Source organism: Arthrobacter sp. B6, from assembly GCF_001663775.1.
In the GTDB taxonomy this organism is placed as follows: Bacteria; Actinomycetota; Actinomycetes; order Actinomycetales; family Micrococcaceae; genus Arthrobacter.
This window is the reverse complement of the sequence record NZ_KV467168.1, coordinates 2,601,140-2,713,420: the sequence shown is the minus strand read 5'-3', so window position 1 is coordinate 2,713,420 and position 112,281 is coordinate 2,601,140. Positions and strand designations below refer to the sequence as shown.

Sequence of the window (112,281 nt, the reverse complement as noted above, 5' to 3'; positions counted from 1 at the left end):
CAACCACCAACCCCGGGAAAACGGGATAAAACGGCTGCACAAAATTTGAAACCAGCTGTAAAAACCAAACCACACCACAGGGGCGGCACGATCTGGCCAAAACAACCAATCAATAAAACAATTGGTATCAACAAACTTGGCACACTATTGAGTTCTCAAACAACAGACACACCCGGCACCACCACAACCAAACAACAGCCATGGATCGCTCCGGAGCAACTTTTCAAACTTACCCGGTTTCCCGGCCCGATGCAAATCCGTATTTCAGGATTTTCATCGGCAGGAAACGCGTCCCCACCATATTGAGGCGCTCTAATGAGCTACCAGAATTTGGTCTTGATTTAGGGGTTTGGCCGCCCGTGGTAACCAGCTCTTCGCTGTCTCCCTCGCGGCGACTTAGAAAACAATACACCCACTCGATCCCCACCGCAAATCTTCCCTTTCGGGGGTCCAAAACCCCGCCGTTCCGCGCCAGGACGGCGCATCCAGGCACCCGGCCGGCCCTCCGCCGTCGTACTTCTCTTCTGTGTGCTGCAACACAGCCCAACAGGAGGAAGCACAGAGACCGAGCTGGACAGCGCTTTAACGCAAAAGGGCCGGCAACCAAACGGTTGCCGGCCCTTCTCAAGCAGCTGGAATCAGCGGTACTGGATTACCAGGACGACTTGGTGATGCCCGGGAGCTCACCGCGGTGTGCCATGTCGCGGAAGCGAACACGGGAGATACCGAACTTCTGGAAGGTACCGCGGGGGCGGCCGTCGATGATGTCGCGGTTACGCAGACGGATCGGGGAGGCGTTGCGGGGCAGCTTCTGCAGGCCGAGGCGTGCAGCTTCGCGTGCTTCGTCGGTTGCGTTTTCGTCAACCAGGGTCTTCTTCAGCTCGAGGCGCTTTGCAGCGTAACGCTCAACGATGACCTTGCGCTGCTCGTTGCGAGCAATCTTGGACTTCTTAGCCATGGTTTAGCGCTCCTCTCGGAATTCGACGTGCTGGCGGATCTTGGGGTCGTACTTCTTCAGAACCATGCGGTCCGGGTCGTTACGACGGTTCTTGCGGGTTACGTAGGTGTAACCCGTGCCCGCGGTCGACTTGAGTTTGATGATCGGACGTACGTCCTTGTCCTTAGCCATTAGAGCTTCACTCCCCGAGCAAGGATGGCGGCGACGACTACGTCGATGCCGCGTACGTCGATGGTCTTGATGCCACGTGCAGAAACCTGCAGCGTGACGTTACGGCGCAGGGACGGAACCCAGTAGCGCTTCTTCTGGATGTTCGGATCGAACCGACGCTTGTTGCGGCGGTGCGAGTGCGAAATGCTGTGCCCAAAGCCCGGCTCGGCCCCGGTCACTTGGCAGTGTGCTGCCATGACTTCTCCTCAAAGAATTGAATGTAATGATCCGCATATCTGCTGCAGGACCATGCGTCTAAATGCGACCCAAAGTGATCAGGGTGAACGGTTAGTCACGCAACTTGAGCCCCTAACTACCGGCTACCCTGGAGAAAATTACCGGGCCACCGGAGCAATTGCGCACGCTCCGCGCACTTAGCGCCTACCAAGTCTACGAGTTCGCGCAATTAAAGACCAATCCGGCCCATGGTGGTGTATAGGGGGCTCGGGGCACACAATCACGGATTCCGCGGTTGGAGGCGGGTGAGCTCTGCGTATTTTGGTGCCAGGCCATCCCCTGAGGACTTCCCCGTAACGCGGCGGACCACCCACGGACCGGCGAATTCCTTGACCCAGCGGGCGTTGGCCCGGAGGGCATCCACCCGGCCAAGCTCGGGTACGGGCGTCATGGGAGGGACCTCGATCGAGTGGTCGTGTTCGAGCACATCCAGGACACGCTTGGCCATGTTCGCGTGCCCGGCGGCCGACATGTGCATCCGGTCCTGGGCCCACATGCCCCAGTCGTAGTACTCATTGAAACGCCAGTAATCCACCAGCAGCGCCCCGTGGTCCCCCGCGATTCCGCGGACCAGCTCGTTGTAGATGGCGGTGCGTCCCCGCATGGTGCTGAAGACTTTGGATCCGCGGGCGTCGAACCCGGTGAACATGACCACCGTGGCTCCGGTGGCACTCAGTTTGCGGATCCCGTCGTCGTACCCGGCCAGCAGATCGTCAATGTCCATCCGGGGACGGAGAATGTCATTGGCTCCGGCATAGATGGTCACCAGGGTGGGTTTGAGTTCGACGGCGGCGTCCACCTGTTCGGCCATGATCTGGCGGAGCTTCCTGCCGCGGATGGCAAGGTTGGCGTAGCCGAAGCCCGGGTTCGCTGCGCTGAGCTGCTCCGCGACCCGGTCCGCCCATCCGCGGACGCCGTTTGGTCGGGTGGCGTCCTCGTCCCCTACGCCTTCCGTGAAGGAGTCACCAAGAGCTACGTACCGGGCCGAAAAATCCATAGCGCCAGTGTGTCATCTGTTGCTGGGAGCAACCAAGCGGGTGGTGACTGGGGCCTCGGCATGGGTGCGGCCAGGCCTCACGATTCCCACCAGCTTCAGCACCGCCCAGCCAAGGAGCATGACCACCAACGCATTCCGCGCGGTCAGGAGCGCTGCGACGCCAGGATTCAGGCCGATGAGCAGTTGCATGTACAGCAACGGATACACGAGCGTGGTGAGGATAGCGACCACCACAAGCGTCGCGGCCGGCACAGCCCACCTCCAACCGTTCACAGCTACGCCAACGCTAACGACCGCAACCAGCCAGATCATGAACTGCGGGGAACCGACCTTGTTGAAGACGATCATTGCTGAGACGAGAGCCAGCGCACCCACCAGGAGGAGGTCGAGCCTTTCAGTCTTCCGCCTTGTCGCGGCCAGGATCAGGAGGGATATGAGCACCACGGTGACAGCAAGAAGCGGGTTCATGAGGGCACCCACCGGGTCCGCCAGGCCACCGCGGATTTCCATGGTGGTGATGGCGAAGTTTGGATGAATATGGGTACCCATGTCGAGGACGGCCTGCCACAGGCCGGGTGTAGTGAGGGGGGCTTCCAGTTGCATCCCGCGCTCACCTTGTGCCTGAATGAAGCCCAGCAGGTTACGGGCACCTCCTCCGGCCAGCACACCGCACACCATAAAAGCTGACACCGCCATTCCGGCCACGAGCACCCTGAGCCAGGCCCTGCTGGACATCAGCAACGCCAGCACCACTGCGGCGGGCCATACTTTTATCCAGGTCGCCACAGACAATACAGCGGAGGCGATGGCCGGGTGACTGGCAGCAAGGACCAAGCCCACTACCACGATGGGCCCTGAAAGTCCGTCCACCCGGGAGAAGCTGAGCGGTCCCAGGATGGCGGTCAGCAGCAGCCAAAGATACGCAGCCTGCCAGCCGAATCGAACCGCGGGGTGAGTGAGCAGTGCAAGCACCGCTCCGAGGTTAAGGACAGTGCACAGGAGGAACCAGCCGAGCATGTACTGCGCAGGACCAAAAAGAGCCGCGGCAAGCATGGGGAACATCGCCGCGATCGGATAGACCCAGGGAACATCCACCCCCTGCCATGTGCCTTCGTTCAGTCCCAGAAATGCCCAGTCACGGTACAGGCTGACGTCACCGTACGTGTTACCTGCGGCAATGCGCGGGGTGAGCAACAGCAGGAACAGAATATGCACTGCGGCAAATACTGCCAGGACGCTGCCTTTCTTAGACAGTATGGCGGTCAAACCGGGCCGGTGTGCATGCATGAAAGAGCTCTCTGTTCAGGGGTGATAAATCGTAGGATGTGAAACGGGGCTCTCAGGATTCGCGGAGGATCCAGTGGTCGCCATCAAGGCGGGCCACAATTTTCTCGCCGATCCTCGCCAGGTCCTCCACGTCCTGCTCCGTGAGCGCATCCAGGAACTTCGCGCGGACGGCCTCCACATGCCCAGGAGCGAGTGCCACCAAGGTGGCCATGCCGGCGTCGCCCAGATGCGCAGTGGTGACGCGCGCGTCCCCCGGGTGTGGCCGCCGCTCCAGCCAACCGCGTTTCTCCAGTTTGGTGACGACGTGGGATAGCCGCGACAGCGAGGAACTGGTGCGGGCGGCGAGTTCGCTCATGGGGAGGAAACGTCCCTCGGCCTCGGAAAGCATGGCCATGACGTTGTAGTCGAACAGCGACACTTTGCCTGCGGTGTGCAGCTGGTTGTCCAGCGCGGCAGGAAGCATGGTGTTGATGCTCAGCAGGGCCAGCCAGGCACGTCGTTCATCGGCGTTGAGCCAGCGCGGTTCGGTCATACTGCCATTCTAGAAGGAGAGCGCGGTTGAGAGTTCAAGTGACGCACCACGGCCGGGGGCACGTCCCGGTAGGCTGACTTTATGTTTGTTGTGTCGTTGACTTACAAGGTGCCCGAGGACATCGTGGACTTCCACCGCCCTGCGCACATGGCCTGGGTCAAGGAAGCGTTCGACGGCGGCCTGTTCCTTGCGTCCGGACGGATGGTTCCGGCGGTGGGCGGCGTGCTGCTGTCCGGCGCCGACCGCGCCACCCTTGAGGCTGCATTGGCCCGGGACCCGTTCTTCAGCAACGGCGTGGCCGAGTTCGAAATCATTGAATTCAAGGTCACAAGCGTGGCAGAAGGATTCGAAAACCTCCTGGACACCTAGGGATTCCTGGCGTCCGCGCGATTTGCTTCGGCCAGTCTTTTCAGGCCGCCTTTCCGCGGTACCTTGACGGGCTCGGGCCAGCGCGGACTGAGGGCATCCCCCAGCGTGACGCCCCTGATCTTGCGGCCGAACAGCGGCAACAGCCAGTCATTTACCCAGCGCCGCTGCCGCCTCTCCCATTCGCGCAGACTGAGCCTGGCGGGCGGATCCCATTCCTTGGGCTTGATCTTGTGTGGAATCCCCAGCTGCTCCAGGACCTGTCCGGCCAAGTATTTATGGCCAGCTTTGGACATGTGCAGCCGGTCCGAATCCCACATGCGCCGGTCGTGGAAAGCGTCCAGGCACCAGTAGTCCACCAGGACGGCGCCGTACTGTTCAGCAATCTTCCGCACACGCTGGTTGTAGGCGGTGTTCCGCTTCTTCAGCGGTTCCAAGAGGGCCGACACCTTGACATCGAAGCCCGTGAAAAGCACCACGGTGGCACCCGTACCGGCCAGACTGGCAACCACGGTCTCGTAGTCGTCCATCAGCGCGGCCATGTCCGTGCCCAGGTCAAGAATGTCATTCCCGCCGGCGTAGAGCGTAACGAGCGTGGGCCGCATCCGCAGGGCTGGCTCCAGCTGCTCAGCAATGACGTGCCGGAGCCTCTTGCTTCGGATAGCAAGGTTGGCATACCTCCAGCCCGGCTCAGTTTTGGCCAGCCTCTCCGCTACCCGGTCAGCCCAGCCCCGGACACCGTTGGGCAGTCGTTCGTCCCGGTCCCCCACCCCTTCGGTAAATGAGTCCCCCAAGGCAACAAACACACGCCGCCCACTAGAAGGAAGCAAGGAATCAGCGCACACCCCGCCACCCTAGCCACCTGAAGCAAAGACGAGGTGAACAGCGAGCAACAGGAACTGCGAGAGCGTCCGCGAAAAACCCACAGAAAGTGCGAGAGCGTTAGGTTGGGTGGCTGAGGCCCTAGCCCTCCGCTTTTCCCTGGCGCCAGTACCCCATGAACGCAACCTGCTTCCGGTCGATCCCCACGTCGCGCACCAGGTACCGGCGCATGTCCTTGATAACAGCGGCCTCCCCGGCGATCCACGCGTAGAAGGGCATGGCACCGGCCGGCATGCCCGGGTTCTTGGTTGCCTCGATTTCGCCTGTCTCCATCCGCGCGGGAGTCTCCCAGAGGATGTCCACGTCCACGTTGACGTCTTCGGGCTCCGGGCCCGCGCCGCCGTCGGACTCCTTGATGCCCACCCAGCCGGGAACTGGTACCGCCGTGCGCACTGCCTGCTGCAGCAGTTCGCCATGCGGGCGGGACCGTCCAATGGCCGCGCCGCGGGCAAGCCAGGTAATTGCGATATCGGCGTCCGTTTTAATGTTCAGGAAGTCGCCTGCCTGCGGCACTTCCAGGAAGGCGTGGCCGCTCATGTATGACGGCAATGTCTCGAGGATGGCGGAGATGGCGGGGACAGCTGTTTCGTCGCCGGCGAGCAGGACGCGCTGGGCCATCCCCGGCCGCCATTCGATGCCGGAGTACGTCTCGGCAGTGACGCAGTGCGCGGCCCGGTTGTTGGGGCCGATGATGGTGATCGCATCCCCCGGCTTCGCGTTGAGTGCCCAGTTCGCGGCGGGACCGCCGTTTCCGTCGGCGTCGAAATGCATCACGAAGTCCACGTCGATCTCGGGGTAGACCGAATCCAGCCGTGACTTCCGGACGGTGTAGGTGCGCATGGAGCCGCGCACGGCGGGGTCCATGGCCAGCCATTCCCGGTACCAGCCCGACTGCGCCATCTCGAAGACGGGAAGCGGCAGCGGCGTCCCGTCAGACGCCAGGGACGGGATCATCAGCTTGATCCGCAGGTCAAGGGTGTCCCCGTGCACGCCGAAGTCACGCAGCGAGTACCCACCAAAGGTAATGCGACGGAAGTTGGGGCTCAGCTCCTGCACGGAGGAAACGGTGACCTCAAAAGCCAGGGTCATGGGCTCGGTGGCGGCGATGTCGCGGGTTTTCATGAAACGAGCTCCAGTTCGGTGGTTGTGTGGTGGCGGCCGATCGGGATGATCAGTGGCGTGCCCGAGACCGGGTCAGGAATCACACGGGACTCAAGGCCGAAAACGCTGCGGACCAGCTTTTCGGTGACAACGGTGGCGGGATCGCCCAGGGCCACCACCTCGCCGCCTTTCATGGCGATGACATGGTCGGCGTAGCGGGCGGCCAGGTTGAGGTCGTGCAGGACGATGGCCACGGTGGTTCCGCGCTTCCGGTTCAGGTCCGTGACCAGGTCCAGGACTTCCACCTGGTGCGCCAGGTCCAGGTAGGTGGTGGGTTCGTCCAGCAGCAGCACGTCGGTCTCCTGGGCCAGCGCCATGGCGATCCAAACGCGTTGGCGCTGCCCGCCGGACAGTTCGTCGACGTTCCGCCGCGCGAGTTCCAGCGTTTCTGTCGCTTCCAGCGCGCGCTGCACCGCGGCGTCGTCCTCCGCCGACCACGACCGGAAGAAGCCCTGGTGCGGATAGCGCCCCCGGCCCACGAGGTCGCGGACGGCGATGCCGTCCGGCGCGGTGGGATGCTGTGGGAGAAGTCCCAGGGTACGGGCAAGTTCACGGGCCGGGCGGGCGTGGATGTCCTTCCCGTCCAGCGTCACCGCACCGGCCGCCGGTTTCAGGAGGCGGGACAGGCCACGCAGGAGCGTGGACTTGCCGCAGGCGTTGGCGCCCACGATCATGGTCACCTTTCCCTCCGGAATTTCTGCCGTGAGGCCGTCCACCACACAGCGCTGGTCGTATTTCAGCGTGAGGTCCTGGGCGCTAAGAACGGCCATGTCAGGCATCCTTTCGGTTGGCCGTGACCAGGAGCCACAGCAGGAACGGGGCACCGAGCGCGCCGGTGATCACGCCGACGGGCAGCACGGTGCCGTCCAGCAGCAAGGGGGCAAGGTTGGCGGCGAAGTAGTCGGCTGCGAGGACGATCAGCGCACCCACCAGGGCCGACGCCGGGAGGCTGGCTTTCCGGGTGAAGCGCCGGGCGATGGGACCGGCCAGGAAGGCGACGAACGAGACCGGGCCGGCTGCCGCCGTCGCCACCGCAGCGAGTCCGACGGCGGTGATCACCACCGCGAGCCGGGTGAGGCCGACGCGGATGCCCAGCCCGGCCGCGGCGTCGTCGCCGAGTTCGAGGATGCGGAGCGGTCCGGCGAGGGCGATGACGGCGGGGACCAGGATGAGGAGCGAGAGGGCCAGCATGCCGGCGCGGTCCCAGTTGGCGGAATTGAGGGACCCGTTGAGCCACACAAGCGCGTCCGCTGCGGTGCGGATGTCTGCGCGGGTCATCAGGAAGTTGACCACCGCATGCAGGGCGGCCGCGATGCCGACTCCGGCAAGGATCAGCCGGCTGCCGGCCGCATTGCCCCGGCCGCCGCCCGAGCCCAGTGATGGTCCGCGGGAGATGGCGTAGATAAGGGCTGCGATGCCGAGCGCGCCGCCGAGTGCCGCCGCGGACACGGCAGGACCGGTGGCGCCGAAGACCACGATGGCGGTGACGGCAGCCGCACTGGCGCCGTAGCTGATGCCGATCACGTCGGGGCTGGCCAGCGGGTTCCGGAGCATGGTCTGGAACAGCCCGCCGGACAGGCCGAAGGCGGCGCCGATCATGGTGCCGATGACTGCCCGGGGCAGCTTGTTCTCCATCACGATGAAACTGGCGCCCGGAATCCGTTCACCGCCGGTGAGGTGGGCGATCAGAATCTTGAAAAAGTCCGGGATGGTCACGGTGTAGCTGCCCAGCAGGACGCTCGCTGCGAAGAGGATGACGACGCCGAGGGCCAGCACGGCGGTCCGGTTCAGGAGGGTCCGGCGCGGCAGGGATGCGCGAACGTACAGATAAGGCCCTGTTTTTGCGGTTTTGAGGGCCTTATCTGTACGTTCGCGCACAGTTTGAGTGCTTACGGTCTTGAGGCTCACAGTCCGACCCCCTTGCCGCGGCGGATCAGCCAGACAAAGACGGGCGCGCCCACCAGCGCCGACATGATGCCGGCCGGAACCTCGCCCGGCAGCAGCACCACGCGGCCGATGACGTCCGCGCCGAGCAGCAGCGCCGGGGCAAGAACCAGGGAGAAGGGCAGGATCCAGCGGTAGTCGGGGCCGGTGAGTGACCTGACGGCGTGGGGGATGACCAGGCCAATAAAGGCGATAGGCCCGGCCAGCGCGGTCGCGGAGCCGCACAGCAGCACGATGCCCAGAGCCGTGGTGCCCCGGACCAGTCCTACGCGCTGGCCCAGGCCGCGGGCGATGTCATCCCCCAAAGCGAGGCTGTTGAGGATGCGGCCGGTGGAAAGGACAATCAGTGCCCCGGCGGCCAGGAACGGCAAACCCGGAAGCACCACGGCCCAGTCGCGGCCTGCGATCCCGCCCACCTGCCAAAAACGGAAGCGATCGAAGGTGTCCTGGCTGGAGACGAGAATAACGCTCATCAGCGAATAAAGCCCTGCGTTAAGCGCGGCCCCGGCGAGGGCAAGCTTGACCGGCGTCGCACCGTCCCTGCCCATGGACGCGATGAGGTAAACCACGACGGCGGCTGCTGCGGCGCCGATGAAGGCGAACCAGATGTAGCCGTTGAGGGAAGTGACGCCAAAAAGGTAGATACCGGTGACCACAGCCAGCGCGGCGCCGGCGTTGACGCCCATGATGCCCGGGTCTGCCAGCGGGTTGCGGGCGACGCCCTGCATGGCAGCGCCGGCAAGGCCCAGTGCGCCACCGGCAAGTATCCCGAGGACGGTGCGTGGGATGCGGGCGTGGACCACGGCGTGGTCGCCGTTGGCGGGGTCGAACTGCGTGAGGGCCTGCCACACCGTGGCCAGGGAAAGCCCCCGGGCACCGATGGCCAATGAAGCTGCCGCCAGCAAAGCAAGTACGACGACGGCGGCCAGCAGCCAGGCAGCCTGCCCGGCCCTGGCCTTCCCGCCGGCGCTAGCCCATCGACCGGCGCGAACGTACAGTTGAGGCCCTCCTGGCGACCGACCAGGGGCCCCAAGTGTACGTTCGCGCGCTCCGGCGGGTGCCGCCGTCGTACTTTCCGTCATGGGACTGTGCTTACTTCACTGCGTCCGCTGCGGTGGCCAGCTGCGGAAGGAACGTGTCCAGCGACCACGGCAGGCTCAGCGGGGAGGACGCCGAGATGGACAGCGTCAGGGTGTTGTCCGAATCGGCAACGAGGGCGCCCTTCTGGATGGCCGGGATCTGGCCGAGCAGCGGGTCCGCCTTGATGGAATCGGTGGTGGCCGCGTCCGGAACCCAGGTGACGAAGATGTCGGATTCAAGTTCGTTGGCCTTTTCAGCCGACCACGGGATGAAGAACTCCTTGGAGCCCTTGGAGTTGTCCTCCACAACGGAAGCGAGCTTCATGCCGATTTCGCTCAGGAAGCGGGGACGGTTGTCGTTGGCGGTGTAGACGTTGACGCCGTCAGCCGATGCGGGCTCCAGGTTGCCGTAGATGAAGCTCTTGCCTTCAATCTGCGGGTACTTGGAGACCTTTTCCTTGATGGTGGCCTCGGTGTCAGCGATGAGCTTGGTGGCCTCAGCTTCCTTGCCCAGTGCCTTGCCAATGATGGAGGTGGAATCCTGCCACGACGTTCCGTAGGCAATCTCAGGGTGGGCCACCACAGGGGCGATCTCGTTCAGCTTCTTGTAGTCCTCTTCAGTCAGGCCCGAATAGGCGGCCAGGATGACATCCGGGGTGAGCTTGGCGATCTCGGTGAAGTTGACGCCGTCGGCCTCGGAAAACTGGACCGGAGCCTTGTCAGAACCGAAGCCCGCGCCAAGTTCCTCCAGGGCTGCATCCTTCCAGGGCGTGGAGCCCTGGTCGTTGCCGCCCCATTCGTTCTTGGGGACGCCTACCGGGACCACTCCGAGGGCAATGGCAACGTCGTCGTTGACCCAGGAGACGGTGACCACGCGCTTCGGCTGTTCCTTGATGGTGGTTTCACCAAATACGTGCTTGATGGTGACCGGGAACTGCGAGCTGCTGGAGCTGGAGGTGCTGGCGTCCGACGTGGAGGACGCCGGTCCGGTGGCGCAGGCGGAGAGGGTGAGCGCCGCTGCGGCCAGGACGGCCGTTGCCTTGCCGGCTGATTTGAACAGCGTGCGGCGGGTGGCACTCGGGCCGGAAAAGAGGGGGGAAGTCACGGAACTCCTTAGGTGATTGATGCAAACCTAAGTAAGGCTAGCCTACCCTCCATCCGATTACGCAAGGTTTGCGTAACTTAATTGGCCTACGTGACGAAGCGCACAGTCCAGGCCTGGCTCGTGGACACGGCACTTCGCATTTGGCAGTTGTCCTTTGGGTGGCCAGGCGCGCAGGACAGTCCGGACGGGACGGCAACACGGTGGGCATACTGATCTGTTCCGACTTCCTGTGTTGCGGCAACGTCCTTAAGGAACCGCCCGCCAATGAGATCAACCCGGACCCGGCCGCCGTGGCGATCCGCCAGATCGAAGGCCTGCGGGCCCGGACTGCCCAGTTCCTGGGCCGGGTCCAGGCCGGCTGACCGACTGAACGTGCCGTGGGCAACTGTCAGCGGTATGACATACTCAGGAGCAGCGCCTTGAGGGCCTGACCCTCAGGTCCAGCGAGCCACGCCTTGGCGGCTTCGTCGGAGGCGAAGGGCTGCTCGATGAATTCGACGTCGGCGACCAACACGCGATCACCGACACGGATGATCCCGTCGAGGGACATTTCTCCCCCGGAAAGTGGGACCCCCGCCGTGAGATGCATGCGGTACTTCGCGATGTCGTTCACATTGTCCACGTAGAACGAATAGTGGGCCGTGGGAGCAGGCTGCCCCTGCAGTCCCGGAACAGGCAGGGATTCGAAGACGGTCCTGGTCACGGGGCTGGTCACTCCATCGGCAATCTGTCCGGTATAGACAGTGGCCTGCTTGGCGCCGCCTGCGTCGTACACCGTAGCCGTGCCCACGAACGGCGAGCCCGCCGCCTTGAACAGCTCCACCCGCCAGTCTGCCGGATGCTTAAAGGAGATTCCGTCCGGGAAGGTGTACGTCACGAGGGCCGCCGGAGCGGGGGCGGTCGACGTCGGCTCCCCGCCTGCCGTGGTCGGGCTCCCGGCGCCGGCGGGGGCGGGGTTGGCGCTCGCGGACGCCGGAGTCGATGTCCCGGAAGTCGGGGCACCGGCGCCGTCGGATGAGGCATTTGCCATGCATCCGGTCAAAGCGAGGCTGGCGGCGGCCGTGAGGGCCGCGAAGGTGCGTGCGCGGTTTACTGGGCGCATTTGTAGTGCCTTTCAGGAGAAGGCCGTCAAACTCATCAGGCGTCAGACGTGGGACCCAGCGTTCCGCGGCTACCCATTGGGGAGGATGAAGGCGAGTATGTGATGTGCACCAGAATGGCACCGGCGAAACACCGCTACTAGGGCTTCAGCAATATATCCATCGATTTGTTATAAAAACAATCCACGGGTCACAGCTACCGCAAGACGATGTCCACGGGGTTGGCCTCGGACCGCCATGCGCCTTCCGAACCGGGCCTGGGACTGATAACCGGGGTGGTCAGGACTCCCGAGCGGTTGGTGCGCTTGTCCCGCAGGATCTCCGTGACGGAGCCCAGGTGCCTGGACAGGTCGATCACGTTCTCCGGCGCGGCCAGCAGCAGCTGGAACCCGAACTCGTGCAGCGCCTTGATGCCCGCACCGGCAAACTCCTCGGACGCCAGCACAAACGCCTCGTCCATCATTACCGTGCCGTAAGTGGTGAAACCCTGCTCCGCGATGCCCAGCTGGTAGCTCAATGCCGCGGCCATGATGAACGCCGTGAAGCGTTGCCGCTCGCCGCCGGACATGGAGCCGGTGTCGGCGTGCATGTAAACGTCGGTCCGCTTGCCGCGCTTTTGGCCTGAAGCCGGGCCGGGCACTTCGCGGTGCTCTTTGCACTGGATGAACAGGTGGCCGCGGACGTCCAGCACCTCAGCACGCCAGCGCCGGTCCTCGGGAGTCTGCGAACCCAGCCGCTTCACCAGCGTTTCCAAGGTCTTGTACCGCGCGGTGAGTTCGGCGTCGTCGGCCGCGGAACTTTCCGCCCCTGTTCCCGGGCGGGCCGGGCGCGTGTGCCGGGCTTTCAGGGCGTTCTGGATGGCGTCCTTGAACTGCTTCGCACTGGCAGGCAGGGTCTGCTTGATGTCCAGCTCCAGGAAGCTGCCTTCATGGAAGTTGACCTGGGACAGGATGCCGTTGAGCGGCAGGATGCGGCTCGTGATGGACCGTCGTTCCTCGTCCAGCAGGTGCAGCAGCGTGCTGAAGGACTCGTGCGTGCGCTGGTTGAAGAACTGCCGGAACTCGGTCTCCTGCGCGGGAAGGCCGTCGCTGACGATGGCGTGGTAGCGGGATTCGAACTCCCCCGCCGCGCCGATGGACGTGCCGTGGTCTGCGGAGATTGCAGCTCCCCACTCACGGACAAAGCCCTCGAAGATCCGCGTCAGCCGCTCGGACGTTGCCTGGCCACGGGTCTCGGCGGCGTGCAGCTCCCCCAGCAGCGCCGTCCGGACGCGGTTGGCGAGGTTGTCCAGTTCATGCATCTCGCTGACGTCGCCGAAGTCAGTGAAGTACGGTTCCAGCGCCGTGACGGTGGCGTCCGACGGCGGCGCCTGCTCCAGGCGGGCACGCGCGGCTTCCAGCAGCGAATCGGCGGCGCTCAGCTGCCGGTCGAGTGCCTTGTATTCGCTCTGCAGAACAGCTGCTGCTTCGGTGCTGGCCTGGTGTTTCTGCCGCGCCGTCTCGATGTTGGCGCGCAGCGGTTCCAGGTCGGCCTGCGCGGCGAGGGCGTCCTTGAGTCGCTGTTCAATCCTGGCAAGGTCTTCCGCGGCGACGGCAGCCGATACCTGCTCCCAGGGGCGGTGGTCCTCCGCGATCAGCCTCAGGGCGTCGAGCTGGCGGCTCATGCCCTGGTGCGATTCTTCGCGGCTCTGTGCCAGCTGGGCAGCCTTGGCCAGCTCCTGCTGCAGGTCCTCCACCTGGGCGGCCACGAGCTCAAGCTTGGCGGCGTTGTCGAACCCGAGCACGTAGTCCTGGCGGCCGGTGAAACGGTCGTCCTTTTCCACTGTGTGCCGGTTACGCTTGACGACGCCGCCCAGGCTCAGGCCCTTGTCCAGGACGGCCAGTTCGTCCGGGTCCTCGACGCACGGATAGGCGAAATCGAGGGCGATCCGCTCCCGCAGCCATTCCCCCGCCTCCGCGACGGCGCCGCTGGCGAGGATGTCCAGCTTGGTGAGCAGGTCGCCGTCGCGCATGTCCTCCACAGCCAGCACGCCGCCGGCGAGCGGCTTGGACACGTCCACGGCGCGCAACGCACCGCGGACCTTGTTGTCGTTCAGGTAGCGGGTCACCGCTGCGAAATGTTCTCCCGGTACCAGCAGCGTGGTGGCCAGGTTCCGCAGCGCACGCTCCGCGGCAGGCCGCCACTGCTCCTGCCCGTCGGCAAGGTCGATCAGTTCGCCGCCGAACGGCATCCGGTCCTCCGGGACACCGGTGGCCGCGGCAATCGCCGCACGGTTTTCAATGCTCGACGGCGGCAGCAGGGACTTGCGTGTCCTCAGCGACACCAGCTCCTGCTGGGCGGCCGCCAGCTCGCGCTTTTTGGTTGCGTGGCCGTCGAAGGCCTCGAAGCGGAGTTCCTGCAGCGCCTGGGAGTCATCCCTGAGCTCGGCCGACCGGGCTGCCGCCTGCTCGTGGGCCTGTTCCCAGCCCTCGGCGGTCCACTCAAGCTGCAGGCCGGCGTCGGTCAGCGCCTTGCGCGCAGCTTCCTCCACCTGCTCCCGGAGCCTCAGCCCAACCCGGGCGTTCTCCAGCGACTGCTCGATCGCGGAGATCGCGTTGCCGCCCTGGTTGTTGTAGTCGGCCTCCAGCCCACGCAGTTCCTTGGCCAGGCCGTCCCGGACCGAGCGCTCGGCACCCAGTTCCTTGGCTTTCGCCTGCGCCAGGTCCTTAAACCGGGCCAGGGTTTTCTGGTGCACCGTGACCGAGAGCAGCTGCCTGTAGGCTTCGAACTCCTCACCCGACAGCTCACGGAGCCGGTTGGCGTCCAGCAGCGACTGTGCGTATTCCTTGTTCAATCCGGGCACGGGCGCCAGCTGGTCCCGCTGCTGCCGCACGTCCTCCAGCCGCTGCCGGATGGACATGAGGTTGCTGAATTCCTCCACCACGTCATCGGCCGCGGCGAGGGTGGCCGGAGCGTCCAGGACCTGGTCGCGGAAGAAGGTATTAACGCTTCCGCCCAGGCCCTTGCCCGCCTGGATAACACGCAGCAGCGGCAGGGCCTGGTCCGAACTGATGCCCAGCAGCCGGCGGAACCGCTCCGCGAAGGCCTTGTGGACATCGTAGATCTGGGCGTCCGGGAAGATGGTCTCCAGCGCGGCCTTGGTGAAGCGTTTCTCCGCGATGTCCTCGATGGCCGGCAGGTCCAGCGGCTTGCTGTCGATCAGGTAGAAACGCCCGACGCTGGACTCCGTACCGTTCTTGGGCAGGTCGAACAGGGCGGACACAGTGACGCGGGTGCCCGCGGCGTTATCAAACGTCAGGGCGACGGCGGACCAGGTGGCACCAGGCCGCTGGAATGCACTTGCGGAGCCTTCGCCCACCGCCTTGTCGCCCACCTTGCCGCGCATATACGTGAACGTGGTCCTCTTGTCCTCAACGGCACCGCCGGAACGCTGGGCCGCGGCCTCATTGGAGCGCGGCCGGGCATCAAACACGCGCAGCATGGCGTCAAACAGCGTGGATTTGCCCACCCCGGAGTTGCCCGTCAGCAGTGTTCCGTTGCGGTCCACATGCATCGTGTGCGCCCCATGGAACGTGCCCCAGTTGACTACCTGCACCAGGGCAAGGCGCATCTGGCCGGGGTTCGTGAGCTCGCCCATCGGCAGCATGCTTGCGATGCTCACTTGTCGTTCCCTTTCGTGTCGGTGGCTGGGTACGACGACGGTGCTGCCGCCCCCGCCCCTTCGCCGGACGGCTCTGCTGCAGGCAGCAGGCCGTCCGGCTCCGACAGGCCCGATGCCACTCCCTGGGCGGCAGCACCGTCGTCGTTGGGTACGTCACCTCCGGCGTCGGCGTCGTCGTCCTCGGCACCCGGGTCGCCGTCCAGCTCCAGAAGGGGTTCCGTGCCTGTGGGGTCTGCTGTTGCTGCTACCAGCGCTTCGATTTGGGCCGGGATGTCGCCGATGTTTTCGAAGGGGAGGGCCAGGGGCAGTGCGTTGGAGATCGTGTAGACATCGTCGAGGCCGGTGGTGAGGAGCAGTTGGCGGGCCAGGAGCTTCGTGATGGCGCGGGTGACCACGTCCGAGTCCCTCAGCGCGTCCTGCTGTCCGGCGGGCTGGTAATGGGCCACAAGGTCCGCGATTTCCTCGCGGGTGATGGTGGGATCCGTCTGGGCTGTGACGTGGCGGTCAAGCAGGAGTCGCAGGCGGAGCAGCACGATGGTTTCGACCCGGCTCAGGGCACGTTGCTGGCGCAGGATGCTCGAGCGTGTGCTTCCGCCGATTGCCTCCGGGTCCACCGGGCGCAGGACGGCGATCTTGCGTTCGTGGTCCAGCTGCAGCACAAGGAAGAGTTCGGAGAGGCGGCTGCGCAGGATGAGTTGGTTGTCCAGCAGCGTGGTCCACAGCTTTTCGTCCCGGCCGCCGTCGACATAAGGGCCCTTGAGCAGCTTCACCAGGGCCTGGCGCACTTTCATGGGGAGCACACCGGTGTCGCCGGGGAACAGCGCCGCACCGTCCACGAATGTGTCCCGGGGTGTGACGGTGAAGGGCCGTTCTGCGTGCGGCCGCGCCTCGGCAAGGGCGGCTTCCTCCGTAGCGGAAGGTGCCGCCGTCGTGGTTTCATCAGTCATCGTCAATCCTTCTTGAGGGTGACCACCGGCAGGTATGCCTTGCGGGTGGTGCCGTCTATCTGGTGGAAGTCGAGGCCATCCCAGGTATCGCGGTCGAAGCCCGCGCCCTCCTGGAGGGCATGCGAAAGCAGGGCCCGGATGGAGTTGATGTGCTGCTCCTCCGGCGGCAGCTGGGCCCAGGCCTCGGACAGCGTGGCAGCGCCGGCGACGGCCGCTTTGATGGCCCCGGGCCGGGCCTTGCCTGTCCTCGGCGAGCGCACGCGGTCGGAGTCGCTGAAGGCGATGGGGTCCGCCAGCTTGGGCGGAACGGCGAACTCGTCCGGATCGTACAGCTTGACCATGGCCAGCGATTCGAAGCCGGCGTTAAACAGCACGGGGCCGGGCAGCAGGCCAGGGCGTTCCCTCTCGTACGGCAGGGACCGGATGGCCTGTTCGGCCTCGCGAAGCACCTTCCGGAGCCGGACGGACTGGCGGAAGTCGTCGCTCTGGACGTACGTGTTCAGGCTTTCGCTGAGCTTGCCGTATATCCGCTGGATCTGGCTGTGTTGGTGGCGGAGCTCGGCCACCAGGTTCTTCAGGGTCTCGCGGTCCTCGGGCGAGAGGTCGTCGGCGAACTGCCTGCTGAGGACCTCACCGATCGCCGAACGGAACCGCAGCTGCTGCTGCGGGTCCTCAAGGAACGCGGTAAAGGAGCGGAATGTCCTTCCCTCGGGACTCTGCCGGAGCCGCTTGTCTGCCTCGAGCACCTGCGCCATGGTGGCGCCCTTGCTGAGCGACTCCTCAATGATCTGGTTGCGCAGCCCGCCCACCAGTTCCTCGATCCGGTCGCGCATCTTCTTGTAGTCCGCGGGCAGGCTCGCGGCGAGGTCCAGGATGTTGCCGGCGGCCTCCACGGCTTCGTCGTCGTCCAGCAGGCCGTCGAAATCGCCGGAGCTGATGTCCTGGATCAACTGCTGCCTCTCCTCGATCTCTTCCTCAAGGGATTCCAGCCGGGCGCTCTGGTCCGGGTTGGTCTCGTTGGCCAGTTTCTCCACGTCACCCAGGAGCGTGCCCAGCCGGGAACCGTTCAGCGTGGACCGCTCGCTGGACAGGCTGTCAAGGAATGCGAGCACACGGGCGGCGGGCTCGGTGACCTCGTAGACGATCTGCCCCGACTGGTTTCGGCGGGTCAGGAAGTGCTTGCGTGTCCATTCGTCCGCGTACTTTTTCCCCGAAGGCGTCCCGTTGGCCCCGCCCAGGCCCGGTTCCTGGCGCCGGAGCTGCTCAAGGAAGGAGTCGACGTCGGCATGGAACTCTTCGAGCTGAACCTGCGGACGGGTGCGGGTAAAGGACGCCTGCAGCACGGCGATCACCCAGGGGGCGGAGCGCGTGAGCGCCCAGGCGGGTCCCTGGGTGAGGAGTTCCAGGTCCCTGAGCCGGGCGCTGATTGCGTCAGCGGATGACCGGGCAGAGCGGGGCACGCACTCTCTCTTTCAGCTGTTGGGGTGGGTGGGCAGCGGGCTGGAACGAAAACTGCCAACTACAAGGTTAACGCAGAGCCTTCCCTCCCCCGACGGGGAGGGTTCCGCGACCACTCCGTGACCTACGTGCCGGTAGCATTGCGATCCCATATCAACCGGCTGTTCAGGCGGGGCAGGTCTGGTTGGAGACGCCGGGCAGCCCCTACGCTCGTGCTACTGATCCAACCGAGGCAATGGCGCAGCAGGGGGAAGAATGCAGTTCGACTTAAGTGCAGTGGAGACGGCCACCATGGTGTTCATCGGAACGCTGGTGTTTGCCCTGGTCCTGGCGGCCTTCGTCCTGACGGCAGGATTCCTGGCCCTGATCCTGGTGGGAGTAGGCAAGCTCGGCTGGTTCCTCGCCTCCAGCACGTTGCTGGCCGTGGTCCACGGATTGAACAATGGCTGGGACAGGCTGGTGCATCATGCCTCCACGGTGGAGATTCCCGGCGATTTCCAGGGTCAGCCCACCCCTAGCACCGGTAGCTACCCGCGGGTAATATTGAGGGACAGCTAAAGGGTTCTCCAACCCGGCGGATCCATGGCTGGAACCGGCCATCCCGGGCAGAGGAGATACCCCATGAGCTCCGCCACCGACAGTCCCGCCGCCAGCGCACCTGCCGCAGACGCCCCGGAGGCAGATGTCCCCGTCGCCACGAGCAGTATCGGATCCGGCGCAACCGCGGCGGATGCCCGGGCCATAACCGAGGCTGCCCGGCAGACTGAATGGGAACGGCCCAGCTTCGCCAAGGGACTCTACCTGGGCAACTTCGACCTCAGCCTCGTCCACCCCTGGCCCACAGCCAAGGAGGACGACGTCGAGCGCGGCGAAGCGTTCATGGCACGGATCGAGGCATATGCCCGCACGATGTCCGGCCGCGTGATCGAGCGGGACGACAAGATCCCGGACGAATACCTCAGAACGCTGGCGGACCTCGGCGCCTTTGGCATGAAGATCCCGCAGGAATACGGCGGCTTGGGCCTCTCCCTGGTGTACTACGGCCGGGCCCTTGCCTTGCTGGGCAGCGTGCACCCGAGCCTTGGGGCCCTGCTGTCCGCCCACCAGTCCATCGGCGTACCCGAACCCGTGAAGGTCTTCGGAACTCCGGAGCAGAAGCGGGAATACCTGCCCCGCTGCGCGTCCGGCGCCATTACCGCCTTCCTGCTGACAGAACCGGACGTGGGCAGCGATCCTGCCCGGATGGGCAGCACGGCAATCCCCACGGACGACGGCGAGGCCTACCTCCTGGACGGCGTGAAACTCTGGACCACCAACGGTGTGATCGCCGAGCTTGTGGTGGTGATGGCCCTGGTGCCGGCCCACACCGACTCTGACGGCACGAAGCACAAGGGCGGCATCAGTGCCTTTGTGGTGGAAATGGACTCTCCCGGCATTACCGTGGAGAACCGCAACAGCTTTATGGGGCTGCGCGGCATCGAAAACGGGGTAACCCGGTTCCATCAGGTGCGGGTTCCCGCGGCGAACAGGCTGGGGCGTGAAGGCCAGGGACTGAAAATCGCGTTGACCACGCTCAACACGGGCCGCCTCTCCATTCCTGCACTGTGCGTCGCCTCGGGCCGCTGGAGCCTGAAAATCGCCCGCGAATGGTCCAACGCCCGCACCCAGTGGGGCCAACCGGTAGGCAAACACGAGGCGGTGGGCAAGAAAATCGCGTTCATCGCTGCGTCCGCCTTCGCCCTTGACGCCGTCTTCGAGCTGTCCGCGGAGCTCGCCGACGCCGGGCAGAAGGACGTCAGGATCGAAGCCGCCCTGGCCAAGCTGTGGTCCACGGAGATCAGCTGCCGCATCGCCGATGAACTCGTCCAGATCCGCGGCGGCCGGGGCTTCGAGACGGCGGAGTCCCTGGAAGCGCGGGGTGAACGCGCGGTGCCGGCCGAGCAGCAGCTGAGGGACCTCCGGATCAACCGGATCTTTGAGGGCTCGTCCGAGATCATGAAACTGCTCATCGCCCGCGAAGCGGTGGACGCCCACCTGGCCGCCGCCGGGGACCTCGCATCGGTGGACGCAAGCCTTCAGGACAAGGCTAAGGCCGCCATCGGGGCATCCGGCTTCTACGCCAGGTGGCTGCCCAAACTGGTGGCCGGGGCGGGAATGGACCCCCGCTCCTACAGCGAATTCGGGCGGCTGGCCAAGCAGTTGCGCTTTGTGGAGCGCTCCTCGCGCAAGCTGGCGCGGCAGACGTTCTATGGCATGGGACGCTGGCAGGCCAGGCTCGAGCACAAGCAGGCGTTCCTGGGCCGGGTGGTGGATATCGGCGCTGAGCTGTTTGCCATGGCCGCATGCTGCTCACGGGCGGAGATGATTCTCCACACCGCACCGGAACGGGCAGCCAGCGCCTACGAACTGGCAGAGGCGTACTGCGAACAGGCCCGGGTCCGGGTTGACGAGTATTTCGATCAGCTCTGGCGCAACACGGACGACGGCGACCACCACCTCTCGCGCAAGGTCCTGGCCGGGGATTACACCTGGCTTGAGGCCGGCGTCCTGGACCAGTCGGAAGGTACCGGGCCGTGGATCGCGGACGCCGCTCCGAAGGCTTCAACAAAGGAAAACCTGCACCGTCGGTACCGGTAGAAAATAGTAAGCATCCTTGTTATCTGCCCTGACCAGTGGTTGAGTTGTGCCATGAGCAGCTCAATTGGACCAGAGGACAACCTTCCGCGGCGGACCCAGGGTGAAAATCCACGGAGCGAAAGCGCCCGCGATGAAACCTTCGCCGGAGGGCAGCCCACGCAGGCCTATGAACAGACGCCGGCTGCCTACGGCGAGCCCGGGTACGTGGCCGAACCAGGCGCCACCGACAGCACAGCGGCCTACCCAAGCGTGACTGACCCGAATGTCACCGACAGGCAGACCGCGGTGGCCCGGGAAAAGGAGCAGTTCGGCGGCATCAAGGTGGGCTCCGCATTCTTCGGCTGGCTGACGGCCACAGGCATGGCGGTCCTGCTCACCGCCTTCGTTGCCGCGGCCGGAACCGCCGTGGGCCTGGCCAACAACGCCGATGTCAACGATGCCGTCAACCAGGTGGCCACGAACGGCACCGTCGGGCTGGTGGGCATCATCGTCCTGCTGGTGATCCTGTTCGTCTCCTACTATTCCGGCGGCTACGTGGCAGGGCGGATGGCACGCTTCAACGGTGCCAAGCAGGGGTTCATGGTCTGGATCTGGGCGCTCATTGCGGCGGTGGTCATCGCCATCCTGGGACTCGTCGCAGGCCAGCAGTTCAACGTCCTTGCCAACCTGAACAGCTTCCCGCGCATCCCCGTCAATGAAGGCGAACTGACCATCACCAGCATCATTGCCGCCGTGGTGGTGGCTTTGATCGCGCTGATAGGAGCCGTGCTGGGAGGTCTGGCGGGCATGCGTTTCCACCGCAAGGTGGACAAGGCCGGCTTCACTCCGGACGAAACCTACAGCGAGGGCTAGGCGAGGAGGACGGCGTCCACGTAGTACCAGCGGCGGTTCTGGCGCACGAAACGGCTGGTTTCGTGGTGGACTCCCCGTGCGTCGTCGTGCCGGAAATGGGCTTTGAACTCCACGGTCCCCTCTGTGTCCAGTGGCCCGCCGCGGCTGGTGGACAGGATATCCAGGCGCCGCCATTCCATGGCCGGGTCCAGTTCCAGCTCGGGCGGCGCAGTGTCCGGATGCCACGTGCGCAGAAGGTAGCCGGCGTCGAGCAGGACAAACGCGCTGTACCGCGACCTCATCAACTGCTCGGCGGTGGCTGCGTCCGCCTGCCCGCTGTGGAAGCGCCCGCAGCACTCGGCATACATCTCACCGGACAGGCAGAAACAGCTGCGCGCGGTGGCTGGATTTTCGGGCATGATGCTCCTGTCAGGATGGTCCCGAAAGCCAGCCGACAAGGCCTTCGAGTCTCTTTGACGACTATAGGCGGGTGTGGCGTTGTCATATCGGGTAACAGGTTCGAAACAACCCTGGGCGCACCCCTCCCGGCGGCGGCGGGGCCAAAAAATAGTCCGTAAGGTAGTGGAGGGGCTGTTGCCCGTGGTGATGGGTGCCGGCACGGACTCCGCTGCTGGCAGATTGGAGGGGTGACGTGGGAGATTCAACAACCATCGCACTTAACCTGACGTTTTTTGGCACGCTCGGCCTCGCGGTCCTGATGTTTTTTGGCCTGTTCCTTCTGGTTGTTGCCACCCTTGTCCTGGCCGGCGTCGGGCGGCTCGTTGCCCTCACCGTGATGGCCCTCTTCGGCAAGCTTCCCCGGAATGAAACCCTGCCACTCGTCCGTTTGACCGGACCAGCGGGGCCCGCCTCCTCGGCCGGGGGGCCCGCCGTGGCAGAGCACGACGACGGCGCTGCCGCAGCCTCGCCCGCAAAGCCGGGGCGTGCCGGAGTGCTTCGCGCCAAAACCGCGGCCCTGCGGACGAAGACCGGCGCTGCCCTGTCGGCCACACTCACCCACAGCGGTACCGGTGCCAACACCGTTACCGCGCCGCGCGACTGGCGCAGGGTCCTGCGCAACGGCCGTGCCGCCCTGCAGCCGTCCGAACTGAAGCCGCGCTTCCGGCACGCCGTCGAGCACCATCCCCTGCTGACCGCGGCACGCCGAGAACCGCAGGTGCTGGCAGAGGGCTGGGCCGCCGCCGTCGCGGAAGCCGACGCGCGGGCGCTCGCGCGGGCTCGGGCCGCCGCGCCCGAGATCAGGATCTCTGTCCGGGACCTGCCTGATCCCGAAGTGCCGGCAGAGAAGGTGGTGGCCGTTGCCCCGCTGGTGGAATCGGCGCTGCACCAGGACCACCCGGTACACGACGTACCGCGGTCCTTCAAAAAACCTTCAGCTCCCGCGCCGCTGTCCCCGCTGGACACCGGTTCCCTGGTGTCACTTTCCGGCCACGCCAGGGTCCTCAAGGGGAAGTTGCCCGCCGACCGTCCATAGGCTGGGAACGCCCGCCGGGGCCACCAGAGCGGAGGCATCAGTATCATCCAGGCCGCCCCGACGCCGGCATCACCGCGGTGGACACAGCCGACGTTTACTCCCAGGGCGAGTCCGAAAAGGTTGTGGGCCGGGCGCTCCGCCGCCGCCGCGACGACGTCTTTGTCCCGTCCCTGGAGTACGCCGAGCTCCGCCGCCGCTGAGCGCGGAGGCTGCCGTACCGCCGTCGTACTTTTGGAAAGCCCTTTCCGCGAGCCCGCATCTCCGCTAGCGTGAGAACCATGGAATTCAGATACCTCGGAAACAGCGGCTTCAAAGTCTCAGAAATCACGTTCGGCAACTGGCTGACTCACGGCTCACAGGTGGAGAACGACGTCGCCACCCAGTGCGTCCGGGCGGCCCTCGACGCGGGCATCAGCACGTTCGACACGGCGGACGTCTACGCCAACACTGCCGCGGAGACCGTACTCGGTGCCGCGCTGAAGGGCGAGCGCCGCGAGTCCCTGGAGATATTCACCAAGGTCTACGGCCCCACCGGCCCCAAGGGCAAGAACGATCTTGGCCTGTCCCGCAAGCACATCATGGACTCGATCAACGGTTCGCTACGCAGGCTGCAGACCGACTACGTGGACCTCTACCAGGCCCACCGGTACGACTTCGAAACGCCGCTGGAAGAAACCATGCAGGCATTCGCGGATATTGTGCGGCAGGGCAAAGCGCTGTACATCGGGGTCAGCGAATGGACCGCGGAGCAGCTCCGCGAAGGCCATGCACTGTCCAAGGAGCTGGGCTTCCAGCTGATCTCGAACCAACCGCAGTACTCCATGCTCTGGCGGGTCATCGAGGCAGAGGTGGTGCCGGCCTCGGAGGAACTCGGCGTGTCCCAGATCGTCTGGTCCCCCATGGCGCAAGGTGTGCTGAGCGGAAAGTACCTGCCCGGCCAGCCTGCCCCCGAAGGCAGCCGTGCGACGGATGACAAGGGCGGCGCCAAGATGATCCAGCGCTGGATGCGCGACGACGTCCTGGCCGGCGTCCAGGACCTCAAGCCGATCGCCGCGGAAGCCGGCCTCACCATGCCGCAGCTCGCGGTGGCATGGGTCCTGCAGAACCCGAACGTTGCCTCGGCCATCGTGGGCGCGTCACGCCCGGAGCAGATCGCGGACAGCGTCGCGGCCGCGGGTGTAACGCTTGAGCCGCAGGTCCTGAAGAAGATTGACGATGCGATCGGCTCCCTGGCCGAACGCGACCCGGCGCAGACCAAGTCGCCCGCTGCGCGCGAAGCCTAGGAGCGGGCACCACTTTGGAGTTTTTGTCCAGATACGGAGACTTTCGGGGCTTTTATCTGCCCGTATCTGGACAAAAACCCGAGGGCTGACGGCCGCATCTGCCATCGCAGGCCTCAGCCGTTGACGGCGACGGGCACCCCGGCGTAAACCTGTGGGAAGGGACCTTCAGCCTCATCGAGCAGAATCGCACGGCCATGAAGCAGATCTACAGGCAACGCCAGTCAGCACGCCCCGCGCCGCATGCCGGCGAACCAACGTCGGGGCCGTTAACCCCGGAGGAGCTCCAGCTGGCTGCCCGGAACCACTCCATGCCACTGGAGGCGCTGCGCCGTGACATCACACCACCCGGGCTCCACTATGTCCTCACGCACTTCGACATCCCGGACATCGACGCCGCGTCCTGGCACCTGCAGGTTAAGGGCGCCGTGGAGCGGTCACTGGAGCTGAGCCTCGCCGCGCTCAAGAAGGACCCGGCCATCAGCATCCCCGTCACGCTCGAATGCGCGGGCAATGGCCGGTCCCTGCTCAAACCGCGCCCATTGAGCCAGCCATGGATCCTGGAAGCGGTGGGGACGGCGGAATGGACCGGGGTGCCGTTGGCCTACCTGCTCGCGAAGGCCGGCGTGCTGCCCGACGCCGTGGAAGTGGTCTTCACCGGCGCCGATGACGGAATCCAGGGCGGCGTCCGGCAGCGCTACGCACGGAGCCTGCCGATCCGCGAGGCGATGCGTCCCGACGTCGTGCTTGCCTACCGGATGAACGGCAGCGAGCTGCCCCCGCAGCACGGCTACCCCCTCCGCCTGGTAGTGCCGGGCTGGTACGGCATGACGAGCGTCAAATGGCTCGAGTCCATTGACGTGGTGACGGTCCCCTTCACGGGTTACCAGCAGCAGCCGGCGTACCGGTACCAGGACAGCGCGGACGACGCCGGCACACCGGTTTCGCGGATCAGGATCCGTTCACTGATGGTTCCGCCAGGCATCCCCGACTTCTTCACCCGTAACAGGGTGCTCCCGCGCGGGCCGGTGATGCTCACCGGCAGGGCCTGGTCCGGCCATGGTGCCGTGACGCGCGTTGAGGTGGGGATCGACGGCAAGTGGGCAACCGCCCAGCTGGAAAAGCCGGCCGGGCCCTTCGCATGGTGCAAGTGGACGCTGCCGTGGGTGGCTGATCCCGGCGAGCACGAGCTGGCCTGCCGCGCCACGGACGCCACCGGCGCCACCCAGCCCCTGGGGCAGAACTGGAACTACCAGGGGATGGGCAACAACTTGGTGCAGCGGGTGCGCGTGACCGTCGACTAGGCGCCTCCAGAACCGATGCCTCACGGCCAGGGCCCGCCGGCAGTCCACCATGGCAGGCTCCGGCACATGTCCGGGAAGATCCGCACGAAGCTCAAGCCGTATACTCGGTGCCAGCCATGACCATCCTTCCGTCCTCCCCCGCCAGCGTCCGCATTGATGCGTGGCTGTGGGCCATCCGCGCCTACAAGACACGTTCCGCGGCCACTGCCGCCTGCCGCGCCGGCCACGTGCGGCTGAACGGCAGTCCCGCCAAAGCCTCTGCCACCCTGGTCACGGGTGACACGGTCACAGTGCGCATGTCCGGCTACGAGCGGATTCTTGAGGTCCGGCGCCTGATCGCCAAGCGCGTCGGAGCCGAGCCTGCCTCCCACTGCTTTACCGATCACACACCGCCGCGTCCCATCGCCCCCGCATTGGGCCTCCCGCAGCGGGACCGCGGTGCTGGGCGTCCCACCAAGAAGGACCGCCGCGAGATGGAACGGCTCCGGGGCCCCGCGACCTAGGCCTTGCGCCGCCGACGCGCCCGCAGGCGTTGCGGCAACAGCGCCTAGCTCCTGGCCCTGGCGTGCACCAGGTTGGCGAACGGCAGCCGCGCAAACTCCGCGACAAAGTCCGCGTGGAGCCGGGCCTCAGTCCGGTTCACTTCTTCTGCCGGGACCTCTTTCCAGGCGATAACCAGCGAGTCGGAACCCGCGAGCTGCCACACCAGCCTGCCGTCCCAGTGACCCGGGGGCTTCCCCTTGCCGAAGTCCAGGAACTCCTGGATCTGGCGGCGAAGCCCTCGGTTGCCTTTGCTCCCTGCGCCCGCCCTGCCGAGATAGAGGACGTCTGCTCCCTCGACCCATTCGGCAGCCACTGCCGCTTCCGGCAATGAGGGGTCCTTCTTTTTGAAGATGCCGGCGGTGCTCCGTTTAAGGAAACGCGGTTCGAAGCCGTCCGGTTCCAGCACGGCGAAGACCCCTGTGCCCTGCGGGATCCGCATGACCTCAAGACTTCCGACAGCCCTGAATCCTGCGAAACCCTCGGCCTTAAGGGATGCCCTGCTGACCATGGTGGAGGCTCCTTGGTTGGTTGAGGTCCTCGGTGTGGAACCGCGTTACCATTCTTCCCCAACGGGGCAACATCCATTGAACTCAAGGGAATGGAATAATTGCCGCCCGCGCAGCCCCACGTCCAAAAGCGTAGAGTGGCCTAAGACGCCTGATTCTGGACGCCGTGCTGCCGAGGGAGAAATCGTGACGATTGACTGGGACGAAAAAAAGGCCCTGCTACAGGAACCGAACATCGCGGCGGTCACGCAGCTTTGTGACGAACTGATGGAAAAGAAGCCAGGGTCCGTCGTCCCGTACATCGATCCCATCCACGACGAAGACGAATGCCGCATCGTCAGCCTCCAGGTCAGCCCCGGCAAAGGCACGGAATCGGGGTTCGTTTCCCACTACAACGACGACGAAGCTGCCCGCCGCGCCACCCAGATCTATGAACTCGCGGAACTTGATCCCCGCTACGTGATGCCGTGGAACGCCTACCCGTGGGTGCGCGACCCCGCTCTGCCCACCGCGCTCAACGTCCAGGAAAAGACCGACGGCTTACGGCCCTTCCGCCAGTTCCTGAAGATCAACTCCCGCGTTTCCGCCATCATTGCCCACGGCACCGACGCGTCCACCTTCCTCACCCTCTTCGAGAAGACCTACCATTCCTCCTTGAAAAACAGTGGCATCAAGATCTACAAGGCCAGCGCGCTCGGCGGGCGGGCCTTTGCTGTTTCTGAAGCCAAGCAGGAAGAGCTGCTCCAGAAGAGCGTTGAGGTCTACAAAGACGCCATGCAGCGAGCAGGAATCCAGCACCTCTAGCCAGCCGCGAAATGACCGTTCGCCGCGGTTGACCGCCCGGGGACTGCGGCTCAGTGCCATCCCGGGAACTGCGGCTCAGTGCCATCCCGGGAACGCACGACGGCGGGACTCCCCCTCTTCGGCGGCTCACCGCGGTGTAGGTTGGGCCCATGGACGTGCGCGACTGGCTGCTTGACTCCGATCCCTCCATCCGCTGGCAGGTCCTGCGCGACCTCGCTGATACATCGGCCCCGGAAATTGCCGCCGAACGGGACAAGGTCGCCACCACCGGCTGGGGCGCCCGGCTCCTCGCACTGCAAGGCAGCGACGGACAATGGGACGGCGGCACGTACTGGCCCGCGCATGACGACGACCCGGACGGCCAGCCCTGGACCGCCACCACCTACAGTCTCCTGCTCCTGCGGGAGTTCGGCCTCAACCCGGCCAGCCGGGAAGCCCGGAAGGCGCTCACCCCGGTCCGGGACAACAGCCGCTGGGAGGAAGGCGACCAGCCATACTTCGACGGTGAAGTGGAGCCCTGCATCAACGGCATGGCAGTGGCAATCGGCGCGTACTTCGGCGAGCCCGTGGACAAGGTGGTGGATCGGCTGATCCGCGATCAGCTGACCGATGGCGGCTGGAACTGCGAGGCCGAGAGAGGTTCAACCCGCTCGTCCTTCCACACCACCATCTGCGTACTCGAGGGACTTCTTGAGCACGAACGTTCCACCGGCGGGACGCCCCAATCGCGGGAGGCGCGGCAGCGCGGCGAGGAATACCTCCTGGAACGCAGGCTGCTCAGGCGAAAAAGCACGGGTGAGCTGATCAGCGGACAGTGGCTGCAGTTCTCCTACCCCACCCGCTGGTTCTACGACGTGCTCCGGGGGCTGGACTATTTCCGCGCAGCCGGCGGCGCTCCTGAAGGACGCCTGGAAGAGGCCGTGGACGTGGTCCGGTCGAAGCAGCAGCCAGACGGCCGCTGGCTGCTGGAGAACACCCACCCCGGCAAGGTCCACTTCAAGCTTGAGGACGGCGACGGACAACCCAGCCGCTGGAACACCCTCCGCGCCCTGCGGATCCTCAGGTGGTACGGGGGCTCGTGACGGTACCAGCCTGCCCGGTCACGGTCAGCCTTCCAGCAGCCTCCTCCGGTGCCTCAGCTCCTTAACCCACGCTTTGGTGACCATGTCCGGAAACGGTGAGCCGCCGCCGTCGTTCCTTCCGGAACCAACCAGCCCGGCGAAGGCGGTGCCAGCCTCCAGGTCGGCGATCAGCGGACCGGACGCCTTCAGGGCAAGCTCCACCACCTGGACCGCCGTGCGGTCCGGAAGTCCCAGGTTCGTGGCCCAGCCCAGAAAGTGCCGCCGAGAAACTCCGCTTCGCTTGCCCGCCAACGTCAGCGCGAGGGTTTTATCCCCGTAGACGACGGTGGAGGGGATGTCATAGACGGGGGCGATGGTCCATTCCCCATGCGGCTGCTGGACCATCGAGACATTTTTCGCGTGCAGGTCGCCGTTGCCGCTCAGCCACGCAAACGCCCCCTGGATTGCCAGGTTCCTGAGGGCGGGGAGGGGTGCCGAGCAGTACTCCGCCAGCGCATGGCACACCTGGCCGTATCCCACGTTGTACTTGTCCGCCGGGTAGAGCTTCAGCACCTGCGCGCCGTCCTCCACAGCCAGGCGCCGCACCTCGTCCCGACCGCCGCCCGGAATGGGCACCCGGTCAAAGCGCTCCACCAGCAGGCCTGGCCTGCCCGCGACGTCCTGGATGAGCTGGACCCGGCTCAGCGGGATCCGCAGTTTGGCAGCGTACCGGAACATCACCAGCTCGTTCTCCACCACATGGGGAAATTCCGGGGCATTGAGTTTGAGGATGAACCGCCTCCCGGCCCTGGCAACCGGCAGCGAGATCATGCCCGCGGACAGTTTGTCCTGCACACCGGCCAGTGCCACGGGGTCGATCAGGTCCGGATCGCCCAGGAGCTGGTCGAAGTCCACGGGCAGCTTCGGGTCCAGCTGGACCGCGTGCTCGTCCGGGTCCAGCGGTTCGCCGTGCCCCACGATCTGCACGTCGCCCACCGGGTTACCGCCAGCCGCGATAAGCAGGGACAGGTCGTCGTCGGCACTGGTCTTTATGGACCGCCGCAGCGCGTTGAGCCGGCGGCCTTCCGGCAGGAGCCCGGTGAAATAGGGCGGCGCCGCCCCCGCGGCCGAGATGACAGGTTCACTGGTGAGCGGCAGGGAACTGGCGACGGCGGGTCCCCCTGACGAGAGGTAGGCCGGCAGGTAGCTGAACCGGGTGCCGCCGTCGTGCCGTTCAATCCGCGCGGCCAGCACGCCGGCCTTGTAGACGTCGGCGATGCGGTGTTTCATGGCGTGGGTTCTTGAGGGCTTGCGGGGCCGGTGAGCGCACGGGCAGCCGGGCTGGTTCTGGTGGCCACGCGGAGTTCCAGCCCCAACGTGTCCAGCAGGGCGGTCAGCGAATCCAGCTGCACACTCGGCTTGCCTTGCTCCACGAAGCGGACAAATCGTTCTGAGACCCCGGCCATGACTGCTAGATCGTGCTGGGTGAGCCCCAGTCCTGTGCGGCGTGAGCGCACTTCTGTGGCCAAGAGATCAGCGATGGGTTCGCTCATGGTCCTCCGATAGGTACGATCGTGCCGCTTTGTCCTTCACTGGGGAGTCTACGCCGAGATTGCGTCAGCGGGAATGGACAGACCGGTACGAACGTACCGGCTTGGAAGGGCGCTTTTGCGGAAGCGTATTTGCTTGGCCGGCAGCCCAGGGGAGACCGCGGGGCGATTCCAGGAATGGGCCTAAATTCGGCGAATGTGACGTATTTAACATAGGTTTGGTCGAACAAGTTGTTGCTCACATCTATGGGGGACTCGGACAGCAGAACTGCCACGAGGGGCGCCGGGCAAGAATCAAGCCCAACCAGGAAGTCTTGAATCCATGCAAGCAATACCCATGACCGTTGCCGATGAGGTCAGCTGGCTGGCCACCATTGAAGAAACAACGGACGCCGTGTTCCGCCCCGTGGCTGAGGTTTTTTCGACCATTGTCTTTTTCCCGATCACCATTGGCGAAGTCAGCTTTCCGGCCGTGGTGGCCTGGCTGATCGCCGCCGGCATCATCATCAGCATCTACCTCGGCCTAGTCCAGTTCCGCGGCCTGAAGGTCTCCTACGAAGTGGTCCGCGGGCGCTATTCCGCCAAACATGATCCGGGAGAGGTGCCCCACTTCCAGGCGCTGACATCTGCACTCTCCGGCACAGTCGGCCTCGGAAATATCGCCGGCGTGGGTGCGGCCATGGCGCTCGGCGGCCCCGGCGCGACGTTCTGGATGATCCTGGCTGGCCTGCTGGGCATGGCTACAAAGTTCGCGGAGTGCACCCTGGGCGTCAAGTACCGCGAAGTGCACGAAGACGGCACCGTCACGGGCGGGCCGTTCAAGTACCTCCCCATCGCTTTCCAGAAGTTAGGCACCGTCCCGGGGAAGATCCTCACCGGAATTTTCGCGGTCTCTATCCTGATCTTCGGCATCGCCGGCGGAAACATGTTCCAGGCCAACCAGACGTTCGCCCAGATGCGGAACGTCACCGGCGGCGATGAAGGACTCCTCGGGAGCGCCGGGGCAGCGCTGATCTTTGGAGTCATCCTCGCGGCGCTGGTGGCTGCCGTGATCCTGGGCGGCATGAAGTCCATCGGAGCCACCACCAGCAAGCTGGTCCCTGCCATGGCGTTCGTCTACGTGACGGCCTGCCTTTTTGTCATTATCGTCAATTTCAACCAGGTTCCGGCCGCGTTCGGGGCCATCATCACCGGCGCCTTTAACCCCTCCGGCATGGCGGGCGGCCTGGTGGGCGTCATGATCGTCGGCTTCCAGCGCGCGGCATTCTCCAACGAAGCCGGCCTGGGATCAGCGGCGATCGCCCACTCCACCGTCAAGACGCGCCGTCCCGTGAGCGAAGGCTTCGTTGCAATGTTCGAGCCGCTGGTGGACACCGTCATCATTTGCACCATGACAGCCCTCGCGATCGTCATTGCGGGTGCGCCGAGCCTCCAGGCAGGCATCGACCAGGTTCAGGCCGGGGACGGCGCCCCTGACGGCGTCATCCTCACCTCAGATGCGTTCGCCACGGTCCTCCCCTGGTTCCCGCTGGTCCTCGCCTTCGCAGTGGCACTGTTCGCCTTCTCCACGCTCATCACCTGGTCCTACTACGGCCTGAAAGCCTGGGAATACCTCTTCGGGCGCAGCAAGGCCTCAGAAGTCACCTACAAGTGCGTGTTCCTGTTCTTCACCGTCGTGGGCACGGTACTGACCTTCACCCAGGTGCTGAATTTTGCGGATGCCGCGCTGTTCGTCTGCGCCTTCGTCAACCTGCTCGGCGTTTACCTGCTGCTGCCCGTCATCAAGCGCGAGATGACGGCCTACCTCGCTGAACGCAAGAGCGGCAAACTTCTGGAACTCGGAATCGAGGCCGACGAGGTCCGCACACCCGGCCGGTGAGGCTGGAATGATCCGAAGAAACCGCTCCCGCCCCGCCGGGTAGGCCAAGGAGGCTGGCGCCCGCTGTGGGTGCCAGCCTCCTCGCACCCGCAGACATTGACACAGCCTGTGACCCGTGCCATATTTTAATCCATGAACCTGTCAGACAGCCGGACAGCAGGACAGCCTGCGGAGTCCGCAGCGGACCTTGGGGCCCAGGGCCAGAGCACTGCCCAACGCCCGGCCCAGCCGCTCGCCCGGCTCAGCGCTGCCGAAGCGGTGTTCAACGCCATCCGCGGCGACATCGAGTCCGGACAGGTCCCCGTCGGCGGAAAACTCAGTTCCGAGGCCGCCCTCTCGCAGCACTATGGCGTGAGCCGCTCGGTTATCCGCGAAGCCCTCCGCTCCTGCACCGCCCTGGGCCTGACCGTCACCAAGACCGGCAGGGGTACGTTCGTCGTGTCCAATACGGTCGCCGGTGACCTGACACTGGGACAGTACTCCGCCCGGGACCTCACGGAGGCCCGCCCCCACATCGAGGTTCCCGCAGCAGGGCTGGCCGCCCAGCGCCGGACCGGCGAGGAACTGGAGACCCTGCGGCAGATCGTCGAGGCGATGGTCACCGAAACGGATCCCGAATCCTGGGTTGCCCTGGACTCCAGCTTCCACGCCGCCATCGCCCGCGCCAGCGGCAACAAGGTGTTCGCCAGCGTCGTCGGGGATATCCGGAGTGCGCTGGCCTTCCAGTCGGAGACACTGAACATGGTGGCCGACCGCCAGAACGCGTCGGACATCGAGCACCAGCAGATCCTTGCCGCCATCGAGGCCGGCTCCGCCGACGCCGCGAGCGAAGCCATGGCCGCACACCTGCGCGCCGTCGGGGTTGCCCTCGACTCCATCCTCAACAAGTAACCGCCACCCCTAGGACTCCATGCCAGCCCCTGCCATGCCCGCCGCCCGGACCGCCGCCCCCGGCGTCCCCGCAACTGAATCAGCGATGCTCCCGCAGCACGCACCCCTGGTGGTCGCCACGCGCGGCGGCCTGGTCGAAAGCATCCACTACGGCTCGGCCATCGCCACGGCGCCTGACGGCTCAACCCTGGCAACGGCCGGGGATCCCCTGGCTCCGTTCTACCCGCGCTCCTCCCTCAAGCCGCTGCAGGCGGTGGCCATGGTCCGCGCCGGCCTGAACCTCCCCGCTGACCTGCTGGCCCTGGCCGCAGCAAGCCACTCCGGCGGAGCCAAGCACCGCGGCGGCACCCAGCGCATCCTCGCCATGCACGGCCTCACCACCGGCGACCTGGAGAACAGTACCGACCTGCCCCACGGCACAAATGAGCGCGAGGACTGGCTGCGCTCCGGTTTCCACGCCACGCAACTGACGCAGAACTGTTCCGGGAAGCACGCCGCCATGGCTGCCACCTGCGTCATCAACGGATGGCCGGTTAAGGGCTACCTGAACCCGTCCCACCCGCTGCAGCAGCACGTTACCGCCACCCTCACCGAGCTGACGGAGGAGGAACCCTTCGCCCGCAGCGCGGATGGTTGCGGAACACCGCTCTTCGCCCTCACCCTCCGCGGCATGGCCCGCGCCTTCGGCCGAATCGCCGCTGCCGCAGGAAACGCCGCCGGAAGCACCTCCGACGACGCCGGTTCCGCACCGGCAGCAGCGGAAGCCGCCGTCGGGCTGGCCATGCGCCAGCACCCGGACATGGTGGCCGGCGAAGGCCGGGACGTCACCGACCTGATGCGGCTGCTTCCCGGTTCAGTGGCGAAAGACGGTTTTGAGGGTGTGCAGCTCGTGGGGCTGCCGGATGGCCGGGCAGTTGCCGTCAAGATTTCCGACGGCGGCGACCGTGCCCGGATGCCAGCGACTGTCCGCCTCCTCGGATCCCTCGGGGTCGACATCGCCCCGCTGGCGGACATTGGCACTGCCCCCGTGCTGGGCGGCGGCCACACAGTTGGCCTGCTGCAGCCCACAGACTTCCTGTCCACGCCCGTCGACGAAGCCCGGTGATCCCGGAAGCACCCGTCATCTTCCACAGCCTCCACAAGAGGGCCTCCCACCTCGAGTCAGCCTGCCGCACCCTGAACGCACGCTGCCTCCAACGCATCACCGCCAACACCCAACTCCAGGAACTCCCCGCCCCCAACGCCTCGCCAACCTCAGCAAGTAGGCTCTGGCCCCTCCCACCAATGGACCCCTAAGGACACCCCCATGACAAATGCCCAACCGGACACTGCCCAAAAGCAGGTCATCACGGACCACACTGTTCCGCCCCAGGCTCACGCCTCTGAGTCGGCCTTGCACGCGGAGGACAAGGGTTACCACAAGAACCTCAAACCGCGGCAGATCCAGATGATCGCGATCGGCGGCGCGATCGGCACCGGCCTGTTCCTGGGCGCGGGCGGCCGGCTCAACGCCGCGGGCCCGTCGCTGGTGATCGCCTACGCCGTCTGCGGCTTCTTCGCGTTCCTCATCCTCCGCGCACTGGGCGAGTTGGTGCTGCACCGCCCGTCCTCGGGTTCCTTCGTGTCCTACGCCCGTGAATTCTTCGGGGAGAAGGCCGCGTTCGTCTCGGGCTGGTTCTACTGGATCAACTGGGCCACCACCACCATCGTGGACATCACCGCAGCCGCCCTCTACATGAACTTCTTCGGCAACTACATCCCCTGGATGGCGGCCGTCCCGCAGTGGGCCTGGGCACTGATCGCCCTCGTTGTGGTCCTGGCCCTGAACCTGGTCTCTGTGAAGGTCTTCGGCGAGATGGAGTTCTGGTTCGCCTTGATCAAGGTCGCCGCGCTGGTCATCTTCCTCGTCGTGGGCACCTACTTCGTCATCTTCGGCACCCCGGTGGACGGCCAGCAGGTGGGCCTGAGCCTGCTCTCGGACAACGGCGGCATCTTCCCCAACGGCCTGCTGCCCATGATCATCCTGATGCAGGGCGTGCTGTTCGCCTACGCCTCCATCGAACTGGTCGGCACCGCCGCCGGCGAGACCGAGAACCCGGAAAAGATCATGCCCAAGGCCATCAACTCAGTGGTCTTCCGCATCGCCGTGTTCTACGTCGGCTCCGTCATCCTCCTGGCCCTGCTGCTGCCGTACACCTCCTACGAAAAGGGTGTCAGCCCGTTCGTGACGTTCTTTGGCTCCATCGGCATCCAGGGTGTGGACGTCATCATGAACCTTGTCGTCCTCACCGCCGCCCTGTCCTCCCTCAACGCCGGCCTGTACTCCACCGGGCGGATCCTGCGCTCCATGTCAGTGAACGGCTCCGCCCCGAAGTTCGCCGGCCGGATGAACAAAGCCGGCGTCCCCTACGGCGGGATCGCCATCACCGCCGGCGTGTCCCTCCTCGGCGTCCCGCTGAACTACCTCGTCCCGGCCCAGGCCTTCGAGATTGTGCTGAACGTCGCCTCCGTAGGCATCATCATGACCTGGGCCACCATCGTCCTGTGCCAGCTCCAGCTCAAACGCTGGGCCGACAAGGGCTGGCTCAAACGCCCCTCCTTCCGGATGTTCGGCGCCCCCTACACCGGCTACCTCTCACTGCTCTTCCTCGTCGGCGTCCTGGTCATGGTGTTCATCGAATCCCCCCTCACCATGCTGGTCACTGCCATCGCCTCCGCCCTCATGGTGGCCGGCTGGTACGCCTGCCGCACCCGCATCCGCGAAATCGCCGAAACCCGCGAAGGCTTCACCGGCACAGCCCCCGTCATCGCAAACCCGCCTGCGGAATCCTTCAAAAGGTAACGCGCCGCCGGCCAGCCGGCAGTGACGCCCGACGGCGGCACCTTAGGTTCCGTAGACACGGAACGTAGGGTGCCGCCGTCGTTACCGCCCGGGATCCCACTTGACGCCTGAGGCGGGCAGGTCTGGTTTACTGCCTGTCAGAGGCTCCCTCAGCGGAAGCGGAAAAGCGTATCCATGAGCGCGCGGGCTGCCCCGCCGACGAAGTCCGCCCCGCGCCCATCAAGGTTTGAAATCGCCACAGCAGACCTCTGCTTCGGCCGCCATCCTGTAACGCAACGCTCCCGCAACCCCCGGGCGGGAGGTGATCGCTTATGCTCAGCAGAGCGCTTCACACGCGGCTCTGTAAAAGTTCAACGAGCAGTTCAACGACGAACCACCCGGGAGACATGGCATGACCAACTGGCGGATCAGGGATTTCCACTCAGCGGACCTGGACGGGATCCTGCACCTCTGGGAATCCCTCAAAGCCACCAACGTGGAACCCGTCTATGCCCTCTCCGAGGTGCTGGCGTCCTGCGAAAAGGACCACGCGGTGGTGGCTGTCCAGGGCGACATGGTGGTGGGCGCGGCTGTGGGACGCGCCGCCCACGACCAGGGCTGGATCGTGTTCCTGGCCACCCTTCCGGAGTACCGCGGCCGCGGTATCGGCACGTCGCTGCTCGCCGCCGTCGAAAACCGGATGGCCCCGCACGGCCTCAACAAGCTCTCGGCCCTGATGCCGGAGTCTGAAACGCGGGTGGAGGCGTTCCTCAGCCGCGGTTTCGCACTCAAGAAGAACCTGCGCTACTTTGAGCGGACCATCCCCGTGCAGCGTCAGGAACTCGGCGCACTGGGCCAGCTGGGCGGCCGGATCCTGGCCCGGGACCTGTGGGAAAACGTCGCCGGCATGCGCAGGGAAAAGGAACTTCTTGAGCGGCGCCTGGTCCTGCCCCTGGCGGAGGCCGACCTCGCCGATGAATACGGTGTGGTGCCGCCGCGCGCCGTGGTGCTGTTTGGTCCTCCCGGCACCGGCAAGACCACGTTCGCGAAGGCCATCGCGTCCCGGCTGGAGTGGCCGTTCGTGGAGGTTTTCCCGTCGCGGCTGGCGTCTGATCCCAAGGGACTCGCCGGCGCGCTGCGCGAAACCTTCCTGGAGATCGCTGAGCTCGAGCACTGTGTGGTGTTCATCGACGAAGTGGAAGAGATCGCCTCCCAGCGCTCCGGCGAGCCGCCGTCGCCGCTGCAGGGCGTCACCAACGAGCTGCTGAAAATCATCCCGGCGTTCCGCGAACAGCCCGGCCGCCTGCTGGTCTGCGCCACGAACTTCATCAAGTCCCTGGACAGCGCCTTCCTGAGGCATGGCCGCTTCGACTACGTTATCCCCATCGGGCTCCCGGACCGCCAGGCCCGCGAAGCCATGTGGCAGCGCTTCATCCCGGCCACCGTGGTGGACGACGTCGATGTGGAACTCCTCGTGGAGCGTACCGAGGGTTTCTCCCCGGCGGACATCGAGTACGCCGCCCGCAGCGCCTCCCAGCGTGCGCTCGAAAAGGCAGTGTACGACGACGGCGGCGCGGCCTCCGGAGGCAGCGTTTCGGTCCGCGAAGCCGTCCGGAAGGGGCCGTCCACGCAGGACTACCTGGACGCCATCGGGGAAACCAGGACCACCGTCAGCGCGGAGGTCCACCAGGACTTCTTGGAGGACATCGACGCCCTGGGCCGGGTCTAAGCCCCCGCCAGGACGGACTCGCCGGAAAGCTGCGTACTCGCCGAAGAGTTGCCTGCGAACCGGTAGCGTTCCGGCGACTTCGCACTTCAGCGGCACGGGCGGCTCCAGCATGGTGGAGCCGGAACCGCGCCGCAGGTAATCTTTGACCCATGTCCTCGAACCCCCTCCGGCACGCCCTCTCCCGCATGGGCGGCCGGGATCCCCATGAAAATCATCGTTCGGCCACGCCGCTGGAACTCTTCTTCGACCTGACGTTTGTCATTGCCTTCGGCGTGGCGGGCAGCCAGTTCGCGCACGCGATCGCTGAAGCCCACTTCGGCGCGGGCCTGCTGGGATTCTCCTTCGCAATGTTCGCCGTGATCTGGGCGTGGATCAACTTCACATGGTTCGCAAGCGCCTACGACACCGACGACTGGGTGTTCCGCGTGGTCACCATGGTCCAGCTTCTTGGGGTGCTGATCCTGGCCATGGGAATTGAGCCAATGTTCCACTCGCTCGTGGAGGGCGAGCATGTGGACAACGCCGTGATGGTAGGCGGCTACGTGATCATGCGCCTGGCCCTGGTCTTCCAGTGGCTACGCGCGGCACAGCAGGATCCCGCACGCCGGCAGACCTGCCAGCGCTACGCCGCGTACCTTGGCGTGGTCCAGCTCGGCTGGATCGCGGTGCTCGTCATTCAGGCGGACATCCCCACCACGTTCCTCGTGGCTGCACCGCTGTTCATCTTGGAAATGGCCGCCCCCTATGCCGCGGAGCGCGGCATGCGGACCCCGTGGCACGCGCACCACATTGCCGAGCGCTACGGGCTTCTAGCCATCATTGCCCTTGGCGAATGCCTGATCGGAGCGATCGAAACCCTCCGCGCCATTGTGGCCAACCACGGCTGGAGCGTTGATGCGGCGCTGGTGGGATTCGGCGGAACGGCCCTCGCATTCGGCATGTGGTGGATCTACTTCATCGTGCCCGCAGGCCCGGCCCTGCACCACCAGCGGCACCGCTCATTCTTCTTCGGCTACGGCCACATGCCGATGTTCGCCGCAATCGCCGCAACTGGCGCCGGACTGCACGTGGTGGCCTACTATATCGACCATGAGGCCCACATCAGTGCCGCCGTGGCCGTGGCCAGCATCGCGGTACCCGTGGCGCTGTTCAAGCTCTCCCTGACCTGGCTCTTCAGCGTCATGATCTGCGTGGACCGCACCGTCCTTGCCGTCGCGGCCGGCGTCGTGGTCGCCATGGCGGGCAGCGTGGGACTTGCCGCCGCCGGTGTCTCGGTGCCCGCCTGCCTGCTGGTGATTGTGCTGACCCTGGGCGTGTCGATTGTCATTGACGAGAAGCGCGGCACCGAAAGAATGAACGCAGCGCTGGAGAAAATGAAAGCCGGAGCCTAGGAGGCCCCGTCCCTGCTGTCCGCCGCTTCAGCGGTTTCGACAGCCTCGACCACCGGTGCAGGCTCGGCCGCAGGGGCGTCGTCGTACGTCAGGTGCTCGTAGTCCGTTTCATCTTCGTCGTCCAGCCTTTCGTCCAGTTCCTCGAGCAGCCAGGGGTTTACCCGAGCCAGGATCTTGCGTACTTCCTCCACCTCGACGGCGGCATAAAGTACCGGACGGGCATCCCGGTATTTTGTGACCGGCGGCTTATCCGGCCACTTCTCGGCGAGTGCCCTCACCCGCTCGGGCAGTGAGTTGTGGGCGTTATCCGCGATCTTGACCAGCGCCGCGTCGTGGTCCTCGGCGATTTCCCGGATTCCGGCCGCATAGTCGTCAGGATTCTCATGGAGCCTGTTGGTGACCCGCTCAATGATTCCCACGGCCCGCTCGGAGACGCCCATGTCCAACAGTGCCTGCCGGGTGATGGGAGTGTCCTCGGCAATGTCGTGCAGGTACCCGGCGATCCGGATGTCGTCGTCGAAATCTGCCAGGGCATCCCCCACCGCGATGACGTGGTCACGGTACGGCCGCTTGAGCTTGTCTTTCTGGCGGTTGTGGGCCACCTCAGCCAGGACCTTGGCGGTCTCGACAGTGAACCTGGGCGCGGGGCTGTGCTCTGGAGAGTGCTGGTCTGACATGGCTCCAGCCTACGCGCAGGGCCACAAGTGTACGTTCGCGCCGGGACCGCCCCCGGCACGAACACATCCGGCAGGCGACCCGCGGAAGCTCACCTCACGGCAGGCCGCCAGCCAGTCCTTGGCCGGGCCAGACCCAGGTTTTCCGCGGAAGACGGTCCGGCCGGAACGAAACGAGTGCCTGCTCCAGCGTTCCAGCCGGCAGCCCCAGGGATCTCAGCAGGTGGTCCCGCACGTCGCCAACCGGGACCCCTGCACGGGCAAGGGCGCCCAAGGTGACGGCTCCGTCGCGCTTGGCCAGCCGTGCGCCGTCGGAATTTACAACCAGCGGAACATGGGCATATTCCGGAGTCGGTATATTCAGGAGCAACGCGAGATATGCCTGCCGGGGGGTGGATGCCAGCAGGTCGTCCCCGCGGACCACCTGGTCGATGCCCTGCGCGGCGTCGTCCACCACCACAGCCAGGTTGTACGCGGTCACTCCGTCGTTGCGGCGCAGCACAAAGTCATCCACCACGCCTGTGAATGCGCCGTGGAGAACGTCGTTCACGGTGTACTCCGCGACCGCTGACCGAAGTCGGATGGCTGCTGGCCGCATAGACCGCTTGAGCTCCCGCTCGGCGGAATCGAGGTTCCGGCAGGTCCCCGGATAGGCCCCCTGCGGCGCGTGCGGGGCCGACGGCGCCTCCTGGATCTCCCGGCGCGTGCAGAAGCACTCATAGGTCAGGCCCGCAGCCGTCAGCCGGCTGATCGCTTTGGCGTAAACGCCACCCCGGTCCGTCTGGCGTACGACGGCACCGTCCCAGGTGATGCCGATCGCAGCAAGATCGCGGAGTTGCTCTGCCTCCGCCCCGGCGCGTGCACGGTCCAGATCCTCGACGCGCAACAGGAATTCCCGTCCGCTGGACCGGGCAAACAGCCAGGCGAGCATGGCAGTGCGGAGGTTTCCCACATGGAGTTCACCGGAGGGGCTGGGGGCAAAGCGGCCGGCTGGGGTCATGGATCCACCCTAGTCCGGGCAACACAAGAGCCCCTCAGCTACCGACGACCTCGCAAGATCCGGCGTCGGGAGCTCAGGGGCTCTTGCCGTGTTTGCTTCAATGACCATGGTGTGAACAAGTGTCAATCAGCGGCAGCCTCCTTGCGGGAGGCGGTGTCCAGTTGCCGGGTGGTGTTCCGGGAGCCTGTAGCCTGCGGGAGTCGGCGGTAGCCTCTGCCCTTGTTGCCACAATTTGACCAGAACCCATACAGTTGGCACAACCGGCACGCGGTTGGCCGGTCAGTCTGACTAATAGATGACGCGCAGCCCGACAGGAACTGATCAGATTGCAGAAATTGGACGCCACCGACAAGCGCATCCTCAATGCCCTGGACGAGGACCCCCGGGTCCCCATCATGGTGCTGGCCCAGCGGCTGGGCCTGGCGCGCGGAACAGTACAGTCGCGCCTGGAGCGAATGTCGGCGTCGGGTGCCCTCCGCCCGAACAGCAGCCGGGTGCTCCCCTCGGCCTTGGGCCGTGGCGTGGCGGCAGCGGTCAGCGCGGAACTGGACCAGAGCCATCTCGACGAAGCCATCGCGGCCCTCCGTGAAATCCCGGAGGTCCTGGAGTGCCACGCACCTGCCGGCGACACCGACCTGCTGATCCGCGTGGTGGCCACCAGCCCGGACGATCTTTACCGGGTCTCGGAGGAAATCCGGCTGTGCCCCGGAATTGTGCGCACGTCCACCAGCATGTTCCTGCGCGAGGTGATTCCGTACCGGACCACCGGCTTGTTGCGCGGCTGAGTCCGTCCGGTCGGCCTGGGAGGGGAGCTCTCCCCATCGCCCTGCCAGGCCCGTGGCCGCTAGGCTGGCACGGGAATCCATTCAGGGGGAAACATGGCGGGGAACTTTTACGGCGGCGACGTGGCCCAGTTACGGCAGCTCGCCAAGGACCTGGCAGGTGGCGCCAACAGACTAAGCCTGCTCGGCCAGCAGCTCAGCAGTGCCATCAGCGCCGGCGCCTGGAAAGGACACGACGGCGAGCGCTTCCGCAGCGACTGGACCTCGTCGCACGTGAAATTGCTGAAGTCCGCTACGGCCGGCCTGGAGTCGGCGTCAAAAACGCTGCTGGCGAACGCCGACGAGCAGGAGAAAGCCAGCAACAGCGGCGGGACTGGTCCAGGCGGCAGCGGTTCCGGCAACGGTTCAGGGGGCAACGGTTCCGGGGACGGCGCCGCCCAGGAGCTGACGGACCGGCTGAACGGCATGACCGCCGAAGAACGCCAGGACTACCTCGGCAGCGACGAATTCAAGCAGTGGGCCCTTGAAAATCCCGAGGCCGCCAAGTCAGCCATGGACGCAGCGGCCGACTCAGGGCTAATTGACAAGAACTCCGAGGAGTACGCGGACTTCCTCAGTTCGTATTGGAACCAGCAGGCCATGCTGGAGATGGGCATTGACCCGGCCAGTTGGGACACGTCCAAGGGCACCGAACATAACTGGGAGACCATCAAGAAGGTCTACGATTTCTACGGCCAGGCCTACCTCGCCAACCCGGACCTGCAGTGGGCCGGAATGGCCAACATGATCGGCCCATCCTTTGCCGGCGGCTTCAAGGACATGGACATGCTGCGCGAACTTGCGCAACAAATCGCCGACAATCCAGCCTCGGACGTCCCGCTCCCCATCCTCGGCCAGATCGAACAGCTCGCCGGGATGACCGACGAGGAGATCCGCTACTACGAAACCAGCATGCTGGACATGAACAAGGAGATCTTCCTTGACCAGGCGCGCCAGCACGAGGCTTATGTGAACGGCGGAATAGACGAGATCAACCGGCTGCGGGATTCCGGCGCCATTGATTCCAACACTGCCGAGGCCTGGGCGGACATCGATTCCGGAGACCCCGACCGGATCCAGGAGGGAAACACCACCCTGCTCTATCGCGAGCAGAACGAGATCATTGCGGACGACTACGACAACATGCGGGACCACCCCGGCGGTGAAGCCGTCACCTACATGGTGACACTGGCCGGCGAGCCCTCCATTCCTGGTGCGAAGAGCTACGCTGAGGTCTTCCCTTACACGTTCAGCGTGGAGAGCCCGGGGCCGGAAAACGTGCCTTTCACCAACTGGGACAACCCCTCCCAGTTCCGCACCGACTTCACCACTGGCTTTCCCGACGGAAACATCTCGAATGCGGACCAGCGGTGGGAACTCATCCGGCAGGACACCCTCCCGGCCTACCAGGACCTCCTGGCCACTGATCCGGCACGCGCCGCGCAGATCATCGCCTCGGACTTCAACGACCGCGTGGACCAGCACAGGCCCACGAACAACATCCCCGGCATCATGGACCGGTTCGTGGATGGCTTCGGCGCGGAGGTCCACCAGTGACGAACCCCCGGCACAGCGCACCTTCGCGCCTGGGGCGGCAGGCCGCCGTCGTACTCCTTGCGCTGACTTCAAGCCTCGCCCTGGCCGGTTGCCAGGCCGGTGGCACCACCATCGAACCCATTTCCCAAGGGAGCACTGTGAACACGACCGACTTTTCCACCCTTGACGCCGCCGGAGTGGCTGCGATCCGTGAATCCAAGGCCGCACGGCTGGACATGAGCTCGGGCCGGCTGGAAAAGGCTGCCGTAAGGGTCACCGAAGACAGCTACGGGCCGGAGATCAACACCCGGGACTCGGGAAAGATCAAGCTCACCATCGTTGCCCCAACCGGCGAGATCAGTGCGGAAACTGACCGTATCCGCTTCAACACCACCCAGAAGCGGGAGGACTTCAGCGAAGTCACCTACTTCCTCACCGCCGACTCGCCGGACGAGTATTTTGACCTCATCCGGGACGGTGTGGAGCGGTACGGGATCGACGCCGACTCCGCAGAACGCTGGATCGCCGGTGCCGTGCGGGACCCGGGGCGAAAGAGCGATTTCTCCATCACCTCCGGCACGTCCACGGGACTGGAAGTGAACTACGATCTCAGGTACGACGGCGGCAAGGAGACCCAGGTAATCATCGTGCACGTCAGCCCGGCAGCCTAGGCAGGTTCCCTGGGCAGGAAGAATGGGCAGCAGACCCGCAGGTACTAGACAGGCGGGCCGGCGTTGGACTTCAGGTTCTTCATCACCAGTGTGGACGTCAGCCGCTCAACACCCGGCAGCGAAGTGAGCTCAGCGTCGTAAAACCGCTGGTACGCCGGCAGGTCTTCGGCGATGACTTTCAGCAGGTAGTCCGGTGAACCGAAGAGCCGCTGCGCCTCCACAATGTTGGGGTTGTCCGCGACCCGGTTCTCGAAGATCTCCATGGTGGGCCGGTCCACCTGCCGCAGCGTCACGAACACAATCGCTTCGAACCCCAGCCCCACGGCGGCCGGATCAATGTCCGCTTTGTACCCGCGGATGACGCCCGAGGACTCCAAATCGCGCAGCCTCCGGTGGCAGGGGGCGACGGTCAGGCCCACCTTGGCGGCGAGCGCCGTGGCAGTCATCCTGCCGTCCTCTTTGAGGTGGCGCAAGATATTTCTGTCAATATGGTCAATCACGCAATAATCTTACCGAAGCAACGGGCTCCCGCGAGAAAAAGGGGAGCACTTATGGCATCAAAGTTCATAGGGTTTGTCCTGTAGCCATCTGACAGGAGTAACCCGTGAACGCCCAGCTGTTTCTCGCCTTTATTGTGGTGGCTGCCGCCCTGGCCTGCACCCCTGGCGTGGACTGGGCGTACTCCATAACCGCGGGCCTGCGGCAGCGCAGCTTTGTACCCGCAGTGGCCGGCCTCTGCGGCGGATATGTCCTGCACACCATCCTCATGGCGGCCGGCCTGGCGGCCCTGCTGACCGGGATGCCAGGCGTGCTGGGTTGGATCACGGTAGCCGGCGCCGGCTACCTCCTCTGGCTCGGCGCCAGCACCCTCCGATCCTGGCGCGGAGCCTCCTTCAGTGCGGCAGACGCCGTCGGAAGCCCCGCCGCCAACCAGCTCCGGACATTCCTCCAGGGCATGGGCACCAGCGGCATCAACCCCAAGGGCCTGCTGTTCTACGTGGCCCTGGTGCCGCAATTCGTCAGCCCCGAAGCGTCGCTGCCCGTGCCGGTGCAGTCGGGGCTGCTGGGCCTGACGTTTGTGCTCCTCGCGGGCGTCGTCTACACCTGTGTGGCGCTCCTGGCCAGGAAAATCCTGCAGTCCCGCCCGGGCGCAGCACGGAGGGTGACGCTCGCCAGCGGCCTGATCATGGTTGGCTTGGGCGTGGTGCTCCTGTCCGAGCAACTGGTCCCGCTGTTCTTCTCCTGACGCACGGCTGGGCTGTACGGGCCAGGGCACCCTCGCCCGGATGCCGCGACAGCTATGGGCGCCGCTCCATGAACCACTCAGTGAACTCGGAAGCCCGCCCGCCTGGAGCCAACCGGATAACCCACAGGTTGTCATAGCTGGGACGGTCGCCCAGATAGTGCGTGTAGCCCTGCACAAAGGCCAAGTCTCCATCGGTTCCCAGCAAGGACCACTCAAACGTCCATTCGTCCGGCTCATCACGGGCCGCCAGCCAGCGGTCAACGATCTGGTCGCGCCCGGTCCACGGGTCCCTGTCGTGCGGACGGGTGGCGTAGACGGCATCCTCGGTGAACAGGGCACGGATGTCGTCTGGCTCGTTGGTGGTCCACGCGCTGATGTACTTTTCCATCCAGGACCGGACTGCGTCGCTCATTTCTCCGTTGTACTCCTGAGCGGATCACCCCACAAGGGCGCATGTCGCTGGCCGCTGCAGGCCTGCCTCAGTCGCCGTCGAGCTTCTCCCACTCCTGTTCCCAGAGCCGGCGCTCCTCCACGTCCTTGCGGATGACTTCGAAAGTTTCAAGCTCGGCCGGCCTGCCGCGCAGCCAGTCCCGCGGGTTGAGCGATTTCCGGCCGTTGTCCAGCAGCAGGAGCGCACGGTCGGTCAGCGCGTCGTTGCGCAGCATCAGGTCGGTCTTGCGGCGGCGAAGGACCTCTTTGAGGGTCTCCTGGGCACCGTTGCGCGCGCCCAGCCGCCGGAGCGAGCGGGCACGGAGCAGCAGCAGGGCGGCAGAGAGGTCGTCCGAGTTGAGCAGTCCTTCCGTCCAAATGACCACCTGCTTGTCCCGGCCCAAAGCGAACGCCGCGGAACACCGCGCCAGGGCTGACGGCAACGACGGCGGCAGCTGGGCAGCGGTTTGCAGCGCGGCTTCCAGCTGGCCCGTCTCCCGCAGGCAGTGCGAGAGTGCCAGGAACACCGCCTCCTCGCTGAACAGCACGGGGACTTCCAGGCGCTCGGCGACTTCGACCCGGGTGACCACCCGCGCGAGGTAGACGGAGGCATACTGGTTCGCGTCGTCGTCGTTCCGGATGGACAGCCCCCGCTGCAGGAGCTCGGCGGCGCGCAGGTACCCGCCGTGCTTGTAGGCCAGCAGCCCGGCCACGATGTAGCAGAGCCCTGCCCAGCCCGGATTGGCACGGGCCAGCGCGATGAGCCGCTCCGGTTCCCTGGCACCGAAGATGGCTTCGTGGACGGCCTTGACCGTTCTTCCCGGCAACATTTTGAGCCGGGGAACGTTGCCGTCAACGGAAATCAGCGCCGAGCCGCGGCCGCCGAGGACGCCGTGGAGAATCCCGCCCACACCGTCGGCAAGATCCCGGACCGGGGTCCGGAACAGGGCCGGACCGAACGGGGTGAGGTCCCGGGTGTCCCGGTAGATCGGTGTTGCAGCATCCCCCACGGTCATCTCTCCATGCTAGCCGGGCAGTGCTGCGCTCCGGGAAACCAGGACGCAGCCGCACGCACTCAGGAGGTTGCCGCCGAGACCCAGAGCCCGATCACCCACGTGCTGGCGGCCAGGCAGGCGAGCCCGAACTCCACCAGCACGCCCAGTCCGGTGGCCTTCAGCGCCGCCCAACTGGTGGCCGTTGCCGTACGGAAGTTCCGTGTACGCAGGAGTTCGCTGAGCAGCAGCCCAGCCGCGAAGCCCACAAACAGGCCCACCACGGGAATGATGAACATGCCCGCCACGCCCGCCACGAGTCCTATGACGACACTCCTGCTCGGTATGCGGTGTTCCCTGAGTTTCCGCCCGGTCAGCACGGCGCTCGCAGCCATTCCGGCCAGCACAAACACCATGCCCACGGCGAAAACCACCCACCCCGCGGTTCCGGCCCCGCCCCAGATGGCCCAGGCCAGCAGGCTGAGGCCAATCAGGGTGCTGCCGGGGAGGATGGGGATGATTGTGCCGGCCACACCCACCAGGATCGCCAGGCCACAAAGGATGGTCACCACGGTTTCGGAGTTCATGACCCCCAGTTTAGGGCGGCTGCACTGCGAGGCCGGACCGGCAGCTGAACGCCCGACGGCGGTACCTCCCGGGCATGGGAGGCACCGCCGTTTCAAATCATGGGCCTGTAGCTGGCCCGGCGGGTTACTCCGCTTCCACGGCGGCCGCGACGGCGGCCGTCACCGCGGGTGCCACGCGCGGGTCCAGCGGGCTGGGCACGATGTAGTCCGCGGACAGGTCCGCTTCCGCCAGTTCCGCGATGGCGCGGGCAGCCGCGATCTTCATGGCGGGCGTGATCCGGCGGGCGCCGGCGTCGAGTGCACCGCGGAAGATCCCCGGGAACGCAAGCACGTTGTTGATCTGGTTGGGGAAGTCGCTGCGTCCGGTGGCCACCACCGCGGCGTACTTGGCGGCAACCTCGGGCAGGACTTCGGGGTCGGGGTTGGAGAGTGCGAACACAATCGAGTTGGTGTTCATCAGCTTCAGGTGCTCTTCGTCCAGCTTCGAGGAGGAGACACCAACGAACACGTCGGCGTTGAGCAGCGCGTCCCCCGGGCCGCCGTTGACGGCCCGCGGGTTGCTGCGCTGGGCCATCTGCGCCTTTTTGCTTGCCGGATCTGCGGCGATGTCGGCGCGGTCCCGGTTGATGACGCCCTTGGAGTCGAGCAGGACTACGTCCTGGATGCCGGCGGTGAGGAAGATTTCAGCCACGGCGATGCCGGCGGCTCCCGCACCGGAGACGACGACGCGGAGGCTCTCCAGTTCGCGGCCGGTCACCTTGGCGGCATTGGTCAGTGCGGCGAGGGCCACCACGGCGGTGCCGTGCTGGTCATCGTGCATCACCGGGCAGTCCAGCGCTTCGATGAGCTTTTCCTCAAGCTCGAAGCACCGGGGGGCGGAGATGTCCTCGAGGTTGACGGCGCCGAAGCTTGGCCGCAGCCGGACCAGCGTCTCCACAATCTCGTCAACGTCCGTGGTGTTCAGGACCAGCGGAATGGAGTCCAGGTCGCCGAAGGTCTTGAACAGAGCAGACTTGCCCTCCATAACCGGCAGGGAAGCGCTGGCACCGATGTTGCCAAGGCCCAGCACCGCTGTTCCGTCGCTGACCACGACCACCAGGCGCTGCGCCCAGGTCAGGGACTTGGCAAGTTCAGGAGTGTTGTGGATGGCGCGGCTTACCTCAGCCACGCCCGGCGTGTAGGCGATGGAAAGATCGCGCTTGTTGGACAGGGGGACGGTGCTGGTGATCGAGAGCTTGCCGCCCTGGTGGGCATTGAAGATCTCCGCTTCGGTCAGGGCCGTTGCTGCGGAATTGTCGGTGGGTGCGATTGCGTCAATGGACACGTCTTTGTCTCCTGGGGCTAGCCGTGGGCGCACGGCGCGGAAGGGCTCAAGCACATGGAGGCTCAAGATGGTTCATCCGGTGCTTCGCGGGCCCAAGGGTGGCGGGCCCGGGTGAAGCGCATGCGGGTGCGGGTTGCCAGTCACTCCGGTTCTGCAATGGTAGTCAGGCGCGCTGGGTAGAAATGGCCGCCACGCTCCGCTTCCGCAGTGAAAAAAGGATTTTTCATCACATTTTGTGATCCGCATCACGCCAATAAGGCTGATTTAAGAGGTCATTGGTCTAGACCGGTTACGCGGATTTGTGCACTGAATACCGGCTCGAAGCGGCTGGAACCAGCAATGAGCAGGCCTTTTTGAGGTCTTCCTCGGCTTCGAAGAGGGACAGCCGCCGGTTCCGGACGGACTGGACCAGACCAGTGACAGTCAGCAGCAGGACCCGGGCTGTGGAGTCGTCGCTGGCTGCGGCCACAGCGTCCTGGCTCAGGACGTCGATCTCCCGCAGCAGCACCGTAGTGTCCCGCTCCTTGAGGTATACGCCGCGGGTGAGGCACTGTTCCACCGCGGGCTGCATCACGCGCATGTGAAAGATCTCCATCACAACGCCCGACAACCCGCGGCCGCGGAAGCGGGACGAAGCGTCGCGGGCCCCCGCGTGCAGTTCGTCCAGCTGGTGGCGGTACAGGGCCAGCATCAGGTGGGTGGGGGACGGAAAATACCGGTACAGCGTGCCCAGCGGCACATCTGCTCTTGCGGCGACCTCGGACAGTTCCACCGAGTCCAGCCCCTTGCGGGCGAACCCGCTGGCAGCTTCCAGTATGCGGATATAGCGCAGTTTCTGTCGCGGGGCGGAGGGCCTTGCGGCCATGGGCGGATGGTCTGAAATGGTCTCGGGCATCAGGATTCCGGGGTTGTTTTCCTATAGTGCAGCAGTACGGCGTCCCCATCCCGTGCCGCCTGCAGTCCGCTTCAACTATACGGCACGCTCTCGTGGCGTTCTTAGTCAACTCCCTTGATTTTGACGACGAAGACGGCGCCGAGGAGGCCTATCACGGCGGCGGCGATGAATAGCGTGAGGTACCCCCCGAAGTACGTCACGGCGAGGAAGGCGAGGGCAGGTGCGAACACCTGCGGAAGGGAGTTCGCCACATTGATGATGCCCATGTCCTTGCCCCTGTCTGCGGCCACGGGTAGGACCTGGGTCAGCAGCGCGAAGTCGACGGCAAGGTACGCGCCGAACCCCACACCCAGGATGCCGGCTCCAACGAGTGCCCCGCCCCAGACCGGAAAGAAGGCCATGGTCAGTCCGGCCGCGGCAATGATGCCGGAGGACCCGATCACAAACGGCTTCCGCCGCCCCAGCCGGTCGCTCCACGGGCCCGCCACCACTGCAGTGATCATCACCATCACCGCATAAATGCCGGTCAGGGTCAGGACCCCCAGGGCCGGGTCCTCATGCCTGATGACATCCCGGAGGAAAAAGAGCAGGTACACAATGGTCATCTGGTTGCATACGTTGACCAGGAAGCGGGTGAGCCAGGCCCAGGCGAAGTCCGGGTAGCGGGCAGGGCTGATCCAGAAGCTCCGGACAAACTCACCCAGCCGGAACGGTACCCGCTCCGATTTTGGCAACTGCGGATCATTCCGGTGGAACAGGTACGGCAGGATGGACACGATGAGCGCGCCGGCGCACAGGGCGTACCCCACCATGTAGTTGCCGCTGACGACGGCGCCAAACACCGCGCCGATCAGGATTCCCACCGTTTGGCCCATGGCAGCCAGGCCGCCCACACCGCCGCGCTGCAGCACCGGAACACGGTCCGGGACAGCAGCCGTGATGGCCGCGTAGGCAGCGTTGGCTCCGAGCTGCACCAGGCACCAGAAGAGCACCATCAGCGCTACCGTCGTTGCACCGGACAGTGCCAGGAGTGCGGCCGTTGCCAGGATTGCACCGGCCAACACCCAGGGTGAGCGGCGGCCGAAGCGCGACGTGGTGCGGTCAGAGAGCGCACCAAACAAAGGATTGGCCACCAGGGACACGGCGGCGCCACAGCCTGTCACGAGGGAGAGGATCGCTTCCTTGTTTTCCTCGTCAATGCCGATGGCCTGCTGGCCAATGAAGACGTTGATGGGACCAAAGAAGGCGGCATTGATGCCGACGTTGACCAGGACCAGACCGGTGACCCAGCGGGCTGTGACTTTCCGCGTCGGCTCAGCGAGTGCCGGCGTCGGGCCGTCCGCTGCAGCGCCGGGATCCGGCGGTGCGGGCGTGTTGGACAGGCTCATGGCTGGTTCCCCCTGGAACGGTTGGCGATTCTGAAAATCAGACTATCGTGGGCTCCATCGCCCCGCTTGTCATACGGCAAAAAGCCGCCTTGTCCAGCCGAAACTTCCAGGAGAACGCATGACAGCCACCGAAGGAAACGAGTCCGGTGCAGCCATCAACACGGCCGATCTGTACGACGAGCGCGGGGAGGAACTCGCCTCAGTGTCACTTCAGTTCCTGTCCCTGGGCGGCCGTTCGCACTTCAGCGGACAGGTGCGGACCGTCCGCTGCTTCCAGGACAACGCCCTCGTGAAGTCCACCCTGGCCACCCCCGGCCGCGGCGCCGTGCTGGTAGTGGACGGCGGCGGCTCCCTGGCCACCGCACTGATGGGGGACATGATCGCCGAAAGCGCCGTGGCGAACGGCTGGGCCGGCGTCGTGATCAACGGCGCCATCCGCGACCGCGAGGCAATCCGGGGGCTGGACCTGGGTGTCAAGGCGCTCGGCAGTAACCCGCGCAAGAGTGCAAAAGCCGGTGCAGGCGAGGTTGACGTGGACGTGGTGATCGACGGTGTGACCATCCGGTCGGGAGTCATGATCTGGTGTGATCCAGACGGCATCCTCGTGGAGCGCTGACCCGCCCACGCTGAGGGTTGGGACCGACGGGCCCTGGCTGAACGCCGGGAGTGTTCAAAAAAATGTTGCCCGGGGGAATGAATCGGGACCTAACATAGTTACCGAAAGCAACTATCAAGCTTGATCCCGTTTCTTCCCTGGAGCAGTCATGTCCAAAACCTCCGCTGTGCGCGCCGCCGGCGAAACCCTGACGCAGCGTCAGATCGTCACCGTGATGGTGGGACTCATGCTGGGCATGTTCCTGGCGTCCCTGGACCAGACCATCGTGTCCACCTCGATTTACACCATCGCCAACGACCTGGGCGGGCTGTCCCTGCAGGCCTGGGCCACCACCGCCTACCTGATCACCTCCACCGTCAGTACCCCGCTGTACGGCAAGCTGAGCGACATCTTCGGCCGCCGCCCGCTGTACCTGATCGCCATCGTGATCTTCCTGGCCGGCTCGCTGTACGCCGGCTCCGTCCATTCCATGACGGAACTGGCGCTGGCACGCGGTGTCCAGGGCCTGGGCGCCGGCGGTCTGCTGGCGCTCGCACTGACCATCATCGGCGACATCGTCTCCCTGAAGGACCGGGCGAAATACCAGGGCTACTTCATGTCCGTGTTCGGCATCTCCTCCGTGCTGGGCCCTGTGGTGGGCGGCGCTTTCGCCGGATCGTCCAACATACTGGGCTTTGACGGCTGGCGATGGGTGTTCTTCATCAACCTCCCCATCGGCCTGGCCGCCCTGACCGTGGTGTTCCTGTTCCTGCACTTGCCGGTCAAGCACGTGAAGCAGAAGATCGACTACTTCGGCGCGGCCGCCATCACACTCGCCATCGTCCCGCTGCTCCTGGTGGCGGAACAGGGCCGCGCCTGGGGCTGGGCATCCCTGAACTCCTTCCTCTGCTATGGACTGGGTGTTGTGGGTATCGTCTGGTTCCTGCTCGCCGAGAAGCGCGCCGGCGACTACGCCCTGATTCCGCTGCGGCTCTTCCGGAACGCAACGTTTGGCCTGTCCTCGCTGCTGAACTTCATCATCGGCATCGGCATGTTCGGGGCCATCGCCATGCTCCCGATGTACCTGCAGTTGGTCAAAGGCCTCACGCCAACCGAAGCGGGCCTGATGATGATCACCTTCACGGTGGGCATCCTGACCGGCTCGATCACCGCCGGGCGCACCATCTCGGCGTCGGGCACCTACCGGATCTTCCCCATCATGGGCACCGCCATCCTCACCGGCGCCGCGCTGCTCATGGGCCTGTCCCTGGGCGTGGACACAGGCCTCTGGGTTCCCGGCGTGATCGCCGTCTTCTTCGGCATGGGCCTGGGTTTCTGCATGCAGCCGCTCACCCTGGCCATGCAGGTCTCCGTCCCGCCCAAGGACATGGGTGTGGGCACGTCCTCCGCCGCGTTCTTCCGGTCCATGGGCGGCGCGGTGGGCACTGCCGTGTTCATCTCGATGCTGTTCAGCGTGGCCGCGGGCCGGATCGCGGACGGCATAAAATCCGCCATGGAGAGCGACGATTTCCAGGCCGTCCTGGCTGATCCGGCCGTCGCGGCGGACCCGGCCAACGCCAAGCTCTACGAGTTCTTCCAGCACGGCGCGTCGAACGATTCCCTCAATGACACCAGCTGGCTCCACTCCGCCAACAGCGTGCTCACCCGGCCCATCACGGAGGGCTTCGCGTACGCGATCGACACCGTGATGCTCACCGCTGCCGCGCTCACGGGCATCGCGTTCCTCATCAGCTTCGCCCTGCCCAACAAGAAGCTGACCGACCCGAAGGCTGCCAAAGAGCCGGAAACAGTGGCTGTACCGGCGCATTGAACAGAGGCCGACGACGGCGCCGCACCCGCCGTCGTCGGCCTTCTGTTGGGGAGGGCCAAAGTCCTAAGTGGAACCGTGGGCGGTGACGTGCCACACTGTGTAGCGCGTGTGCGCCGGCCGTCTGGGCCGGTACCGCAGCCGACGACGTCCGCACCGCATCCACCCACCCCCCAAACCCAGGGAGAACCATGTCCACGGCCAAGGAGCAGACAACCGCCAAAATCCCCCAGCGGGTGATCTGGCTGGCGCTCGCGGGCGCGGTGGGCGGCTTCCTGTTCGGCTTCGACTCCTCTGTGGTCAACGGCGCTGTGGATGCCATCAAGGACGAATTCGCGCTGTCCGAGGCCGTCACCGGCTTCGCAGTGGCCATCGCCCTGCTGGGCTGCGCCGCCGGCGCCTACCTCGCCGGCAAGGTTGCCGACCTGTACGGCCGCATCCCCGCCATGAAGCTTGGTGCGCTGCTGTTCCTGGTCAGCGCAATCGGAACCGGCTTCGCCTTCGGCGTCTGGGACCTGATCTTCTGGCGCCTGGTGGGCGGCCTGGGCATCGGCCTGGCATCGGTGATCGCACCGGCCTATATTTCCGAGATTTCACCGCGCCAGGTCCGCGGCCGGCTGGCCTCGCTGCAGCAGCTGGCCATCACCACAGGTATATTTGCCGCGCTCCTGTCCGACGCCCTCTTCGCCACCAGCGCCGGAGGCGCCGACCACGCCTACTGGCTGGGCATCGAAGCGTGGCGCTGGATGTTCCTGGCCGCCGCAGTCCCCGCCGTCGTCTACGGCTGGATCGCCTACACCCTTCCGGAATCCCCGCGGTTCCTGGTGTTCCAGGGCAAGGAAGACGAAGCCCGCAAGGTCTTTGACTCCATCGCCCCGTCCGAGGACACCGACCGGCACATCCGCGAGATCCAGGACGCGATCGAAGAAGACAAACTGGCCGGCCAGAAGGGCTCGCTCCGCGGCAAGACGTTCGGACTGCAGGCCGTGGTCTGGGTGGGCATCATCCTCTCGGTGCTGCAGCAGTTCGTGGGCATCAACGTGATCTTCTACTACTCCACCACCCTGTGGAAGGCCGTCGGGTTCCAGGAGAAGGACTCGCTCACCATTTCCGTGGCCACGTCCGTCACCAACATCCTGGTGACCCTGGTGGCCATTGCCCTGGTGGACCGGATCGGCCGCCGCCCCATCCTGCTCGCCGGCTCCATCGGCATGGCAGTCTCGCTGGGCACCATGGCCGTGGCGTTCTCCTCCGCCGTGGGCTCAGGCTCCGACATCTCCCTGCCCGGTGCGTGGGGTCCGGTGGCCCTGGTGGCCGCAAACATCTTTGTGGTCAGCTTCGGCGCGTCCTGGGGCCCGCTGGTCTGGGTGCTGCTCGGCGAGATCTTCCCGTCCAGGATCCGGGCCCGTGCCCTGGGCCTGGCCGCAGCGGCGCAGTGGGTGGCCAACTTCGTCATCACCCTCAGCTTCCCCGTCATGGCCGCGGGGTCCCTGCCGCTGACGTACGCCATGTACGCGCTGTTCGCGGCGGCGTCGTTCTTCTTTGTGATGTACAAAGTGCCGGAGACCAACGGCATGTCCCTGGAGCAGGCCGAGACGCTGTTTGTGCGCAAGGGCGCCGTGAAGGTGTAGCACCTGGGGGCGGCCTGCGCCCCAAGTAAGTAGCAGCAGGTGTCGTTTTGGGCGCTCAAAACGACACCTGCTGCTACCCAGTTGGGGACGGTCAGAGGGTGAGCTTCATTCCTTCGTGGCTGGCGTCAAAACCCAGCTGCGCGTAGAACCGGTGGGCCTCCGTCCGGGATTTGTGCGTGGTCAGCTGCATCATGCGGCAGCCCCGGCGCCGCGACTCTTCGATGGCCCACTGCACCATAAGATTCCCCATGCCTTGTCCCCGCAGGCTGCCTGCCACGCGCACACCCTCAATCTGCGAGCGCCACGACCCCTGCCGCGAAATGCCGGGGAGGAAGCTCAGCTGGAACGTGGCAACCACGGGACCGACACCAGCGCTGGGCGGCGCCAATTCGCCGACCACCAGCAGGTGGGACGGGTCGGCGTCGATCGCTTCGAAGGCGCGCTCGTATGGGGCCATGTCGTGGCTTCGTTCGCGGCCTGCACCGAGGGAATCGTCCGCGAGAAGGGCCACTATGGCAGGCAGGTCAGCGTGTGAGGCGTGGCGGAGGCGGAAGGTCCCGCCGTCGACGTCGGCAGTCAGCAAAGGGGGCAGGGCACCTGGGTTCCGGGTCACCCCACCAGCATTCCACAGCCGCCCGTGTACGGCGGGTTTGCGGGCAGGGATCATCGTGGGCGTCATTGGTGCCTTCTCGGTCATCTTTGCTCCCCAGATCATGCAGTCGCTGCAGTTCGGACCATCCTATTCGCAGGCTCTTGGCTCGGTTCTCCAGGTGGCCTTCCAGCTGGTCACGGTGTTCTTCCTGCCATTTTCTGCCGCCTTGGCCGCCGTTTCCCTGGTGATGCGGCACGCGGAGTCACTGGCGGACCGCCCGTCCTCAGCCGCCCCGGTTGAGCAGCCGCCCGCGGCGGAGTAGGCCGCAGCCCGGTGGCTGACACTGCCAGGGCTCACAGCGCACGATGCCGGCACTCGGGGTGAGTGCCGGCGTCGTGATTGCAGGAGGGTTCGGGGAAAAGCCGCACGATCTGCGAGAGCGTTCCCGAAAAGACTGCAGGATCTGCGAGAGCGTTCCCGAAAAGTCTGCAGGAAGTGGGAGAGCGTGCGGGGACGGGTCAGGCGGGGGCCTTCGCCCCTTCCGCCTGGCGCTCTTCCACCAAAGTGGATACTGCTTCGAAGAGGGGGTGTTCGGGAGCCAGCCCAGTGATCCGGGCCGTGGCGTCGGCAGGTGACGACGATGCCAGGATCTGGGCGAGTTCGGTGGCCTCGGCGTCGGCGGGGTCGTTGAAGCGCAGCGCCGCGGCGATGGCACCCAGGAGCGCTTCGGGGACGATCCCGCGTTCAGCCAGTTCGGCGGCGGGGCCGATGAACCGCTCGTGCCGGCTGAGTTTGCGCAGCGGGGCGCGGCCTACCCGGTGTACCGTGTCGGGCAAGTGCGGGTTGGAGAACCGGACCAGGATCTTCTGGACGTAGGCCTCCTGCTCATCGTTGCTGAAGCCGTGCTTGGCCACGAGGAGCTGCTTGGTTTCCTCCAGGACGGCGCGGACATCCTCCGCCACATCCTGGTCCGCCATGGCTTCGGAAATTTTCTCCAGCCCGGCCTCAAAACCGAAATACGCCGCCGAGGCGTGCCCCGTGTTCACCGTGAACAGCTTCCGTTCGATGTAGGGCGAGAGCTCGTCCACGAACGTTGCCCCGGGGATCACTGGCGCCGCGCCGGCGAAGGGCGTCCGGTCGATGACCCACTCGTAGAACGTCTCCACCGTGACATCCAGGCCCTGCCCCGGCTCCTGGTTGGGCACAATCCGGTCCACCGCGGTGTTCGCGAACACCGCCGCGGCGTCCAGTGAGCCGGCGGCGTCGTCCCAAAGCGCGGCGACTTCGGCCCGCAGGATGTCCGTGGCGTTGATGGCGTTCTCACAGGCCATCACCTGCAGGGGCGCCAGCGCGGCGTCCCGCGCCGCGATACCCCTGGTGATGGCGGGTGCCACGAACTTCAGGATGTGCGGCCCGACGGCCGTGGTAACGATATCCGCCGTGGCGATTTCGCGCACCAGGTCTGCATCCTGCGTGCCGGAGTTCAGCGCGCGGAAATTATCCACCGTCCGGACAGTGGGGTTCTCCCCCACCTCGTGGACGTTGTAGCTGTCCGCTGCCGCCAACTGGCCGATGAGCTCCTCGGCGACGTCCGCGAACACCACCTCATATCCGGCCTCGTGCAGCAGCAGCCCGACAAAGCCCCTGCCGATGTTTCCTGCTCCGAAATGTACTGCCTTCACTATGCGTTGACCTTTCCGAACAGCGCCAGCACTTCATCCACGGACGTGGCGGCCTCCAGCTGGGCCACCTGGGCCTTATCGGTGAAGACCTTCGCGATCGAGGACAGGATGTGGAGGTGTTCGTTGTTGATCCCTGCCACGCCCACCACGAACTTGACCTGCTTGCCGTTCCAGTCGATCCCCTCCGGGTAGCGGATTACGGACACCGCGGATTTCATGATGTGGTCCTTGGCCGCGTTGGTGCCGTGCGGAATGGCCAGGTAGCTGCCCATGTACGTGGACACAGACTCTTCACGCTCGTGCATGGCGGCGATGTAGCCTTCGTCCACGGCGCCGCGGGCCAATAGGAGCCGGCCGGCTTCGTCGATCGCGGCGTCGCGGGTGGTGGCGGTGCCGTTGAGGATGACGCTGTCAGCCACCAGTATCTCCGACGGTGCGACGGCGGTTGTTCCCGCTGTGGCTTCGTTGCCGGGAGTGGCGTCCGTAAGGGCTGCGTCCACAGGGGCGTCGGCAGCGTGGGCACCGTGGTTGCCCTGGCTGGCGGCAGCACCGGCGTCGGATGTTTCCGGAGCGTTGCTCTTCTTGACCAGCTCAACAATCTCGTCGTAGCGGGGGCTGTTCATGAAGTTGTCCACGGAGAAGTGCGCGGCGCTGGAGGTGACAGGTTTGGCGCGTTCGGTGAGGTCCTGGTGGGTGACCACAACGTCGTAATTGTCGTCGAGACTGGCAATGGAGGCGTTCGTGACCTTGACGTCCGGGAAGCCGGCCGCCTTGATCTTGTTCCGCAGCACCGAGGCGCCCATGGCGCTTGAGCCCATGCCGGCGTCGCAGGCGAACACGATATTCTTGACCGGACCGGCGAGGACGGCCGTACCTGCCGTGCCCGCACCGGTCAGGGCCGAGGAGACCGAGCTCTTTTTGCCCTTCATGGCTTCCATGCGGCTGGTGGCATCACTGAGCTCCACTTCGTCGCTGTGCTTAGTGGTCTTCAGGATGACGGAGGCGACGAGGAACGAGGCAGCAGTGGCGAGTAGCACCGCAAGGATCACGCCGAAGTAGCTGTCGCGGGCGGTCTGGGCGAGCACCGCGAGGATGGATCCCGGAGCGGCCGGCGCCACAAGGCCGGCGTTGGTGATGGACAGGGTTGCGATGCCCGTCATGCCGCCCGCGATCGCCGCAAGAATGAGCAGCGGGCGCATCAGGACGTACGGGAAGTAGATTTCGTGGATGCCGCCGAGGAAGTGGATGATCGCGGCGCCGGGAGCCGAAGCCCTCGCAGCGCCTCGTCCGAACAACATGTAGGCAAGCAGGATGCCGAAGCCGGGACCCGGGTTGGCCTCAAGCAGGAACAGGATGGACTTGCCCTGGTCCAGCGACTGCTGGATACCCAGCGGGGTGAGGACACCGTGGTTGATGGCGTTGTTCAGGAACAGCACCTTGGCGGGCTCGATGAAAATACTGGTCAGCGGCAGCAGGCCGTTGCTGACCAGGAACTGGACTACGTTGCCGGCGGCCGTACTGAAGGCTGTGACCAGCGGAGAGATGCCGTAGAAGCCCAGCATGGCGAGCAGGCCACCCCAGATCCCGGCCGAGAAGTTGTTCACCAGCATCTCGAAGCCCGGCCGGATCTTGCCGTCCCAAAGCGCATCGATCTTCTTCATGGTCCAGCCGCCGAGCGGGCCCATGATCATGGCTCCGATGAACATCGGGATACCGGCACCCACAATCACGCCCATGGTGCCGATTGCGCCCACCACGCCGCCGCGGACGTCGTAGACCATCCTGCCGCCGGTGTAGGCAATCAGGAGCGGCAGCAGGTAGGTGATCATAGGACCAACCAGGCCCACATACGGCACACCCTCGGCATTGGTACCGAAACCACCCAGCGCCGGGACGGGGATCCAACCCTTCTCAATGAAGAGGGCAGTGATGAGGCCCCAGGCGATGAACGCCCCGATGTTGGGCATGATCATTCCGGACAGGAACGTCCCGAACTTCTGGACGCCAACCCGCATGCTGGTACGGGGTTTTGCAACTGTCTCTGTTGCCATGTGATTTCCTAACCGTGATTCCTGCTGCTCCGCAGGATTTTCCGATATTTCGACGACGGTACTGCCTGTGCAAAGGGTGGTGCAGTGTGGCTTGGGACTGGCTAGCTGCTGGTTGAGATCCGGTGAAGCCATTCGAGGAAGAGTTTGAGTTCCGAGCTGGAGAGCTGGTCTGAGTGCGATGCCTGGAGTGCGGCGTTCAGGGCAATCGCTGCCACCACTACCGAGGACTTCCCGGAGCCATCCGGGCCCGTCCCTGCGGCCTGGTCCGCGGACACCGCAAAAATCATGGCGTCACGCGTCATGGTGGACAATTCAAGGTTCCGTTCGGCGGCAGGCTCCGCAATCAGCATGAGGGTCACCCCCACATTGGCGGCCAGGATGCTCCTGGCCGCTTCCCGCGGCTGGACGTTGAGCTGGCCTGCCACTGCTGCCTTGTTCAGCATCTCCTCCATCAGGGCCTCGGCATCGGCAACGATGGCGGGGCGGCTTTCAGGGCGGATATTGCCGAACATCACGAGGTACAGTTCCGGCTGGTTAAGGCCGAATTGTACGTGGTTGTCCCACATCCGCCGGATGTCCTCCAGGGGATGTCCGGACGGCGCGAAATCCCTTTCACCCGCGACGTATTCTTCAAATCCCGCGGCGACAACGGCGTCGAAAAGACCTTCCTTGTCACCGAAGTGGTGGTAGAGCGTGGGCGCCGTAACGCCCGCCAGCTGCGTGATCTGGCGGGTGGAAACGGGTGATCCCGCAGAGTTTGCCAGCAATTCGGCCGCCGCACGCAACAGTCGCATTTTGGGGGGAAGCTGGCCATCCAAACTCATAACCGCTACCCTATCACCTATAGCAATGCTATATGAACTGAATCACATACAATTTTTTCAGGCACGTTTTGCGCCGCCGGACGTAGCAGTCCTGGCGCTTCCGGCATGGCGCCGGGAACCTTGGCGGGCCTGGCTACCGGCAGAGAACGAGGACCTTCAGTGCAGAACTTCCCAGGAGTTGGCGTCAGCCCAGGCCGCATCATCGGCACCATCCGGCAAATGCCCAAACCGATCAGCGAACCTCCGGCAGGCGAACAGCTGAGCGGGGAGACCTCCGCGGAGGAAGCCACCGCCGCCCTTAAGGCAGCGGCCAGCGCCGTCCATGACGAGCTCAAGGCGCGGGCTGAAACCGCCAGCGGTGATGGCAAGGCTGTCCTGGAAGCAACGGCGCTGATGGCCAAGGACACCATGCTCCTGAAGGGTGCGGGCAAGCTGATTGCCCGTGGCACCTCGGCCCAGCGAGCCATCTGGGAGGCTGGCGCCTCGGTCTCGGAGATGCTGCACAACCTGGGCGGCTACATGGCTGAGCGCGCCACCGACGTCCTGGACGTCCGGGCCCGCATTGTGGCCGAGCTTCGCGGCGTGCCCGCCCCGGGCATCCCCTCCTCCAACACGCCTTTCATCCTGGTTGCCGAGGACCTGGCACCCGCGGACACGGCCACGCTGGACCCGGACAAGGTACTGGCCCTGGTAACCGCCGGCGGCGGACCGCAGTCCCACACCGCGATCATTGCCCGCTCCCTCGGCCTGCCGGCCGTAGTGGCGGCGGCGGGAGTGGACGAACTGCCGGACGGCACGGAGGTGTACGTCGACGGCGCCGCCGGCCTCATCAGCATCAACCCGGACGCGGACCAGCGCGCCGCCGCAGAGGCCTGGGCCTCTAACGCTTCCCTGCTGGCAGTCTTCGACGGCAACGGCACGACGGCGGACGGCCACTTGGTGCCGCTGCTCGCCAACGTTGGCGGCGGCAAGGATGCCGCGGCAGCTGCCGGCCTCAATGCGCAGGGCGTGGGGCTTTTCCGCACCGAGTTCTGCTTCCTGGAACGCGACACCGAACCCACTGTCGAAGAGCAGGCAGCGGCCTACAAGAGCGTTTTTGATGCCTTCCCCGGCAAGAAGGTCGTGCTCCGCACCCTGGATGCCGGCGCAGACAAGCCACTCCCGTTCCTGACCGACGCCACGGAACCGAACCCCGCGCTCGGCGTCCGCGGCTACCGCACCGACTTCACCACCCCGGGCGTGCTGGAACGCCAGCTGCAGGCGATTGCCCTGGCCGAAAAGGATTCAGAGGCCGACGTCTGGGTCATGGCCCCGATGATCTCCACGGCTGAAGAAGCAGCTCATTTCGCCTCCATGTGCGCAGCTGCCGGGATCACCAATCCGGGAGTCATGGTGGAGGTGCCTTCGGCGGCGCTCACCGCCGAAGCCATCCTGCGCGAGGTGGGCTTCGCGAGCCTGGGCACCAACGACCTCACCCAGTACGCCATGGCCGCGGACCGCCAGCTGGGCCCGCTGGCCAACCTGAACACGCCATGGCAGCCGGCAGTCCTGCGCCTGGTGGGGCTCACAGTGGAAGGCTCCCGCGCGGAAGGCCACAACAAGCCCGTGGGCGTCTGCGGTGAGGCCGCCGCCGACCCCGCCCTCGCCGTCGTCCTGACCGGCCTGGGAGTCAACACGCTGTCCATGACCGCGCGGTCCCTGGCCGCCGTGGCAGCGGTCCTGAAGACGGTGACGCTGGCCGAGGCGCAGCAACTGGCCAAGTTGGCACTGTCCGCACCCAACGCAACCGAGGCCCGTGCCTGGGTCCGTGAAAAGCTGCCCATTCTCGAAGAACTCGGACTGTAACGCGGCTGCCCGCACCAACAATTACCAGGAGGAACAATGCCCGAACGCACCGCCACCATCGCCAGCCGCTCAGGCCTGCACGCCCGCCCCGCCGCACTCTTCGCCGAGGCTGCAGGCGACGTGGGAGTGGACGTCACTATCGCCATGCAGGGCGAGCCGGCGGATGATGCACTGGACGCCTCCAGCATCCTCTCGCTGATGACCCTCGGTGCCGCCAAGGGTGACGTGGTGGTGCTGCGCGCCGAAGGTGACGGGGCCGATGCCGCGCTGGATTCCCTGGTCCAGCTCCTGGAAACGGATCTCGACGCCGAGTAGCGGTCAGGCGGTAACGCCGAACCCATCGACGGCCCGGACCCAGTTGCTGATCGCGGCTGCTGTGGCTCCCGGTGCCATGTGCTGGAGGACGTGCCCCACCCCGGGTATCTCCGCCAGGCCGCCTTGCGGTGCGAGCGCCGCGAGCCGCTCGCACCACGGCTTGCGTGCTACGGGGTCTTTGGCCCCGCGCATCACGAGCAGGGGCTGGCTGACCCCTTGGATCCGGGATTCGAGGGGATATTCCATCATGACCGGCAACTGGGTCAGGTACCAGCGGAGACCGGCCCGGGTGTAATCCCCGAAGACAATGACATTTGAGGATAGGGATTCTCCGAACATGGCATCACGGGTCAGCGCCAGCCCTTGCAGGGGCACGGATTTCCTGCTGCTGTCCACCACCGGACCCATCAGCACCAGGCCAGCCACCAGTCCGGGCTCCTGGAGGGCAAGCTCCACGGCGTATTGCGTGCCCATGGAATGCCCCACCACCACGCAGGACCGGACCCCGGCGCCGGCCAGGACGCTGCCTACGAACGCGGCGTACTCCCCCACGGCCACCTGCCGTCCGGGCCGGGGGGCACGGCCGAAGCCGGGGAGGTCCAGGGTGTAGACATCAGCCACCTGGGCCAGCTCGCGGTGCAGCCGCGCGAAGTAGCGGTGGGAGACGCCGATGCCGTGCAGCAGCACGTAGGTGGGCCGGCTGCCGTTGCCGCTTTCGCTGTCGCGGTGCGCCACGGAGGCGTACAGCCGCCCGGTCAGGCCGCCCGACGTTACCTCCTGGCCATCAGCTAGTTTCATCAGGCGAGTTTACCGCCACCCGGCCTGCGGGACCGGGTTAGGCTGTTGCCCATGGCACTGATAGCTCCCCGGATGACCGACGGCCTCCCGGTTGAGGATGCGGAGAAACTCCAGCGTGCACTGGCGGGAAGCCACGACATCACTGTCTTTGTGGACGGTACCGTCCACCGGCTGCCGCCGCAGGCGCGGGACGCCGTCGTTGATCTCCTGAGTCGCTTCAGCCGCGGTGAAGCCGTGGCGGTCAGCAGCGTCGAGGAACTGCTGACCACCTCCCAGGCGGCCGAACTGGCCGGTATTTCGCACACGTTTCTTCGCAACATGACCGACCGCGGCGAAATCCCCGTCGAGTACCGCGGCACCCACCGCAGGATCCGGAGGGCCGCGATCATTGCTTGGCTGGAACTGCAAAGGAAGACGGAAGAGGCTAAGCCGCCCTCCGGCGAAAATGACGGTGCACGCGCCCCCAAATGACGGAAGGATAAGGATCAAGCAACGATCTCGGCGCGGCCTTAGATGGGCGAGCCGCCGGGGTTAGGCTTGATTTGTGGCAAAATTCAGAGGGTTGCACGTGGTGGCGGGCATTGCCGCCATGCTGGTTGCTGCCATGCTGGGTTCGGCCATGAGGCTGAACAACACTGCCGTGGTCATGTCCAGCTGCGTAGTTTTCGTAGCCGTCGCCATGTGGGCCGACAGCGCAATCTCCAAGCGCCGCCGCGACGCATTGGGCCAGCAGGAAACCCTGACCCTGCAGCAGGCCGCCTCCCTGGACCAGGCCACATCCCTGGAACCTGGCCGTGAGGCTTCTCCGGCTGACCGCAAGGACATTTCACACCGCTCCCTTCAGGACCAGGCAATGGCACCTGACAAGCCGTCAAAACATGAAGGAAACGCGGCGTAGAGCCTGGGCTGGCTAATGCTTTGCCCTAAATCCTCGGCCGCCCCGCCCACCGGCGCATCTTCAGCGCAGCATGCAGCTCCAGTCTGGGCATGCCCTTAAGCGGGTCCACCCCCAGCAGGGCGCGGATGCGGCCCAGCCGGTTGTAGACGCTGCTCCGGTGCAGGTGGAGTTTGTCGGCCACGTCCTGCACTGCGCCGTCGTTGTCGTACACCAGCTCCAGGACAGGGATGAGTTCTCCGTTGCGGTCGTGGTCCTCCAGTATGCGGATGTAGACGGACCCGGAATCGGCCCAGGCGCCCGCCCCTCCGCCGGCCGACGCCAGCAGCTGGTAGATCCCCGTGGTCCTGCAGTCCACCAGTTCACCCAGCTGCTGGTCCACCGCTGCGGCCTGCGCGGCAACCTTGGATTGCCGGTACGCCTCAGCGAAATCCCTCGGCCGGGCGAATCCCTCGCTGATTCCCAGAATGATGCGGTGCACAGGCCGGCCGGACCGTTTGGCCAGTTCCAGCTGATAGTGGACCAGGACCTGCGCATGGCTGGCGCGGCCCGTGGACTCCTTGAACAACACCACCGAATGCGTTTCCGTGCCCGCGCTGAACAAGGCTACATCCACTCCGATGGTGGCCTGCAGGGCTGCGGACCGGTGGATCAGGGTGGACGCGATGGGGTCGGACCCTCCGGCCCAACCGTCTGCGTCCAGGACGGTAACCATCTGCCACGGCCCCTTGCCCTGGATTTCCTTCCATCCCGCAACGGCCGCCACGGCGTTGGCCTCGCCGGAACAGGCAGCCAGGAATTCCCGTTCACGGCCCCTGCGGAACTCGGATTCGGCTGTGTTCGAATCCAGCAGCAGACCGGAGAGCAGCTCGATCTCGTGGTTCACTTCCGGCAGCTGGGTGAGGATCGCCGTCGGGTTTTCATCTTCTGAGTCCTGCTGGACCCACAAGTAGCCCACCCGGAAACCGCGCACCATCAACGGCACGCAGACACGGCCCAGCATGCCCAGCTCAGGGTTGGCCGGGATGACAACAGGGCGGACCGCCGTCGAGATGCCGTGCGAAAGCTGCCACGCGCTGACGTCCACGGGGACCCGCTTGCTGAGCAGGAAGTTGACCCGCACCCGGTCGGCGTGGGACTGGTTGGAGCTGTAGGCGAGCAGCAGGCCGTCCAGGTCCTCCAGTGAAAGCCCCCGCCCAAGCTTTTGCGCCACGCGCTCCACAAGCTGTTCCACATCCTGCTGCTGCATGGGCCAACAGTACTGCCGGGAGGGACCGTACCGCGAACGGACACGAGGCGACACCTGACGCTCCCACGCTCAACAAATGTCGAATGGAATTTCCTGAAATCCGCGGAATGACGCGATTGCGGCAGTTGGGGATTCCTGGATTCATGTCACCTGCCTCACAACCGGATTTATTCTGGAATCAACAACTTCCCCGCACTGCAAGGGCCTTTCAGGCCCGTGAAAATGGAGCCCAGAATGATCATCGGTGTCCCCAAAGAGATCAAGAACAACGAGTTCCGCGTGGCCATCACGGCCGCCGGCATCAATGAATTCCGCACCCACGGCCACTCGGTCCTCGTGGAGCGCGGCGCAGGCCTGGGCTCCGGCATCACGGACGAGGAATACGCGATCGCCGGGGCCGAAATCGTCGCTGACGCCGACGACGTCTGGGCGCGCGCGGACATGGTCATGAAAGTCAAGGAACCGATCGCCGCGGAATACCATCGCTTCCGCAAGGGCCTGATTCTCTTCACCTACCTGCACCTCGCCGCAGAGCCCGAACTGACCCGGGAACTGATCAACGCGGGCGTCACCGCCATCGCCTATGAAACCGTCCAGGAAGGCCGGACCCTGCCTCTGCTCGCTCCGATGTCCGAGGTTGCGGGCCGGCTCTCCGTGCAGGTGGGCGCCACATCGCTCATGGCACCCGCGGGCGGCAAGGGCGTGCTGCTGGGCGGCGTCCCGGGCGTCCGTCCCGCCAAGGTGGTTGTGCTCGGCGCCGGTGTTGCAGGCACCAACGCCGCAGCCATGGCCCTGGGCCTGGGCGCCGATGTCACCATCCTGGACATCAACATCAACCGGCTCCGCGAACTGGACGCCCAGTACCAGGGCCGGCTGAAGACCGTGGCGTCGAACAAGTACGAGATCGAGAAGTCGGTAGTGGACGCGGACCTGGTGATCGGCTCGGTCCTGATTCCGGGTGCGAAGGCACCCAAGCTGGTCACCAACGAGCTGGTGGCCCGCATGAAGCCCGGCTCCGTCCTGGTGGACATCGCCGTGGACCAGGGCGGCTGCTTCGAAGACACCCACCCCACCACGCATCAGGAACCCACGTACAAGGTCCACAACACGATCTTCTACTGCGTTGCCAACATGCCTGGTGCCGTCCCGAACACTTCCACCTATGCCCTGACCAACGTCACCCTGCGGTACGCAGTGGCACTGGCCAACCTGGGCGTCAAGGCCGCCTTCGACCGTGACCCTGCCCTCGCCGCAGGCCTCAACATCGCCGCCGGCCACGTGGCGCACCACTCCGTGTCCGAAGCTCACAACCTGCCGCTCGTGGCGGACTGGCACGAACTGGTCTCCGCGTAACCCTCTAGGTTGTCCCGCCGCGCTGGAAGACACACATCCTCGGCGTGCTGCCCCTTGCTGAGGCTGGGCCCACGCCAGCAGGGTTCCCTGGCCGAGCTTGCGAGGTTAGGGGGCTGGTGGGGAGCACGCTTCCTGGATGGCTGCCGTTCAGACGTTAAACCCCCTTCTGCGCCGAGACTAGTTCGCGTGCCTTTTCTATTATTTTGAGGACGTCGACGGCGTCTGTTGGGTCTACCGGGACGGGGAGTGGGGAGGCCGTGCCGCCGTCGATGATCTTGTCCGCGAGGATCCGGTAGAACTCGGGGTAGCTGCCCCGCTCTGTGGGCAGGGCGTCCAGGTGTCCGTCCCGGCCCAGGCGTCCGGCCCACTCCGGCGCCTCGACGCCGAATTCCTCATCCAGCGGGCTTCCGCCGGCCACGATGTACGGCTCCTGCGGGTCGACCCCGTGCTTGGTGAAGGCGCCCGTTGAGCCCAGGATACGGAACCGCGGACCCTGCTGTGCGCAGAGCATGTTCATGCTCAGGTGGCTGGTCACGCCGGATTCGTGGTTTAGGACGAGGAAGACGTCGTCGTCCACTTTCTCGTGGTGACGTCGCGCCTGCAGCTCGGCATGAACCACCGTGGCCGGACCGAACAGAAGCAGGGCCTGATCGATGAGGTGCGTACCGAGGTCGAACAGCACGCCGCCACCATCCGCCGCCGCGGCCTGGGCCTTCCACGCCTTCGAAATGTCCGGGGACCAGCGTTCAAAGCTGGATTCAAAACGGGTCACGCTACCCAGCGCTTCCCCCGCCAGCAGCTTCCGGACAGTGAGGAAATCCCCGTCCCAGCGCCGGTTTTGGAACACTGTGAGCACCCGGCCCAGCCGCTCCGCCAAGGCAATAAGCTCCTCCCCTTCGGAGGACCGGACCGCGAAAGGCTTGTCCACCACCACGTCGAGCCCTGCTTCAAGGGCGGCTTTTGCCATGGGGTAATGGGTGGCGGGAGGCGTCCCCAGCACTACCAGGTCAAGTTCCCCGGCCAACGCCAGCACAGCCTCGCCGTCGGGCACTGTTTTGACGCCGGGATACCGCTCTACGGCGGCAGCATGCCGGCCGGCGTCGGATGTTGCAACGATATCCAGCGAGTAGCGGCGGTCTGCCGCGATCAGCGGCGCGTGGAAGACGCTCCCTGACAGGCCATAGCCGACGACGGCGGTGCGGATAGTGCGTTGAACTTCAGTCCCGGTCATAAGGGCTAGGCTACCCCCCACCGTTGTGAGCGAGCGTTCCGGAAAAGCCCGCAGAAAGTGAGAGAGCGTCGCGGCCGGCGGGCGTCACGCAGTGCAGGCTTTTGAGAAGACAACGACGGCGGCGTCCCGGCGTGGCGGCGGACGGCGCCTGCGGTGCGCCAAAAGGCTGCCTGGCGTGACGCCGTCGTAGTCCAGCCTGAAGGCTCCCCGCTGATCCACGGCCGAAGGCCGGCACCCCCGGGGATCCCGGGCGTGCCGGCCTTCGGCCGTGTTGCGTTCAGATAGTGCCGTCAGCCGGGGGTTACTTCTTTTCCCAGCCCAGGGTGGTCCAGTCCGGAACCTGCGAGAGGCTCTGGAACAGTGACGGACCGTAGTTGGCCAGGCCCGTGCGGACGAAGGAGATCTGCGGGCCGTTCATCACGACGCCCATGGAGAAGTACTTCGCCATGTGCTCCTTTTCAACGTCCATGGCTGCCTTGTTGCGCTCTGCGTTGTCCTCGATCGAGGCGAGGTCGGCGATCTTCTTGTCCAGTTCAGCGTCGCCAAGCTTGTTCTCGTTGGTCTTCGAGTCATAGTACTGCTTGACGGCGGACGTAGCGTCGGCGCCCACGGTGTAGCCGGAGACGCTCAGGTCGAATTCGCGGCCGCCCACAACCTTGGCGAAGTCGGCGGAAGCACGCTGGTCGATGCCAACATCCATGCCACCGGCCTGGAGCTGCTTCTGCAGCGTCTGCGTAAATGCCAGGGTGGTGGGATCGTCACCGAAGTTGCTGATCTTGAAGGCGGCCGGCTTGCCGTCTTTCTCCATTATCCCGGCGGCATTCGGAGCGTAGCCGGCGTCGGTCAGGACCTTCTTGGCGGCATCGGGGCCGGTTTCCTTAACCGGGTAGTTGTCCTGGTAATACTCGGAGAACGGCAGGAGCATCATGGAACCGGAGCTGGGTTCTTCCCAGTTCAGGCCGTTGAAGCGGACCTTGCGGAGCGCCTCGCGATCGACCGCGGCGAAGATGGCTTCGCGGACGGCAACGTCGGTGATCCGCTGGGCGTTGATATTCATGCCTCCGGCGAAGAGACGCTGGCCGCGGCGGACCTCGGAGTTGTTGGTGCCCTCCAGCTGCTTGTACAGCGCGATGGTGTTCGCAGACATTGCATCGATCTCACCGTTCTTGAAGGCTGCGATCTGCGCGCTGGTTTCCAGCTGGCGGAAGGTCACGTTCTCCAGGACGGGCTTGTTGCCCCACCACTTTTCGTTGGGAACCAGCGTCACGGTCTTGGCTGCGGCGTCGTACTGGTCCAGCTCGAACGGGCCGGCCATCCACTCAGGATGCATCTCGCCGACAAAACCTTCATTGAAGATTTCGGGTGTGTTCACCGCAGGGTGGATCAGGCCGAAGAATAGATCCTCCAACGGATACACCGGCTGGCTCATCTTAACGATGATTTCCTTATCGCTGCTGCCGGCCTCCACGGACTCCACGAATTCGTAGGCTCCCGAAGTGACGATGTCATAACCGGCATCGGGGCTCTTCAGGATGTTCCAGGTATTCTGGAAAGCTTTGATATCGATGGGCGTGCCGTCGTTGTATGTCGCTTTGTCGTTGACCTTGATGGTGACCGTCTGCTTGCCGTCAACCACTTCGCTCTCCACGGACTCGCAGAAGTCCTTGTTGGGGGTCGCCTTGCCCTCGAAGTCCACCTTCCAGCAGCCGCCGATGCCGCCACCCGTGACCGCAACCGGATTAATCGGTGCCATCAGCGCGGAGTTGTCCGAGCTGTTGCCGTTGTTGGAAAAGCCGTTGAAATCCGGGCCAATGCTGCCCAGCGGCAAGGTGACCTTGCCGCCCTGCTCAAGATCCGCGGCTGGCTTCTCGTTGATGCTGATGAGCTTGGACAGATCGCTGCCCGACTCCTGGCCCTTAGCCGTTTCCGGTCCGGTGGGGGTGCCTCCACCGCCACAGGCCGTCAGGGTCAGGGCCGCGGCAATTGCCGCGGCTCCGCCGATCTTGGTCAGATTCCTCATTGTTTTCCCTTCATAGGTGCGGGTGGTGCTTGTGATGGGTCTGTAAAACCTAGGGTGCATGGGGTTCCGCCGTTTCGTGGACCACCAGCATGTCCTCGTCCAGCTCGCCGTCGGGGAAGAAGCAGGCGAACTGTTGGTCCAACGAAGGCAGCCGGCCGGCCTCCAGCGCCTGTGCTGCGGATGAGGCCGGAACGAATTCCAGCGGCGGTTCGAGGGTGAGGCACTTCTCCTGCTTCGCCGCGGGAAGCGCCTCGAAAACGGGGCACCGCGTGGCGAAGTTGCAGCCCTTGGGCGCATCGAGGGGCGACGGCAGGTCGCCCTTGAGGATGATGCGCTCCCGGGTGCGCTCCAGCTGGGGGTCAGGCACCGGAATGGCTGACAGCAGCGCCCGCGTGTACGGATGGCGGGGGTTGTCGAAGACCCGGTCCACCTCGCCGATCTCCACGATCTTGCCCAAGTACATTACGGCCACCCGGTTGGAAATGTGGCGGACCACCGAAAGGTCATGGGCGACCATCAGGTAGCTCAGGCCGAGCTCGGCGCGCAGCTGGTCCAGCAGGTTAATGACGCCGGCCTGGACGGACACGTCCAGCGCGGACACCGGCTCGTCGAGGACCACAAGTTTCGGATTGACGGCCAAGGCCCGGGCAATCCCCACGCGCTGCCGCTGGCCGCCGGAGAACTGGTTGGGGAACCGGTTGACGTGGTCGGGCTGCAGCCCCACCAGCTTCATCAGTTCCATGATGCGCTTCTTGATGGCCCGGTTGCCCAGGCCGGCATTCTGCAGCGGTTCGGCCAGGACCTCGTAGACCGTGAACCGCGGATCCAGTGCCCCGGTGGGATCCTGGAAGACCATCTGCAGCTCACGCCGCATGGCGCTTCTGACCTTGCCGGTGGTGGCTTCCTTGTTGCTGAGCCCGCCGATGACCACTTCACCGTCCTGGTCCTTGTGGAATTCCATGATTTCCAGGAGCGTAGTGGTCTTACCGGAGCCGGACTCCCCCACGATGGAGAAGCACTCGCCCTCGCGGATGTCGAAGCTCAGGCCATCCACGGCCTTGACGGTGCCGATGCGCCTCTTCAGCAGGGCACCCTTGGTCAGCGGGAAGTGTTTGCGCACGTCCTTGAGCTCCAGGACTGTCGCACGCTCCCCGCGTGGGATGGCGTCGAAACGGGACAGGGGCACCGGAGGTGCGGAGAAGATTTCCAGGACGTCGGCATCCCCGCCCAGCGCGTCGGATTTGATGCAGGCAGCCTTGTGTCCCGCTTTGCCTCCGGCGGGCAGCAGCTCCGGCTCCCCGGCCCTGCATGCGTCGCTGACCAACGGGCATCGCGGGGCGAAGGAGCAGCCGGTGGGCGTGTAGATGAGATTGGGCGGGATGCCGTCGATGGGGACCAGTGAGGTTTTCTCGGCCACGTCCACGCGGGGCACGGCGCCGAGAAGCCCCATCGTGTAGGGCATCCTCGGGTCGTAATAGATGTCATCCACCTGCCCGGTCTCGACGGGCTTGCCGGCGTACATGACCATGATGTCATCGGCGATGCCGGCCACGACGCCCAGATCGTGGGTGATCATCACGACGGCGGCGCCCGTTTCCTCCTGCGCCGCCTGAAGCACCTCGAGCACCTGCGCCTGGATGGTGACGTCCAGCGCCGTCGTCGGCTCATCCGCGATCAGCACCCGCGGGTTGTTGGCGATGGCGATGGCGATCATCACGCGCTGGCGCATGCCGCCGGAGAACTCGTGCGGGAAGGCCTTGAGCCTGTCCTTCGGGCTGGGAATCCCCACCATTGCCAGGAGTTCGACGGCGCGGGCTTCCTTGGCCTGTTTGCTCATCGTGGGGTTGTGGATGGTGAGGGCCTCGGTGATCTGGGCACCCACCGTAAAGACCGGCGTCAGGGAGGAGAGCGGGTCCTGGAAGACCATGGCGATGTCGTTGCCGCGGTAGGCGCACATCGCCTTGTCGTTGAGGCCCAGCAGTTCCCTGCCCATCAGCCGCACGGATCCGGCGATTTCCGCTGTCGGCGGCAGGAGGCCCATGATGGCCAGCGAGGTGACGGATTTTCCGGAGCCCGATTCGCCCACGATGCCCAGGGTCTTGCCCGGCATCAGGTCAAAGTCGACTCCGCGGACCGCGTGCACCACACCGTTCTCGGAGTTGAAGCGGACGTGCAGGTCCCGTACGGACAGGACAGCGTCCGACGGCGAATAGAGGCCTGCAACTTGCAGGCGTTCGGCCGCGGAGTGGGACGTTGGGCCGGCCGGTTCGAGGTAGGTTTCACTGCTCATTTCGCCGGCTCCTTGACGCTGTTTTTGGCGCTTTTCTTCTTGGCTTTGCCAACGGAACTGGAACTCGGATCAAAGGCGTCCCGCAGGCCGTCGTTCATCATGGCAAGGGAGCCGGTGAGCAGGAACATCACCGTCAGCGGTACCCAGAACATCCACGGGAAGGTCTGGACCTGTGACGTGGCGCCGCCGATCAAAACGCCCAGGCTGACATCCGGGACCTTGATGCCGATGCCGATGAAGGAGAAGGCGACTTCGGCCAGGATGGCGCCGGTGACACCGCGGGTGATGTCCAGGACCAGCAGGGAGCCGATGTTGGGCACAAGGTGGCGCCAGACAATCCTGCGGGGCGGGACGCCCATGTACTGGGCCGCCTTGACGAAGTCCCGCTGCATCAGCGACATGGACAGGGAACGGATAAGCCGGGCGGTGCCCATCCAGCTGAAGACCAGGAGCACGATAATCAGGAGGAGCCAGCTGGGCAGGTTATTCTTCAGTCCTTCCCCTCCGCCGCTGGTGGCCACTGCCACTACCAGCAGGGCAGGCATCATGATGAGCGCCTCAAGGACAAAGAGCATTACCTTGTCCACTTTTCCGCCGAAGTAGGCCATGGTGCAGCCATACACGGCGGCGACCAGGACGGACACCAGGCCAACAATCAGGCCGATCAGGATGGAGATCCGGGTGCCCTCAACGGTCATGGCGTAAAGGTCGATTCCGGCTTGGGAGGTGCCCAGGAAGTGTTCGCCGGAGGGCGGCATTCCGATGTTGAAGGGGTCGATGGTTTCTTTGTCCCAGGGGGTGAAGTACCCGCCGATGAAGGAGAAGATCGTCAGGCCGAGGAAAATGGCGAGGCCCGCCACGGCGGTCTTGTTCCGCATGAAGCGCCGGAAGATGATGGTGGATTTGCCGATGACTGCATCGGCGCTTTCCAGGTGCGCGTCCTGCGCGACGGCTGCCGGGTCGACTGCATTGAGGTTTGTCACGGCTACTGCACCCTCACTCTCGGGTCAACAAGCGTGGTGGCGAAGTCTGCCAGGATCGCGCCGAGGGCGAAGATGACAGAGCCATAGGCAAGCGTTGCCGTGGCGGCGTTCACGTCCTGCAGCGAGATGGCGTCGATGCTCCAGGAGCCGACACCTGGCCAGGCAAAGATTTTCTCGGCGAAGAAGCCGCCCGCGAAGATGGCGGGGATGGTGAAGGCAATGCTCTGCGCCACGGGTATAAAGGACACGCGGAGGGCGTGCCGTGAAATGGCCTGGTTGCGGGTCAGGCCCTTGGCGCGGGCCGTACGGACGAAGTCCGCGTTGACGTTGTCCAGCAGGTATTGGCGCTGGGCTATCTGGTAGGAGCCCCAGCCCACCAGAGTGATAGCGACCGTAGGGACGGCGTAATGGGCCACCATGTCCAGGAACTGCCCCCAGCCCGGTTCCATGCCGGGGGTAGAGATGCCGGTGACGAAGAAGATCCGCTCGCCGACGGTTTCGTTGATGTTGATGGCACCTAGCTGCACCAGGAAGTAGGCGATCGGTGCGGGCACGATGTACGCAAGGTAGCTGTACGAGGTGATGACTCGGTCCTGGAACTTGTACTGGCGGGCAGCAGAGTACACACCGAGGGCGACGCCGATCACCAGCGTCAGGATGATGGAGGCAAGGAAGAGCCGGGTGGAGATCCACACGCGGTCGCCAAACTCCGCGTTGACGAAGGCGCCGTTGGGGCTGCGACCCCAGTCCCAACGGGTCACGATGCCGGTCAGCCACTCCACGTAGCGCTCCCACGGGCTAAGGTCGGGGTCCAGCCCCTTGAGGCGCATGGAGTTGGCCACCTGCTCCGGGGTGGGACGGGGGATCCTTTCCTGCTCCAGTAGCGCGGGCTTGAGGGAGGTGACCGCCAGGAAGTACCCGGCCGACGTGGTCAGGAAGATCATGAAAACATACGTGATTCCGCGCTTGGCGAGGTACCGGAGCATGTGGCAGCTACTTCTGAATCGCCGCTGCCAGGTGCTCATCCTGAAGTATCAGGGGACTCCGGCGCGCTGGGTCCGCGGCGTTGGCAGTAACTGCTATCACGAGCTTGATCCTTCCGTCGTCCCCGGCCAGGCAGGGGATGCGCCGCCACTTCCGGGTTGTGCACCAGCGGGTAGCTGGCCTCCCGCAGCCGTTGCCGGCTTGGTCCTGGTGGACTATGTTGCGGGTCACATTCCAGAGGAAATTACCACACAGATCCTGTCAAGAAGTGCCCAAACCGGCGGAAATCACACACGCCGTATCGAATCGTTATGAATAATTCAGTGGATTTGATTTGACAGGATGCTCAAACAGCCCCGGCGGATGCTAGGGGGAGCTGACGACGCGCGTGACCAGCTCCCGCCAGGACTCGGCAAGCCGCCCAGGCTCGATACCGTGCACGCGGACGGCATGCAGCAGCCGCTCCGGATCCAGCGTGGCATTAAGTGCCATGGCCATCAGGCGGGGGTCCGCGTCCAGGCCTTCCTCGCGGAGCAGATACTCGATGTGGCGATCCCATAGTGTCACTGCCGGGACGTCAAAGCGGTCGGGTACGGATTTGTCGGCTGCCCGTGCCAGCTCGCCGTACTGCATCACGAAGGTTATCCGCTCGACGCCGAAGGCAATCAGGCGTTCGCGGGCAGGCGCACCCGGGCCAAGCGGGGAGGGCCCAAACATAAAGCGGGCCTGGAAGTCCGCCTCGGCGTCGCTGAGAAGCGTGATCATGAGGCCGGCCCTGCTGCCGAACCTGCGGAACACGGTGCCTTTGCCCACGCCGGCGCGTTCGGCCAGCCTGTCCATCGTGAGTCCATCCGCACCGCATTCTGATATCAGTTCCCGCGCTGCCCCCAAGAGGCGTTCACGATTCCGGGCAGCATCACTGCGCTCGGCGGCGTGAGCCGACAGCGGATCAGGCCTCAATGGGATGAAGGTCACAGTCCATATTCTAGACCCCGGGAATATTAAGCGGACCGTAGTCCGTTTAGCATCACGTAGGCCCCAACCGGCCTCCATTACCAGCAGGCCTGCGGATCCGCCGCAGCCCGATCCCAGGAGTCCCCATGTCAAAGAGCACCGTTCTTACCCTTGTCGGCAGCCTCCGCGCTGATTCCCACAACCAGAAGCTGGCCGAGGCCATCCGGCTGAACGCTCCCGACCAGGTAGACGTGATCATCCACGAAAGCCTGGGCAACATCCCGTTCTATAACGAGGACATCGACGTTGAGGGCGAGGTGCCTGCCGCGGCCGCCGCCCTCCGCGCGGCCGCCAACGAAGCCGACACACTGCTGCTGGTCACTCCGGAGCACAACGGTACGGTGCCCGCTTCATTGAAGAACGCCATCGACTGGCTGTCCCGCCCCTACGGCGCCGGCGCCCTCGCCGGCAAGCCCACCGCCGTCGTCGGTACCGCTTTCGGCCAGTTCGGCGGGGTCTGGGCCCAGGACGAAGCCCGCAAAGCTGCCGGCATTGCAGGCGCCCAGGTGCTCGAGGACGTCAAACTGGCAGTTCCCGGCTCCATGGTCCGATTCGCCGAACTGCACCCGAAGGACGACGCCGAAGTTGTCGAACAGATCAAGGGTGTTTTTGACGCCCTTGCCGCCGCGGGCTCGGCAGCCTAAGGCTGACTCATACCGGATGCCCCGCGCGCTGCAAGGTGCGAGGGGCATTCGTTATGGCACCGTGAATTGCCGGCCACAGCAGGGGTCCGGCGTGACCAACTCTTGTCTCAACCGGTACCGCGCCGGCATTCCCTGGCCCGCCGGGCCGCCGTAACGTTTAATGCACGGAATGTACCGGACGGAATTGCGGTGCTGGGATGGCAATCAGGCGGAATGCCACAAAACGGGCGGCGGCGGCAGCGGTGGCCCTGGTGCTTCCGTTGTGGCTGGGGTCCTGCGCTCCCGGCACCGAATTCCCTGCCGGCACGGTTGCCAGCGAGCGAACGGCTCCGCCTGCCGAACCACTGACCCCCATCCCCCAGCCCCAGGCCGCGCCGCCCCTCGGGTCCGTCGGAGCTGGCAGTCCGACCGGAAGTCCGGCCCCTTCCGGAGACACCCCGACCAGCGCCCCGTCCGATGGCACCCCCACCGAGCCGGACGATTTACCGTCAAGTGCCTCTTCCGGCTCCGGCACGGGTTCCGGCAGCACCGGCCAGGCCCAGGCCGGCGTATCCGGAACGGCACCGGCAGCGGAACCGCCGCCGGTCCAGACCCGCGCTCCGGACGATCCTCCACTCGGCAATGCAGCCGGAACCCATTCCGTCACGGCTTACTACGTCCTCCTGGACGACGGCGGCAGCAGCGGTGTCCGGTTCGGCTGCAACGACAGCCTGGTGGGAGTGAAGCGCTCCAACGCCGATTCTGCCGACCCACTGCCTGCGGCCATCCGCGCTCTGCTGGACGGAAGCGCGCCGCCCATAGCGGACGTCTACAACTCGCTGTCCGGCTCAACCCTGAACTTCCTGGCCGGCAGCTTCGACGGCACCACGGTCACCGTTTACCTGGCCGGCACCATGCGCCCCGGCGGGGTCTGCGACATTCCACGGATTGAGGCCCAGCTGACCCAGACCGCGGTATCTGCGGTGGGCGCCATCCGGGCCGAGATCTATGTCAACGGTGAGGGACTGGCCGAAGCCCTGAGCCTCAAGTAGTGCCGGTCGCTTGTCCGCCGAACAGGGCATCCATCGCGGTGTGGCTTCGCGCCCCCGCCAGCTCCGACCAGTTGCCGTCGCCCAACACCTCCTCGGCCACCCGGGAGACCGTTGCATACGCCGCCTTGGCGGTGTTGCCGCCGATGCTGATCCGCTGCACGCCGGCGTCGTGCAGTTCACCGACCGACGGCGCCCCGACGCCGGCGAGGGCGTTCAGCGGAGCGTCGATCCGGCGCGAGAGTTCATGCAGCACATGGAGGTCGGTCAGGCCCGGAACAAAAATCCCGCTAGCGCCGGCCGCCAAATAGGCTTCGGCCCTGCCTACCGTCTCCTCGAACGCGCGCTCCGGATAGATCCCGGAGAGGTACGTGTCCGTCCGGGCGTTGATGAAGAGGTCCACCCCGGCGGCGTCCGCGGCCTCCCGGACCAGCTCCAGGCGGCGGCATTGTTCGCTCGTGTCAGTAAGGGGGCGGTCCCCGGAGTCTTCGAGGTTGATGCCGACGGCTCCGGCCTGCAGCACTGCCAGCACTGTGTCCCGGAGCTTCCTGTGGTCAAAGCCGTTGCCGCTCCCCGCATAGCCTGTTTCGATGTCCGCAGTGACGGGAAGCGATGTGGCCGCAACGATCCTCGCAAGCACCGACATCGCCAACCCGGCCGGCAGCCTGTTGCCGTCGGGGAAGCCCATGCTCCAGGAGATGGCGGAGCTGGAAGTTGCGATCGCCGTCGCCCCGGCTTCTTCCACGAGCCGGGCGGATGCCGCGTCCCAGACGTTGACCAGGACAAGCGGTGCACCGGCGCCGTGGAGGGACCTGAAGGCTGCGGCCAGTGACATGGACTGCGGGGGCGTCATCATGGGTCCATTCCAGCCCCTCAGGCTTCCCACGTAAAGCTTCGGCTTCCGCCACGTGCTTCATTGATCAACAAGTGTTGCCTTATCAGCAACTGTCCGCTGTATCCTGAGGATGTGAGCCACGAAACACTTGATGCCGCAGCAGGGCTGCTGCCAGCAGAAGCCATTGACGCTATCGAACGTGCGGCAACGTCCGCCCACCGCCACGAGGACCTGTTCTCGGAGCGCGCCGCCAACATCAGGCAATCCGCAGTCCGCGACGTTTTTGACATCTCCATGCGGCCGGGACTGGTTTCCCTCGCAGGTGGAAGTCCGTATCTGCAGTCCCTGCCCCTGGAGCGGCTGGCCCAAACTGCCGCCACCATCATCGCCCAGGACGGCCTCACCGCCCTGCAGTACGGCGGCGGCCAGGGACTGGAGGAGTTGCGGGGGCAGATCTGCGAGGTGATGGCAGCTGAAGGCATCCTCGACGCGGCACCCCGGAATGTCGTGATCACGGCGGGCTCGCAGTCAGCGCAGGACGTGGCCACGAAGGTGTTCTGCAATCCCGGCGACGTGGTTCTGGTGGAGAACCCCACCTACGTTGGCGCGCTGAACACCTTCGAGGCCTACCAGGTCCAGGTCGAAACCGTGGAGATGGACGACGACGGACTGGTCCCGGAACTGCTGGAGGCCAAGATCGCGGCGCTCCAGACCGCCGGCAGGAACATTAAGTTCCTGTACACCATTCCCAGCTTCAACAACCCCTCCGGGATCACGCTCGCCCAGGACCGCCGGCAACACATTGTCGATATATGCCGCCGCGCGAATATTCTGGTGCTGGAAGACAACCCCTACGGGCTCCTTCGGTTCGATGGCGCCCCGCTGACCCCGCTGCGGGCGGACAATCCGGCCGACGTTATATACATGGGATCCTTCTCCAAGATCTTCGCCCCAGGCCTCCGCATCGGCTGGGCCCTGGTTCCAGAGCACCTGCAGCGGCGCTACTACCTCGCGGCGGAGGCCGTCACACTGTGCCCGCCCGCGCTCAACCAGATGCTGGTGTCCGCTTACCTCCGGGACTACGACTGGAAGGGCCAGATCGAGACTTACCGTGGCCTCTACGCCGAAAGGTGCCGGGCCATGCTGGACGCCCTTGAAGAGCACATGCCCGACGGCGCGAGCTGGACCAGCCCGGACGGCGGCTTCTTTGTGTGGGTGACGCTTCCCGAGGGCGTGGACACTTATCCCCTGCTGAAAAAGGCGATCGACGCAGGCGTCGTTTTTATCCCCGGCGCCGCGTTCACCCCGTCCGATGAGCCGTCCAACAAACTGCGGCTGGCATTCAGCGCGGCGCCCCCCGAGGCCATCACCGAAGGTGTCCGCCGTTTGGCCCCCGTGCTGCGGGAAGCCATCGCCGCGCTGTAGCCTTGGCCTCACTGGTTGCAGGACGCCACTTACCGAAGCAAAGGAGCAAAAATGACCGGAACTATTGTTGTTGGGGTTGACGGCAGCGGAACTGCCAAGAAGGCTGCGGAGGCCGCACGGGATCTCGCGGCTGCCGTGGGCGCGTCCCTGCACGTCGTATCGGCGTTCGACAGTGACCGAACCGAAGTGTTCGGCAGCGGCAGCGACCAGTGGATCGTCTCGGACGCGGACGGTGCAGAGCAAGTGGCAAGGACCGTGGCGGACTCCCTCGCAGGAGACGTCAAGGTGACCTACTCCGCCGCCCGCGGCAAGCCTGCCGAGGCTCTCATCAAGGAAGCCGAGCGTCTCAGTGCCCGGATGATCGTGGTGGGCAACCGGCGGATGCGCGGTATCGGCCGGGTCCTGGGAAGCGTGGCCAACAGTGTTGCCCACAACGCCACGTGCGATGTCTACATCGCGAACACTTACGACGCCGACTGACCGCCTACCCTGAATCAGGGCACCATGCACCAGCCGTGCCGCGGCTGTGCGTGGTGTCCTTTCTGGCGTGCGGGACAGGGACGACTAGGCCAGCCAGCCCCGGAGCAGCCACCAAAGCCCTGGCATCACCAGCGAACCGACCAGCGAACCGGCCACAACCTGCCCGGCCGTATGGGCCCTGAGAACCACCCGCGACCAGCCCACCGCAGGGATCAGGAGCAGCAGCGGCAGCCAGGACGGACCCAGCATCAGCACCGTGATGACGGCCGACGACGATATGGCCGCGGCATGTCCGCTGATTTTCCAGAAGGGGCTCACGGCCCCAATCACGACGATGCCGCCCACGATTGCCAGCACCATCACCACAACACTGTCCGGCGCGCCAACAGCCTCAAGCACCAGCAGCCCTGCCACCACTGACGCGAGGGCAATCAGCAGTACCGGCGCCCGCTGCTCGCGTTTGCTGACGTGGTGGTCCGTGACCTTGCCCAGCCGCACGAGGCCCAGCAGCAGCAACAGCGGCAGGACGCAGACGAACAGCGCGGCCAGGGCCCCGAAGCCGATCGTTCCCGGGAATCCGGGTTCGGTGAGGGGGCTGACCAGCAGCTGGGCCGTCACTACCACCGGGGGCTGGAAAACCTCTGTCAGCCATCGGGCTGTCCGGTTTTGGGCGCGGAGGGCCGAATCAGTCAAAGTCGCTCGTATTCTCATCTGCTGCGTCTGCTCGCCTGCGGGACCCTGACGGTGTAGCTAGTCCAGCAGTAGTGCCGGCTCCTCAAGGATGGCTGCGACGTCGGCCATAAAGCGTGCGGACAGGTCACCGTCCACCACGCGGTGGTCGAAGGACCCGCCCAGTGTGGTGATCCAGCGCGGGATGACTTCCCCATCCAGGACCCACGGCTTCTGCTTGATGGTTCCGAAGGCGACGATAGCCACCTCGCCGGGGTTGATGATGGGCGTCCCGGTGTCGATCCCCAGCGCGCCGATATTGGTGATCGTGAGCGTGCCGCCCTGCATTTCGGCGGGTTGGGTCTTGCCGGCCCGGGCTGTGGTGGCCAGGTTGTTCAGTGCGAGCGCAAGTTCCTTCAGGGAGAGGTCCTGCGCATCCTTAATGTTGGGCACCATCAGGCCGCGCGGAGTGGCGGCGGCGATGCCCAGGTTCATGTAGTGCTTGACGTGGATCTCGGCTGTGTCGGTGCCGTCGGAGTTGTCCACCCACGTGGCGTTGACACTCGGGTTCCGGGCGGCCGCCCAAATAACAGCCTTGGCCAGGATCAGCAGGGGCGAGACCTTGATGCCCTCGAAGTCGCGCGAGGCCTTCAGCCGCTTGACGAACTCCATGGTGCGGCTGGCATCCACGTCCACGAAGATGCTGACGTGGGGCGCGGCAAAGGCGGACTCCACCATGGCCTTGGCGGTCGCTTTTCGGACGCCCTTGACCGGAATACGCTCCACCCTCTGGTCCTGCGGCTTTCCGGCCTTGCCCCAGAAGCCGTCTGCCTTGTCCAGTTCGGCGTCGCGCTGGGCCTGGTAGCTCACCAGGTCCTCACGCGTGACCTCGCCGCGGGAGCCTGTTGCCACAACGTCCGCCAGGTCGATTCCCAGGTCTCGTGCGATCTTGCGCACGGGCGGCTTGGCCAGGACCCGGTTCACCAGGCCCGTGATCGTGTCGCCCAGGGTGGGCCGGTCATCGACAGGACCGGCGGCTGAGCCTTGTGAAATCCCGGGAGCGGCGGACCGGGCCTCGACCGGTTCTTCCACCGGGACCGGGGCTGACGCGCCCCGTGCGGCAGGCGCGGACTTGCGCGCGCGGCGCCTGACGGCGTCGGCCTTGGGACCGGAACCCACCAGCGGACCGCCGGCCAGGGCACCGTCCGCCGTGTCGGCGTCGGCCGCGGGAAGCTTGCCGTACAGCGGCTGCACCGGTGTGGCCGGAGCCGGGACATCGGCGGGAGATGGGTCGCCGGAAACGGCGTCGGTGACGCTGATGATTGCGGTTCCGACGTCGATGGTTATCCCCTCCGGAACCAGGAGCTCCGTGACAGTCCCCGCAAAGGGCGACGGCAGCTCCACGAGGGACTTGGCCGTCTCGATCTCGCACAGGACGTCATTGATGGCAACGGTGTCGCCCGGCTTGACCTTCCAGGAGACGATTTCCGCCTCGGTGAGGCCTTCGCCAACGTCGGGGAGGTTGAACTTGTTTACAGTCATGGTGTCCTCGGTTTCGGAAGCCCAGGTCCCCGCTCCTGGCCAGGAGGGGGCGGCAAGTCTGAATAGGGATGTGCGGGCGGCCTAATAGGCCAGGGCCCGGTCCAGCGCCTCGAGGATCCTGTCGATGTCCGGAAGGTAGTCTTCCTCGACCTTGGCCACGGGGTACGGCATGTGGAAGCCGCCAACACGGATGACGGGGGCTTCGAGGGACAGGAAGGCACGTTCGCTGATCCTGGCTGCGATCTCGCCGCCGATCCCGCCGAAGGTGGGTGCCTCGTGGGCCACCACCAGGCGCCCCGTCTTTTTCACCGACGCCTCCACCGTGTCGAAATCGATGGGTGAGATGGAGCGGAGGTCGATGACCTCCACGCTGCGTCCGTCCTCAGCCGCGGCGTTCGCGGCGGCGAGGGCCACGGGCACCAGGGGGCCGTACGCCACAATGGTGGCATCCGTCCCTTCGCGGAGCACGTGCGCCTTGAAGGGGTCCTCCGCTGTGCCGGCGGCGGCCACGTCAACCTCACCCTTGAGCCAGTAGCGGCGCTTGGGTTCAAAGACAATGACGGGGTCCTGGCATTCGACGGCCTGCTGGATCATCCAGTACGCGTCGTGCGGGTTGGAAGGGGTGATGATGCGCAGCCCGGCGGTGTGGGCGAAGAGCGCTTCGGGGGATTCGGAGTGGTGCTCCACGGATCCGATGCCGCCGCCATACGGGATGCGGATGACCACCGGCACGGTCAGGTTGCCGTTGCTGCGCGCATGCATCTTGGCCAGCTGGGTGGTGATCTGGTTGAAGCCGGGGAACACAAACCCGTCGAACTGGATCTCGCAGACCGGGCTGTAGCCCCGCAGGGCAAGGCCGATCGCCGTGCCGATAATGCCGGACTCCGCCAGCGGCGTGTCCACCACGCGGTCGGGACCGAACTCGGCAATGAGGCCATCGGTGACGCGGTAGACCCCGCCAAGGGGACCGATGTCCTCGCCCATCAGCAGGGACTTCGGGTTGTTGGTCAGGGCTGCACGGAGGCCTTCATTGATGGCCTTGGCGATAGTCATGGTGGTCATCAGTTGCCTGCCTCTGTTTCTGCCTGTCCGGCCGTCTCCTCACCGGCGAACCCTGCACTGTACTCCTCAAACCAGGCAAGCTCCTCCGCGACCAGCGGGTGGGCTTCGACGTAGGTGTTCGCGAAGGCCGTACGGATGTCCGGGGTCTCCAGGTCATGGGTGGTGCGCCGGACGTAGGCGGCGAGTTCGTCGCCGTCGGCCTTGACCTTGGCAAAGAAGGCGTCGTCCGCGAGGCCCTCGGCCCGCAAGTACTTTTCCAGCCGGGCAAGTGGATCCTTGGCCCGCCAGGAATCTTCCTCTGCGGACTGCCGGTACTTGGTGGGGTCATCCGCGGTGGTGTGGGCGCCCACGCGGTAGGTGAATGCCTCGATCAGCACCGGCCCCTTGCCTTGTCGCGCGTGGTCAAGGGCCCACTCGGTCACCGCATGCACGGCAACGACGTCGTTACCGTCCACCCGGATGCCCGGGAAGCCATAGCCCTTGGCGCGGTTGGACAGCGGGATGCGGGTCTGGACGGTGCTGGGTACCGAGATTGCCCAGTGATTGTTCTGGCAGAAAAAGACCACGGGGGCGTTGTAGGACGCAGCGAAGACCATGGATTCGTGGACGTCGCCCTCGGAGCTGGCTCCGTCGCCAAAATAGGCCATGACCGCTGCCGGCGGCTCCGTGCGTACGGGGTCTGATGCCGCCGCGGATTTCTGGTCCCGCTGGATGCCCATGGCGTAGCCCACCGCGTGGAGCGTCTGGGCGGCAAGGACCAGCGTGTAGAGGTGGAAGTTGGTGTCCTTGGGGTTCCAGCCGCCGTTGGAGACGCCGCGGAACTGGCGCAGCAGTTCCGCGAGGTCCACGTTGCGGGTGAGGGCGACGCCGTGCTCGCGGTAGGTGGGGAAGATGTAGTCCTGGGGCTGGCTGGCGCGTCCGGAGCCAATTTGGGCAGCCTCCTGGCCGGTCAGCGGCACCCATAGGGCAAGCTGTCCCTGGCGCTGGAGCGCAGTGGCTTCCACGTCGAAGCGGCGGATGGCAGCCATGTCGGCGAAGAGCCCCCGCAGCTTCTCCGGGTCTAGCTTTTCGGCGTAATGGGTGTAGACGGGATCCGTGCCCAACGTCCCGTCCGGTCCCAGCAGTTGGACCATCTGCGCCGGGGGCTCGCCCATGGCGGCCTCGGCCTCAGCCTCGAGCTGGTCGTCTACCGCTGTTCCGTCGAACTCGGTGGAGGGCAGATGTGTGGCGCCCATACCGTCTCCTTGCTTGCCGCATGCGGATGCGTTGCAATGTCGCTGGGATATATGCCGCTAGCGGAATGTATTCCGCAGTTGGCATATATATTGGCTTACTGATCCTAACTTTATCTTCAGTAGGTAGCGCGCGGGCTACATGTTAAGCGCTAGGAACGGCGTGGCGGCTTTGTATAGTCTGCACACAGCCGGAGGAACCGGGTATTGGCTTCCACCTCGCCAATGCTGACCCGGACACCCTCGTTGCCGAAGGCGCGGACCGACAGGGCGTGCGCTCCCGCCAACTCTGCGAACTCCCCGCTGTTCGGGCCCAGCCCCAGCCACACAAAGTTGCCCTCAGCCGCGGGAACGAACCAGCCAAGGTCCCGCAATCCGGCCGTTACCCGGTTCCGTTCATCCACCAGGCTTTGTACCCTTTCTACAACCTGGGCGTAGTTCTGCAGCGAGACAATTGCTGCCTGTTCTGCGACCTGGGACACCGCAAAGGGAGTGGCAGCCACGCGGAGGTACTGCGTGAGTTCGGGGTTCGAGACGCTGTAACCTACCCGAAGCCCGGCGAGGCCGTGGGCCTTGGAGAAGGTCCGGAGTACCACCACGTTGGGGTATTTGCGGTACATGGAGATGCCGTCCACCGCATCCCCGGCCCGCACGAACTCCTGGTATGCCTCGTCGATAACCACCACAACGTCCGCAGGCACGGCCTGGATGAACCGTTCCGTTTCCGCGGTGGTCAGGATCGGACCGGTGGGGTTGTTGGGAGTGCAAAGGAGGATGACCTTCGTGCGCACCGTGACCGCGGCTGCCATGGCGTCGAGGTCATGGCGCCCATCCCCGGTCAGGGGGATCTGCACGCTCTCGGCCCCCGCCAGGCCAACGCTGATGGGGTATGCCTCAAAGGAGCGCCAGGCGTAGATGACCTCATCCGCTTTGCCGTCATCGTTCCGGCCGGCGAAGGTGGCCAGCAGCTGGTTGAGTGCGCCAAGGCTTCCCGCGCCCGTGACTATGTCCTCCGCCGGGACGTCCAGGAATTCCGCAAGCGCCGCGCGGAGCTTGCTGCTGAGGGGATCCGGATAGCGGTTGAAGTCGGCCTGGCGTGCGATGGCATCCATGACGGCGGGGAGCGGCGCCAGCGGGTTTTCATTGGAGGACAGTTTGTAGCTGGCCAGTCCGTCGACGGCGACGGGGGGCTTGCCGGCGGCGTAGCGGGGAAGGCGGCCCACCACCGGGCGCGGCTTGATTCCCCCAGCCAGGGTCTCTGATGAAGTCATGCCAACTAGCCTACTTCGCCCGCTCGGGGCGCCGGGGGCGTCCAGTGGGCGGAAACGTCGGCGCCTGTTTTTTCCACAGCGGCGGCCTCGGGCGGTTGTTCAGGGCATTGTGACAGCATGGGCTCATGCGCTCTTTCATTATGCGGGTCCTGATCAACGGGCTGGCCCTCTGGATCGCCAGCTGGATTCTGCCGGGCCTGGACATTTCGACGGCAGCCACTACGAACGCGGTCGCCGAATCCGGCGTCACCCAGGGAACGGATGCCATCGGCGTCACGCTGGCCTACCTCTTCGTCGGGCTGATTTTCGGCGTTGTCAATGCGTTCGTCCGGCCCCTCGTCAGCTTCCTTTCATTGCCCATCACCATCCTCACGCTGGGCCTGTTCACCATTGTCATCAACGCCGCCATGCTGTATCTGACCTCCTGGATCAGCGGTTACACGCCGGTTCGCTTCTCGATAGATTCCTTTTTCTGGACTGCCGTGCTCGCGGCGATCATCATCAGCGTGATCTCGGTGGTCGCGGGGCGGCTGCCCGGAGCCCGCAGGCGCTGACCGGCAGATCACCGGGCCCGACCGATCTCAGGCGGCCGCGGAGGCGCTTGCGGCATGGGCGTCGGTACCTGGCGGAGTGCGGGCTGCGGTTCGGGCGGCTTCGAACGGGTCAGTGCGAAACGGGTGGCCGTTGCCGTGCCCCCTGCTCCCAGGACACCACCCAGAACAGCGGTTGACGCCACCAGAGTCGGATCATCGCTGGCGGCTACCAGCCGGGCGCCTTCCTGGTAGTTGGTCAGCTTATGGCCGGGACCCAATCCGGGATCCTCGCCTTCGAGGGTGCGGACCTCGTTGGTCAGCGTTACTGTGACACGGTTTCGGGCATCCGGGCTGGCCGTGCCGTCGGATCCAGGCACCCAGTCGTGCCGGTGCTCCAGGTGCAGTGCGCTGATACCTGCGCCGGGATCGATACTGCCCACGGGAGAACCTGCCGTCAGGACGTATTTCACGTCATACTCAGCACGGAAGCGTTCACCGGCGGCGAGGTTCATCGCATGGATGCCGCCTTGGCTGTAGCCGACAGCCACCACTGGTGCACCCTGTTCTGCTCCGGCAGCCTGCAAAGCCTTCAACACGGCGGCGTTGACCTCGACAGAGCCGTAGCCCAGCCCTTCGCCGATCCCGGCGATGTCGAAGGGATTGTCCCCACCCATCCCGCTTCCGGGCTGCGTGCCGGGGATGACCACGATGTAGGCCTTCTGCCCGGCATTGTCCACTTCGAGGACTTCGATGTAGCCATCGCCGCGTTCATCGATGAGCCGTGCCCGTTCCAGCAGGCCAGCCGGCGATGCGTCCAGCTCGATCGGAAAAGACTCCATCGCCCTGGCAGCAACGGGGCGTGGCTCCAGTATGCGTGGATTAAGCCCTGTCACGCTCCTGACCGAGGGGGAGGCGGCGGCCACGTGCGCGGCAGCCGAGTACTCTGTTGCGACCCTCCCTGCGATGGAAGCGTGCGGCCCGAACAGGACACCCAGCGTCGCGGGTACGTTTCCCGCCATGAGTTCCATCACATCCCTGTTCAAGGAGCGTGTTACACCGAAGTCCTGGACCTGCTTGGCCCAGGTCCCCATCCCGGTCAGGGCATACTCCCTCCTGTAGGACATCACGGCCTCGGCCCGTTCGTATTCCCCTTTGCAGTCCCGCACTTGCTGGCTGATCTTCTGCAACTCCGTCCGCACGGCCTGGACGCCCCATTGGGCTTCCCCGACGTCCATCAGGGCGGCCGTTCCGGTGGGACGCGGTTCATTCTGGTAGGGGCACAGGTCCTGCCAGATGCGGTGCACCTCGATTTCCACTTCAGCCAATTCTCCGGCAGCGGCGTCCAGCTTCTCAGCGCCGCCCATAAGTTCCTCCAACTGGAAGCTGATTCCACCCACGCCGCCCCTGATCTCCAAAGGACCATCCACGGCCGGCCCGGTCAGGTGGATGGGTCCGCCGCTGCCCGACGGGGTCACCTCGGCCATCAGTAGCGCCCCGCCGGACTGCCGGCCGAAGCTCCCACCGCCTGGGCGTGGCGCCTCACGGAAGCCAAGGCGTCCTCGAGCCGCACCCGCGCCCGTCCAAGCGCCACCTCCTGCAGGGCAACCGAATTCCGGTATGCCCGCCCCGCAGGTGACTGCCATTCCAAAAGCTGGATCTCGCGAACGCCTGCCAGGACCTTTTCCACCCGCCCCAAGGACAGCTCAAGCCGGGCGGCCAACTGCTGAACCTCATTGCTGCGGGACATACATGCCGCCATGTCAGCTGCCGTCATGTCACTGCCCATGCCCAATCCCTCCCGGTGCCCGTACGAATGTCTGATCTGCCGGGCCTCGACTCCCTGAACCCGACGTTACGGAGCGCCGCCCGGCCACGGAAGCACCGCCGTCGGCCATGTGGACAAGTCCCACGAAGCAGTCCGAACCACTCCGGTCACGACAAGCAGTCCGCATACGCGGTGGTGGGGAGTTCGTGAAAGAATCAGCACATGCCTGAAACTGCCGCCACAGCTGATACCCGCACGCCCTCCGGACGCCTGGCCCTTGCCGCGTCACCGGACCAGATCGCCCTGGGCCCGCTGGACGGCCGCTACCAGTCCGCCGTCGCGCCCCTCGTTGACTACTTGTCCGAGGCGGCCCTCAACCGTGACCGCGTCGCCGTCGAAGTCGAATGGCTCATCCATCTGACCAGCAACAACGTCCTTCCCGGCGCAGGCCCGCTGACGCCTGAACAGGAGGACCGGCTCCGCGCCATCGTCACGGAATTCGACTCCGCATCGGTCTCCGAACTCGCCGAAATCGAAGCCGTCACGGTCCACGACGTGAAGGCCGTGGAGTACTACATCGGCCGCCGCCTCCCCGCCATCGGCATCGAACACCTTACGGCCCTGGTCCACTTCGGCTGCACGTCCGAGGACATCAACAACCTCTCCTATGCCCTGGGCGTCAAGGGGGCTGTGGAGGACGTGTGGCTGCCGGCCGCCCGTGCCCTCGTGTCCCAAATCAGCAAGATGGCCGAGGACAACCGCGCGGTACCCATGCTGTCCCGCACGCACGGCCAGCCTGCCACGCCCACCACCCTGGGCAAGGAACTGGCCGTCATCGCGCACCGCCTGGACCGCCAGCTGGGCCGCATCGCCAAGACCGAATACCTGGGCAAGATCAACGGCGCCACCGGCACCTACGCCGCCCACGTGGCATCGGTCCCCGGAGCCGACTGGCAGCACGTCGCCAAGTCGTTCGTCGAGGGCCTGGGACTGGCCTGGAACCCGCTGACCACCCAGATCGAAAGCCACGACTGGCAGGCTGAGCTGTACGCCGACGTCGCGCGGTTCAACCGGATCCTGCACAACGTCTGCACTGACATCTGGAGCTACATCTCCATCGGCTACTTCGCCCAGGTCCCCGTGGCCGGCGCCACCGGATCATCCACCATGCCGCACAAGGTCAACCCCATCCGGTTTGAAAACGCGGAGGCCAACCTCGAGATCTCCTCGGGCCTCCTCGATGTGCTGGGCTCCACCCTGGTTACCTCCCGCTGGCAGCGCGACCTCACGGACTCGTCGAGCCAGCGCAACATCGGCGTGGCGTTCGGCCACTCCCTCCTGGCCATCTCCAACGTCGCCAAGGGCCTGGACCGGCTCGATGTCGCCGAGGACGTCCTCGCCGGGGACCTGGACACCAACTGGGAAGTCCTGGGCGAGGCCATCCAGATGGTCATGCGCGCCGAGGCGATTGCCGGCGTCGAAGGCATGGAAAATCCCTACGAGCGCCTCAAGGACCTCACCCGCGGACAGCGCGTTGACGCCGCCCGGATGCAGGAATTCGTCCAGGGCCTGGGCCTCTCCCCCGAGGCCGAGGCGCGGCTGCTCGCGCTCACCCCCGGCAAATACACCGGTATTGCGGACCAGCTGGTGGACCACCTGAAGTAGGGCGGGCCTCCACGGCAGGAAAAGTACGACGGCGGCGCCGGGCTCCTCAGGGCCCGGCGCCGCCGTTTTTGCCCGCGCACGGAGGCGCCCGGCCTTGCCGCGGGATGCGAAACTGGGAACATGAAGTTGCTGCTTATCCGCCACGGGCAGACCCCTGGCAACGTACTCGGCCAGCTGGACACGGCCCATCCGGGGCCCGGGCTCACGGAGTTGGGAGAGCGGCAGGCCGAAGCTATGGCACGGTCCCTGGCCAACGAGCCCATCGCCGCCCTGTACGCCTCAACCCTCCTTCGCACGCAGGTCACTGCGGCCCCGCTGGCCCGGCTGCATGGCCTGGAAATTGAGGTTCTGGACGGCCTGCACGAGATCGAAGCAGGTGCACTGGAAAAGTTGACCGACCATGAATCGCACCTGCGGTACATGAGCACAGTTTTCGCGTGGGCTGCCGGAGACCTGGACCGCCGCATGCCGGCCGGTCCGGACGGCCGTGAGTTCTTCGAACGGTACGACGCCGCCATCACGGGCATTGCCCGCCGCGCCGCCGGCAACGGGGATTCCGCCGCTGCTGCGGTGGTCAGCCACGGCGCCGCCATCCGTACATGGGCAGGCCTTCGCGCGGCCGGCGCCGACCATGAGTTCGCTGCCCGCCATGTCCTGTCCAATACGGGCATTGTGGCCTTGGAAGGCGATCCTGACACAGGATGGAAGCTTATTCACTGGGACGGCAGCCCCGTGGGCGGCCTTGCCTTTGCCGATCCTACGGCCGAGGACCCGACCGGCGGGACCACTTAGGGGGACGCTTCCCGGGACCACCCGCTGGACCAGATGAATGGGCCAGCAGTCCGGCTTTAGGCCGGCAGGGTGAGGTGAAGGCCGCGGACGGCGCTCATGGACAGTAACTTGGCGCGGCGGCGCGGCCTCCCCGACGGAATGAGCCTTGAGGCCAAGGTTGCAGCCTCGGCGGCGGTCGGCCTGTCGGCCCCGTTCATGGCAGTGGCGGCGCGCAGCAGTTCGGACCAGCCGCCGCCCAGGGAGCGCGGGACCTCGGGACTGCGCAGAGTGCGTGCCACCAGCGATTCCACGGCCGTTCCGGGATATGCCTTTGTCCCGGTCAACAGCTCCAGCAGCACCAGCCCCAGCGCATAGACGTCCCAGGACGGGTGGGCGGCTTGGCCCGAGGCCTGTTCCGGGCTCATATAGTGCACGGTTCCTGACGAGATGCCCGGTTCGGGAAGGGTCCCTGCGCGTGCGGTGATGCCAAAATCGATGATCTTTACCGGGCTCCGCCGCAGCCCGCTCAGCATCAGGTTTGCAGGCTTGATATCCCGGTGCACCAGTCCCATCCGATGGAGGCGGCTGATCCCGTCGTAGAGGTCCGCTGCCCAGGCCGCGATGTGGGCCCGGTTGGCGTCGGCATTCCGGATCGTTTCCGAAAGGCTTGTGCCGAAGGCGCGTTCTTCGACCAGGAAAGGACGTCCTGCCTGGGGGCAGCCCTTGGGCATGGTGCCTTCCCCTTTGAAGCCGATAATGGCCGGGTGGTCCAGGGCGGCCAGGATTGCGGCCTCGGTGTGGATCCTGGCCTGCTGCTTGGCGCCGGCATCCGCTGCGATCTTGACCGCAACGTCTGGGCCGCCGGCGAGGTCCGTGGCGGCGTACACGTCCGCGAGTGAACCACGGCCCAGCCGCTCGCGGAGCTGATAGCGGCCGAGGATTGGGACGGTGCCCCCAGGAGCAACCTCGGGTGTGCCGCCCACCGCGGTGACAGCTGCCGGCACTTTCACTGGGTCGGGGCAGAAACGGGATCCGTGGCCGAAAGGCGGCCTGGCTGCGGGGTGGAGTTCCAGGCGTCAAGCTGGAAGCCGCAGCCGCAGCGCCAGACCGGAGGCAGCAGGACCGGCTCAACCGGAGGTTCGAACGTGTAGCCAACAGACTTCGGCCCGACCGCGGGCGTGACCAGTTCCATGGGGGTTCCGCAATGAAGGGGAACCTCCGGCCCCGCGGCCTCATCCTGGCATGCCATCGATTCCGGCCCGCAGATTCCGGCAAAACCTACCAACGCACTCACGACTCCTCATGCTTACGACACTGCGAATAATCGTAAGCTTACATATAACTAGGTGGGCTAGCTAATTTTGCGCGGAGCCGGTGTGCCGTCAATAGCCGCCGCCATGCGGCTGAGGAACTGCACCACGGTCCGGGCCTCCTCGGCAGTAAGGCCTTCGGCAACGGACATCATCCGCCGGTGCATCGCACCGAGGGTGGTTCGCACTTCCTGGTCCGATTCAGCGGTGGGGACAACGATCACGGAGCGGCGATCCGTGGGATGCGCCTCGCGGCGTACGTGTCCACTGGCGACCAGGCGATCGATGAGTGACGTGGTTGAAGCGCTGGTAATACCAAGGATCCGGCTCAGGTCCTTGGGTACGACGGTCTCCCCGGACGCCTGGGCGCGCAGGAGGAAGCGAAGGGCGAGGACGTCCGTTTCACCCATCCCCATGGAGTCCCGGGTGGACCGGCGAACGGTCTGCTCAGCCGCCCTGTAGTCGCGGAGCGCCTTCAGCACGGCAGCCCCGGAGTCCACGTGGCCATCGGGCCCGTACCAGTATCCTGAAGCGTCACTTTGAGGTGAACCCATCGGATAATCCTAGGCCAACTGGTATCTCGACAGCCTAACCACTGTGAGGCACCTTAAGGGAGAGGCAGGGGCTGCGCCATCGCCCACAGTTCTCTGGGCGCTTACGCGAAGGAAACACCGCGGTAACCGCGGCCTCTTAGGCTTATCAGGCATAATCCTTCGGCGAAACGAGGCAGCCATGCAGACCAATCCCCGACTCAACATCAGGCAGGTCACCTGGTCGAACCCCGTGGGCGCCGACCTGCGCAGGGCCCAGCAGGCAGAACTGGACGCCCGCTTTGGCACCCCTGACCACGAACCCGGCACGCCGCCGTCGTCCGCCGACTGTGCCGTGTTCCTGGTGGCGTACGACAAGGGTTCCGGCCAGCCGGTGGGCTGTGGCGGCCTGAGGCTGCTGGATTCCACCACGGCGGAGATCAAACGGCTCTATGTGCTCCCGTACACCCGGGGGTCGGGTGTCGCCAGCTCCATCCTGGCCGCCCTTGAGGCCGAGGCGTACAAGCAGGGGATCACCCGGATCAAGGCCGAGGCCGGTTCGGCGCAGCCGGATGGCCGGAACTTCTACGAAAACTCCGGCTTCGAAAGTGTGCCAAACTTCGGCCCGTACATCGGAGTGCCGCACTCCTACTGCTACGCGAAAACCATTGACTCGCACAGCGCCGCCCACACGGCCATGGCATAAGCCGGAAAAATACGGGGACGCGCCACCTCCCCGGCAGTCTCGCAGAGGACCGACGACGGCGTCCCCCGCCTTCGCGGGGCGGCTCCCCAAACATTTACCGCACGTTTACGCACCGTGCCCTGAACGTTCTCCCGACTCATCCAGACTCAACAGCCCGGCTGTTTATCAAATCGATAGCTATAACAGCCCGAAAATGGCCTGTCCGGCTATAGGCTGACCGGACATGCTCCGCTGACAGTCCAGAAATGAGTCCTGATCGTGCGTAAATTGCAGACCTTGGTTGCCGCCGCCGTCGCTGTCATCCTTCTCGCCGGATGTGGAGGGGGCGCCGCGTCACCCGCCGCGTCAGGTGACGCGTCCACTGCCCCGCCGGCAGGTTCCGGCGAAACGCTGGTGGTTTACACCAACTCCAACGGCGAAGGCCGCGGTGAATGGCTGACCGCCAAGGCCGCCGAGGCCGGCTTCAAAATCGAAGTGGTGGGGGCCGGCGGCGCTGATGCCACCAACAAGTTGATCGCCGAAAAGAACAACCCCATCGCCGACGTCGCCTTCGGCCTGAACAACATGTACTTCGCCCAGATCAAGGCCGAAGGCGCGCTTGAGCCCTATGATCCGGCATGGGCAGGCGAAGTGGACACGGCCCTTGGCGACAGCGGAGATGGAAAGGCGTATTGGCCACTGGTCAAGCAGGCCATCCTGCTCGGCTACAACTCTGACAAGATCACCGCGGACGCCGCACCGCAGGACTGGACAGACCTCTGGACCAAAGAGGAGTTCAAGGACCGCTATGAGCGCGTGACAGGACTTGGTACCGCCACGGCGCAGCTTGTCTTCGCCGGCATCCTCACCCGCTACAAGGACGAGTCCGGTGACCTCGGCGTTTCAGATGAGGGCTGGAAGCAGGTGGAACAGTACTTCCAGAATGGCAGCCCTGCCGTGGCCAAGACCGATCTTTTTGCCCGGATTGCAGCGGGTGAGGTGGACCTGGGCCAAATGCCGTCGTCGATCATCGCCGAACGGGAGAAGTCCTTCAAGGTCAACGTGGAAACCGTGGCGCCGTCGGTGGGCGTACCGCTCGCCGTCGAGCAGGTGGCCCTGGTGAAGGGAACCGACAAGAAGGAACAGGCACAGAAGTTCATTGACTGGTTCGGCAGCGCCGATGTCCAGGGCGCGTTTGCCCAGCAGTTCAACTCCATGCCGGTCAACAAAACCGCAGCTACCAAGGCCAACCCGGAAGTTGTGGAGTTCTTCGCCGACGTGAAGCAGCAGGACATCGACTGGGACTTCGTCCAGGAGAACATGGGCGCCTGGGTGGAGAAGATCGAGCTCGAATACATGACGTAGCCAGACCGCCCCGCCCCAGCAGCCCCACCGAGACAGGTTTTTCCCATGATCCGCTTGGACAACATCGAAGTTTCCTTCGGCGATTTCACCGCCATCCCTCACCTGGACCTTCACGTGAAGCCCGGGGAGTTCTTCACGCTGCTGGGTCCCTCCGGCTGCGGAAAGACGACGGCGTTACGCACCCTGGCAGGGTTTATCGAGCCCTCCAGGGGAGCCGTCCATGTGGACGGGAAAAACGTGACCCGGCTTCCCAGCGATAAACGGCAGGTGGGCATGGTGTTCCAGAACTATGCCCTGTTCCCCAGCATGAGCGTGTGGGAGAACATCGCGTTCGGGCTCCGCGTCCGGAAGGAAAAGTCCGCCGAGAGCGACCGCCTGGTGCGCGACATTGCGCGCCGGGTGGAGCTCAGCGATGAGCAACTGCACAAGAATGTGGCGGAGCTTTCGGGAGGCCAGCAGCAGCGGGTGGCCGTGGCCCGCGCCCTGGTGCTGCGGCCCAAGATCCTGCTCCTGGATGAACCGCTGTCCAACCTGGACGCGAAGCTGCGTCACCAGCTCCGCCAGCAGCTCAAGGACCTGCAGAGCGAGTTCGGCATTACCACCGTGTACGTCACCCATGACCAGGATGAGGCCCTGGCCATGAGTGACCGCGTGGCCGTGTTCAACAAAGGCGTGATCGAACAGGTGGGGACGCCGCAGGAGATTTATGACCAGGCCGCCACAGAGTTTGTCTGCAACTTCATTGGTGACAGTTCCCCGCTCACCTCGGAGTTTGTTGCGGAACTGAACCGGCTCTCCGGCGCCGGTCTCAGCCCCGGCGCCAACTCCTACCTTCGTGTGGAAAAGGCGTCCCTCACGCCGCCGCTGGACGGTGGCCGCGCCGTCGGGCTCCCCGGCACGGTGGCCTCACGCACCTACCACGGACTGCACAGCCGCTATGTGGTGAGGAGCCATGGCACGGACGTCCGGCTGCTGGTGCTGGAAGACGGCAACGTCCAGCCGGAGGTCGGCGCGGAAACCACTTTGTATGTCCAGCCGGGCCACGTGCTGCAATACCATCCGGGCACGGGAGCCGCGCTGGCCAAGCAGGACCAGGCCGTGGCCCTGCCATGAGCGGGGCTGCCGTAAGGAACGGCGGCTCCGTCAGGAGCATGGTCCGCTCCCCCTTCGTCCTTATGGTGGGCGCAGTACTCACCTGGTTTATCGCAGCCTTCCTGGTGTGGCCCAACCTCAACGTCCTGATTGCAACGTTCTTTCCGGACGGCAGCTTCTCCGGGCGGGCGGCCGAAAAGTTGTTCTCCTCGCAGCGGGCCATGAAGTCACTGGGCAACAGCTTCCTGCTGGCACTGGCCCTGTCCATCACGGTGAACGTCGTGGGCATCTTCATTGTGCTGGTCACGCACTACTTCAAGATCCGCGGCTCCCGCATCCTGTTCCTGGGCTACGCAACCACATTCATTTACGGCGGCATCGTGCTGGCCGCAGGCTACAAGTTCATCTACGGCGACAAGGGAATTGTCACGTCCCTGCTGCTCACGGTGTTTCCCGGCATGGATCCGGCATGGTTCTCCGGCTTCTTCGCTGTACTGGTGGTGATGACGTTCGCCACGACCACCAATCACATGCTGTTCGTTGGCAACGCGCTCAAGGGTGTTGATTATCAGACCATTGAGGCGGCCAGGAACCTGGGCGCTTCCACCTGGACGATCCTGCGCCGCGTGGTGCTGCCCATGCTCAAACCCACGCTGTTCGCCGTCACCATCCTGTCGTTCCTGACCGGCCTGGGAGCACTCAGCGCCCCTCAGGTGCTGGGCGGCCGGGAGTTCCAGACCATCACCCCCATGATCCTGACGTTCGCCAACAGCCCCACCTCCCGGGACCTGGCTGCGCTGCTGGCCGTTATCCTGGGCGTTTCCACCATCCTCATGCTCGCGGTCATGTCCCGATTCGAGAAACGAGGCACGTACTACTCGCTGTCCAAAGTGTCTTCGGCCCTGCAGAAGCAGCAAATCAGCAGCCCTGTTGCCAACGCTGCCGTTCACACCGTCGCCTACCTGCTTTTTGCGTTGTACACGTTGCCCGTGGTGCTTATTGTGTTGTATTCCTTTGCCGACGGCGCCGCCATCCAGACCGGCCAGATCTCCCCGGGCAGCCTGACCCTGGACAACTACGTACGGGTCCTCACCCAGGAGTCGGGCCTGCGGCCCTTTGTCATCAGCGTCGTCTACAGTGCGCTGGCGACGGTGATAGCTGTGGGCGGCCTGCTGTTGGTTGCCCGGCTGCTGCAGAAGTACAGGAACTGGGTTGCCTCTGTCTTCGAATACCTGCTCCACATTCCCTGGATCCTGCCCTCGGCGCTGCTCGCCCTCGGACTCATCATCAGCTACGACCACCCGAATCCGCTGGTGGGTGGCGCTGTTCTCACTGGCACCACGGTGATCCTGCTGATCGCATTCGTGACCGTCAAGATCCCGTTCACACTCCGGATGCTTAAGGCCTCGTTCGCGTCGGTCAACTCCTCGATGGAGGAAGCCGCGGCCATCATGGGGGCCAAGACGCTTTATGTATTCCGCCGGATCCTGCTGCCCATCGTCCTCCCGGCCGCCGCTGCCATCGCGGCCCTGAACTTCAACAGCATGCTGGATGACTACGACACCGCCATTTTCCTCGCGCATCCGCTCGTCCAGCCGCTGGGCCTGGTCATCAAAGCCAATACAGACGGGGCTGAAGGAGTGGAGGGCGTGGCGAACACCTTCGTCTACACAGTGCTGTTGATGGTCATCACGGGGCTCACCATGTACCTCGTCTACGGCCGGTCCAGCCGCCGCAGGGCAGGGCGCAAAAATAGCGCCGCTGGGGCTTCGCCAGATCCGGCCACTTCCCCGGCACTGGTGGCGGCCGGCACAGAACCGGCCGCTCCCGTGCGCTGATCAGTCGCGGGAACCTGTAACGACGGCGGCCCGCACCTTCGGGCGCCGCGCCAGCGTCAGGAGCCGGTCCCGCAAGGGCTGGGCGGTTTCCGTCAGAGCCACCCTCATCATCGCCGAGGAGGCGAGGCTCAGGGCTTGAGTGCGGAGCCGCCGCCGGCGATCGTATGACCTCAATGCCTCCTCAACCGGCAGGGCATTCAACAGTTCCGCCAGCGTGACTGCGTCCACCAGGGCTTCGCACGCTCCCCTGCCGAGGTTGGGCGTCATGGCATGGGCTGCATCGCCGATCAGCACAACACGTCCGCGGACGAAGGACCGCAATGGCGGCGCGGTCCAGATCCCCTGGGCGAGCGAACGTTCCGGGGTTGCCTGGGCAAGTACGTCGCGGATGGCATGCGCATGACCGGCGTAGCGGATCCGTGCCTGCTCAAGGGCCGACGCGACGTCGATCCCGTCCGGTCCGAGGTCGGAGCGAAAGCTCGCGTACCAGTTGGTGCCGGCGGCTGCAGCGGCGATGCCAAAAAGGTCACCGCGCCCCCAGTACTCGCCAACATGTTCCGGGCGGACAGGCACCGGAAGGGTGCCCCGCACGGCAAGGTACGGCGTGGGCCGGGCTGCGGACCTTTCACCCCAGACGCCGCGACGCACCGCACTGCGCACGCCGTCGGCCCCTACCACCAGGCTGGCCCCGGATGGGACCACATGGACGCGGCCCATGGTCCTGCGGACCGAGGCCGGGACGGCAGAGTCGAGCAGTCGCAGGAGATCAACCCTGGAAATGCCAAACATCTGGCCGCCGTTCACGGTCACCCAGGGCTCGCCCGCGGCGTTGCGGATGGATCCGCTTCCAATCACCGGGCTCACGGCTCGGGCCTCATCGAGGACCCCCACTTTTTCCAGGGCGCGCTGGGCGTTGGGCCACATGGCCAGCACTGTTCCAACCGACGGCAACTCCGGCCGCTTCTCGGTGACCGTCACCTCAAAGCGATCCTGGTCCAGGCAGCAGGCCAGGGCAAGGCCGGCTATGCCGCCGCCAACAATCGAAACTGTTTCCATGCGTGCGATTCTACTACTTTTGTAGTAGTTGGGAAGGGGTCAATTACACTGGGGCCATGCCTGACCGCCGCACGGAACTTCTGGATGCTGCCTTGACGGTGGTGTCGGCCAAAGGCATGAAGGGCCTGACCCACAGGGCCGTTGACGCGGCCGCGCACTTGCCCGAGGGCACAACGTCGAACTACTACCGGAACCGCGCCGCCCTCGTGGAAGCGGTGTTGGACCGCCTGGAGCAACTGGACGGCGCACTCCTGGAGGACCAGGGGCGGGCCGGTCCGCCGGAGACCATTGAGGAACTGGCAGGTCAACTGGCCGCTTTGGTGCTGGCGCTGGCCGGACAGCACGCCGCTCTCACCCGTGCCCGGCTGGCCCTTTCCCTGGACAAGCCCGGGGCGGTGACCGCCGGCCATTTCCGGTTGGTGGGCGGTCTGGAGCAGGCACTGTCCGCCTTAGGGGTGGCGGGCGCAGCGGCGCGGGCCCGGGATGTGGCGGACTACGGTGACGGTGTGCTGCTTCACTTACTCACTGTCAGGCGGGACGGGCAGCCGGACGCTGCAGCGATCGCCGCGGCCATCCGGCGGCTGCTGGCGCCCTAACCCCTTGACGGATTCCGCACGACGGCGGCGTGCCGGCACAGCTGGCGTCAGCCCGCCGTCGTACTTCCCGGAGTTTTTGTCCAGATACGGAGGGCAAAAAGCCCCTTAGGGCGACATATCCGGACAAAAACTCTGCCTGTTAGGCCTGGCCCGGCCAGCCGGTGTAGGCCTCGGCAAGATAGGCCATGCCGTGCCGGGAGGAGACCACGGAGTTGAGTTCGCCGAGCTGGCGGGCGCGGGTGAAGTCGTCCGCGTCGGTGGGCGTGTGGAGCATGGTGGTCATCCAGTAGGAGAACTGCTGGGCCTTCCATACGCGCTCCAGCGCGCGGTCGCTGAAAGTGTCCAGGAGCTGCGTGGAGCCGGAGTTGTAGTGGCTGTCGAATCCTTCGAAGAGCACCCTGACGTCGTGGATGGCCAGGTTCAGGCCCTTGGCTCCGGTGGGCGGCACCGTGTGGGCCGCGTCGCCGGCCAGGAACAGGTTGCCGTGGCGCATGGGCGTGTGCACGAAGCTGCGGAACGGCAGGACCATTTTGTCGATGACCCGGCCTTCCTTGAGCTCGAAGCCGTTGCCGTTGACCCTGCTGCGGAACTCGGCCCAGATCCGGTCATCGTCCCAGTCGGCCACGTTCTCCTTGGGATCGCACTGGAAGTACATCCGCTGGACAGTCTCGGTGCGCTGGCTGATCAGGGCGAAACCGTTGTCGGAGTTGGCGTAGATCAGCTCGTCCGAGCTGTGCGGCGCCTCGGCCAGGATGCCGAACCAGGCAAACGGGTATTCATGGAAGTACCACTTCCGGTGGGCTTCCGGGATCTGGAAGCGGCAGTGGCTGCGGGAACCGTCGGCGCCCACAAGGAACTCGGCCTGGACCTCGTACTCCACGCCGTTGGCGTCGGTGAACCTGACCTTCGGCCTGCCCTCGAGGTCATGCACGCTGGTGTCCGTGACGCTGTAGCGGACGTCGCCGCCGTCGGCCTTCCTGCGGGCGGCGAGGTCCAGGAAGACGTCCGTCTGCGGGTAGAGCCAGACGGATTCGCCCACGAGGTCCTTGAAGTCAACCCGGCGGCTTTCGCCGTTGAACCGCAGCTCGATCCCGTCATGCCGGTCTCCGTCACGCAGCACCCGGTCCGACACTCCGCTGTCCACGAGCAGGCTGACGGTGCCGTGCTCCAGGATGCCGGCGCGGACTGTCTCGGCGATGTCCTTGTGGCTGCGGACCTCGATCACGGTGGAATCGATGCCGGCCTTGGCCAGCAAATGGGAGAGCATAAGGCCGGCGGGACCGGCGCCCATGATGGCCACCTGCGTGGTGATGATTTTGCGTGCTGCCATGGCTGTGTCTCGCTTCGTTGTGGGGCTTGCTGGGCCCCGGTGGGCGCGTCTGGCTATCAGTGTGCAGCGGGCAGCCTCACGGACGTAACACGCATTCCATTCAGCGGAAGAAAGAATCAGTTTTCCAGAGTCACCAGCCGGCGGGCAATGCCCCGGGCCGCGGTCTGCAGCGCGGGCACGAGGGCCTGCAGGCGCATCTCCCGGAGCGGGACCACAACGCCGAGTGCTGCCACCGCGCGCTGCCTGCCGTCCAGGACCGGCACGGCAATGCCCCAGGTGTCCGGATCCACGACGCCGGCCAGCTGGGCGAAGCCCTGCTGGCCGGTTTCGCTGAGCAGGCCACGCACGGCATCCTGCGTTACTTTCCCGGCGGGGTCAGTGAACTGCCCGAGGTATTCAGCCCGCAGCGTCTTCCCCTGGTGTGCCATCAGTGCGAGCCCGGCGGAGGACAGGTGGACAGGCATCCTTCCGGCCACTTTGGCCCGGTTAGCCACAGATCCGCGGCGGGAGAGCCGTTCCACAAAGAGCGCCTCCCAGCCGTCCAGGACCGCCAGGTTTACGTTCTGGTTCAGGACCTCCTGGATGTCCTCCATAAAAGGCATGGCGGCCTGCCGCAACGCCAGTGTGGGCGAATTGCGGTTCACCAGCTCCCACAGACGCAGCCCAAGCCGGACGGTTCCGCCCGCCCCGGTCTCGAGAAGGCCGTGCGCGGCCAACTGCCGGACCAGCCGGTGCGCCGTGGTGAGCGGGAGCCCGGCGCGGTTTGCCAGCTCAGAAAGCTGGAGGCTGCCAGCTCCTTCGGGAAAGGCCGAAATTATCCGGACCACCCGGTCCACCACCGAGTCCCCGGAGACTGAATTAGCCATGGTCCAACGCTTCCATTGAATGGGGAACTTTTCCAAAGTTTACTCCGCCGCGGCCTGAGGCAGCCGCGCAGCCGGCGCACCTGGCCAAGTGCCGCCGTCGGACAGTCCCGGGACCCGGCCAGGCGAAGACCGGGGCGTCAAACCCCGGAGCAGGCACCGAACGACGCGAAGATCGCAACATCCAGGCGGCCAAGCAGCACCAGCGTGAGAAGCGGAACAAACGCGCCTACCGCGCACCGGAGGGCAGAGTGGTGGTCCTTGATGCCGGGAGCAACGCTGAACATCTCAGCGAGCATCTTCACGTGGGCGCGTCGCCCTTCCTGCACTTTGCAACTGACGGACGGCCGGACTGGCGTCCCGACAAAGCCTACGTCGCAAACCGTTCGCATGATCGGAACCGCGGGGCAACACCACGGAAACAGCGGCACATGATCCTTGAGGCATGAAGCCCACCGCAAGCAATCCTGCAGCGGCTGATTTGAGCTGCGAAGTCTGCGGCCTGATGCCGGAACCCACCAAGACCCGCCTCACGGTGGCCAATGTCGCCGTGATGCTTCCCATCGAGCTTCTCGTCCACGCCCTGGTGGTGGGGACGCATCTGACCTACCTGGCCAAAGTGCTGGTGCTCACCCTCACGGCCACAGTCCTGGTGATCTGGGTGGCCGAGCCGTCGGCTGCCCGTGTGCTGCGGGGCTGGCTGCATGCGCCCGCCCTGCGTCACCGCAGGAGGCTGGGCAAGGCCCCGTCGCTGTGGCGGGCGCGCACGGTGCTGCAGGACCGGCCGGGCTCGCTGCAGAAAATCACCAAGGCGCTGGCCGGCCTGGACACCAACATCCTGAGCATCCACGTCCACCCCGTAACCGGCGGCGTGCTGGACGAGTTTGTGCTGTCCGCCCCCGGAAACCTGAGCGAACGCCAGCTGCTGGATGCCCTGCACGACGGCGGCGGCTCCCGGTCCCATGTTTGGCCCACCACCGCCCTGGCCATGGCGGACGGCCAGACGAAGGCGCTGAGCCTGGCGGCCAGGATCGCCGATGCCCCGGACGAGCTTCCCCTGGCTGTGGCGGAGCTGCTCCGCGCACGGATCCTCACCCCGGCGGAGGCTGTCCTGGAAAAGCACGACGCCGGGACGCTCCTGAAGATCCCCACCGCCTGGCACGGACCCATCACCTTTGTCCGCGCCGGCGAACCGTTCACGCCGGCCGAGTCGGCGCGCGCCCACCGGCTGGCGGAACTCGCCGAAATCCTGGCCCACCGGCCCGCGGCGGCCGCCCCAACCAGGTAGCAGCAGATGTCGTTATGAAGCCTCTAAACGACGTCTGCTGCTACCTGGTTGGGCTTACATCCGGATCGTGAGGGCGGACGGCTCCAGCGTCATCAGGACATGCTTGCCCTCACCCTCATGGTCGCCGTCAAGCTGGTAATCGTCGTTGCGCTCGAGCGTGATCTCCACGGATTTGCCCTGGTAGTACTCAACGGATGTGTCCTTGCCCCGGCCCTTACCGATCATGCCGGCGACAACGGAGAACCAGCCGAGCTTGCCCCTCGGAGCCAGCACGGCCACATCCAGGAGTCCGTCGTCCATTTTGGCGTCCGGGAAGATCTCCAGTCCGCCCTGGACCTTGCCGCAGTTCCCTACCATCACACTGCGGACTCCCCGGTGCACCACGTCCTTGCCGTCGACAACGATGGTGGCCTTAACCGGCTTGCCGGGCAGGTTCCGGATGCCGGCGTCCACGTAGGCCAACCAGCCCACCTTGTCCTTGAGGTCCTCGTTGGTGTCAGCCATGATGGTCGCGTCGTAGCCTACGCCGGCCATGACCAGGAACAGCTGCTCCCTGTCAGGATCGTTCCGGCGGGCGCGGACGACGTCGATCTTCCGTTCGGTTCCCGCCAGGGCTCCGGCCATGGCACCGTCAAAGTCCGTGACGTCCATGCCCAGGTTGCGGGCCAGGAGGTTTCCCGTGCCAAAAGGGAGCAGCCCCATGGGCACGTCGCCTCCGGCAAGGACCTCGGCCACGCATCGGACTGTTCCGTCGCCGCCTGCGGCAATGACGATGTCGGCGCCCTGCTCAAGCGCTTCCTTGGCCTGGCCGACGCCAGGGTCCTCCTTGGTGGTCTCCAGCCAGATGGGCTCGTCCCAGCCGTTCTCCGAGCAGTGCTTCGCCGCCAGGGCATCCACGTCTACGTCCACCGGCTTGGCAGGATTAACGATGATCGCCGCGCGTTTGAGGGCTGGGGAACTGTTCGCTGTCATGGTGTCCTTCAGTGACGTTGGAAGTGCAATAAAGAAAGCGTACTTCCTATTTCCGGGATTCCCGCCTGCGGATGCCGGGCGGACCGGCTACGGTCGGTTTTGGAGTTGCTTGTACTGGATTTCCCGGGCCCGGGCTTCCTGGTTCCGGGCGTTGATCCGGGCCGACCGGACAATGGTGAAGACGCCGAGGGCATCAACCACGGCAATGACCGCGATCATCCAGTACAGGCCCTGCCCTGCTACCAGCACCATGCCGATCACGCCCGTGACGATTGTCATGATGACCGGCATCAGCCAGGCGGGGCGGGCAGGCCGGGACGCTGTAGACGAATCGGAGGTGGTCTGCGGGTCGCTCATGGGTACGTCTCCTCGGGAAAGTCAGCTGTGAAGGGTCACGGTTGATCCTACGGCGGGATGGTTACAGCGCCTTCACCGCGCCCAGCACCTTGGCCAGGGAATCCTTGGCGTCGCCGAAAAGCAGCGAGGTCTGCGGTTCGTAGAGCAGCTCATTCTCGATTCCCGCGAAACCGGGCCGCATGGACCGCTTCAGGAAAATCACCTGCCGGGCGGCGGAGACCTCCAGGATGGGCATGCCGTAGATCGGCGAGCCGGAGGACGTCTTCGCGGCCGGATTGACCACGTCATTGGCACCCACCACCAGCGCAACGTCCGCCGTCCGGAACTTTGAGTTGATCTCGCCCATCTCCTTGAGGGACTCATACGGCACATTGGCCTCGGCCAGGAGCACGTTCATGTGCCCCGGCATCCGCCCTGCCACAGGGTGGATGGCAAAATCCACCTCGATGCCCCGGGCCTCAAGGGCCAGGGCCAGTTCGGCAGCGGTGTGCTGTCCCTGCGCCACGGCCAGCCCGTAACCGGGCACAATGATGACGCGCTGCGCGTAGCCAAGCAGGACTGCAACGTCCTCCGCGCTGGAGGACCTGACGGGACGCTCGCTCAGGGCGGTGGATCCCGCCGTCGAACCTCCCCGGAAGGCGCCGAACAGGATGCCGGCGACGCTTCGGCCCATCGCCGCGGCCATGGCGCGGGTGAGGATGGTACCGGAGGCGCCAACCAGTGTTCCGGCCACCACCAGGAGGACGTTGCCCAACACCACGCCGGACGCGGCCACCGCCAGGCCGGTGAAGGCGTTCAGGAGCGAAATGACGATGGGAACGTCGGCCCCGCCCACCGGCAGCACCAGCAGCACACCGGCCGCCAGGCCCAGTGCCATCAGCAGCACCGCGAGCGGCAGGGCCCCGGTCAGGACGACGGCGACGGCGGTCCCCACCGCGGCGAGCAACACCACCGCCATCACCACAGGCAGTCCGGGGAACACCACCGGGCGGGTGGTCATCAGCTCCTGGAGCTTGGCGAAGGTGACCCCGGAACCGGCGAAGGACACGGCACCCACCAGGAGGGTGAAGACAACGGCGACGCGCACCCACGGATCCTCCGTATGGCCGAGCTCCAGAAGCGCCACCAGGGCTGCAGCGCCGCCGCCCACGCCGTTGAAGAGCGCCACCAGCTGGGGCATCTGGGTCATTTTCACGCGCCGGGCCACGGGTGCGGCAACGGCGGATCCCACCGCGATGGCACCGATAATCCACGGGACGTTGTCCAGCCGGGAGGACAGGAACACCGTGACCACGCCGACTAAGGCCCCGAACGCGCCGATCAGGTTGCCCCGCCGGGCGGTGCGCGGCGAGCTGAGGCCGCGGAGGGCCAGGATGAAAAACACGGCCGCGGCGAGGTAGAGGAGCGACGTCCAGACAGGGTCGAGGAGGGTCATTTTCCGTCCTCCGTGGCCGCGGCGTCCTTGCGGCCGGTTTCCTTACGGCCATGGAACATGTGCAGCATCCGGTCGGTGACCACAAAGCCTCCCACGAGGTTGGCGGTAGCCAGCACCACGGCCAGCAGCGCCACTGCAAGGATCAAGGGTTCGGCGGCCTGGCCCGCAACGATGATGGCGCCCACCAGGATGATGCCGTGGATGGCGTTCGCCCCTGACATCAGCGGTGTGTGCAGGGTGCTGGAGACCTTGGAGACCACTTCGAAGCCTACAAAGATGGCCAGTACGGTGATGGTCAGCAGGCTCATGCCGTCCATCAGGTTCCCCCTTCGCTGCGGACGCCTTCACTGCGGACGCCTTCGTTGTGGACCGTATCGTTTTGGACCGTGGGCGAATGGTCCGGCGGAGCCGGGATGAGTCCGGCGAGTGCCTCCGCCGTGGGCAGGTGCCGCACCGCGCCGTCGTGCGTGAGGCACGCACCGGCCACCACCTCGTCGTCGAAATCGGGGGCGATCACGCCGTCCCGGGCAATCAGGGCCAGCAGGTTGGCCACGTTCTTGGCGTACAGCCGGGACGCGTCCGAGGCCATCGCCGAGGGCGCATCCTTCAGCCCCACCAAGGTGACATGCCCCTGCCCGTCCGCGGTGGGCACCAGAATGTCCACGCCGGGAACCGAACCCTCCACGTTGCCGCCGGACTCCGCGGCGAGGTCGACGACGACCGAACCTGGCCGCATGGCCTGCACCATCTGGCGGCTCACCAGGAGCGGCGCGTGCCTGCCGGGGACGGCCGCCGTCGTAATCAGAACGTCCGCCTGGGCCACATGCGGCGCGAGAAGCTCACGCTGCAGGGCGCCACGGTCGGCGCTGAGTTCCCGGGCGTAGCCGCCGGAGGCTTCTGCGGTTTCGAGGTCCAGCCTGACGAACGTGCCTCCCATCGACGCGACCTCATCGGCGGACGCGGGACGGATGTCGTTGGCGGAGACGCGGGCTCCGAGCCGTTTGGCGGTGCCGATGGCCTGCAGCCCGGCAACGCCCGCCCCGAGCACCAGCACCCGGGCCGGCGGAACCGTTCCGGCGGCCGTCATGTAGAGGGGGAAGAACCGCGGCAAGCGGATGGCGGCCTCCAGCACGCAGCGGTAGCCGGCCACCAGGGCCTGGGAACTGAGCGCGTCCATGGACTGGGCACGGGAGATGCGGGGAACCAGCTCGAGGGCGAAGGAGGTGACGCCGCAGTCAGCGAGCGCCTGGACGGTGGCAAGCTCGGACGACGGCGAGGCCAGGCCCACCGTAACCGCGCCGGGTTTCAGCGAAGCGGCCACTGCCGGATCCAGCGGTCGGACGTGGGCGAGGATGTCCAGGTCGGCCGGGACCAGAACCGGGACTACGTTGGCGCCGGCATGTACGTATTCGTGGTCACTGTGTCCGGACGCATCGCCGGCTCCTGCCTCGACGATCACGTCCAGGCCCAGTCCTGTGAGTTGCTTGACCGTTTCCGGGGTGCCGGCCACGCGCCGTTCACCCTCATGGCGTTCCCGCGGTATGCCCAGTTTCACCCGCCACTCCCCTCGCAAACGAGTGCGGCAGCGCCTCAGGATCCGTGCCCATCCGGTGACCGGCAGGAACTTCGCGGAGCGGCACTGCTGCACGTAGTTGGCTAGAGTCTATGACCCCCTGCGTAAACTGGCAGCTAATTCCCCCGGATTCGCGTTTTGGGGGCATTTACTGCCAGTTCGCGCGCTAACCCCGTGCGCTCAGGTCCGCGGAGGTGAGTTCCGCCGTCGCAACGATTTCCTTTGCCACCGCGGCCAGGTACGCTTCCGGGTCCGGCTGGGCCGCGACGGACTGGGCCTGCAGGGAGACGTTCACGGCCGCTACCACCTTGGGTCCGTCATGGACCGGAGCGGCCACGGACATCAGCCCAAGCTCCAGCTCCTGGTCCAGCAGGCACCAGCCCTGGGCCCGGACTTTCTCAAGGACAGCGAGCAGTTCCCGGACAGTCCCGAGCGCCCGGGGCGTCAGCGGCTTGATCTCCGCGGCGGCGAGGTAGGCCTCAAGTTCGGCTGGCGGAAGGGCGGCAAGCAACACCCTGCCCATTGAGGTGGCATACGCCGGGAAGCGGGTGCCGACAGTGATGCCTACGTTCATGATCCGGCGGGTGGTCACCCGGGCGATGTAGGCGATGTCGGTACCGTCCAGCACCGCGGCGGAGGTGGACTCGCCCAGCTTCAGTGACAGTTCCTCGAGGTGAGGCTGGGCCAGCTGCGGGAGCGACAGGCCAGAGAGGTAGGCGTAGCCGAGCTGGAGCACCTTGGCCGTCAGCGCGAACGTCTTTCCGTCGGTACGGACGTAGCCCAGTTCCACCAGCGTGTGCAGGAAGCGCCGGGCAGTGGCCCGGGTCAGGCCTGTGCGGGCCGCGACTTCCGTGAGGGTCATCAGGGGGTGGTCCGTATCGAAGGCACGGATCACGGCCAGCCCCCGCGCCAGCGACTGCACGTACTGGTCGCCCGCCTGCGGAGCGGCCTGCGTGTCTGCTGGTGCGTGGGTCATGGTTACCAATCCTATTTGGCGCGAACGTACACTTGTGGCCCCAAAAACGCGACTCGCAAGGGGCCCCAAGTGTACGTTCGCGCAGAAGCGGGGGTCAGGGGGCGACGGCGGGGGCTGCGGTGAGCGGGACGGGCACCAGTTCCTGGAGCTCCTCGAGCGTGCAGCCGAAGGTTTCGCGGACCTGGACGCCGTCGGGGCCGGTGAGGAACACTGCTTTGTCGGTGTAGACGCGGGTGACGCAGCCGACGCCGGTGAGCGGGTAGGTGCAGGTCTCCACGATCTTGGAGGCGCCTTCGCGGGTCAGGAGCGTCATCATCACAAACACGTCCTTGGCGCCGGTGGCGAGGTCCATCGCACCACCCACAGCGGGGATGGCGCCAGGTGCACCGGTGTGCCAGTTGGCGAGGTCACCGGTGGCGGACACCTGGAACGCGCCGAGAACGCAGATGTCCAGGTGCCCGCCGCGCATGATCGCAAACGAGTCGGCATGGTGGAAGTAGGACGCTCCCGGGAGTTCGGTGACGGGGATCTTGCCGGCGTTGATGAGGTCGCCGTCAATTTCGTCGCCCTGGGCTTCCGGACCCATGCCCAGCATGCCGTTCTCGGTGTGCAGGGTGATGTCCTGGTCCGCGGTGAGGTAGTTGGATACCAGGGTGGGCTGGCCGATCCCCAGGTTCACGAACGAGCCCGGCTTGATGTCCCGTGCCACGAGCCGGGCGAGGTCATCCCGGCCCAGCGCCTTGTTGCTGGTCTGGAGGCTGGCCCGGCTGCCGGCCTGGCTGTTGGTCTGTGCGCCCATCTCAGGCCACCTTCACAATCTTGTTGACGTAGATTCCCGGGGTGACCACAGTCTCCGGGTCCAATCCCCCGGTGGGCACGACCTCGGAGACCTGGACGATGGTGTGCTTCGCGGCGGCGGCCATGATGGGGCCGAAGTTCCGGGCGGTCTTGCGGTAGACGAGGTTGCCCTTGCCGTCGGCCTTCAGCGCCTTGATCAGTGCGACGTCGGCGTGAATGGGGGTCTCAAACACCTGGCCGCGGCCGTCGATGATCCGGGTTTCCTTGCCCTCGGCCAGCATGGTGCCGTACCCGGTGGGGGTGAAGAACCCGCCGATCCCGGCCCCGGCCGCGCGGATCCGTTCGGCCAGGTTGCCCTGCGGCACCAGTTCCAGCTCGATCTCCCCGGCCTTGTACTTGGCGTCGAAGTGCCAGGAGTCCGACTGCCGCGGGAACGAGCAGATCATCTTCTTCACCCGTCCTTCCTTGATCAGCAACGCCAGGCCCTGATCGCCCTGGCCGGCATTGTTGTTCACCACCGTCAGGTCCGTGGCGCCGCAGTCCATCAGCGCATCGATCAGCTCGAACGGCTGCCCGGCGTTGCCGAACCCGCCGATCATCACGGTGGAACCGTCCCGGATCCCGGCGACGGCATCTGCCACCGTGTCTACAAAATTCAGCATGTTCCTAACCCTTCGCTCCGGCAGAGACGTTCTCCAGCACCACTGCCAACCCCTGCCCGACGCCGATGCAGATCGCCGCGACGCCCCAGCGCTCACCGGAAGCCTGCAGCGACCGGGCAAGGGTGCCCAGGATCCGGGTACCGGACGCGCCGAGCGGGTGGCCCATCGCGATGGCGCCGCCGTGCCGGTTCACGATCGAGGGGTCGATGCCCCAGGCGTTGATGCAGGCCAGGGACTGCGCGGCGAACGCTTCGTTAAGTTCGACGGCGCCGACCTGGTCCCAGCCGATGCCCGCCTTCGCGAGGGCCTTGTTCGCCGCCTCCACCGGGGCGTAGCCGAAGTACTGGGGATCGTTGCCGTGCGCGCCGCGCCCGGCAATCCGTGCCAGGGGCTCCAGCCCCAGCAGCCCGACGGCAGCCTCGGAGCCGATCCAGGCCGCGGAGGCGCCGTCGGACAACGGCGAAGCATTTCCCGCGGTGACCGTGCCGTTTTCGGTCCGGAAGACCGTCTTGAGCCCCGCGAGCTTCTCCGCCGAGGAACCGGCCCGGATCCCTTCGTCCCGGACCAGATCCGTCCCCGGCACCGGCGCCACCAGGTTGTCGTAGAAGCCCTCGTCCCAGGCGGCCGCGGAGAGGTTGTGGGAACTCGCCGCGAATTCATCCTGCTGCTCACGCGTGACGCCGTACTTCTCCCGGAGCCGCTCCGTGGCCTCGCCCAGGGAAATCGTCCAGTCCTTCGGCATCGCCTTGTTTACCAGGCGCCAGCCCAGCGTGGTCGACGCCAGGGTCATGTCGCCGGCCGGGTAAGGCTTCTCCGTCTTGGGCAGCACCCACGGGGCACGGGACATCGACTCCGCGCCGCCCACCAGCATCACGTCCGCATCCCCGGCGTTGATCTGGCGCGAGGCGATAATCGCCGCATCCAAAGACGACCCGCAGAGCCGGTTCACCGTGGTGCCCGGAATCGACACCGGCAAACCGGCCAGCAGCGTGCCCATCCGGGCGATGTTCCGGTTCTCCTCACCCGCGCCGTTGGCGTTGCCGAACACCACCTCATCGATCCGCTCGGGATCCAGCCCGGGCGCCCGCTTCACGGACTCCGTGATCACGTGCGCGGCCAGGTCATCCGGACGGACCCCCGCGAGGCCGGACCCGAACTTACCGAACGGTGTGCGAACGGCGTCGTACACAAAAGCCTGATTCATAATGCTCCTCTGATTCTGTGGGGCCCCAACTAGGTAGCAGCTGATGTCGTTATGGGGGCTCAAAACGACATCTGCTGCTACCTAGTTGGGCGGGGTGTCCGTTACGGTGCTGTCCATGTCGCGGAACACCTGCTGGGCGGTCTTGAATGCTGTGTTGGCGGAGGGAACTCCGCAGTAAATCGCGGTCTGGAGCAGGATTTCCTTGATTTCGTCCCTGCTCAGACCGTTGGTGATGGCGGCGCGGAGGTGCATTGCCAGTTCATCCCAGTGCCCGTGGGCCACCATGGCGGTGATGGTTACGGCAGAGCGCATCTGCCGCGTGAGGCCCGGGCGGGTCCAGATGCCACCCCACGCGATCCGCGTGATCATGTCCTGGAAGTCTTCAGTGAATTCGTCCTTGGTGGCGTTGGCCCGGTCCACGTGTGCGGCCCCCAGCACTTCGCGGCGGACCACCATGCCGCCGTCGTAGATCTCCTGGCTGGTTGCGTCCGGCTGGACGACGCCGTTCCGCTCCGTGCCCGGAAGCCCGTTCATTTGGCTGCCCCGTGGGATTCGCTCCAGGAAATGAGGTTCCGGAGCAGTTCAGCCACGTGCCCGGGGGCCTCAAACGGGGCCAGGTGCGCCACCCCGCCCAGCGTCACGGCGCTGGCGGTTCCCCCGCCGGCGGTGATGCCTGCCGCCACTTCTTCAGCAAACGACGGCGGCGCAACAGTGTCCTCCGCCCCGGCCAGCGCCTGCGTGGGCACCCTGATGCTGCCGAGGTCGCCGCGGACATCAAAGGATGCCAGGGCCTCGCAGCAGTAGGCGTAGCTGAAGCGGTCTGCGTCGCGGAGGGCGTGCAGGAGGCGGCTGCTCCGCGCAGGTTCGCGGTCCATGAAGCCCGGCGCGAACCAGCGCTGGGCGGAGCCCTGGATCATCACAGGGGTGCCCTGGGTGCGGACCGTTTCCGCGCGTTCCAGCCAGCCCTCCGGAGTGCCCAGCTTGGCGCCGCTGCACTGGACCGAGAGGCTCTTGAGGCGTACGCCGTGCTTGATCCCCAGCTGCAGGCCGGTGGCGCCGCCGAGCGAAACCCCGGCGTAGTGGAAAGCCGCCCCGGGTGCAATGGAGTCAACGAGTTCCACTACGGCGTCGGCGAGGTCGGCCACGTCAAAGGGTTCGGTGGCCGCCGGCGAGACACCGTGGCCGGGCAGGTCCCAGGCCACCACGTCATAGTCCGTGCCCAGCGCTGTTGCCGCGTCGGTCCATAGGAGGGTGGATGTGCCCAGGGACGGTCCGGCCACCAGCAGGGGCCTGTCCCCCAGCGGGCGCTGGGGGGAAAGCAGCACTGCCTTCAGGGTCGGTTTAGCCACGGTTTGGCTCCGTTCGCGTCGGTGGGAGCTGGATCGATGTCGGCTGAAGAATGCGATGCGGGCAGTGCAAAGTCCGGAAACGCAGCGAGGATGCGCCGGGAGATCTCAGCGGCCTGGCCCAGGTAGCTGGCCGGATCCAGGAGCTGGTCCAGACGGAGATCAGTCAGCTGGCCAACCGGCACGGCTTCGCGGAGCAGCCGCCGGTACGTGCCTGCCTGTTCCGCGGCCGGCGCCGCAAGCGTCCGGTCCACCACAACCTGCAGCTGCTGCTTGCCGGTGGCACCGTCCTTGTCCTCCAAGAGCGGAGCAACGGCGGCGCCTACCCCTTCGGCCATCAGCAGCGGACCGGCGAGGTCCAGGTTGCGGCGCATGGCATCGGGGAAAACCTGCAGGCCTTCGGCCAGTTCCTTCGCGTGGCCGGCGGCGGCCAGGGCAAGACGGAGCAGGCCGCAGAGGGCAGGCCATTCCGTGTGCCAGGCGCCGTCGGGACGTTCGTCGTTGAAGTTGGCGGCGGCCAGATGCAGCTGGGCAGCGAGCTGCGGTGCCTGGAGGGCGGCACTGCGGACCAGGACCGACAATACTGGGTTCTGCTTCTGCGGCATGGCCGAGGACACGCCCCGCCCCGCCGCCCGAGGCTCGGCCAGCTCTGCCACCTCCGGCCGGCTAAGGAACAGGACATCGGCGGCGACCTTGCCGTAGGCGTCAAGCACCGAGGCCAGTGCATGCCCGAGCGACGTGATGGCCAAACGGTTGGTGTGCCACGGCGCGGGCACCGCGGCCAGGCCCAGCTGCGCGGCCAGCGAATCCGCCAGGTCAAAGGGGGTGTACGCCGTCCCGGAGGTCAGCAAGGTTCCCGCTGCCGAGGTGCCCGCCGCTCCGCCGAACTGTACCGGCAGCTCCAACCGCTCCAACTGCCGGCCGGCCGCCGCCACGCCGTGGAACCACTGCGCGGCGCGGAGCCCGAAGGTGAACGGAAGCGAGTGCCGGGCCAGGCTCCTGCCGACGCACAGCGTGTCCGCATGCCGGTCTGCCAAACCGGCAAGCGCCGCCGTCGTAGTTTTCAGGTCCGCCAACAGCGCCTCAACGGTGTTGCGGGCCACCAGCATCAGGGCGGTATCCAGCACGTCCTGGCTGGTCAGTGACGTGTGCACCGCCTTCACGGCGCCAACGTTGGCGGTGTCCCTCGCCTGGACCTGCTTCCGCAGGTCGGCCAGGAGCGGGATCACCGGGTTGCCACCGCCCTGGGCCCGGCGTGCGATATCTGCGAGGTCGTAACGGCCTGCCTCAGCGGCGGAGGCCACGACGGCGGCGGAACCGGCAGGCGCCAGGTCCGCCTTCTCCAGCACGGCGGCCCAGCCGGCCTCGACGGCGAGGATCGCCGCCAGCACCGCGCGGTCCCCCGTCAGCGCCGCCACCAGGGGCGACGCCGAGACGGGACTTAACAGGCCGACGTCGCCGTCTGCGGTGCTTCCGATGTGGACGGGCGCTGCCGTGCCGGGGGTCTCGTTCACCGGAAGTCCAGGAAGACTGTCTCGTCCGGACCCTGCAGGTGGATGTCCCAGGTCAGACCGCCGTCAGTATCGCGGCGCGCGATCAGGGTCCTGCGGCGTCCCGGGTCCAGGGAGGACAGCAGCGGGTCCTTGGCCAGGGCGTCCTCGTTCTCCGGCAGGTAAATGCGGGTGAACAGTCGG

The 112,281-nt window shown here is 65.6% G+C and carries 111 protein-coding genes and 3 pseudogenes (1 of these 114 running past the window's edge); 45 read left to right on the top strand and 69 right to left on the bottom strand.

The features are described from left to right. Positions 1–652: 652 nt before the first annotated feature. The 6 genes from rpsN to AU175_RS12005 form a co-directional block, all read right to left on the bottom strand. Entirely contained in the window at positions 653–958 is a 306-nt protein-coding gene (gene rpsN / locus AU175_RS12030) for a 30S ribosomal protein S14 (RefSeq protein ID WP_015938870.1), read from the bottom strand. A gap of 3 nt (positions 959–961) precedes the next feature. Beyond that, positions 962–1,129 carry a 50S ribosomal protein L33 gene (rpmG, locus tag AU175_RS12025; RefSeq protein WP_013602737.1) on the bottom strand — a complete coding sequence of 56 codons (168 nt, stop codon included), beginning with the start codon at positions 1,127–1,129 and terminating at the stop codon, positions 962–964. Beyond that, positions 1,129–1,365, bottom strand: coding sequence for a 50S ribosomal protein L28 (rpmB, locus tag AU175_RS12020; protein WP_011693744.1), 237 nt, complete (start codon positions 1,363–1,365; stop codon positions 1,129–1,131). The genes rpmG and rpmB overlap by 1 nt, the downstream gene beginning before the upstream one ends. A gap of 260 nt (positions 1,366–1,625) precedes the next feature. Further along, on the bottom strand, positions 1,626–2,402 hold the full coding sequence (locus AU175_RS12015) for an SGNH/GDSL hydrolase family protein (protein WP_066289082.1): 777 nt from the start codon (positions 2,400–2,402) through the stop codon (positions 1,626–1,628). A 12-nt stretch (positions 2,403–2,414) separates the two neighbouring features. Beyond that, positions 2,415–3,617: a glycosyltransferase 87 family protein gene (locus AU175_RS12010; protein WP_197497086.1), complete on the bottom strand. Its 1,203-nt coding sequence runs from the start codon at positions 3,615–3,617 to the stop codon at positions 2,415–2,417. Between the two features lie 124 nt (positions 3,618–3,741). Then, positions 3,742–4,221 carry a MarR family winged helix-turn-helix transcriptional regulator gene (locus tag AU175_RS12005; RefSeq protein ID WP_066289077.1) on the bottom strand — a complete coding sequence of 160 codons (480 nt, stop codon included), beginning with the start codon at positions 4,219–4,221 and terminating at the stop codon, positions 3,742–3,744. Positions 4,222–4,302: 81 nt separating this feature from the next. Between AU175_RS12005 and AU175_RS12000 the strand changes: the two genes are divergently transcribed. After that, positions 4,303–4,590, top strand: a complete 288-nt coding sequence (locus AU175_RS12000; protein WP_066289072.1) for a YciI family protein — start codon at positions 4,303–4,305, stop codon at positions 4,588–4,590. Here AU175_RS12000 and AU175_RS11995 read toward each other — a convergent pair. The 6 genes from AU175_RS11995 to AU175_RS11970 form a co-directional block, all read right to left on the bottom strand. Beyond that, positions 4,587–5,381 carry an SGNH/GDSL hydrolase family protein gene (locus AU175_RS11995; protein WP_442855297.1) on the bottom strand — a complete coding sequence of 265 codons (795 nt, stop codon included), beginning with the start codon at positions 5,379–5,381 and terminating at the stop codon, positions 4,587–4,589. The two genes, AU175_RS12000 and AU175_RS11995, sit on opposite strands and share 4 nt — an antisense overlap. A gap of 169 nt (positions 5,382–5,550) precedes the next feature. Further along, positions 5,551–6,591, bottom strand: a complete 1,041-nt coding sequence (locus AU175_RS11990) for a siderophore-interacting protein (RefSeq protein ID WP_066289062.1) — start codon at positions 6,589–6,591, stop codon at positions 5,551–5,553. Continuing rightward, positions 6,588–7,400 carry an ABC transporter ATP-binding protein gene (locus AU175_RS11985; protein WP_066289059.1) on the bottom strand — a complete coding sequence of 271 codons (813 nt, stop codon included), beginning with the start codon at positions 7,398–7,400 and terminating at the stop codon, positions 6,588–6,590. The genes AU175_RS11990 and AU175_RS11985 overlap by 4 nt, the downstream gene beginning before the upstream one ends. A gap of 1 nt (position 7,401) precedes the next feature. After that, on the bottom strand, positions 7,402–8,457 hold the full coding sequence (locus AU175_RS11980; RefSeq protein WP_066291017.1) for a FecCD family ABC transporter permease: 1,056 nt from the start codon (positions 8,455–8,457) through the stop codon (positions 7,402–7,404). A gap of 77 nt (positions 8,458–8,534) precedes the next feature. After that, positions 8,535–9,656, bottom strand: a complete 1,122-nt coding sequence (locus AU175_RS11975; protein ID WP_066289054.1) for a FecCD family ABC transporter permease — start codon at positions 9,654–9,656, stop codon at positions 8,535–8,537. Between the two features lie 10 nt (positions 9,657–9,666). Further along, complete coding sequence (locus tag AU175_RS11970; protein WP_066289052.1) at positions 9,667–10,758, bottom strand: iron-siderophore ABC transporter substrate-binding protein; 1,092 nt, start codon at positions 10,756–10,758, stop codon at positions 9,667–9,669. 146 nt (positions 10,759–10,904) lie between these two features. Between AU175_RS11970 and AU175_RS11965 the strand changes: the two are divergent. Further along, positions 10,905–11,120, top strand: a pseudogene (locus AU175_RS11965) (FBP domain-containing protein); the annotation flags it as partial. Between the two features lie 26 nt (positions 11,121–11,146). Here the strand turns inward: AU175_RS11965 and AU175_RS11960 are convergent. From AU175_RS11960 to AU175_RS11945, 4 genes are all read right to left on the bottom strand, one after another. After that, entirely contained in the window at positions 11,147–11,860 is a 714-nt protein-coding gene (locus AU175_RS11960; RefSeq protein ID WP_066289050.1) for a hypothetical protein, read from the bottom strand. Between the two features lie 194 nt (positions 11,861–12,054). Next, complete coding sequence (locus tag AU175_RS11955) at positions 12,055–15,519, bottom strand: ATP-binding protein (protein ID WP_066289048.1); 3,465 nt, start codon at positions 15,517–15,519, stop codon at positions 12,055–12,057. Continuing rightward, positions 15,516–16,466 (bottom strand): DUF4194 domain-containing protein, encoded by a 951-nt coding sequence (locus AU175_RS11950; RefSeq protein WP_231938539.1) that lies wholly within the window; start codon positions 16,464–16,466, stop codon positions 15,516–15,518. Before AU175_RS11950 ends, AU175_RS11955 begins: the two co-directional genes overlap by 4 nt. A gap of 2 nt (positions 16,467–16,468) precedes the next feature. Then, positions 16,469–17,926 carry a DUF3375 family protein gene (locus AU175_RS11945; protein ID WP_066289045.1) on the bottom strand — a complete coding sequence of 486 codons (1,458 nt, stop codon included), beginning with the start codon at positions 17,924–17,926 and terminating at the stop codon, positions 16,469–16,471. A 253-nt stretch (positions 17,927–18,179) separates the two neighbouring features. Here AU175_RS11945 and AU175_RS11940 point away from each other — a divergent pair, with 253 nt between their 5' ends. From AU175_RS11940 to AU175_RS11930, 3 genes are all read left to right on the top strand, one after another. After that, positions 18,180–18,482, top strand: coding sequence for a hypothetical protein (locus tag AU175_RS11940; protein WP_066289042.1), 303 nt, complete (start codon positions 18,180–18,182; stop codon positions 18,480–18,482). 63 nt (positions 18,483–18,545) lie between these two features. Then, the gene (locus AU175_RS11935; protein ID WP_066289040.1) at positions 18,546–20,561 is read left to right on the top strand and encodes an acyl-CoA dehydrogenase family protein; all 2,016 of its coding nucleotides are present in this window, start codon (positions 18,546–18,548) and stop codon (positions 20,559–20,561) included. A 51-nt stretch (positions 20,562–20,612) separates the two neighbouring features. Further along, the gene (locus AU175_RS11930) at positions 20,613–21,413 is read left to right on the top strand and encodes a hypothetical protein (RefSeq protein WP_066289037.1); all 801 of its coding nucleotides are present in this window, start codon (positions 20,613–20,615) and stop codon (positions 21,411–21,413) included. Here the strand turns inward: AU175_RS11930 and AU175_RS11925 are convergent. Beyond that, positions 21,410–21,811 (bottom strand): YchJ family protein, encoded by a 402-nt coding sequence (locus AU175_RS11925; protein ID WP_066289032.1) that lies wholly within the window; start codon positions 21,809–21,811, stop codon positions 21,410–21,412. The two genes, AU175_RS11930 and AU175_RS11925, sit on opposite strands and share 4 nt — an antisense overlap. Positions 21,812–22,044: 233 nt before the next feature. Between AU175_RS11925 and AU175_RS11920 the strand changes: the two genes are divergently transcribed. From AU175_RS11920 to AU175_RS11905, 5 genes and pseudogenes are all read left to right on the top strand, one after another. Then, positions 22,045–22,887: a hypothetical protein gene (locus AU175_RS11920; RefSeq protein WP_066289030.1), complete on the top strand. Its 843-nt coding sequence runs from the start codon at positions 22,045–22,047 to the stop codon at positions 22,885–22,887. Positions 22,888–22,946: 59 nt separating this feature from the next. Continuing rightward, a pseudogene (locus AU175_RS22395) lies at positions 22,947–23,075 on the top strand (aldo/keto reductase); the annotation flags it as partial. A 90-nt stretch (positions 23,076–23,165) separates the two neighbouring features. Then, entirely contained in the window at positions 23,166–24,170 is a 1,005-nt protein-coding gene (locus AU175_RS11915; protein WP_066291015.1) for an aldo/keto reductase family protein, read from the top strand. A 194-nt stretch (positions 24,171–24,364) separates the two neighbouring features. Then, entirely contained in the window at positions 24,365–25,471 is a 1,107-nt protein-coding gene (locus AU175_RS11910) for a sulfite oxidase (RefSeq protein ID WP_066289026.1), read from the top strand. Positions 25,472–25,587: 116 nt separating this feature from the next. After that, on the top strand, positions 25,588–25,974 hold the full coding sequence (locus AU175_RS11905) for an RNA-binding S4 domain-containing protein (RefSeq protein WP_066289023.1): 387 nt from the start codon (positions 25,588–25,590) through the stop codon (positions 25,972–25,974). Positions 25,975–26,018: 44 nt separating this feature from the next. Here the strand turns inward: AU175_RS11905 and AU175_RS11900 are convergent, their stop codons facing one another. Then, complete coding sequence (locus AU175_RS11900; RefSeq protein WP_066289020.1) at positions 26,019–26,522, bottom strand: hypothetical protein; 504 nt, start codon at positions 26,520–26,522, stop codon at positions 26,019–26,021. Positions 26,523–26,706: 184 nt separating this feature from the next. On the opposite strand from AU175_RS11900, the gene AU175_RS11895 reads away from it, so the two are divergent. Both AU175_RS11895 and AU175_RS11890 read left to right on the top strand, forming a co-directional pair. Continuing rightward, entirely contained in the window at positions 26,707–27,324 is a 618-nt protein-coding gene (locus AU175_RS11895) for a uracil-DNA glycosylase (RefSeq protein WP_066289018.1), read from the top strand. A gap of 149 nt (positions 27,325–27,473) precedes the next feature. Further along, positions 27,474–28,406, top strand: coding sequence for a hypothetical protein (locus tag AU175_RS11890; protein ID WP_066289016.1), 933 nt, complete (start codon positions 27,474–27,476; stop codon positions 28,404–28,406). A gap of 24 nt (positions 28,407–28,430) precedes the next feature. Here AU175_RS11890 and AU175_RS11885 read toward each other — a convergent pair whose 3' ends face one another. Further along, entirely contained in the window at positions 28,431–29,675 is a 1,245-nt protein-coding gene (locus AU175_RS11885) for a type II toxin-antitoxin system HipA family toxin (RefSeq protein WP_066289014.1), read from the bottom strand. Continuing rightward, entirely contained in the window at positions 29,672–29,938 is a 267-nt protein-coding gene (locus AU175_RS11880) for a helix-turn-helix transcriptional regulator (protein ID WP_066289011.1), read from the bottom strand. Before AU175_RS11880 ends, AU175_RS11885 begins: the two co-directional genes overlap by 4 nt. Positions 29,939–30,272: 334 nt before the next feature. On the opposite strand from AU175_RS11880, the gene AU175_RS11875 reads away from it, so the two are divergent. The 7 genes from AU175_RS11875 to AU175_RS11850 all read left to right on the top strand — a co-directional run bounded on the left by AU175_RS11875 (position 30,273) and on the right by AU175_RS11850 (position 38,646). Then, positions 30,273–31,814 carry an alanine/glycine:cation symporter family protein gene (locus tag AU175_RS11875; RefSeq protein WP_231938538.1) on the top strand — a complete coding sequence of 514 codons (1,542 nt, stop codon included), beginning with the start codon at positions 30,273–30,275 and terminating at the stop codon, positions 31,812–31,814. Between the two features lie 132 nt (positions 31,815–31,946). Next, positions 31,947–32,705 carry a FadR/GntR family transcriptional regulator gene (locus AU175_RS11870; protein ID WP_066289005.1) on the top strand — a complete coding sequence of 253 codons (759 nt, stop codon included), beginning with the start codon at positions 31,947–31,949 and terminating at the stop codon, positions 32,703–32,705. Positions 32,706–32,724: 19 nt separating this feature from the next. After that, positions 32,725–33,810 (top strand): asparaginase, encoded by a 1,086-nt coding sequence (locus AU175_RS11865; protein WP_066289003.1) that lies wholly within the window; start codon positions 32,725–32,727, stop codon positions 33,808–33,810. A gap of 201 nt (positions 33,811–34,011) precedes the next feature. Further along, positions 34,012–35,547 carry an amino acid permease gene (locus tag AU175_RS11860; RefSeq protein WP_066289000.1) on the top strand — a complete coding sequence of 512 codons (1,536 nt, stop codon included), beginning with the start codon at positions 34,012–34,014 and terminating at the stop codon, positions 35,545–35,547. A gap of 107 nt (positions 35,548–35,654) precedes the next feature. Beyond that, on the top strand, positions 35,655–35,777 hold the full coding sequence (locus AU175_RS22800) for a nickel-binding protein (RefSeq protein ID WP_082979228.1): 123 nt from the start codon (positions 35,655–35,657) through the stop codon (positions 35,775–35,777). A 161-nt stretch (positions 35,778–35,938) separates the two neighbouring features. Then, the gene (locus AU175_RS11855; RefSeq protein WP_066288997.1) at positions 35,939–37,255 is read left to right on the top strand and encodes an ATP-binding protein; all 1,317 of its coding nucleotides are present in this window, start codon (positions 35,939–35,941) and stop codon (positions 37,253–37,255) included. Positions 37,256–37,404: 149 nt separating this feature from the next. Further along, positions 37,405–38,646 (top strand): low temperature requirement protein A, encoded by a 1,242-nt coding sequence (locus tag AU175_RS11850; protein ID WP_066288996.1) that lies wholly within the window; start codon positions 37,405–37,407, stop codon positions 38,644–38,646. Here the strand turns inward: AU175_RS11850 and AU175_RS11845 are convergent. Next, a complete protein-coding gene (locus tag AU175_RS11845; RefSeq protein WP_066288992.1) occupies positions 38,643–39,323 on the bottom strand; it encodes an HD domain-containing protein in 681 nt (226 codons plus the stop codon). The genes AU175_RS11850 and AU175_RS11845 overlap by 4 nt on opposite strands. Positions 39,324–39,417: 94 nt before the next feature. Continuing rightward, the gene (gene gluQRS, locus AU175_RS11840) at positions 39,418–40,320 is read right to left on the bottom strand and encodes a tRNA glutamyl-Q(34) synthetase GluQRS (protein ID WP_066288987.1); all 903 of its coding nucleotides are present in this window, start codon (positions 40,318–40,320) and stop codon (positions 39,418–39,420) included. A 326-nt stretch (positions 40,321–40,646) separates the two neighbouring features. Here gluQRS and AU175_RS11835 point away from each other — a divergent pair, with 326 nt between their 5' ends. The 3 genes from AU175_RS11835 to AU175_RS11825 all read left to right on the top strand — a co-directional run bounded on the left by AU175_RS11835 (position 40,647) and on the right by AU175_RS11825 (position 43,348). Further along, positions 40,647–41,105, top strand: coding sequence for an Lrp/AsnC family transcriptional regulator (locus tag AU175_RS11835; protein WP_197497085.1), 459 nt, complete (start codon positions 40,647–40,649; stop codon positions 41,103–41,105). 93 nt (positions 41,106–41,198) lie between these two features. After that, the gene (locus AU175_RS11830) at positions 41,199–42,698 is read left to right on the top strand and encodes a WXG100 family type VII secretion target (protein ID WP_066288983.1); all 1,500 of its coding nucleotides are present in this window, start codon (positions 41,199–41,201) and stop codon (positions 42,696–42,698) included. Continuing rightward, the gene (locus AU175_RS11825) at positions 42,695–43,348 is read left to right on the top strand and encodes a hypothetical protein (RefSeq protein WP_066288981.1); all 654 of its coding nucleotides are present in this window, start codon (positions 42,695–42,697) and stop codon (positions 43,346–43,348) included. The genes AU175_RS11830 and AU175_RS11825 overlap by 4 nt, the downstream gene beginning before the upstream one ends. Positions 43,349–43,392: 44 nt before the next feature. Here AU175_RS11825 and AU175_RS11820 read toward each other — a convergent pair whose 3' ends face one another. Then, a complete protein-coding gene (locus AU175_RS11820; RefSeq protein WP_082979127.1) occupies positions 43,393–43,848 on the bottom strand; it encodes an Lrp/AsnC family transcriptional regulator in 456 nt (151 codons plus the stop codon). Between the two features lie 104 nt (positions 43,849–43,952). Between AU175_RS11820 and AU175_RS11815 the strand changes: the two genes are divergently transcribed. Next, entirely contained in the window at positions 43,953–44,594 is a 642-nt protein-coding gene (locus AU175_RS11815; RefSeq protein WP_066288976.1) for a LysE family translocator, read from the top strand. A 52-nt stretch (positions 44,595–44,646) separates the two neighbouring features. On the opposite strand, the gene AU175_RS11810 is transcribed toward AU175_RS11815, so the two are convergent. The 6 genes from AU175_RS11810 to AU175_RS11785 all read right to left on the bottom strand — a co-directional run bounded on the left by AU175_RS11810 (position 44,647) and on the right by AU175_RS11785 (position 50,209). Next, positions 44,647–45,006 (bottom strand): YybH family protein, encoded by a 360-nt coding sequence (locus tag AU175_RS11810; protein WP_066288974.1) that lies wholly within the window; start codon positions 45,004–45,006, stop codon positions 44,647–44,649. A 67-nt stretch (positions 45,007–45,073) separates the two neighbouring features. Continuing rightward, complete coding sequence (locus AU175_RS11805; RefSeq protein WP_066288972.1) at positions 45,074–46,039, bottom strand: hypothetical protein; 966 nt, start codon at positions 46,037–46,039, stop codon at positions 45,074–45,076. A 59-nt stretch (positions 46,040–46,098) separates the two neighbouring features. Then, positions 46,099–46,602 carry a DUF456 domain-containing protein gene (locus tag AU175_RS11800; protein ID WP_066288970.1) on the bottom strand — a complete coding sequence of 168 codons (504 nt, stop codon included), beginning with the start codon at positions 46,600–46,602 and terminating at the stop codon, positions 46,099–46,101. A 124-nt stretch (positions 46,603–46,726) separates the two neighbouring features. After that, positions 46,727–47,926, bottom strand: a complete 1,200-nt coding sequence (locus AU175_RS11795) for an NAD(P)-dependent malic enzyme (RefSeq protein ID WP_066288965.1) — start codon at positions 47,924–47,926, stop codon at positions 46,727–46,729. 289 nt (positions 47,927–48,215) lie between these two features. After that, positions 48,216–48,821 carry a TetR/AcrR family transcriptional regulator gene (locus tag AU175_RS11790; RefSeq protein WP_066288963.1) on the bottom strand — a complete coding sequence of 202 codons (606 nt, stop codon included), beginning with the start codon at positions 48,819–48,821 and terminating at the stop codon, positions 48,216–48,218. Between the two features lie 101 nt (positions 48,822–48,922). Next, on the bottom strand, positions 48,923–50,209 hold the full coding sequence (locus AU175_RS11785; protein WP_066288958.1) for an MFS transporter: 1,287 nt from the start codon (positions 50,207–50,209) through the stop codon (positions 48,923–48,925). A 118-nt stretch (positions 50,210–50,327) separates the two neighbouring features. On the opposite strand from AU175_RS11785, the gene rraA reads away from it, so the two are divergent. From rraA to AU175_RS11770, 3 genes are all read left to right on the top strand, one after another. Further along, on the top strand, positions 50,328–50,825 hold the full coding sequence (rraA, locus tag AU175_RS11780) for a ribonuclease E activity regulator RraA (RefSeq protein WP_066288956.1): 498 nt from the start codon (positions 50,328–50,330) through the stop codon (positions 50,823–50,825). 148 nt (positions 50,826–50,973) lie between these two features. After that, positions 50,974–52,635 (top strand): MDR family MFS transporter, encoded by a 1,662-nt coding sequence (locus AU175_RS11775; RefSeq protein WP_066288953.1) that lies wholly within the window; start codon positions 50,974–50,976, stop codon positions 52,633–52,635. Positions 52,636–52,823: 188 nt separating this feature from the next. Beyond that, complete coding sequence (locus AU175_RS11770; protein WP_066288950.1) at positions 52,824–54,263, top strand: sugar porter family MFS transporter; 1,440 nt, start codon at positions 52,824–52,826, stop codon at positions 54,261–54,263. Between the two features lie 91 nt (positions 54,264–54,354). On the opposite strand, the gene AU175_RS11765 is transcribed toward AU175_RS11770, so the two are convergent. After that, positions 54,355–54,846: a GNAT family N-acetyltransferase gene (locus AU175_RS11765; RefSeq protein WP_231938616.1), complete on the bottom strand. Its 492-nt coding sequence runs from the start codon at positions 54,844–54,846 to the stop codon at positions 54,355–54,357. 85 nt (positions 54,847–54,931) lie between these two features. Between AU175_RS11765 and AU175_RS11760 the strand changes: the two genes are divergently transcribed. After that, positions 54,932–55,177 carry a hypothetical protein gene (locus AU175_RS11760; protein WP_066288947.1) on the top strand — a complete coding sequence of 82 codons (246 nt, stop codon included), beginning with the start codon at positions 54,932–54,934 and terminating at the stop codon, positions 55,175–55,177. A 196-nt stretch (positions 55,178–55,373) separates the two neighbouring features. On the opposite strand, the gene AU175_RS11755 is transcribed toward AU175_RS11760, so the two are convergent. The 3 genes from AU175_RS11755 to AU175_RS11745 form a co-directional block, all read right to left on the bottom strand. Further along, positions 55,374–56,537 (bottom strand): mannitol-1-phosphate 5-dehydrogenase, encoded by a 1,164-nt coding sequence (locus AU175_RS11755; RefSeq protein ID WP_066288946.1) that lies wholly within the window; start codon positions 56,535–56,537, stop codon positions 55,374–55,376. Further along, positions 56,537–58,588, bottom strand: a complete 2,052-nt coding sequence (locus tag AU175_RS11750) for a PTS mannitol transporter subunit IICBA (RefSeq protein WP_066288943.1) — start codon at positions 58,586–58,588, stop codon at positions 56,537–56,539. Before AU175_RS11750 ends, AU175_RS11755 begins: the two co-directional genes overlap by 1 nt. 101 nt (positions 58,589–58,689) lie before the next feature. Then, a complete protein-coding gene (locus AU175_RS11745) occupies positions 58,690–59,412 on the bottom strand; it encodes a TetR/AcrR family transcriptional regulator (RefSeq protein ID WP_066288938.1) in 723 nt (240 codons plus the stop codon). A 159-nt stretch (positions 59,413–59,571) separates the two neighbouring features. Here AU175_RS11745 and ptsP point away from each other — a divergent pair, with 159 nt between their 5' ends. Continuing rightward, positions 59,572–61,257: a phosphoenolpyruvate--protein phosphotransferase gene (ptsP, locus tag AU175_RS11740; RefSeq protein ID WP_066288935.1), complete on the top strand. Its 1,686-nt coding sequence runs from the start codon at positions 59,572–59,574 to the stop codon at positions 61,255–61,257. Positions 61,258–61,293: 36 nt separating this feature from the next. Then, a complete protein-coding gene (locus tag AU175_RS11735; protein WP_066288933.1) occupies positions 61,294–61,572 on the top strand; it encodes an HPr family phosphocarrier protein in 279 nt (92 codons plus the stop codon). Positions 61,573–61,575: 3 nt separating this feature from the next. Here AU175_RS11735 and AU175_RS11730 read toward each other — a convergent pair whose 3' ends face one another. Beyond that, positions 61,576–62,370, bottom strand: coding sequence for an alpha/beta fold hydrolase (locus tag AU175_RS11730; RefSeq protein WP_066288925.1), 795 nt, complete (start codon positions 62,368–62,370; stop codon positions 61,576–61,578). A gap of 51 nt (positions 62,371–62,421) precedes the next feature. On the opposite strand from AU175_RS11730, the gene AU175_RS11725 reads away from it, so the two are divergent. Next, positions 62,422–62,841, top strand: a complete 420-nt coding sequence (locus AU175_RS11725) for a helix-turn-helix domain-containing protein (RefSeq protein ID WP_066288923.1) — start codon at positions 62,422–62,424, stop codon at positions 62,839–62,841. Between the two features lie 73 nt (positions 62,842–62,914). Beyond that, complete coding sequence (locus tag AU175_RS11720) at positions 62,915–63,268, top strand: hypothetical protein (protein ID WP_197497084.1); 354 nt, start codon at positions 62,915–62,917, stop codon at positions 63,266–63,268. 25 nt (positions 63,269–63,293) lie between these two features. Here the strand turns inward: AU175_RS11720 and AU175_RS11715 are convergent, their stop codons facing one another. Then, entirely contained in the window at positions 63,294–64,514 is a 1,221-nt protein-coding gene (locus AU175_RS11715; RefSeq protein WP_066288919.1) for a PucR family transcriptional regulator, read from the bottom strand. A 234-nt stretch (positions 64,515–64,748) separates the two neighbouring features. Here AU175_RS11715 and ald point away from each other — a divergent pair, with 234 nt between their 5' ends. Continuing rightward, entirely contained in the window at positions 64,749–65,867 is a 1,119-nt protein-coding gene (gene ald / locus AU175_RS11710; RefSeq protein ID WP_066288917.1) for an alanine dehydrogenase, read from the top strand. A gap of 154 nt (positions 65,868–66,021) precedes the next feature. On the opposite strand, the gene AU175_RS11705 is transcribed toward ald, so the two are convergent. The 6 genes from AU175_RS11705 to AU175_RS11680 form a co-directional block, all read right to left on the bottom strand. Beyond that, on the bottom strand, positions 66,022–67,098 hold the full coding sequence (locus tag AU175_RS11705; RefSeq protein ID WP_066288914.1) for a Gfo/Idh/MocA family protein: 1,077 nt from the start codon (positions 67,096–67,098) through the stop codon (positions 66,022–66,024). A 301-nt stretch (positions 67,099–67,399) separates the two neighbouring features. Continuing rightward, positions 67,400–69,118 carry an ABC transporter family substrate-binding protein gene (locus tag AU175_RS11700; protein ID WP_066288911.1) on the bottom strand — a complete coding sequence of 573 codons (1,719 nt, stop codon included), beginning with the start codon at positions 69,116–69,118 and terminating at the stop codon, positions 67,400–67,402. Positions 69,119–69,167: 49 nt separating this feature from the next. Further along, positions 69,168–71,408, bottom strand: coding sequence for an ABC transporter ATP-binding protein (locus tag AU175_RS11695; protein ID WP_066288909.1), 2,241 nt, complete (start codon positions 71,406–71,408; stop codon positions 69,168–69,170). After that, a complete protein-coding gene (locus tag AU175_RS11690; protein WP_066288907.1) occupies positions 71,405–72,391 on the bottom strand; it encodes an ABC transporter permease in 987 nt (328 codons plus the stop codon). The genes AU175_RS11695 and AU175_RS11690 overlap by 4 nt, the downstream gene beginning before the upstream one ends. 2 nt (positions 72,392–72,393) lie before the next feature. Then, positions 72,394–73,377 (bottom strand): ABC transporter permease, encoded by a 984-nt coding sequence (locus AU175_RS11685; RefSeq protein ID WP_066288905.1) that lies wholly within the window; start codon positions 73,375–73,377, stop codon positions 72,394–72,396. A 364-nt stretch (positions 73,378–73,741) separates the two neighbouring features. Further along, the gene (locus tag AU175_RS11680) at positions 73,742–74,350 is read right to left on the bottom strand and encodes a TetR/AcrR family transcriptional regulator (RefSeq protein ID WP_066288901.1); all 609 of its coding nucleotides are present in this window, start codon (positions 74,348–74,350) and stop codon (positions 73,742–73,744) included. A 125-nt stretch (positions 74,351–74,475) separates the two neighbouring features. Between AU175_RS11680 and AU175_RS11675 the strand changes: the two genes are divergently transcribed. Both AU175_RS11675 and AU175_RS22390 read left to right on the top strand, forming a co-directional pair. Further along, the gene (locus tag AU175_RS11675; RefSeq protein ID WP_066288894.1) at positions 74,476–75,033 is read left to right on the top strand and encodes an NAD(P)H-dependent oxidoreductase; all 558 of its coding nucleotides are present in this window, start codon (positions 74,476–74,478) and stop codon (positions 75,031–75,033) included. A gap of 197 nt (positions 75,034–75,230) precedes the next feature. Then, positions 75,231–76,064: a hypothetical protein gene (locus AU175_RS22390; RefSeq protein WP_231938537.1), complete on the top strand. Its 834-nt coding sequence runs from the start codon at positions 75,231–75,233 to the stop codon at positions 76,062–76,064. On the opposite strand, the gene AU175_RS11665 is transcribed toward AU175_RS22390, so the two are convergent. Beyond that, on the bottom strand, positions 76,057–76,917 hold the full coding sequence (locus AU175_RS11665; RefSeq protein ID WP_066288890.1) for an isocitrate lyase/PEP mutase family protein: 861 nt from the start codon (positions 76,915–76,917) through the stop codon (positions 76,057–76,059). The two genes, AU175_RS22390 and AU175_RS11665, sit on opposite strands and share 8 nt — an antisense overlap. A gap of 111 nt (positions 76,918–77,028) precedes the next feature. Between AU175_RS11665 and AU175_RS11660 the strand changes: the two genes are divergently transcribed. Then, complete coding sequence (locus AU175_RS11660) at positions 77,029–78,321, top strand: aminotransferase-like domain-containing protein (protein WP_066288888.1); 1,293 nt, start codon at positions 77,029–77,031, stop codon at positions 78,319–78,321. Positions 78,322–78,372: 51 nt separating this feature from the next. After that, positions 78,373–78,801, top strand: coding sequence for a universal stress protein (locus AU175_RS11655; RefSeq protein ID WP_066288885.1), 429 nt, complete (start codon positions 78,373–78,375; stop codon positions 78,799–78,801). 84 nt (positions 78,802–78,885) lie between these two features. Here the strand turns inward: AU175_RS11655 and AU175_RS11650 are convergent, their stop codons facing one another. The 5 genes from AU175_RS11650 to AU175_RS11630 all read right to left on the bottom strand — a co-directional run bounded on the left by AU175_RS11650 (position 78,886) and on the right by AU175_RS11630 (position 84,577). After that, positions 78,886–79,494 (bottom strand): phosphatase PAP2 family protein, encoded by a 609-nt coding sequence (locus AU175_RS11650; RefSeq protein WP_231938536.1) that lies wholly within the window; start codon positions 79,492–79,494, stop codon positions 78,886–78,888. 57 nt (positions 79,495–79,551) lie between these two features. Further along, positions 79,552–81,012 (bottom strand): dihydrolipoamide acetyltransferase family protein, encoded by a 1,461-nt coding sequence (locus tag AU175_RS11645; protein WP_066288880.1) that lies wholly within the window; start codon positions 81,010–81,012, stop codon positions 79,552–79,554. Between the two features lie 81 nt (positions 81,013–81,093). Continuing rightward, complete coding sequence (locus tag AU175_RS11640; RefSeq protein WP_066288875.1) at positions 81,094–82,074, bottom strand: alpha-ketoacid dehydrogenase subunit beta; 981 nt, start codon at positions 82,072–82,074, stop codon at positions 81,094–81,096. Continuing rightward, a complete protein-coding gene (pdhA, locus tag AU175_RS11635; RefSeq protein ID WP_066288872.1) occupies positions 82,074–83,309 on the bottom strand; it encodes a pyruvate dehydrogenase (acetyl-transferring) E1 component subunit alpha in 1,236 nt (411 codons plus the stop codon). The genes AU175_RS11640 and pdhA overlap by 1 nt, the downstream gene beginning before the upstream one ends. A gap of 149 nt (positions 83,310–83,458) precedes the next feature. Continuing rightward, on the bottom strand, positions 83,459–84,577 hold the full coding sequence (locus AU175_RS11630) for a histidinol-phosphate transaminase (protein WP_082979126.1): 1,119 nt from the start codon (positions 84,575–84,577) through the stop codon (positions 83,459–83,461). A 125-nt stretch (positions 84,578–84,702) separates the two neighbouring features. Between AU175_RS11630 and AU175_RS11625 the strand changes: the two genes are divergently transcribed. Then, positions 84,703–85,131 (top strand): phage holin family protein, encoded by a 429-nt coding sequence (locus tag AU175_RS11625; RefSeq protein WP_066288865.1) that lies wholly within the window; start codon positions 84,703–84,705, stop codon positions 85,129–85,131. 8 nt (positions 85,132–85,139) lie between these two features. Here the strand turns inward: AU175_RS11625 and AU175_RS11620 are convergent, their stop codons facing one another. Both AU175_RS11620 and AU175_RS11615 read right to left on the bottom strand, forming a co-directional pair. Next, a complete protein-coding gene (locus AU175_RS11620; RefSeq protein ID WP_066288863.1) occupies positions 85,140–86,594 on the bottom strand; it encodes a hypothetical protein in 1,455 nt (484 codons plus the stop codon). Further along, positions 86,594–86,896: a hypothetical protein gene (locus AU175_RS11615; protein ID WP_066288860.1), complete on the bottom strand. Its 303-nt coding sequence runs from the start codon at positions 86,894–86,896 to the stop codon at positions 86,594–86,596. Before AU175_RS11615 ends, AU175_RS11620 begins: the two co-directional genes overlap by 1 nt. A 201-nt stretch (positions 86,897–87,097) precedes the next feature. On the opposite strand from AU175_RS11615, the gene purB reads away from it, so the two are divergent. Further along, positions 87,098–88,540 (top strand): adenylosuccinate lyase, encoded by a 1,443-nt coding sequence (gene purB, locus AU175_RS11610; protein ID WP_066288858.1) that lies wholly within the window; start codon positions 87,098–87,100, stop codon positions 88,538–88,540. Between the two features lie 120 nt (positions 88,541–88,660). Then, a complete protein-coding gene (locus tag AU175_RS11605; protein ID WP_066288857.1) occupies positions 88,661–89,332 on the top strand; it encodes a histidine phosphatase family protein in 672 nt (223 codons plus the stop codon). A 56-nt stretch (positions 89,333–89,388) separates the two neighbouring features. Here AU175_RS11605 and AU175_RS11600 read toward each other — a convergent pair whose 3' ends face one another. From AU175_RS11600 to AU175_RS11590, 3 genes are read right to left on the bottom strand one after another with little or no spacing between them, the layout of a single operon-like run. After that, positions 89,389–90,315, bottom strand: a complete 927-nt coding sequence (locus AU175_RS11600) for a serine/threonine-protein kinase (protein ID WP_231938535.1) — start codon at positions 90,313–90,315, stop codon at positions 89,389–89,391. 2 nt (positions 90,316–90,317) lie between these two features. Further along, positions 90,318–90,605, bottom strand: coding sequence for a hypothetical protein (locus tag AU175_RS11595; RefSeq protein WP_231938534.1), 288 nt, complete (start codon positions 90,603–90,605; stop codon positions 90,318–90,320). 57 nt (positions 90,606–90,662) lie between these two features. After that, on the bottom strand, positions 90,663–91,175 hold the full coding sequence (locus AU175_RS11590; protein ID WP_066288854.1) for a MarR family winged helix-turn-helix transcriptional regulator: 513 nt from the start codon (positions 91,173–91,175) through the stop codon (positions 90,663–90,665). A gap of 178 nt (positions 91,176–91,353) precedes the next feature. On the opposite strand from AU175_RS11590, the gene AU175_RS11585 reads away from it, so the two are divergent. From AU175_RS11585 to AU175_RS11570, 4 genes are all read left to right on the top strand, one after another. Next, positions 91,354–91,857, top strand: a complete 504-nt coding sequence (locus AU175_RS11585) for a GNAT family N-acetyltransferase (RefSeq protein WP_066288852.1) — start codon at positions 91,354–91,356, stop codon at positions 91,855–91,857. Between the two features lie 258 nt (positions 91,858–92,115). Beyond that, positions 92,116–93,201, top strand: a complete 1,086-nt coding sequence (locus tag AU175_RS11580) for an extracellular solute-binding protein (RefSeq protein WP_066288849.1) — start codon at positions 92,116–92,118, stop codon at positions 93,199–93,201. 45 nt (positions 93,202–93,246) lie between these two features. Then, positions 93,247–94,314 (top strand): ABC transporter ATP-binding protein, encoded by a 1,068-nt coding sequence (locus tag AU175_RS11575; protein WP_066288846.1) that lies wholly within the window; start codon positions 93,247–93,249, stop codon positions 94,312–94,314. A 38-nt stretch (positions 94,315–94,352) separates the two neighbouring features. Next, the gene (locus AU175_RS11570; protein WP_156642285.1) at positions 94,353–96,131 is read left to right on the top strand and encodes an ABC transporter permease; all 1,779 of its coding nucleotides are present in this window, start codon (positions 94,353–94,355) and stop codon (positions 96,129–96,131) included. On the opposite strand, the gene AU175_RS11565 is transcribed toward AU175_RS11570, so the two are convergent. Beyond that, positions 96,132–97,187 (bottom strand): FAD-dependent monooxygenase, encoded by a 1,056-nt coding sequence (locus tag AU175_RS11565; protein WP_066288841.1) that lies wholly within the window; start codon positions 97,185–97,187, stop codon positions 96,132–96,134. A 56-nt stretch (positions 97,188–97,243) separates the two neighbouring features. On the opposite strand from AU175_RS11565, the gene AU175_RS11560 reads away from it, so the two are divergent. Continuing rightward, complete coding sequence (locus tag AU175_RS11560; RefSeq protein WP_066288838.1) at positions 97,244–97,783, top strand: TetR/AcrR family transcriptional regulator; 540 nt, start codon at positions 97,244–97,246, stop codon at positions 97,781–97,783. 139 nt (positions 97,784–97,922) lie between these two features. On the opposite strand, the gene AU175_RS11555 is transcribed toward AU175_RS11560, so the two are convergent. From AU175_RS11555 to AU175_RS21750, 3 genes and pseudogenes are all read right to left on the bottom strand, one after another. Beyond that, entirely contained in the window at positions 97,923–99,113 is a 1,191-nt protein-coding gene (locus AU175_RS11555) for a 4-hydroxybenzoate 3-monooxygenase (protein WP_066288836.1), read from the bottom strand. Between the two features lie 116 nt (positions 99,114–99,229). Next, positions 99,230–99,979, bottom strand: coding sequence for an IclR family transcriptional regulator (locus AU175_RS11550; protein ID WP_066288835.1), 750 nt, complete (start codon positions 99,977–99,979; stop codon positions 99,230–99,232). 140 nt (positions 99,980–100,119) lie between these two features. After that, positions 100,120–100,281: pseudogene (locus AU175_RS21750) on the bottom strand (FUSC family protein); the annotation flags it as partial. Positions 100,282–100,421: 140 nt separating this feature from the next. Here AU175_RS21750 and AU175_RS11545 point away from each other — a divergent pair. After that, a complete protein-coding gene (locus AU175_RS11545; protein WP_066288831.1) occupies positions 100,422–101,264 on the top strand; it encodes an ACT domain-containing protein in 843 nt (280 codons plus the stop codon). 54 nt (positions 101,265–101,318) lie between these two features. Here the strand turns inward: AU175_RS11545 and AU175_RS11540 are convergent, their stop codons facing one another. The 13 genes from AU175_RS11540 to pcaG form a co-directional block, all read right to left on the bottom strand. Next, positions 101,319–102,236, bottom strand: coding sequence for a diacylglycerol/lipid kinase family protein (locus tag AU175_RS11540; protein WP_066288828.1), 918 nt, complete (start codon positions 102,234–102,236; stop codon positions 101,319–101,321). A gap of 87 nt (positions 102,237–102,323) precedes the next feature. Further along, entirely contained in the window at positions 102,324–102,593 is a 270-nt protein-coding gene (locus tag AU175_RS11535) for a hypothetical protein (RefSeq protein WP_066288826.1), read from the bottom strand. Between the two features lie 61 nt (positions 102,594–102,654). Further along, the gene (locus AU175_RS11530) at positions 102,655–104,028 is read right to left on the bottom strand and encodes an NAD(P)(+) transhydrogenase (Re/Si-specific) subunit beta (protein ID WP_066288825.1); all 1,374 of its coding nucleotides are present in this window, start codon (positions 104,026–104,028) and stop codon (positions 102,655–102,657) included. Then, positions 104,025–104,345, bottom strand: a complete 321-nt coding sequence (locus AU175_RS11525; protein ID WP_066288820.1) for an NAD(P) transhydrogenase subunit alpha — start codon at positions 104,343–104,345, stop codon at positions 104,025–104,027. Before AU175_RS11525 ends, AU175_RS11530 begins: the two co-directional genes overlap by 4 nt. Continuing rightward, positions 104,345–105,583, bottom strand: coding sequence for a Re/Si-specific NAD(P)(+) transhydrogenase subunit alpha (locus AU175_RS11520; protein WP_082979125.1), 1,239 nt, complete (start codon positions 105,581–105,583; stop codon positions 104,345–104,347). Before AU175_RS11520 ends, AU175_RS11525 begins: the two co-directional genes overlap by 1 nt. Before the next feature lie 184 nt (positions 105,584–105,767). Continuing rightward, positions 105,768–106,577, bottom strand: a complete 810-nt coding sequence (locus AU175_RS11515) for an IclR family transcriptional regulator domain-containing protein (protein WP_066288818.1) — start codon at positions 106,575–106,577, stop codon at positions 105,768–105,770. 94 nt (positions 106,578–106,671) lie between these two features. Continuing rightward, positions 106,672–107,376 (bottom strand): 3-oxoacid CoA-transferase subunit B, encoded by a 705-nt coding sequence (locus tag AU175_RS11510; protein WP_066288816.1) that lies wholly within the window; start codon positions 107,374–107,376, stop codon positions 106,672–106,674. 1 nt (position 107,377) lies between these two features. Next, on the bottom strand, positions 107,378–108,037 hold the full coding sequence (locus AU175_RS11505; RefSeq protein WP_066288811.1) for a 3-oxoacid CoA-transferase subunit A: 660 nt from the start codon (positions 108,035–108,037) through the stop codon (positions 107,378–107,380). Positions 108,038–108,041: 4 nt separating this feature from the next. Continuing rightward, positions 108,042–109,241: a thiolase family protein gene (locus AU175_RS11500; RefSeq protein WP_066288808.1), complete on the bottom strand. Its 1,200-nt coding sequence runs from the start codon at positions 109,239–109,241 to the stop codon at positions 108,042–108,044. Between the two features lie 81 nt (positions 109,242–109,322). Beyond that, on the bottom strand, positions 109,323–109,775 hold the full coding sequence (gene pcaC, locus AU175_RS11495; RefSeq protein ID WP_066288807.1) for a 4-carboxymuconolactone decarboxylase: 453 nt from the start codon (positions 109,773–109,775) through the stop codon (positions 109,323–109,325). After that, on the bottom strand, positions 109,772–110,590 hold the full coding sequence (locus AU175_RS11490) for an alpha/beta fold hydrolase (RefSeq protein WP_066288805.1): 819 nt from the start codon (positions 110,588–110,590) through the stop codon (positions 109,772–109,774). Before AU175_RS11490 ends, pcaC begins: the two co-directional genes overlap by 4 nt. Next, positions 110,572–112,101, bottom strand: coding sequence for a lyase family protein (locus AU175_RS11485; RefSeq protein WP_442855296.1), 1,530 nt, complete (start codon positions 112,099–112,101; stop codon positions 110,572–110,574). The genes AU175_RS11490 and AU175_RS11485 overlap by 19 nt, the downstream gene beginning before the upstream one ends. Beyond that, positions 112,098–112,281: the 3' portion of a protocatechuate 3,4-dioxygenase subunit alpha gene (gene pcaG, locus AU175_RS11480; RefSeq protein ID WP_066288802.1), read on the bottom strand. 383 nt of this gene lie beyond the right edge of the window; only the last 184 of its 567 coding nucleotides appear in the window; its start codon lies off the right edge, out of view; it ends in the stop codon at positions 112,098–112,100. Before pcaG ends, AU175_RS11485 begins: the two co-directional genes overlap by 4 nt.

What these genes read in the sequence shown, in the direction of transcription:
- AU175_RS11575 (WP_066288846.1), top strand. Translation starts at nt 93,247, where the DNA reads ATGATCCGCTTGGACAACATCGAAGTTTCCTTCGGCGATTTCACCGCC.
- AU175_RS11630 (WP_082979126.1), bottom strand. Translation starts at nt 84,577, where the DNA reads ATGACTTCATCAGAGACCCTGGCTGGGGGAATCAAGCCGCGCCCGGTG.
- ald (WP_066288917.1), top strand. Translation starts at nt 64,749, where the DNA reads ATGATCATCGGTGTCCCCAAAGAGATCAAGAACAACGAGTTCCGCGTG.
- AU175_RS11530 (WP_066288825.1), bottom strand. Translation starts at nt 104,028, where the DNA reads ATGACCCTCCTCGACCCTGTCTGGACGTCGCTCCTCTACCTCGCCGCG.
- AU175_RS11570 (WP_156642285.1), top strand. Translation starts at nt 94,353, where the DNA reads ATGGTCCGCTCCCCCTTCGTCCTTATGGTGGGCGCAGTACTCACCTGG.
- AU175_RS11620 (WP_066288863.1), bottom strand. Translation starts at nt 86,594, where the DNA reads ATGGCCGAGGTGACCCCGTCGGGCAGCGGCGGACCCATCCACCTGACC.
- rpmG (WP_013602737.1), bottom strand. Translation starts at nt 1,129, where the DNA reads ATGGCTAAGGACAAGGACGTACGTCCGATCATCAAACTCAAGTCGACC.
- AU175_RS11975 (WP_066289054.1), bottom strand. Translation starts at nt 9,656, where the DNA reads ATGACGGAAAGTACGACGGCGGCACCCGCCGGAGCGCGCGAACGTACA.
- AU175_RS11735 (WP_066288933.1), top strand. Translation starts at nt 61,294, where the DNA reads ATGCCCGAACGCACCGCCACCATCGCCAGCCGCTCAGGCCTGCACGCC.
- AU175_RS11775 (WP_066288953.1), top strand. Translation starts at nt 50,974, where the DNA reads ATGTCCAAAACCTCCGCTGTGCGCGCCGCCGGCGAAACCCTGACGCAG.
- AU175_RS11725 (WP_066288923.1), top strand. Translation starts at nt 62,422, where the DNA reads ATGGCACTGATAGCTCCCCGGATGACCGACGGCCTCCCGGTTGAGGAT.
- AU175_RS11880 (WP_066289011.1), bottom strand. Translation starts at nt 29,938, where the DNA reads ATGAGCGAACCCATCGCTGATCTCTTGGCCACAGAAGTGCGCTCACGC.
- AU175_RS11565 (WP_066288841.1), bottom strand. Translation starts at nt 97,187, where the DNA reads ATGGAAACAGTTTCGATTGTTGGCGGCGGCATAGCCGGCCTTGCCCTG.
- AU175_RS11800 (WP_066288970.1), bottom strand. Translation starts at nt 46,602, where the DNA reads ATGAACTCCGAAACCGTGGTGACCATCCTTTGTGGCCTGGCGATCCTG.
- AU175_RS11785 (WP_066288958.1), bottom strand. Translation starts at nt 50,209, where the DNA reads ATGAGCCTGTCCAACACGCCCGCACCGCCGGATCCCGGCGCTGCAGCG.
- AU175_RS11505 (WP_066288811.1), bottom strand. Translation starts at nt 108,037, where the DNA reads ATGCTGAATTTTGTAGACACGGTGGCAGATGCCGTCGCCGGGATCCGG.
- pcaC (WP_066288807.1), bottom strand. Translation starts at nt 109,775, where the DNA reads ATGAACGGGCTTCCGGGCACGGAGCGGAACGGCGTCGTCCAGCCGGAC.
- AU175_RS11640 (WP_066288875.1), bottom strand. Translation starts at nt 82,074, where the DNA reads ATGACCACCATGACTATCGCCAAGGCCATCAATGAAGGCCTCCGTGCA.
- AU175_RS11695 (WP_066288909.1), bottom strand. Translation starts at nt 71,408, where the DNA reads ATGAGCAGTGAAACCTACCTCGAACCGGCCGGCCCAACGTCCCACTCC.
- AU175_RS11925 (WP_066289032.1), bottom strand. Translation starts at nt 21,811, where the DNA reads ATGCCCGAAAATCCAGCCACCGCGCGCAGCTGTTTCTGCCTGTCCGGT.
- AU175_RS11645 (WP_066288880.1), bottom strand. Translation starts at nt 81,012, where the DNA reads ATGACTGTAAACAAGTTCAACCTCCCCGACGTTGGCGAAGGCCTCACC.
- AU175_RS11810 (WP_066288974.1), bottom strand. Translation starts at nt 45,006, where the DNA reads ATGAGCGACGCAGTCCGGTCCTGGATGGAAAAGTACATCAGCGCGTGG.
- AU175_RS11535 (WP_066288826.1), bottom strand. Translation starts at nt 102,593, where the DNA reads ATGAGCGACCCGCAGACCACCTCCGATTCGTCTACAGCGTCCCGGCCT.
- AU175_RS11545 (WP_066288831.1), top strand. Translation starts at nt 100,422, where the DNA reads ATGAAGCCCACCGCAAGCAATCCTGCAGCGGCTGATTTGAGCTGCGAA.
- AU175_RS11855 (WP_066288997.1), top strand. Translation starts at nt 35,939, where the DNA reads ATGACCAACTGGCGGATCAGGGATTTCCACTCAGCGGACCTGGACGGG.
- AU175_RS11555 (WP_066288836.1), bottom strand. Translation starts at nt 99,113, where the DNA reads ATGGCAGCACGCAAAATCATCACCACGCAGGTGGCCATCATGGGCGCC.
- AU175_RS11875 (WP_231938538.1), top strand. Translation starts at nt 30,273, where the DNA reads ATGACCGTTGCCGATGAGGTCAGCTGGCTGGCCACCATTGAAGAAACA.
- AU175_RS11510 (WP_066288816.1), bottom strand. Translation starts at nt 107,376, where the DNA reads ATGGGCGCACAGACCAACAGCCAGGCCGGCAGCCGGGCCAGCCTCCAG.
- AU175_RS11870 (WP_066289005.1), top strand. Translation starts at nt 31,947, where the DNA reads ATGAACCTGTCAGACAGCCGGACAGCAGGACAGCCTGCGGAGTCCGCA.
- pdhA (WP_066288872.1), bottom strand. Translation starts at nt 83,309, where the DNA reads ATGGGCGCCACACATCTGCCCTCCACCGAGTTCGACGGAACAGCGGTA.
- purB (WP_066288858.1), top strand. Translation starts at nt 87,098, where the DNA reads ATGCCTGAAACTGCCGCCACAGCTGATACCCGCACGCCCTCCGGACGC.
- AU175_RS12000 (WP_066289072.1), top strand. Translation starts at nt 4,303, where the DNA reads ATGTTTGTTGTGTCGTTGACTTACAAGGTGCCCGAGGACATCGTGGAC.
- AU175_RS11705 (WP_066288914.1), bottom strand. Translation starts at nt 67,098, where the DNA reads ATGACCGGGACTGAAGTTCAACGCACTATCCGCACCGCCGTCGTCGGC.
- AU175_RS11590 (WP_066288854.1), bottom strand. Translation starts at nt 91,175, where the DNA reads ATGGGTTCACCTCAAAGTGACGCTTCAGGATACTGGTACGGGCCCGAT.
- AU175_RS11655 (WP_066288885.1), top strand. Translation starts at nt 78,373, where the DNA reads ATGACCGGAACTATTGTTGTTGGGGTTGACGGCAGCGGAACTGCCAAG.
- AU175_RS11915 (WP_066291015.1), top strand. Translation starts at nt 23,166, where the DNA reads ATGGAATTCAGATACCTCGGAAACAGCGGCTTCAAAGTCTCAGAAATC.
- AU175_RS11960 (WP_066289050.1), bottom strand. Translation starts at nt 11,860, where the DNA reads ATGCGCCCAGTAAACCGCGCACGCACCTTCGCGGCCCTCACGGCCGCC.
- AU175_RS11885 (WP_066289014.1), bottom strand. Translation starts at nt 29,675, where the DNA reads ATGAAACACCGCATCGCCGACGTCTACAAGGCCGGCGTGCTGGCCGCG.
- AU175_RS11625 (WP_066288865.1), top strand. Translation starts at nt 84,703, where the DNA reads ATGCGCTCTTTCATTATGCGGGTCCTGATCAACGGGCTGGCCCTCTGG.
- gluQRS (WP_066288987.1), bottom strand. Translation starts at nt 40,320, where the DNA reads ATGACCCCAGCCGGCCGCTTTGCCCCCAGCCCCTCCGGTGAACTCCAT.
- AU175_RS11985 (WP_066289059.1), bottom strand. Translation starts at nt 7,400, where the DNA reads ATGGCCGTTCTTAGCGCCCAGGACCTCACGCTGAAATACGACCAGCGC.
- AU175_RS11750 (WP_066288943.1), bottom strand. Translation starts at nt 58,588, where the DNA reads ATGGCAACAGAGACAGTTGCAAAACCCCGTACCAGCATGCGGGTTGGC.
- AU175_RS11900 (WP_066289020.1), bottom strand. Translation starts at nt 26,522, where the DNA reads ATGGTCAGCAGGGCATCCCTTAAGGCCGAGGGTTTCGCAGGATTCAGG.
- AU175_RS11730 (WP_066288925.1), bottom strand. Translation starts at nt 62,370, where the DNA reads ATGAAACTAGCTGATGGCCAGGAGGTAACGTCGGGCGGCCTGACCGGG.
- rpmB (WP_011693744.1), bottom strand. Translation starts at nt 1,365, where the DNA reads ATGGCAGCACACTGCCAAGTGACCGGGGCCGAGCCGGGCTTTGGGCAC.
- AU175_RS11910 (WP_066289026.1), top strand. Translation starts at nt 24,365, where the DNA reads ATGAAGCAGATCTACAGGCAACGCCAGTCAGCACGCCCCGCGCCGCAT.
- AU175_RS11615 (WP_066288860.1), bottom strand. Translation starts at nt 86,896, where the DNA reads ATGGGCAGTGACATGACGGCAGCTGACATGGCGGCATGTATGTCCCGC.
- AU175_RS12015 (WP_066289082.1), bottom strand. Translation starts at nt 2,402, where the DNA reads ATGGATTTTTCGGCCCGGTACGTAGCTCTTGGTGACTCCTTCACGGAA.
- AU175_RS11500 (WP_066288808.1), bottom strand. Translation starts at nt 109,241, where the DNA reads ATGAATCAGGCTTTTGTGTACGACGCCGTTCGCACACCGTTCGGTAAG.
- AU175_RS11605 (WP_066288857.1), top strand. Translation starts at nt 88,661, where the DNA reads ATGAAGTTGCTGCTTATCCGCCACGGGCAGACCCCTGGCAACGTACTC.
- AU175_RS11845 (WP_066288992.1), bottom strand. Translation starts at nt 39,323, where the DNA reads ATGTCAGACCAGCACTCTCCAGAGCACAGCCCCGCGCCCAGGTTCACT.
- AU175_RS11525 (WP_066288820.1), bottom strand. Translation starts at nt 104,345, where the DNA reads ATGGACGGCATGAGCCTGCTGACCATCACCGTACTGGCCATCTTTGTA.
- AU175_RS11990 (WP_066289062.1), bottom strand. Translation starts at nt 6,591, where the DNA reads ATGAAAACCCGCGACATCGCCGCCACCGAGCCCATGACCCTGGCTTTT.
- AU175_RS11675 (WP_066288894.1), top strand. Translation starts at nt 74,476, where the DNA reads ATGTCAAAGAGCACCGTTCTTACCCTTGTCGGCAGCCTCCGCGCTGAT.
- AU175_RS11860 (WP_066289000.1), top strand. Translation starts at nt 34,012, where the DNA reads ATGACAAATGCCCAACCGGACACTGCCCAAAAGCAGGTCATCACGGAC.
- AU175_RS11715 (WP_066288919.1), bottom strand. Translation starts at nt 64,514, where the DNA reads ATGCAGCAGCAGGATGTGGAACAGCTTGTGGAGCGCGTGGCGCAAAAG.
- AU175_RS11770 (WP_066288950.1), top strand. Translation starts at nt 52,824, where the DNA reads ATGTCCACGGCCAAGGAGCAGACAACCGCCAAAATCCCCCAGCGGGTG.
- AU175_RS22390 (WP_231938537.1), top strand. Translation starts at nt 75,231, where the DNA reads ATGGCAATCAGGCGGAATGCCACAAAACGGGCGGCGGCGGCAGCGGTG.
- AU175_RS11930 (WP_066289037.1), top strand. Translation starts at nt 20,613, where the DNA reads ATGAGCAGCTCAATTGGACCAGAGGACAACCTTCCGCGGCGGACCCAG.
- AU175_RS11865 (WP_066289003.1), top strand. Translation starts at nt 32,725, where the DNA reads ATGCCAGCCCCTGCCATGCCCGCCGCCCGGACCGCCGCCCCCGGCGTC.
- AU175_RS11700 (WP_066288911.1), bottom strand. Translation starts at nt 69,118, where the DNA reads ATGAGGAATCTGACCAAGATCGGCGGAGCCGCGGCAATTGCCGCGGCC.
- AU175_RS11560 (WP_066288838.1), top strand. Translation starts at nt 97,244, where the DNA reads ATGCCTGACCGCCGCACGGAACTTCTGGATGCTGCCTTGACGGTGGTG.
- AU175_RS11950 (WP_231938539.1), bottom strand. Translation starts at nt 16,466, where the DNA reads ATGACTGATGAAACCACGACGGCGGCACCTTCCGCTACGGAGGAAGCC.
- rpsN (WP_015938870.1), bottom strand. Translation starts at nt 958, where the DNA reads ATGGCTAAGAAGTCCAAGATTGCTCGCAACGAGCAGCGCAAGGTCATC.
- AU175_RS11850 (WP_066288996.1), top strand. Translation starts at nt 37,405, where the DNA reads ATGTCCTCGAACCCCCTCCGGCACGCCCTCTCCCGCATGGGCGGCCGG.
- AU175_RS11685 (WP_066288905.1), bottom strand. Translation starts at nt 73,377, where the DNA reads ATGCTCCGGTACCTCGCCAAGCGCGGAATCACGTATGTTTTCATGATC.
- AU175_RS11935 (WP_066289040.1), top strand. Translation starts at nt 18,546, where the DNA reads ATGAGCTCCGCCACCGACAGTCCCGCCGCCAGCGCACCTGCCGCAGAC.
- AU175_RS11830 (WP_066288983.1), top strand. Translation starts at nt 41,199, where the DNA reads ATGGCGGGGAACTTTTACGGCGGCGACGTGGCCCAGTTACGGCAGCTC.
- AU175_RS11805 (WP_066288972.1), bottom strand. Translation starts at nt 46,039, where the DNA reads ATGACCGTGGGGGATGCTGCAACACCGATCTACCGGGACACCCGGGAC.
- AU175_RS11790 (WP_066288963.1), bottom strand. Translation starts at nt 48,821, where the DNA reads ATGCCCGAGACCATTTCAGACCATCCGCCCATGGCCGCAAGGCCCTCC.
- AU175_RS11905 (WP_066289023.1), top strand. Translation starts at nt 25,588, where the DNA reads ATGACCATCCTTCCGTCCTCCCCCGCCAGCGTCCGCATTGATGCGTGG.
- AU175_RS11745 (WP_066288938.1), bottom strand. Translation starts at nt 59,412, where the DNA reads ATGAGTTTGGATGGCCAGCTTCCCCCCAAAATGCGACTGTTGCGTGCG.
- AU175_RS11540 (WP_066288828.1), bottom strand. Translation starts at nt 102,236, where the DNA reads ATGACAGCGAACAGTTCCCCAGCCCTCAAACGCGCGGCGATCATCGTT.
- AU175_RS11940 (WP_066289042.1), top strand. Translation starts at nt 18,180, where the DNA reads ATGCAGTTCGACTTAAGTGCAGTGGAGACGGCCACCATGGTGTTCATC.
- AU175_RS11665 (WP_066288890.1), bottom strand. Translation starts at nt 76,917, where the DNA reads ATGATGACGCCCCCGCAGTCCATGTCACTGGCCGCAGCCTTCAGGTCC.
- AU175_RS11890 (WP_066289016.1), top strand. Translation starts at nt 27,474, where the DNA reads ATGGACGTGCGCGACTGGCTGCTTGACTCCGATCCCTCCATCCGCTGG.
- AU175_RS11550 (WP_066288835.1), bottom strand. Translation starts at nt 99,979, where the DNA reads ATGGCTAATTCAGTCTCCGGGGACTCGGTGGTGGACCGGGTGGTCCGG.
- AU175_RS12005 (WP_066289077.1), bottom strand. Translation starts at nt 4,221, where the DNA reads ATGACCGAACCGCGCTGGCTCAACGCCGATGAACGACGTGCCTGGCTG.
- rraA (WP_066288956.1), top strand. Translation starts at nt 50,328, where the DNA reads ATGACAGCCACCGAAGGAAACGAGTCCGGTGCAGCCATCAACACGGCC.
- AU175_RS11515 (WP_066288818.1), bottom strand. Translation starts at nt 106,577, where the DNA reads ATGACCCACGCACCAGCAGACACGCAGGCCGCTCCGCAGGCGGGCGAC.
- AU175_RS11585 (WP_066288852.1), top strand. Translation starts at nt 91,354, where the DNA reads ATGCAGACCAATCCCCGACTCAACATCAGGCAGGTCACCTGGTCGAAC.